The sequence below is a fragment of the Caballeronia ptereochthonis genome, assembly GCF_001545075.1.
Classification (GTDB): Bacteria; Pseudomonadota; Gammaproteobacteria; order Burkholderiales; family Burkholderiaceae; genus Caballeronia; species Caballeronia ptereochthonis.
Map to the genome: position 1 here is coordinate 171,628 of NZ_FCOB02000006.1, position 83,553 is coordinate 255,180.

At 64.5% G+C, this 83,553-nt stretch carries 88 protein-coding genes, 2 tRNA genes and 1 pseudogene (1 of these 91 only partly in view); 46 read left to right on the forward strand and 45 right to left on the reverse strand.

The features are described 5' to 3' along the window. Window positions 1–492 carry the beginning of a pyridoxal phosphate-dependent aminotransferase gene (locus tag AWB83_RS08465; protein ID WP_167389086.1) on the reverse strand. 747 nt of this gene lie to the left of the window's left edge, so the window shows 492 of its 1,239 coding nt (coding positions 1–492); it begins with the start codon at window positions 490–492; its stop codon lies off the left edge, out of view. A 529-nt stretch (window positions 493–1,021) separates the two neighbouring features. Here AWB83_RS08465 and AWB83_RS08470 point away from each other — a divergent pair. The 12 genes from AWB83_RS08470 to AWB83_RS08525 all read left to right on the forward strand — a co-directional run bounded on the left by AWB83_RS08470 (window position 1,022) and on the right by AWB83_RS08525 (window position 14,037). Further along, on the forward strand, window positions 1,022–1,396 hold the full coding sequence (locus AWB83_RS08470) for an Mth938-like domain-containing protein (protein ID WP_087044168.1): 375 nt from the start codon (window positions 1,022–1,024) through the stop codon (window positions 1,394–1,396). A 387-nt stretch (window positions 1,397–1,783) separates the two neighbouring features. Continuing rightward, entirely contained in the window at window positions 1,784–3,457 is a 1,674-nt protein-coding gene (locus AWB83_RS08475; RefSeq protein ID WP_087044170.1) for a glycosyltransferase family 39 protein, read from the forward strand. A gap of 97 nt (window positions 3,458–3,554) precedes the next feature. Beyond that, entirely contained in the window at window positions 3,555–3,926 is a 372-nt protein-coding gene (locus tag AWB83_RS08480) for a DMT family transporter (RefSeq protein ID WP_087044173.1), read from the forward strand. Between the two features lie 74 nt (window positions 3,927–4,000). Continuing rightward, a complete protein-coding gene (locus AWB83_RS08485) occupies window positions 4,001–5,170 on the forward strand; it encodes a DegT/DnrJ/EryC1/StrS family aminotransferase (protein WP_087044175.1) in 1,170 nt (389 codons plus the stop codon). A gap of 23 nt (window positions 5,171–5,193) precedes the next feature. Further along, window positions 5,194–6,231 (forward strand): glycosyltransferase, encoded by a 1,038-nt coding sequence (locus AWB83_RS08490; protein ID WP_087044177.1) that lies wholly within the window; start codon window positions 5,194–5,196, stop codon window positions 6,229–6,231. Continuing rightward, complete coding sequence (locus AWB83_RS08495) at window positions 6,228–7,214, forward strand: formyltransferase (protein WP_087044179.1); 987 nt, start codon at window positions 6,228–6,230, stop codon at window positions 7,212–7,214. The genes AWB83_RS08490 and AWB83_RS08495 overlap by 4 nt, the downstream gene beginning before the upstream one ends. Continuing rightward, a complete protein-coding gene (locus AWB83_RS08500) occupies window positions 7,211–8,257 on the forward strand; it encodes a bifunctional UDP-4-keto-pentose/UDP-xylose synthase (RefSeq protein WP_087044181.1) in 1,047 nt (348 codons plus the stop codon). The genes AWB83_RS08495 and AWB83_RS08500 overlap by 4 nt, the downstream gene beginning before the upstream one ends. 10 nt (window positions 8,258–8,267) lie before the next feature. Further along, window positions 8,268–9,164: a polysaccharide deacetylase family protein gene (locus AWB83_RS08505; RefSeq protein WP_087044183.1), complete on the forward strand. Its 897-nt coding sequence runs from the start codon at window positions 8,268–8,270 to the stop codon at window positions 9,162–9,164. A gap of 86 nt (window positions 9,165–9,250) precedes the next feature. Further along, on the forward strand, window positions 9,251–9,712 hold the full coding sequence (locus AWB83_RS08510) for a peroxiredoxin (protein WP_087044185.1): 462 nt from the start codon (window positions 9,251–9,253) through the stop codon (window positions 9,710–9,712). A gap of 401 nt (window positions 9,713–10,113) precedes the next feature. Next, window positions 10,114–11,964, forward strand: a complete 1,851-nt coding sequence (locus AWB83_RS08515) for a PhoH family protein (protein WP_087044186.1) — start codon at window positions 10,114–10,116, stop codon at window positions 11,962–11,964. A gap of 197 nt (window positions 11,965–12,161) precedes the next feature. Further along, window positions 12,162–13,172, forward strand: coding sequence for a C40 family peptidase (locus AWB83_RS08520; RefSeq protein WP_087044188.1), 1,011 nt, complete (start codon window positions 12,162–12,164; stop codon window positions 13,170–13,172). Between the two features lie 58 nt (window positions 13,173–13,230). Continuing rightward, window positions 13,231–14,037 (forward strand): SDR family oxidoreductase, encoded by an 807-nt coding sequence (locus tag AWB83_RS08525; protein WP_087044190.1) that lies wholly within the window; start codon window positions 13,231–13,233, stop codon window positions 14,035–14,037. Between the two features lie 42 nt (window positions 14,038–14,079). Here AWB83_RS08525 and AWB83_RS08530 read toward each other — a convergent pair whose 3' ends face one another. The 9 genes from AWB83_RS08530 to AWB83_RS08570 form a co-directional block, all read right to left on the reverse strand. Beyond that, on the reverse strand, window positions 14,080–18,459 hold the full coding sequence (locus tag AWB83_RS08530; protein WP_087044192.1) for an ATP-binding protein: 4,380 nt from the start codon (window positions 18,457–18,459) through the stop codon (window positions 14,080–14,082). Between the two features lie 268 nt (window positions 18,460–18,727). Further along, a complete protein-coding gene (locus AWB83_RS08535; RefSeq protein ID WP_087044198.1) occupies window positions 18,728–19,738 on the reverse strand; it encodes an inorganic phosphate transporter in 1,011 nt (336 codons plus the stop codon). A 112-nt stretch (window positions 19,739–19,850) separates the two neighbouring features. Further along, entirely contained in the window at window positions 19,851–20,477 is a 627-nt protein-coding gene (locus tag AWB83_RS08540) for a DUF47 domain-containing protein (RefSeq protein ID WP_087044201.1), read from the reverse strand. A gap of 135 nt (window positions 20,478–20,612) precedes the next feature. Further along, window positions 20,613–22,001: a replicative DNA helicase gene (locus AWB83_RS08545; protein WP_087044203.1), complete on the reverse strand. Its 1,389-nt coding sequence runs from the start codon at window positions 21,999–22,001 to the stop codon at window positions 20,613–20,615. 122 nt (window positions 22,002–22,123) lie between these two features. Beyond that, entirely contained in the window at window positions 22,124–22,579 is a 456-nt protein-coding gene (rplI, locus tag AWB83_RS08550; RefSeq protein WP_087044206.1) for a 50S ribosomal protein L9, read from the reverse strand. A 28-nt stretch (window positions 22,580–22,607) separates the two neighbouring features. After that, window positions 22,608–22,883 (reverse strand): 30S ribosomal protein S18, encoded by a 276-nt coding sequence (rpsR, locus tag AWB83_RS08555; protein WP_007000150.1) that lies wholly within the window; start codon window positions 22,881–22,883, stop codon window positions 22,608–22,610. A gap of 2 nt (window positions 22,884–22,885) precedes the next feature. Beyond that, window positions 22,886–23,185: a primosomal replication protein N gene (gene priB, locus AWB83_RS08560; protein WP_087044208.1), complete on the reverse strand. Its 300-nt coding sequence runs from the start codon at window positions 23,183–23,185 to the stop codon at window positions 22,886–22,888. A 45-nt stretch (window positions 23,186–23,230) separates the two neighbouring features. Continuing rightward, complete coding sequence (gene rpsF / locus AWB83_RS08565; RefSeq protein ID WP_050328171.1) at window positions 23,231–23,602, reverse strand: 30S ribosomal protein S6; 372 nt, start codon at window positions 23,600–23,602, stop codon at window positions 23,231–23,233. Window positions 23,603–23,751: 149 nt separating this feature from the next. Further along, on the reverse strand, window positions 23,752–24,714 hold the full coding sequence (locus AWB83_RS08570) for a LysR family transcriptional regulator (RefSeq protein WP_087044210.1): 963 nt from the start codon (window positions 24,712–24,714) through the stop codon (window positions 23,752–23,754). A gap of 194 nt (window positions 24,715–24,908) precedes the next feature. On the opposite strand from AWB83_RS08570, the gene gcl reads away from it, so the two are divergent. The 4 genes from gcl (at window position 24,909) to lysM (ending at window position 29,305) form a co-directional block, all read left to right on the forward strand. After that, window positions 24,909–26,684, forward strand: coding sequence for a glyoxylate carboligase (gcl, locus tag AWB83_RS08575; protein WP_087044212.1), 1,776 nt, complete (start codon window positions 24,909–24,911; stop codon window positions 26,682–26,684). A gap of 71 nt (window positions 26,685–26,755) precedes the next feature. Beyond that, window positions 26,756–27,556, forward strand: coding sequence for a hydroxypyruvate isomerase (gene hyi / locus AWB83_RS08580; protein ID WP_087044214.1), 801 nt, complete (start codon window positions 26,756–26,758; stop codon window positions 27,554–27,556). 27 nt (window positions 27,557–27,583) lie between these two features. After that, a complete protein-coding gene (locus tag AWB83_RS08585; RefSeq protein WP_087044216.1) occupies window positions 27,584–28,492 on the forward strand; it encodes a 2-hydroxy-3-oxopropionate reductase in 909 nt (302 codons plus the stop codon). Between the two features lie 318 nt (window positions 28,493–28,810). Further along, window positions 28,811–29,305 (forward strand): peptidoglycan-binding protein LysM, encoded by a 495-nt coding sequence (gene lysM / locus AWB83_RS08590; RefSeq protein WP_087044218.1) that lies wholly within the window; start codon window positions 28,811–28,813, stop codon window positions 29,303–29,305. A 705-nt stretch (window positions 29,306–30,010) separates the two neighbouring features. On the opposite strand, the gene AWB83_RS08595 is transcribed toward lysM, so the two are convergent. The 6 genes from AWB83_RS08595 to AWB83_RS08620 all read right to left on the reverse strand — a co-directional run bounded on the left by AWB83_RS08595 (window position 30,011) and on the right by AWB83_RS08620 (window position 35,991). Then, a complete protein-coding gene (locus tag AWB83_RS08595) occupies window positions 30,011–31,003 on the reverse strand; it encodes an asparaginase (RefSeq protein WP_087044220.1) in 993 nt (330 codons plus the stop codon). A gap of 41 nt (window positions 31,004–31,044) precedes the next feature. Further along, window positions 31,045–31,971 (reverse strand): CysB family HTH-type transcriptional regulator, encoded by a 927-nt coding sequence (locus AWB83_RS08600; protein ID WP_087044222.1) that lies wholly within the window; start codon window positions 31,969–31,971, stop codon window positions 31,045–31,047. A gap of 39 nt (window positions 31,972–32,010) precedes the next feature. Continuing rightward, window positions 32,011–33,069 (reverse strand): sulfate/molybdate ABC transporter ATP-binding protein, encoded by a 1,059-nt coding sequence (locus tag AWB83_RS08605; RefSeq protein ID WP_087044224.1) that lies wholly within the window; start codon window positions 33,067–33,069, stop codon window positions 32,011–32,013. 15 nt (window positions 33,070–33,084) lie between these two features. Continuing rightward, complete coding sequence (gene cysW, locus AWB83_RS08610; RefSeq protein WP_087044226.1) at window positions 33,085–33,981, reverse strand: sulfate ABC transporter permease subunit CysW; 897 nt, start codon at window positions 33,979–33,981, stop codon at window positions 33,085–33,087. Continuing rightward, a complete protein-coding gene (gene cysT, locus AWB83_RS08615) occupies window positions 33,978–34,862 on the reverse strand; it encodes a sulfate ABC transporter permease subunit CysT (RefSeq protein WP_087044228.1) in 885 nt (294 codons plus the stop codon). The genes cysW and cysT overlap by 4 nt, the downstream gene beginning before the upstream one ends. A gap of 94 nt (window positions 34,863–34,956) precedes the next feature. Then, on the reverse strand, window positions 34,957–35,991 hold the full coding sequence (locus AWB83_RS08620) for a sulfate ABC transporter substrate-binding protein (protein ID WP_087044230.1): 1,035 nt from the start codon (window positions 35,989–35,991) through the stop codon (window positions 34,957–34,959). Between the two features lie 258 nt (window positions 35,992–36,249). Here AWB83_RS08620 and lexA point away from each other — a divergent pair, with 258 nt between their 5' ends. From lexA to AWB83_RS08635, 3 genes are all read left to right on the forward strand, one after another. Further along, complete coding sequence (lexA, locus tag AWB83_RS08625) at window positions 36,250–36,927, forward strand: transcriptional repressor LexA (protein ID WP_087044232.1); 678 nt, start codon at window positions 36,250–36,252, stop codon at window positions 36,925–36,927. 206 nt (window positions 36,928–37,133) lie between these two features. After that, entirely contained in the window at window positions 37,134–37,460 is a 327-nt protein-coding gene (locus AWB83_RS08630; RefSeq protein WP_087044234.1) for a hypothetical protein, read from the forward strand. A gap of 150 nt (window positions 37,461–37,610) precedes the next feature. After that, window positions 37,611–38,210 carry a DUF2939 domain-containing protein gene (locus AWB83_RS08635; protein WP_087044236.1) on the forward strand — a complete coding sequence of 200 codons (600 nt, stop codon included), beginning with the start codon at window positions 37,611–37,613 and terminating at the stop codon, window positions 38,208–38,210. Between the two features lie 45 nt (window positions 38,211–38,255). Here AWB83_RS08635 and AWB83_RS08640 read toward each other — a convergent pair whose 3' ends face one another. Further along, complete coding sequence (locus AWB83_RS08640; protein WP_087044384.1) at window positions 38,256–38,765, reverse strand: universal stress protein; 510 nt, start codon at window positions 38,763–38,765, stop codon at window positions 38,256–38,258. Window positions 38,766–39,124: 359 nt separating this feature from the next. Here AWB83_RS08640 and nodI point away from each other — a divergent pair, with 359 nt between their 5' ends. Continuing rightward, the gene (nodI, locus tag AWB83_RS08645; RefSeq protein WP_087044238.1) at window positions 39,125–40,087 is read left to right on the forward strand and encodes a nodulation factor ABC transporter ATP-binding protein NodI; all 963 of its coding nucleotides are present in this window, start codon (window positions 39,125–39,127) and stop codon (window positions 40,085–40,087) included. Window positions 40,088–40,103: 16 nt separating this feature from the next. Then, window positions 40,104–40,958, forward strand: a complete 855-nt coding sequence (nodJ, locus tag AWB83_RS08650; RefSeq protein ID WP_208636728.1) for a nodulation factor ABC transporter permease subunit NodJ — start codon at window positions 40,104–40,106, stop codon at window positions 40,956–40,958. Between the two features lie 58 nt (window positions 40,959–41,016). On the opposite strand, the gene gnd is transcribed toward nodJ, so the two are convergent. The 3 genes from gnd to AWB83_RS08665 form a co-directional block, all read right to left on the reverse strand. After that, window positions 41,017–41,997, reverse strand: coding sequence for a phosphogluconate dehydrogenase (NAD(+)-dependent, decarboxylating) (gene gnd, locus AWB83_RS08655; protein WP_087044240.1), 981 nt, complete (start codon window positions 41,995–41,997; stop codon window positions 41,017–41,019). A gap of 6 nt (window positions 41,998–42,003) precedes the next feature. After that, the gene (tkt, locus tag AWB83_RS08660) at window positions 42,004–44,097 is read right to left on the reverse strand and encodes a transketolase (protein ID WP_087044242.1); all 2,094 of its coding nucleotides are present in this window, start codon (window positions 44,095–44,097) and stop codon (window positions 42,004–42,006) included. Window positions 44,098–44,498: 401 nt separating this feature from the next. After that, a complete protein-coding gene (locus tag AWB83_RS08665; protein WP_087044244.1) occupies window positions 44,499–45,551 on the reverse strand; it encodes an NADP(H)-dependent aldo-keto reductase in 1,053 nt (350 codons plus the stop codon). A 175-nt stretch (window positions 45,552–45,726) separates the two neighbouring features. On the opposite strand from AWB83_RS08665, the gene AWB83_RS08670 reads away from it, so the two are divergent. The 5 genes from AWB83_RS08670 (at window position 45,727) to AWB83_RS08690 (ending at window position 48,856) form a co-directional block, all read left to right on the forward strand. Next, the gene (locus tag AWB83_RS08670) at window positions 45,727–47,151 is read left to right on the forward strand and encodes an MFS transporter (protein WP_087044246.1); all 1,425 of its coding nucleotides are present in this window, start codon (window positions 45,727–45,729) and stop codon (window positions 47,149–47,151) included. Between the two features lie 57 nt (window positions 47,152–47,208). Beyond that, window positions 47,209–47,406, forward strand: coding sequence for a hypothetical protein (locus tag AWB83_RS08675; RefSeq protein WP_087044248.1), 198 nt, complete (start codon window positions 47,209–47,211; stop codon window positions 47,404–47,406). Between the two features lie 192 nt (window positions 47,407–47,598). Beyond that, window positions 47,599–47,988 carry a hypothetical protein gene (locus AWB83_RS08680; RefSeq protein WP_087044250.1) on the forward strand — a complete coding sequence of 130 codons (390 nt, stop codon included), beginning with the start codon at window positions 47,599–47,601 and terminating at the stop codon, window positions 47,986–47,988. Between the two features lie 4 nt (window positions 47,989–47,992). Continuing rightward, complete coding sequence (locus AWB83_RS08685; RefSeq protein WP_087044252.1) at window positions 47,993–48,334, forward strand: hypothetical protein; 342 nt, start codon at window positions 47,993–47,995, stop codon at window positions 48,332–48,334. Between the two features lie 99 nt (window positions 48,335–48,433). Next, window positions 48,434–48,856 carry a lytic transglycosylase domain-containing protein gene (locus AWB83_RS08690; RefSeq protein ID WP_244197634.1) on the forward strand — a complete coding sequence of 141 codons (423 nt, stop codon included), beginning with the start codon at window positions 48,434–48,436 and terminating at the stop codon, window positions 48,854–48,856. Window positions 48,857–48,869: 13 nt separating this feature from the next. Here AWB83_RS08690 and AWB83_RS08695 read toward each other — a convergent pair whose 3' ends face one another. After that, the gene (locus AWB83_RS08695) at window positions 48,870–49,256 is read right to left on the reverse strand and encodes a hypothetical protein (RefSeq protein ID WP_087044388.1); all 387 of its coding nucleotides are present in this window, start codon (window positions 49,254–49,256) and stop codon (window positions 48,870–48,872) included. Between the two features lie 114 nt (window positions 49,257–49,370). On the opposite strand from AWB83_RS08695, the gene AWB83_RS08700 reads away from it, so the two are divergent. After that, on the forward strand, window positions 49,371–49,835 hold the full coding sequence (locus AWB83_RS08700) for a hypothetical protein (RefSeq protein ID WP_087044256.1): 465 nt from the start codon (window positions 49,371–49,373) through the stop codon (window positions 49,833–49,835). 24 nt (window positions 49,836–49,859) lie between these two features. Here AWB83_RS08700 and AWB83_RS08705 read toward each other — a convergent pair whose 3' ends face one another. Together AWB83_RS08705 and AWB83_RS08710 are read right to left on the reverse strand one after the other, a co-directional pair. Then, entirely contained in the window at window positions 49,860–50,183 is a 324-nt protein-coding gene (locus AWB83_RS08705; RefSeq protein WP_087044390.1) for a putative quinol monooxygenase, read from the reverse strand. Between the two features lie 57 nt (window positions 50,184–50,240). Continuing rightward, on the reverse strand, window positions 50,241–50,978 hold the full coding sequence (locus tag AWB83_RS08710; RefSeq protein WP_087044258.1) for an SDR family oxidoreductase: 738 nt from the start codon (window positions 50,976–50,978) through the stop codon (window positions 50,241–50,243). Between the two features lie 238 nt (window positions 50,979–51,216). On the opposite strand from AWB83_RS08710, the gene AWB83_RS08715 reads away from it, so the two are divergent. Further along, complete coding sequence (locus tag AWB83_RS08715; RefSeq protein ID WP_087044260.1) at window positions 51,217–52,248, forward strand: methyltransferase; 1,032 nt, start codon at window positions 51,217–51,219, stop codon at window positions 52,246–52,248. A gap of 50 nt (window positions 52,249–52,298) precedes the next feature. Here AWB83_RS08715 and AWB83_RS08720 read toward each other — a convergent pair whose 3' ends face one another. From AWB83_RS08720 to dusA, 5 genes are all read right to left on the reverse strand, one after another. Continuing rightward, window positions 52,299–52,502: a hypothetical protein gene (locus AWB83_RS08720; protein ID WP_087044262.1), complete on the reverse strand. Its 204-nt coding sequence runs from the start codon at window positions 52,500–52,502 to the stop codon at window positions 52,299–52,301. Window positions 52,503–52,616: 114 nt separating this feature from the next. Further along, entirely contained in the window at window positions 52,617–53,012 is a 396-nt protein-coding gene (locus AWB83_RS08725) for a DUF5594 family protein (protein WP_087044264.1), read from the reverse strand. Between the two features lie 70 nt (window positions 53,013–53,082). Next, window positions 53,083–53,385 (reverse strand): hypothetical protein, encoded by a 303-nt coding sequence (locus AWB83_RS08730; protein ID WP_087044266.1) that lies wholly within the window; start codon window positions 53,383–53,385, stop codon window positions 53,083–53,085. 153 nt (window positions 53,386–53,538) lie between these two features. Next, window positions 53,539–53,614, reverse strand: a tRNA-His gene (locus tag AWB83_RS08735). Window positions 53,615–53,732: 118 nt separating this feature from the next. Continuing rightward, window positions 53,733–54,737 carry a tRNA dihydrouridine(20/20a) synthase DusA gene (dusA, locus tag AWB83_RS08740; protein WP_087044268.1) on the reverse strand — a complete coding sequence of 335 codons (1,005 nt, stop codon included), beginning with the start codon at window positions 54,735–54,737 and terminating at the stop codon, window positions 53,733–53,735. 151 nt (window positions 54,738–54,888) lie between these two features. Here dusA and AWB83_RS08745 point away from each other — a divergent pair, with 151 nt between their 5' ends. Together AWB83_RS08745 and AWB83_RS08750 are read left to right on the forward strand one after the other, a co-directional pair. Further along, window positions 54,889–55,134, forward strand: a complete 246-nt coding sequence (locus AWB83_RS08745) for a hypothetical protein (RefSeq protein WP_087044270.1) — start codon at window positions 54,889–54,891, stop codon at window positions 55,132–55,134. Window positions 55,135–55,241: 107 nt separating this feature from the next. After that, the gene (locus AWB83_RS08750) at window positions 55,242–55,667 is read left to right on the forward strand and encodes a hypothetical protein (protein WP_087044272.1); all 426 of its coding nucleotides are present in this window, start codon (window positions 55,242–55,244) and stop codon (window positions 55,665–55,667) included. Between the two features lie 56 nt (window positions 55,668–55,723). Here the strand turns inward: AWB83_RS08750 and AWB83_RS08755 are convergent, their stop codons facing one another. The 6 genes from AWB83_RS08755 to AWB83_RS08780 form a co-directional block, all read right to left on the reverse strand. Further along, a complete protein-coding gene (locus AWB83_RS08755) occupies window positions 55,724–56,833 on the reverse strand; it encodes an enoyl-CoA hydratase/isomerase family protein (RefSeq protein WP_087044273.1) in 1,110 nt (369 codons plus the stop codon). Further along, window positions 56,830–57,519 (reverse strand): TetR/AcrR family transcriptional regulator, encoded by a 690-nt coding sequence (locus tag AWB83_RS08760; protein ID WP_087044275.1) that lies wholly within the window; start codon window positions 57,517–57,519, stop codon window positions 56,830–56,832. The genes AWB83_RS08755 and AWB83_RS08760 overlap by 4 nt, the downstream gene beginning before the upstream one ends. 58 nt (window positions 57,520–57,577) lie before the next feature. Next, window positions 57,578–57,760 (reverse strand): hypothetical protein, encoded by a 183-nt coding sequence (locus AWB83_RS08765; protein WP_087044277.1) that lies wholly within the window; start codon window positions 57,758–57,760, stop codon window positions 57,578–57,580. Between the two features lie 228 nt (window positions 57,761–57,988). Next, on the reverse strand, window positions 57,989–58,273 hold the full coding sequence (locus tag AWB83_RS08770; protein ID WP_087044279.1) for a DUF1488 family protein: 285 nt from the start codon (window positions 58,271–58,273) through the stop codon (window positions 57,989–57,991). Window positions 58,274–58,478: 205 nt separating this feature from the next. Continuing rightward, complete coding sequence (locus AWB83_RS08775; RefSeq protein WP_087044281.1) at window positions 58,479–58,835, reverse strand: hypothetical protein; 357 nt, start codon at window positions 58,833–58,835, stop codon at window positions 58,479–58,481. After that, entirely contained in the window at window positions 58,832–59,101 is a 270-nt protein-coding gene (locus AWB83_RS08780; protein WP_087044283.1) for a hypothetical protein, read from the reverse strand. The genes AWB83_RS08775 and AWB83_RS08780 overlap by 4 nt, the downstream gene beginning before the upstream one ends. 425 nt (window positions 59,102–59,526) lie before the next feature. Between AWB83_RS08780 and AWB83_RS08785 the strand changes: the two genes are divergently transcribed. Next, a complete protein-coding gene (locus AWB83_RS08785; RefSeq protein ID WP_244197635.1) occupies window positions 59,527–59,841 on the forward strand; it encodes a hypothetical protein in 315 nt (104 codons plus the stop codon). 22 nt (window positions 59,842–59,863) lie between these two features. Here the strand turns inward: AWB83_RS08785 and AWB83_RS08790 are convergent, their stop codons facing one another. Further along, complete coding sequence (locus AWB83_RS08790; RefSeq protein WP_087044285.1) at window positions 59,864–60,202, reverse strand: DMT family transporter; 339 nt, start codon at window positions 60,200–60,202, stop codon at window positions 59,864–59,866. A 42-nt stretch (window positions 60,203–60,244) separates the two neighbouring features. Continuing rightward, complete coding sequence (locus AWB83_RS08795) at window positions 60,245–60,742, reverse strand: heme-degrading domain-containing protein (RefSeq protein ID WP_087044287.1); 498 nt, start codon at window positions 60,740–60,742, stop codon at window positions 60,245–60,247. Between the two features lie 775 nt (window positions 60,743–61,517). Here AWB83_RS08795 and AWB83_RS36435 point away from each other — a divergent pair. The 4 genes from AWB83_RS36435 to AWB83_RS37690 are packed head-to-tail and all read left to right on the forward strand — an operon-like array spanning window position 61,518 to window position 62,860. Continuing rightward, on the forward strand, window positions 61,518–61,937 hold the full coding sequence (locus AWB83_RS36435) for a PAAR domain-containing protein (RefSeq protein WP_159463026.1): 420 nt from the start codon (window positions 61,518–61,520) through the stop codon (window positions 61,935–61,937). Continuing rightward, entirely contained in the window at window positions 61,838–62,077 is a 240-nt protein-coding gene (locus AWB83_RS37625; protein ID WP_341866689.1) for a PAAR domain-containing protein, read from the forward strand. Before AWB83_RS36435 ends, AWB83_RS37625 begins: the two co-directional genes overlap by 100 nt. Beyond that, window positions 62,056–62,463 carry a M35 family metalloendopeptidase gene (locus AWB83_RS08810; RefSeq protein ID WP_159463027.1) on the forward strand — a complete coding sequence of 136 codons (408 nt, stop codon included), beginning with the start codon at window positions 62,056–62,058 and terminating at the stop codon, window positions 62,461–62,463. Before AWB83_RS37625 ends, AWB83_RS08810 begins: the two co-directional genes overlap by 22 nt. A 25-nt stretch (window positions 62,464–62,488) precedes the next feature. Beyond that, the gene (locus AWB83_RS37690; RefSeq protein ID WP_374729096.1) at window positions 62,489–62,860 is read left to right on the forward strand and encodes an OmpA family protein; all 372 of its coding nucleotides are present in this window, start codon (window positions 62,489–62,491) and stop codon (window positions 62,858–62,860) included. A 466-nt stretch (window positions 62,861–63,326) separates the two neighbouring features. Here AWB83_RS37690 and AWB83_RS08820 read toward each other — a convergent pair. Continuing rightward, window positions 63,327–63,403, reverse strand: a tRNA-Met gene (locus AWB83_RS08820). 197 nt (window positions 63,404–63,600) lie between these two features. Between AWB83_RS08820 and AWB83_RS08825 the strand changes: the two genes are divergently transcribed. The 3 genes from AWB83_RS08825 to AWB83_RS08835 all read left to right on the forward strand — a co-directional run bounded on the left by AWB83_RS08825 (window position 63,601) and on the right by AWB83_RS08835 (window position 64,921). Further along, complete coding sequence (locus AWB83_RS08825) at window positions 63,601–63,996, forward strand: DUF2946 domain-containing protein (RefSeq protein WP_087044295.1); 396 nt, start codon at window positions 63,601–63,603, stop codon at window positions 63,994–63,996. Between the two features lie 123 nt (window positions 63,997–64,119). Continuing rightward, complete coding sequence (locus tag AWB83_RS08830; RefSeq protein ID WP_087044297.1) at window positions 64,120–64,482, forward strand: copper resistance CopC family protein; 363 nt, start codon at window positions 64,120–64,122, stop codon at window positions 64,480–64,482. Window positions 64,483–64,489: 7 nt separating this feature from the next. Then, window positions 64,490–64,921, forward strand: coding sequence for a copper chaperone PCu(A)C (locus tag AWB83_RS08835; RefSeq protein ID WP_087044299.1), 432 nt, complete (start codon window positions 64,490–64,492; stop codon window positions 64,919–64,921). Window positions 64,922–65,025: 104 nt separating this feature from the next. Here the strand turns inward: AWB83_RS08835 and AWB83_RS08840 are convergent, their stop codons facing one another. Next, complete coding sequence (locus AWB83_RS08840) at window positions 65,026–67,572, reverse strand: penicillin-binding protein 1A (RefSeq protein ID WP_087044301.1); 2,547 nt, start codon at window positions 67,570–67,572, stop codon at window positions 65,026–65,028. 499 nt (window positions 67,573–68,071) lie between these two features. On the opposite strand from AWB83_RS08840, the gene AWB83_RS08845 reads away from it, so the two are divergent. From AWB83_RS08845 to AWB83_RS08855, 3 genes are all read left to right on the forward strand, one after another. Next, window positions 68,072–68,500: a plasmid mobilization protein gene (locus tag AWB83_RS08845; RefSeq protein WP_087044303.1), complete on the forward strand. Its 429-nt coding sequence runs from the start codon at window positions 68,072–68,074 to the stop codon at window positions 68,498–68,500. A gap of 254 nt (window positions 68,501–68,754) precedes the next feature. Continuing rightward, window positions 68,755–69,435: a PspA/IM30 family protein gene (locus AWB83_RS08850; protein ID WP_087044394.1), complete on the forward strand. Its 681-nt coding sequence runs from the start codon at window positions 68,755–68,757 to the stop codon at window positions 69,433–69,435. 146 nt (window positions 69,436–69,581) lie between these two features. Beyond that, entirely contained in the window at window positions 69,582–70,817 is a 1,236-nt protein-coding gene (locus AWB83_RS08855; RefSeq protein WP_087044305.1) for a tetratricopeptide repeat protein, read from the forward strand. An 82-nt stretch (window positions 70,818–70,899) separates the two neighbouring features. Here AWB83_RS08855 and AWB83_RS37535 read toward each other — a convergent pair whose 3' ends face one another. Together AWB83_RS37535 and glgX are read right to left on the reverse strand one after the other, a co-directional pair. Continuing rightward, entirely contained in the window at window positions 70,900–71,022 is a 123-nt protein-coding gene (locus AWB83_RS37535; protein WP_279629081.1) for a hypothetical protein, read from the reverse strand. A 165-nt stretch (window positions 71,023–71,187) separates the two neighbouring features. After that, complete coding sequence (gene glgX / locus AWB83_RS08860; RefSeq protein WP_087044308.1) at window positions 71,188–73,398, reverse strand: glycogen debranching protein GlgX; 2,211 nt, start codon at window positions 73,396–73,398, stop codon at window positions 71,188–71,190. A gap of 276 nt (window positions 73,399–73,674) precedes the next feature. Here glgX and AWB83_RS08865 point away from each other — a divergent pair, with 276 nt between their 5' ends. The 4 genes from AWB83_RS08865 (at window position 73,675) to AWB83_RS08880 (ending at window position 77,011) form a co-directional block, all read left to right on the forward strand. Then, the gene (locus AWB83_RS08865) at window positions 73,675–75,060 is read left to right on the forward strand and encodes a DUF2252 domain-containing protein (RefSeq protein ID WP_087044309.1); all 1,386 of its coding nucleotides are present in this window, start codon (window positions 73,675–73,677) and stop codon (window positions 75,058–75,060) included. A 183-nt stretch (window positions 75,061–75,243) separates the two neighbouring features. Further along, entirely contained in the window at window positions 75,244–75,684 is a 441-nt protein-coding gene (gene mscL, locus AWB83_RS08870; RefSeq protein ID WP_087044396.1) for a large conductance mechanosensitive channel protein MscL, read from the forward strand. Between the two features lie 319 nt (window positions 75,685–76,003). Continuing rightward, window positions 76,004–76,495 (forward strand): hypothetical protein, encoded by a 492-nt coding sequence (locus AWB83_RS08875; RefSeq protein ID WP_050327003.1) that lies wholly within the window; start codon window positions 76,004–76,006, stop codon window positions 76,493–76,495. 306 nt (window positions 76,496–76,801) lie between these two features. Next, window positions 76,802–77,011, forward strand: coding sequence for a dodecin (locus tag AWB83_RS08880; protein ID WP_087044311.1), 210 nt, complete (start codon window positions 76,802–76,804; stop codon window positions 77,009–77,011). 83 nt (window positions 77,012–77,094) lie between these two features. Here the strand turns inward: AWB83_RS08880 and AWB83_RS08885 are convergent, their stop codons facing one another. The 4 genes from AWB83_RS08885 to AWB83_RS08900 all read right to left on the reverse strand — a co-directional run bounded on the left by AWB83_RS08885 (window position 77,095) and on the right by AWB83_RS08900 (window position 81,951). Beyond that, window positions 77,095–78,180 (reverse strand): BMP family ABC transporter substrate-binding protein, encoded by a 1,086-nt coding sequence (locus tag AWB83_RS08885; RefSeq protein WP_087044313.1) that lies wholly within the window; start codon window positions 78,178–78,180, stop codon window positions 77,095–77,097. 125 nt (window positions 78,181–78,305) lie between these two features. Beyond that, entirely contained in the window at window positions 78,306–79,235 is a 930-nt protein-coding gene (locus tag AWB83_RS08890) for an ABC transporter permease (protein ID WP_087044315.1), read from the reverse strand. A 15-nt stretch (window positions 79,236–79,250) separates the two neighbouring features. Beyond that, on the reverse strand, window positions 79,251–80,357 hold the full coding sequence (locus AWB83_RS08895; protein ID WP_087044317.1) for an ABC transporter permease: 1,107 nt from the start codon (window positions 80,355–80,357) through the stop codon (window positions 79,251–79,253). 19 nt (window positions 80,358–80,376) lie between these two features. Further along, on the reverse strand, window positions 80,377–81,951 hold the full coding sequence (locus tag AWB83_RS08900; protein WP_087044318.1) for an ABC transporter ATP-binding protein: 1,575 nt from the start codon (window positions 81,949–81,951) through the stop codon (window positions 80,377–80,379). Window positions 81,952–82,222: 271 nt separating this feature from the next. Between AWB83_RS08900 and AWB83_RS08905 the strand changes: the two genes are divergently transcribed. After that, the gene (locus AWB83_RS08905) at window positions 82,223–83,155 is read left to right on the forward strand and encodes a LysR substrate-binding domain-containing protein (protein ID WP_087044320.1); all 933 of its coding nucleotides are present in this window, start codon (window positions 82,223–82,225) and stop codon (window positions 83,153–83,155) included. Between the two features lie 299 nt (window positions 83,156–83,454). Here the strand turns inward: AWB83_RS08905 and AWB83_RS37130 are convergent. After that, window positions 83,455–83,553: pseudogene (locus AWB83_RS37130) on the reverse strand (peptide transporter); the annotation flags it as partial.

Here is an 83,553-nt window from a genome sequence, read left to right on the forward strand (position 1 = left end):
CTTCGCGCGGATGTCGTCGAGGTCGGGCATCCAGCCGTTGCCCTCGTCGCACATGTAATGGCGCGGCGTGCCGGAAGACAGGCTCACCGCGGCCGTCCAGAGCGGATAGTCCGGCGCGGGCAACAGCACTTCGTCGCCGTCGTTCAGGAGCGCCTGCATCGCCATGACGATCAGCTCGGACGCGCCGTTGCCGATGTAGATATCGTCCAGCTCGACGCCCGTCACGCCCTTTTGCTGCGTGTAATGCATGATCGCCTTGCGCGCGGCGAACACGCCCTTCGAATCCGAATAGCCCGACGAGCCCGGCAGATTGCGGATCATGTCCTGGATGATCTCGTCCGGCGCCTCGAAGCCGAACGGCGCCAGATTGCCGATATTGAGCTTGATGATGCGGTGGCCTTCCTCTTCGAGGCGCTTCGCATGTTCGAGTACGGGCCCGCGAATGTCGTAACAGACGTTTTGCAGCTTGTTGGATTTGAGAATCGGTTTCACGGCTGGCGGCTCTGAGTCTGGATATGGGATGCGGACGGGTTGCTTGATGTTGACTGCGGCGTTGATCGGTTACGGCTCGGTGATTCGGGCGGCCAGCCTCGTGCGCGGGCAGCAGGCGGGCCGTGCGTGGGAAACCGGGGTTGAAGCCTGACGGCGGTTCGCCCGGGCAGTCTGCTCGTTCCCGAGCGCCGAACGATGCATTTCAGACGCCGCGCCAGGTAAGGCTTGGGCGTTGCGGACCGGATTGCGTGTCGAAGGCGGCTTGTGGCGGCACGCGAGCGCAACGGGCGGCGCACGAGCGAGCCCGGCAGCCGGAAAGTTATAATTTACTGATTATGACTCAGTTCCGCAATGCACCAAAGGAACGCGCCGGTTCAGGCCCGAATCGATGCGCCGAAGCGCGCGCAGGCCGGTTCACGGCCCGGTTCACGGCCCGGTTCACGGCCCGGTTTGCGGCCCGGTTTGCGGCCCGATTCTCACGGCGCGGCGGACACCGGGTCTTCATCCCTTCCCTTGCCGGATCACTGTTTTGAAACTTCACCAGGATTCCAACAGCGCGCTCAACACCATTACGAGCTACGGAGACGGTTTCGTGGCGGTCAATCTCGAAAGGCACGAAGGCAGCGTGATCGTCATGCCCGAGATGCCCGTGACAGCCTGGCCGGTGTCTTCGTTCGAGGACCTCGCACCCGAGCATTTCGAGGCGCTGGTTGCGGCCGCGCCCGAGGTCGTCATCTTTGGGAGCGGGTCGCGCCTGCGCTTTCCCCATCCGCGCCTGACGGCGCAACTGGCCAGACACCGCATCGGCGTCGAGACGATGGATTTCGGCGCGGCCTGCCGCACCTACAACATCCTGATGTCCGAAGGCCGGCGCGTGGCCGCGGCGCTTCTGATCGAAGCCTAAGGGAACGTTAAGGAACCGCTGCCAGACTCCCGTCGCCGACGCCGCACGGCGCGCCCGACGCCTGAAACGCGCCAAATTTACAAATGTCGGCGGGTCGTGCGATACACTCCCGCCCGACGTTTGTCTCTCGTCAGCCGGTCGGGCGCGGCACGCTGGGGCTCGGCGTTCATTCACCGGGACGGTCGCGGAAATTGCAAATGCCGGTCGCCGGTTGCGGTCGCCTTCGTTGCTGCCGGGCTCGAAATCCGCGAACTCGTGCTGAAAATGCGTGCCTGAGCATTCGCATGGCGACCGCACGGCGCAGCCGGATGCCGCGCGATCGTGCTGCCAGCCCACCCATTTCGTTTCACTAGCGCCGCGCGCAGCGGCATCGGACAGGTCGATTACATGAACGATACGCCTTCGCGGCTACCGCTCACACGTCTCTCTCTCATTCTTCTCGTACTCGCGCTCGCGATCATCTGGTTCGCGCCGCTCGGCTATCGTCATCTCGTGCCGAGCGACGAAGGCCGCTACGCCGAAATGGCGCGCGAGATGTTCGTGACCGGCGACTGGATCACGCCGCGCTACAACGGCTACAAGTATTTCGAGAAGCCGCCGCTGCAGACCTGGGCCAACGCGCTCACCTTCGCGTGGTTCGGCATCGGCGAATGGCAGGCGCGGCTCTATACGGCGCTCACGTCCTTCGCGGGCGTGCTCCTCGTCGGCTATACCGGCACGCGCGTCTTCAACGCGGTGACGGGCTTCGCGGCCGCGGTCATCCTCGCGACCTGCCCGTACTGGAACCTGATGGGCCACTTCAACACGCTCGACATGGGCCTGTCGCTCTGGATGGAACTGACGCTCTGCGCGCTCCTGCTCGCGCAGCGTCCCGGCCTGCCGACACGCGAAGTGCGCCTGTGGATGTGGCTATGCTGGGCCGGAATGGGCGCGGCGGTGCTCTCCAAGGGGCTCGTCGGGCTGATCCTGCCGGGCGCCGTGCTCGTCCTCTACTCGCTCGTCTCGCGCGACTGGGCGCTCTGGAAGCGGCTCTACATCGGCAGCGGGCTGATCGTGTTCCTGATCGTGACCGGGCCGTGGTTCGCGCTGGTGCAGATAAAGAACCCCGAATTCTTCGACTTCTTCTTCATCGTCCAGCAGTTCAAGCGCTATCTGACGCCCGAGCAGAACCGCCCCGGCGCGTTCTACTACTTCGTGCCCGTGCTGATCGTGGGCTTCCTGCCGTGGCTGTCCGTCACCGTGCAGAGCGTGCGTCACGGCATGAAGACGCCGCGCCAGCCCAACGGCTTCGCGCCGGTCACGATGCTGCTCGTCTGGTCGGCGTTCATCTTTCTGTTTTTCAGCGCGTCGCACTCGAAGCTCGTTTCCTACGTGCTGCCGGTCGCGCCCGCGATCGCGCTCGTGATCGGACTCTATTTGCCGTCGCTCACGAAGGCGCAGTACCGCATGCATCTGATCGGCTACGCGGTGTTCCTGATCGCCGCGGCGCTCGGGGCGATCTTCATCGGCCGCGCGGGCAGCGCCAACACGCCGAACGCGCTCTATCGCGAGTTCCAGATCTGGGTGTGGGCGGGCATCGCGGTTGCGTTCGTCGTGACCTTGTTTGCGATCTGGCTGAACCGGCGCAGCGTGCTCGCGGGCGCAGCGGGCCTCGGCGCCGCGTGGCTGCTGCTCGGCACGATCGCGGGCTCGGGTCACGACGTGTTCGGCACGCAGAGCTCGGGCGTGAGGCTCGTGCCGGCGGTCAAGGCCGCAATGGCGAAGCTGCCGCCCGACACGCCCTTCTATTCGATCGCCAAGCTCGATCACACCATGCCCTTCTACCTCGGCCACACGATGATCATGGTCCAGGAAGCGGACGAACTGACTTTCGGCGTGCGGACGGAGCCGCAAAAATGGGTGCCGAGCATCGACGAGTGGATCAAACTCTGGGATTCGGAGCGCTACGGGCTCGCGCTGATGCCGCCGTATCGCTACGACGAGCTCGCGGCGCGCCATGTGCCCATGCAGGTGATTGCACGCGACGAGCGCCGCGTGATCGTGGAGAAACCGCAGCCGTGAGCGCTTCCACTCCCCTGCTCGACGATGCTGCGCTGCACGATCGTTCGGCATTTCGCGATGAACCGAGTATCCTTGTTCCGCATTTGAAAAACGCGCGATGAACCCGATTTCCTTCATTTGCATCGTCATCGGCGTATTGTTGAACGCATGCGCCCAGCTTCTGCTCAAAGCCGGCGTGAATGCGGTGGGCCATTTCGACCTGACGCCCGCCAATATTCTGCCGGTCGGGATGAAGATCGCGACGCAGTTGCCCATCATCGGCGGCCTTGGCTGCTATGTGCTGAGCGTGGTGGTGTGGATCGTCGGGCTCTCGCGCGTGGACGTGTCGCTCGCCTATCCGATGCTCTCGCTCGGCTACGTCGTCAACGCGTTCGCGGCGTGGTATCTGTTCGGCGAAGTCCTTTCGATGCAGCGGCTCGTGGGCATCGGCATCATTCTGGTCGGCGTCGTGGTGCTCGCGCGCGGCTAGTTCATGCAGAATGCGCGCAAGGTCGCGCGATCGAGCGTACGACCGGATCAATTCATCTTTTAAACGCATAGTCCATGACTCAAACACCGCGGCCGTTTCTGCCTTTCGTGAAGCCTGAAATCGACGAAGAGACCATCCAGGGCGTCGTCGAGGTGCTCCGCTCCGGCTGGATCACGACCGGCCCGCAGAATCAGCAGTTCGAGGCCGAGCTGTCGGCATTCGTGGGCGGGCGCCCGGTGCGCGCCTTCAACTCCGGCACCTGCACGATGGAGATCGGCCTGCGCATCGCGGGCGTGGGCCCCGGCGACGAAGTCATCACCACGCCGATGACCTGGGTCTCGACGGCCAACGTGATCCTCGAAGTGGGCGCGACGCCGGTGTTCGTCGACATCGATCCGCTCACGCGCAACATGGATCTGAACCTGCTCGAACGCGCGATCACCCCGCGCACCAGGGCCATCATGCCGGTCTATCTGGCGGGCGTGCCCGTCGACATCGACCGGCTCTACGAGATCGCGCGCGCCCACGGGCTGCGCGTGATCGAGGACGCCGCGCAGGCGTTCGGCTCGACCTGGAAAGGCAAGCGCATCGGCGCGCTCGGCGACATCGTGTCGTTCAGCTTCCACGCGAACAAGAACCTGACGTCGATCGAAGGCGGCGCGCTCGTGCTCAACGACGAGGACGAGGCCGAACTCGCGCGGAAATATCGCCTGCAGGGCATCACGCGCACGGGCTTCGACGGAATGGACTGCGACGTGCTCGGCGGCAAGTACAACCTGACGGATGTCGCGGCGCGCGTCGGGCTCGGCCAGCTGCGTCAGATCGAGCGCTTCACCGCCAGGCGCCGGGAGCTCGCGCGCGCATACTTCGACGCGTTCGAAGGCGGCGCCGCCGTGAAGCTCGGCGTCGGCCTGCCGCCGCGGAATTTCACCGACAGCAACTGGCACATGTTCCAGATCGCGCTGCCCCTCGAGAAGCTCGGGCTCACGCGCGCGGAGTTCATGGCGCAGATGAAGGAGCGTGGCATCGGCACGGGCGTGCACTATCCGGCGCTGCATCTGTTCACGCTGTATCGCGCGCGCGGCTTCAAGGAAGGCATGTTCCCGCACGCGGAGCGTTACGGCGCGTCGACGGTCACGCTGCCGCTCTTCACGCTGATGAGCACGGACGATGTCGCTCATGTCGTCAGATCGATCGACGAGATCTGCGAGCAGTTCGTGAACAACGGAAAACACAGCGGCTAACCCGCAAGGACAATCAGCGCAACATGAGTCATTTGGATTTTCCGGCGACGTCTCCCGAGCTTTCGGTGATCATCCCGGTGTACAACGAGGAAGCCGGCCTCGCTGCCCTGTTCGAGCGCCTGTATCCGGCGCTCGATGCGCTCGACACGTCGTACGAGGTGATCTTCATCAACGACGGCAGCCGGGACAAATCGGCCGCGCTGCTCGCGCAGCAGTTCCGCGTGCGGCCCGACACCACGCGGGTCATTCTGCTGAACGGCAATTACGGTCAGCACATGGCGATCCTCGCGGGCTTCGAGCAATCGCGCGGCGAGATCGTCGTGACGCTCGACGCCGACCTGCAGAACCCGCCCGAGGAGATCGGCAAGCTCGTCGCCAAGATGCGCGAAGGCTACGACTACGTCGGCACGATTCGCCAGCAGCGTCAGGACAGCCTGTGGCGCAAGAAGGCGTCGCGCGCGATGAACCGCCTGCGCGAGCGCATCACGAAGATTCGCATGACCGACCAGGGCTGCATGCTGCGCGCCTACAGCCGGCACATCATCGACACGATCAACCGCTGCGGCGAGATCAACACGTTCATTCCCGCGCTCGCGTACACGTTCGCTCAGAACCCGATCGAAGTGGACGTCGCGCACGAGGAGCGCTTCGCGGGCGAATCGAAGTACTCGCTCTACAGCCTCATCCGCCTGAACTTCGATCTCGTCACTGGCTTCTCGGTCGTGCCGCTGCAATGGCTGTCGTTCATCGGCGTGATCCTGTCGGTCGGCTCGGCGGGCCTGTTCCTGCTGCTGTTGATTCGCCGCTTCATGTTCGGCGCGGAAGTCCAGGGTGTGTTCACCCTGTTCGCCATCACGTTCTTCATGCTCGGCGTGATCATCTTCGCGCTCGGGCTGCTCGGCGAGTACATCGGGCGCATCTATCAGCAGGTGCGCGCGCGGCCCCGCTATCTCGTGCAGACGATCCTCGAGCAGCGCGACGGCCTGCCGGCCGCGATCAAGCCGCTTCAGACGCCGGCGCAGCAAGTGGCGATCGTCACCCGCGAGGATGACGGCCGATGAAGCCGCGCGCAGTCGTCTTCGCGTATCACAACGTCGGGGTGCGCTGTCTGCAGGTGCTGCTCGCGCGTGGCGTGGATGTCGCGCTCGTCGTCACGCACGAGGACAGCGCGAGCGAGAACATCTGGTTCGGCAGCGTCGCGCGGGTGGCGGCGGAACACGGCATCGAAACGATCACGCCGGCCGATCCGAAGTCGCCCGAACTCTACGATGCGGTCGAACAGATCGCGCCGGACTTCATCTTCTCGTTCTATTACCGGCACATGCTGCCGGTTGCGCTGCTCTCGCTCGCGAGGCGCGGCGCGTACAACATGCACGGCTCGCTCCTGCCGAAGTATCGCGGACGGGTGCCGACCAACTGGGCGGTGCTCAACGGCGAGACCGAGACCGGCGCGACGCTGCACGAAATGGCCGAGAAGCCCGACGCGGGCGCGATCCTCGCGCAGACGCCGGTGCCCATCCTTCCCGACGACACTGCGGCGCTCGTCTTCGACAAGACCGTCGTCGCCGCCGAGCAGACGCTCTGGCGCGTGCTGCCCGCGTTGCTCGCGGGCGAGGCGCCGCATCTGCCCAACGATCTCGCCTCCGGCAGCTACTACGGCGGGCGCAAGCCGGAAGACGGCCGCATCGACTGGTCGCAGCCGGCGCAGCACGTCTACAACCTGATTCGCGCGGTGGCGCCCCCCTATCCGGGCGCGTTCACGGACATCGGCGCGGACCGCTTCATCGTCGCGCGGGCGCGGCTCGTACCCGAAATGGGCGCACCCGGCGTTTCTCCGGAAAGACTCGGTGAGCTGCGGGGTTTGCCGCCGGGCCTAAGGGTGACGGATAATGCGCTGTTTGGCGTCTGCGGCGATGGCCGCGTCATCGCCATTCACGAATTGCGCCATCGGCCGCTGAATGCCGAAGCGCAGCCCGTGGGCGACGAGCGCTCCGTCGATCCCGCCGAATTCGGCCGAATCATTCAATCCTCTCGTCATTCATGAAAAAAGTTCTGATCCTGGGTGTCAACGGCTTCATCGGCCATCACCTGTCCAAGCGCATCCTCGAAACGACCGACTGGGAAGTCTTCGGGATGGACATGCAAACCGATCGCCTGGGCGACCTCGCGAATCACGAGCGGATGCACTTCTTCGAAGGCGACATCACCATCAACAAGGAGTGGGTCGAGTATCACGTCAAGAAATGCGACGTGATCCTGCCGCTCGTCGCGATCGCCACGCCCGCGACCTACGTGAAGCAGCCGCTGCGCGTGTTCGAACTCGACTTCGAGGCGAATCTGCCGATCGTTCGCTCGGCCGTGAAGTACGGCAAGCATCTGGTGTTTCCGTCGACCTCCGAGGTGTACGGCATGTGCACCGACGAGCAGTTCGATCCGGAGAACTCCGTGCTCTCCTACGGCCCGATCAACAAGCCGCGCTGGATCTACGCATGCTCGAAGCAGCTGATGGATCGCGTGATCTGGGGCTACGGCATGGAGGGCCTCAACTTCACCCTCTTCCGTCCGTTCAACTGGATCGGGCCGGGCCTCGACTCGATCTACACGCCGAAGGAAGGTTCGTCGCGCGTGGTGACGCAGTTCCTCGGGCACATCGTGCGCGGCGAGAATATCAGCCTCGTCGACGGCGGCGCGCAGAAGCGCGCGTTCACCGACATCGACGACGGCATCGGCGCGCTGATGAAGATCATCGAGAACAAGGGCGGCGTCGCGTCGGGCAAGATCTACAACATCGGCAACCCGAAGAACAACTTCTCGGTGCGCGAGCTCGCGAACAAGATGCTCGCGCTCGCGAACGAGTTCCCCGAGTACGCGGACAGCGCGAAGAAGGTGCAGCTCGTCGAGACCTCGTCGGGCGCGTACTACGGCGCGGGCTATCAGGACGTGCAGAACCGCGTGCCGAAGATCGACAACACGATGCAGGAGCTCGGCTGGGCCCCGCAGGCCACGATGGACGACGCGCTGCGCAAGATCTTCGAAGCGTACCGCGCGCACGTGGGCGAGGCTCGCAAGCTCGTCGAGCAGTCGTAACGAGGCGCGCGTGGCCCGCATCGTTCTCAAGATCGACGTCGACACGCTGCGCGGCACGCGCGAAGGCGTGCCCAATCTCGGGCGTCTGCTCGACAAGTACAGCGCCCGCGCGACCTTCCTCTTCAGCCTCGGCCCCGATCACACGGGCTGGGCGCTGCGGCGCGTGTTCCGGCCGGGGTTTCTCAAGAAGGTGTCGCGCACCTCGGTGGTCGAGCATTACGGCGTGAAGACGCTCATGTACGGCGTGCTGCTGCCGGGCCCGGACATCGGCCGCGAAGCCGTGTCCGAAATGCGCGCGATCCACGAAGCCGGCTTCGAATGCGGCATCCACACGTGGGATCACGTGTACTGGCAGGACAACGTGCGCGCGCGCGACCGCGACTGGACCGTCGCGCAGATGCAGCAGAGCCACGCGCGCTTCATCGAGATCTTCGGTGCGCCGCCCGTCACGCACGGCGCCGCCGGCTGGCAGATGAACGGCTACGCCTTCGAGCAGATCGACGCCTGGGGCATGCGCTACGCCTCCGACGGGCGCGGCCATACGCCATACATTCCGGTGCTCGACGGCCGCACGCTGAACCACATCCAGATGCCGACCACCCTGCCGACGCTCGACGAAATCCTCGGCGTGGACGGCGTCGACGAGCGCAACGTCGCGGCACACCTTTTACGCCACACGGCGGACAATCCGCACGATCAGGTCTTCACGCTGCATGCCGAGCTCGAAGGCCAGAAGCTCGCGCCGGTGTTCGAACAACTGCTCGCCGGCTGGCGCGCGCAGGGACACAGCTTCGCCACGATGGGCGATTACCATGCGGCGCTGGACCGCGCGACGCTGCCCACGTACCCTGTCACGTGGGGCGAGATTCCGGGCCGCGCGGGCGAACTGATCGTCCAGCCGGGCTGAAAGCGCGCACCGCGTGGCGGTTCGCGGTCTCGTCGCCGCATCGCATCATTTCTCACCGACAAACCACAACAACCGGAGAAACCTTCGTGTCAGTCGCTGTCGACCAGCCCGTTCCCGACTTCACCGCACCCGCGACGGGTGGCGAGTTCACCCTGTCCTCCCTGCGCGGCACGAAGGTCGTGCTCTTCTTCTACCCGAAGGACAACACGCCGGGCTGCACGACCGAAAGCCTGCAATTTCGCGACCACTACGACCAGTTCAAGGCGGTCGGCGCGGAAGTCGTCGGCATCTCGCGCGACAGCGTGAAGTCGCACGACAATTTCAAGGCCAAGCTCGAGCTGCCCTACACGCTCGTTTCGGACGCCGACGAAGCCATCTGCTCGCTCTTCGATGTCATCAAAATGAAGAAGATGTATGGCAAGGAAGTGCGCGGCGTCGAGCGCTCGACCTTTCTCATCGACGCCAAAGGCGTGCTTCGGCGCGAGTTCCGCGGCGTCAAGGTGCCGGGCCACGTGGAGGCGATCGTCGAGGCTGTACAAGCCATTTGAGGCACGTTATATTGGTCCGCAATGAGCGCCTGTCTACCCCCTTCCATTTTCCTCAGCGCGAGCCGCCGTACGCCTTTCGGCGCGGTCGGCATGGACCCGGGCTATGTGGAGACGGCACGGCGCAGGCGCTCTGAAAGAGAAGTCAGCCGCTGGTTCCGGTAGTCGGAACAGCGGCTTTTTTATTTGGCGTCGCACAAAGGCCACGTTTTCCCGGGCCCGCGCGCGACGACCGGTGTAAGCAACCCCCAAGGAGCAGATCGAAACCTAGGCGAACCGGCGTTTTCGACAATGAAGCGCGCCACCGGGCGCAAACTGCGGCACGCGTATCGCTTCGAGGGCGTACGGGCAGGATGCGACAGGCGGCGCACGATACACGACCCGATTCCTTTCGAGGGAACACCATGCCTTTGCCTACCGCCCCGGCCAAGCTCGGCCATCTCCTTCCGTCCGACGAGTACAAGGCCAAAGCCCGGCCTTCGAAACAGTCGAAGAAGCCCGCGGCGGCGAGCGACAACGACGCCTATGACGCTGTCGAGACCGTCGCCGCCGAGCGTCCCGCCGCGGCGAACGCCGCGCATACGCTCCGCTCGATCGCGAGCGAGGTGCTGACCCAGATTCCGGCCGAACCGCATGTGGAAGCGGTCGTGCCGCCGCCCAGGCCGGGCACCGTGCCGACGCGCGGCCGAAAATCGAAGCAGACGGCGGCGCTCCTGCAGCCGGTGCCGGGCGCGCGTTCGACTCAGGACGAAGTCGAAGCGCGCACCGAGCGCGCCGAAACTCCCGTGGCGCCCGCCCCGGCCGCCGTCAGGGAAACACGCGCCCAGAACAAGCGCCGCCAGCGCACGCCGGCCGAAGCCGAATTGCGCAAGCTCTTCGTGCTCGACACCAACGTGCTGATGCACGACCCGAGTTCGCTGTTCCGCTTCGAGGAGCACGACGTCTATCTGCCGATGATGACGTTGGAGGAACTCGACAACCACAAGAAGGGCATGTCGGAAGTGGCGCGCAACGCGCGTCAGGTGAGCCGCACGCTGGATGCGCTCGTCGCGCACGCGGGCAAGATGTCGGAAGGCATTCCGCTGTCGTCGCAAGGCAACCGCGATGCGCTCGGCCGCCTCTACTTCCAGACGACGCTCACCGACATCGAGCCCGTCGAGGGCCTGCCCGTCGGCAAGGCGGACAACCAGATTCTCGGCGTCGTGCGCGCGCTGCAGAAGGAGCGCCCGGACCGTCAGGTCGTGCTGGTGTCGAAAGACATCAACATGCGCATCAAGGCGCACGCGCTCGGCCTGCCCGCCGAGGATTACTTCAACGATCAGGTTCTCGAGGACCAGGACCTGCTCTACTCGGGCGTGCGCGCGCTGCCGCAGGACTTCTGGACCAAGCACGCGAAGGGCATGGAGAGCTGGCAGGACACGAAAACCGGCGCGACGTACTACCGCGTGACCGGACCGCTGTGCCCGTCGATGCTCGTCAACGAGTTCGTGTATCTGGAGCCGCAGAACGGCGAGCCGTCGTTCCACGCGGTCGTGCGCGAGCTGAACGGCAAGACCGCGCTGCTGCAGACGCTGCGCGACTACGGCCATCACAAGAACAACGTGTGGGGCATCACGGCGCGCAACCGCGAGCAGAACTTCGCGCTCAACCTGCTGATGAACCCGGAAGTCGATTTCGTCACGCTGCTCGGTCAGGCCGGCACCGGCAAGACGCTGATGGCGCTCGCGGCCGGCCTCGCGCAAGTGCTCGACGACAAGCGCTACAACGAGATCATCGTGACGCGCGCGACGGTTCCGGTCGGCGAGGACATCGGCTTTCTGCCCGGCACCGAGGAAGAAAAGATGCAGCCGTGGATGGGCGCCTTCGACGACAACCTCGAAGTGCTCCAGAAAACCGACGATGCCGCCGGCGAATGGGGCCGCGCCGCGACGCAGGAGCTGATCCGCTCGCGCCTGAAGGTGAAGAGCATGAACTTCATGCGCGGACGCACGTTCGTCGACAAGTACGTGATCATCGACGAGGCGCAGAACCTGACGCCGAAGCAGATGAAGACGCTCGTCACGCGCGCGGGCCCGGGCACCAAGATCGTGTGCCTCGGCAACATCGCGCAGATCGACACGCCTTATCTGACCGAAGGCAGTTCGGGTCTCACCTACGTCGTCGATCGCTTCAAGGGCTGGACGCACAGCGGCCACGTGACGCTCGCACGCGGCGAGCGCTCGCGTCTCGCCGACTACGCTTCCGACATCCTGTAAGCGCACGGCGTTCGTCGCACGACAGCGGCCCGGCGGGGCGATCCGCCGGGCCGTTTTTTTCGTCTGAACGTTCCGTCGGGGCAACAGTTACGGCGCAAACTTCATGTAAAACCTGAAGACATCTTGCCGCACGCCCGTTCGGCGGGCTAGTATCGGCACACTGCCCATCCTTGGCGAGATCTCGCTCGCCTCTTGCAATGCGTCGAATCTGGCTGCCGCTTCTCGTCACCGTCCTGCTCGCCGCGTGTGGAACCGCGCCGCAGCAGTCGGCACGCAAGCCCGCCGCCAGCACGAACGCCAGCCGCACCTACAAGCCGCCCCCCGGGTTTCCGACCTTCGTCGACCACAGTGTCGGGCGCGAGGAAATCTCCATCCAGGCGATGTCGCTCGTCGGCGTGCCGTACCGCTGGGGCGGCAATACGCCCGACGCCGGCTTCGATTGCAGCGGGCTCGTGCGCTATGTGGTCGATCGCGCGGCGTCGGTCAATCTCCCGCGCACGACCGGGGAGATGAGCTCGCGCGGCGAATCGGTCGAGCCGGACGAGATCGCCCCGGGCGACCTGATCTTCTTCAACACGACCGGACGGCCGCATTCGCACGTGGGCATCTACGTCGGCAAGCTGCGCTTCGTGAATGCGCCCTCGACGGGCGGCACCGTGCGGCTCGACTACCTGACGAACCCGTACTGGGCGAAGCGTTTCGACGGCATCCGGCGCGTCGCCCCCCCGAAGGCCGCGCCCACGCCGTTCGATGCGCCGACCTATCTGGCATCGCCGGCGCCGCGGCCCGCCGCGCCCGCGCCCGTGCCTGTGCCTTTACCTGTGCAGGCCGCTGCACCTCAGGCGCCGACCTACGCCCGCCAGGCGGCCCCTGCTCCGGCCAACGCCGATGCGTTCGAGCCGCCGCCGTCCACGCTCAACGCCGCCCAGCGTCAGGCGCAAGCTGGCGGCGCGACCGCGCCTCCGGCGGCCGCCACCGCCAACGCCGCGCCCGATCCGATCCAGGCCGCCGCCGACGCCTTCGAACCGCCTCCGCCGACCTCGCGCCTGGCGCGTCAGCAGGCGCGCGCTGCTCAGACAGCCGCCGAGCCCAACGATCCCGCCGAGCTGCCCGTGCGGGTGATGCGCGCCTCCACCGGCTCGCTCGCCGCGCCGCGCGCCGCGCAAACCGACGATCCCATCGCCCGCTTCGCCAACGGCAGCAACTGACGCGCGCTGCGCGTCTCTGCTATCGTGTTTCGATCATTTCTCACGGGAGCGGAACACCATGGACCTGGGACTGGCGGGCAAGGTCGTGCTCATCACGGGCGGCAGCAAGGGAATCGGCTTTGCGTGCGCGCGAGCGTTCGCGAGCGAAGGCGCGCAAGTCGCGATCGTTTCGCGCGATGCCGCGAATCTCGCCCGCGCGCGCGAGCAACTGGCGAGCGAGGGGCATCACGTGCATCTCACCCGCGCCGATCTCCACGAGGCGCATAACGCCGAAGACGTCGTCGAAGAAGTGAGCGCCGCACTCGGTTCCATCGACATCCTGATCAACAGCGCAGGCGCCGCGCGCCGCTACGATCCCGACGCGCTCGACGCCGCCGCCTACAAGGCCGCGATGGACGCCAAGTACTTCTCCTACGTTTATCCGCAGCAGGTCGTGTTGAAGCGCATGGCCGAGCGTCTGAGAAAGGACCCGAGGCTCGAACCGGGCGCGATCGTGAATATCATCGGCATGGGCGGGAAGATGGCCTCGGATATTCACATCGCGGGCGGCGCGGCCAATGCGGCGCTGATGCTGAATACCGTCGGGCTCGCGCATCACTACGCGAAGCTCGGCATCCGCATCAACGCGATCAATCCGGGCGCGACGCTGACCGAACGCGTGGAAGAAGCGCTCACGCTCGAAGCGCAGCGCCTGGGCGTGACACGCGACCAGGCGCTCGCCGACAGCCAGGCCAAGGTGCCGCTCGGACGCTATGCGAAGCCGGAAGAAATCGCGGATGTCGCGCTCTTTCTCGCGAGCCGCCGCGCGAGCTATGTGTCGGGCGCGCTCATCCCGATGGACGGCGTGTCGTCGCCGATCATTTGACCGGATTGCCCGGACGGCGGTTGATGGCGCGACGAACCGCGCTCAGGCTTCGGTCGCGCTCAAGCGAGCCGTGATGCGGTCGAGCTTGTCGAGCAGAAGCTGCCCCGCCTTCCGGATCTCCGCGTGGCCGCCTTGCACGACGAAAGTGCGGAATTCCGAAAGCGCTTCGAGAAGCGGCGCGTAATGAAGCGCAGCCACCGCGCCCGTCGTGCGATGAAGCCATTGCTTGAGGCGGTCGGAATCGGGCTCCTGCAGCAAGGCGCTCAGCGAAGCGGCGTCTTCCCGCAGCGACTGGACGAGCACTTCCAGAAGCTGTTCGTCCACGCCATCGAGCAAGGGCGTCAGAACGCTATCTTCGCCGGCGCGCGCTCCGGCGGACTCCACCGACGACTTCGGCGCCCCGCCCGCCGCAGCCGGCTCCGTCCGGCTCAGGCAGATCGGCGCCCACTTCTCCAGCGTCACCCGAAGCGATTCCAGACTGGCCGGCTTGTGGATACAGTCGTTCATGCCGGCGTCGATGCAATGCCCGATTTCGCCCGGTTCGATGCTCGCCGTCACGCCGACGATCGGCATCGGGGCGAGATTTTCGGAGCGCTCGCGCGTGCGGATGTGCGCGGCCAGCTCGTAGCCGTCCATTCGCGGCATCTGGCAATCGGTGAGCAGGATGGCGTAGGCGCATGCGTCGTAGGCAATCAGCGCTTGCGCGCCGTCATCGACGACATCGCAGACGCACCCGAGCAATCGCAACTGACTCTGGATCAGATGGCGGTTCACGGGGTTGTCCTCCGCGACCAGGATCAGCGAACCGCTTTGCAGCGCATCGTCGCGGGTCAATCGCTTTTGCGTCGACACCAGCGGACTCTCTTCATGCGCCGCGGCCATTTCGCTGCCGCGGTCCACGCGTTCGCACACGGCCTTGAGCGCGCGCATGTAGAGCGGGTTCACGCTCAGAAGCAAGCCGGATTCGCTCACGCTGTAGCCCGCCAGTTCGGGATGCTCCGTGATCGAGATCGCATCCTCGCCTCTTGCGCCGGCGAGATGGCGAATCGGTTCGTCGACGAAAATCAGTCTCGCGCGCGCCAGCTTCGCCTGAAGTTCGGCCGACGGACAATCCGGTTCAGGCGCATGTGCGTCGATGCCGAGCGCGGCCAGCCGATCCAGCAGATCCCCGGCGACGCACGGGTCCTGAACGAGCACGAGCGCTTGAGCCTTGCCTTCCATCGCGGGCGCCGCGCGCTGCTCGGAAACCGGCAGCGCGATTCTGACGGAAACCGTCGTGCCTCGTCCCGGCTCGCTCTGCATCACGAGCGAGCCGCCCATCAGCTCGGCGAGCTTGCGCGAGATCAGCAGTCCGAGACCCGAGCCGCCGAACTGACGCGACGTCGACGATTGAGCCTGAGCGAAAGGCGCGAACAATTTCTTGATCGCGTCCGCATCGATGCCGATTCCCGTGTCCCGCACCTGGATGCGCAAGGCCTGCAGACGGTCGTCGCCCCGCTCGACATCGACGGACAGGGAGACGGTTCCGTTCGCCGTGAATTTGATCGCGTTGCTCAGAAGATTGAAGAGCACCTGACGCAACCTCAGGCTATCGCCGATCAGCAGCGCCGCCACGTCCCGGCCCACCCGGCATCGCAACGTCAGTCCCTTCGCGTGAGCGCGTCCGGAACAGATGCCCATGACCAGATCGCATTCCTCCCGCAGATCGAACACGGCCTGCTCCAGCACGAGCTTGGCCGCCTCGATCTTCGAAAAATCGAGAATGTTGTCGAGAAGCTTCAGCAAGGCGCTCCCGGATTCGCGAATCATGCAGACCATGACGGTCTGTTCGGGCCCGAGCCGGCTCTTTTCGAGGACTTCCACGAGGCCGAGCACGCCGCTCATCGGCGTGCGAATCTCGTGGCTCATCACGGCAAGAAACTGATCCTTCGCCGACGACAGGCGTTGCGCCTCGTCTCTGGCCTTCTCCAGTTCCAGCGAGCGCGCATGCTCGATCGTCGTATCGCTCCAGTAGCCGCTCCAGAGCGTTCCGCCATCGCCTTCACGGCGCGGGACCGCGTTGACGTGAAGCCAGCGGTTCGAGGAATAGCGCCCTACCCGGAAATCCAGCGAAATAGGGTCGAGCGTCGTGGAAGTCGCATCGAGCGCCGATTCGAGCCGGGCTATGTCGTCCGGCAACAGGCTCCATTGCGCGTCGAGGGCTGAAACGATGGAGGCGCCGAGCCTGATCGACGGAAACAGGCTTCTGTCTCCACCGATATAGGGAAACGACAGCTGGCCGTCGGGAGCGCGTTTCATCTGGAACACCGCTGCCGGCAGATTGTCGGTGACGTCGGTCAGCAGCGCCTGCGCGACGCGCATTTGCTCCTGTGCGGTCAGCAGTTCCGTCAGATCCACGATCGCCCCGACCGTGCCTTCGATATTGCCGCGCTCATCCTGAAACGGGCGATGCCAGTACAAGCCGTGCTTCTGTACGCCGTTCGCATCGACGTAATCGATATGCACGCCGTCGTAGCGCTGATCGTAGCGCATGAAGCCATGCACGATTTCCGGCAACGATCTCGCCACCGGCGCCGCCGCGACGCATTCGTCCAGGGTCCTGCCGATGACTTCGTCCTTGGCGATGTTCATGGCATCGATGCCGGCGGCGTTCACATCGAGATACGCACCGCGCTTGTCGCGGATGGCGATCGGAATCGGGACCATGTCCAGCAGCGTTTCCCTGAAGCGGAGCTGCGTCTGCAGCGCCTGCTCGGATAGCTTCCGTCTTCGGACCTCCTTTCGCAGCCGCCCATGCGAAACGATCAGCACGACGGCGCCCAGTGCGATCGCGAGAACGAACGGCGCCGCGCGCGTCCACACGTCGCCCCAGCGCAATCCCAGTTGATAGCTCGTCGACAAATGCCGGTTGCGGATGGCCGTCCGCTGCGACTCCGGCATCGATGCGATCGTCCGGTTGAGGATCGGAATGAGCGGCTCGAGCCCGGGGCTCAGCTGGAATCCGATCGCCTGCTGATAACCTGTCGTGCCGAGCACCTTGATGTCGTCACCGAAACCTCGTTGCAGCAGATAATCGATCACGGCGAGATTGCCGATCGCGACGTCCGCCTTGCCCTCGCGCACGAGCGTCAGCGCGCGCCCGAGCGAGGCGGCCATGACGGGAACGGCATGCGGCGCGCGTTCGCGCAGCATTTCGAGATTCTGCGAGCGCTCGACGACCGCGACACGCGCGCGCCCGATTTGCGAGATGTCGTTCAATGGCGCGGCGTCGCGTTTGCCGGCAATGATGACCGGGAAAATCTCGACCGCATGCGTGACGCCGGGAAGCGCGACTTTCGCATCCAGCGGCAGGACGTAGACGATCAGATCCGTGGTTCCCGCCTTGAGCGCCTGCCCTTCCGCGCCAGGCGATTGCTCCGCGCGTTGCTCGAAGCGCAGACCGAGCCGTTCCGACAAATATCCGAGATATTCGGGAAGGATACCCGTCAGGCGCCCGGATTCGTCGAGGTAGCTGAACGGCGAGAAGCGGACGATGAGCGAGGTTCGGATGGTCGGAAGGCTTCGCAGAAAGCGCCGCTCCGCGTCGGTGAGGCCGAGCGTCTCGTCCGGCGCATTCGCGTCATACGACGTCGAGATCCATCGCGAGAGAATTTGCGTATGCGCTTCCTGGCTGATTGCCTTGATTCCGGAATTCACCAGAGCCAGGAGCTCGGGCTTGCTCCGCGCGATCGCAAAGCGAAGCTCGAAAGCCGGCCCTGCCTGGCTGTCGTGAATCGCGAGTGAATCGAAGCGCGAATTCTGCCGCATCATTCGTTCAATGACGGCGCGCGGTCCGATGTGCACATCCGCCTTTCCCGCCCTAATCGCATCCAGCGCCTCTTGCGGGGTCTGTGTCAGGACAAAAAGCGCTCGCGGATAAACCTGTCGCATCAAGCGCTCGAGAAACGTCCCTTTCTCCATTGCAATTGACAAGGACTGGAATCTTCCCGCCGGCAGTATTCGCGAGCGATCAGTTCGCGTTACTGCGACAGTCGCGCTTTTGTAATAGGGATCTGAATAGATGAAACAGTTTTGTTTCGATGCGGTATGCGAGCCGTCCAGAACCAAATCGACGTCGCCGCGACAAGCCGCATTGTTGAGCGCGTCCTGGCTGTCGAATATATTGATCGTGAAAGGGATTTGTTTCAGCGCTTGTTTCAGATAGTCGCCGCCCAGACCGCCCGGCGTTCCGCTGGCATCGTCGACGAACGGGCTCCAGCCGCCGCGCACGATCCCTACGGTGATGACACCGGGATTCGATTCCGTCGATGCGTTATTTTCGCGGGCCGATACGCCGGTGCAAATTAGCGGCGCACTAGCGATAATTGCGAAGGCCGCAATATATCGCCAAATAAAACCGGCATCGCGTTTCACGTTATTCATTGCAGAAACAAAACCGATGCCCGAGCTTCATTTCCCGAATCCTTGATTCTTAAGGTTGTCCGCTCATTATATGCTGACTTTCGGCTTTCATATCGAAGCCGATTCAACATCGCTATTTTTCTGAAATGATTATCCGGTTAAATCGAATTTAAATCGGAATTGCTCGGGCGACGGAAAATCGGGCTCGACGGCGGCGCGGGCTCGCCCGCCGATTATTTGATGCGCCGCGGGCCCGCATCGACGCGAGCCCGCAGGCGAAGAAGCGTACTTACAGGAAGTGGTGGCCGACCCACCAGCCGGCCGCCGCGAGCGCGGCGGACGCCGGGATCGTCAGAATCCACGCCCACACGATATTGCCCGCGACGCCCCAGCGCACCGCGCTGAACTTCTGCGTCGCGCCGACGCCGACGATCGCGCCGGTGATCGTGTGCGTGGTCGAAACCGGAATGCCGAGGAAGGACGCGACGAAGAGCGTGATCGCTCCGCCCGTCTCCGCGCAGAATCCGCCGACGGGCTTCAGCTTCGTGATCTTCTGGCCCATCGTGCGCACGATGCGCCAGCCGCCGAAAAGCGTGCCGAGCCCCATCGACAGATAGCACAGGCCGATCACCCAGACGGGCGGCGCGTCGGCCGTGGCGGAGGCGTAGCCGCTCGCGATCAGCAGCATCCAGATGATGCCGATGGTCTTCTGCGCGTCGTTGCCGCCGTGGCCGAGCGAATACAGGCCCGCCGAGAACAGCTGCATGCGGCGAAAGCGCCGGTCGACCTTCGAGGGCGGCGTGCGGAAGTACAGCCACGACACCAGCAGCATGAAGAACGAGCCGAGCACGAAGCCGAGCAGCGGCGAGATGAAGATGAACGCGACGGTCTTGAGCAGGCCGTCCCAGTTGAGCGATCCCCAGCCCGACTTGGCGAGCGCGGCGCCGACGAGCCCGCCGATCAGCGCATGCGACGAGCTCGACGGAATGCCGTAGACCCAGGTGACGATATTCCAGCCGATGGCGCCGACGAGCGCGCCGAAGATGACATAGTGATCGACGATTTCGGGATCGATCGTGCCCTTGCCGACCGTCGCTGCGACCTTCAGGTGAAAGATGAAATACGCGATGACGTTGAACGCGGCGGCGAAGGCGACCGCCTGCTGCGGCTTGAGCACGCCGGTCGAGACGACCGTCGCGATGGAGTTGGCGGCGTCGTGAAAGCCGTTCATGAAGTCGAACGCGAGTGCGACTATGACGAGCAAGGCGACTGCCCAGATGGCGAGTTGAATCGAATGCATCGGTTGGTGTTGTTTTGACCGGTCCTGAAATGCGATGCCGGTTTGTCGTCCCGGTGTGGTCGTGTCCCGCGGCGCGTTGGCCTGCCGCGCGGCGCGGGCTCGGACGGCTCGATCAGGCGTTTTCCAGCACGATGCCTTCGATGATGTTCGCGACGTCTTCGCACTTGTCCGTGATCGTCTCGAGGAGCTCGTAGATCGCCTTCAGCTTGATGAGCGTCTTCACGTCGTCTTCCTCGCGGAAGAGCTTCGACATCGCCGAGCGCAGCACGCGGTCGGCGTCGGACTCCAGACGGTCGATTTCCTCGCAGATCTTCAGGATCTCGCTCGCGCGCTTCATGTCCGCCAGCAATTCGACGGCCTGCTGCACGCGCTGGCACGTCGCCGTGCAGATGTGCGCGAGCTGGCTCGCTTCCGAAGTCACCGCACGCACGTCGTACAGCGAAATGGCCGTGGCGACGTCCTCCATCAGGTCGAGGATGTCGTCCATCGTCGTGATGAGCTTGTGGATTTCGTCGCGGTCGAGCGGCGTGATGAAGGTCTTGTGCAGCAGATCGATGGTCTCGTGCGTGAGCTTGTCGGCGCGTTTTTCGTTCGCCTGGACGTTCTGCTTGTGAACCTCGGCTTCGTCGAGGTTGTCGATCAGCAGTTCGAGCTCGCGGCTTGCATCGATCATGCATTTCGCGTGCGCGTTGAAGATCTCGAAGAATTTGCCCTCGGTGGGCATGAAACGACCGAACATGAAAATCCCGTTAAATGGGTCAGTTTTGAGACAGACATCAAACCGACATATTGTACCTGCGCGCACCACCCGACGCACCGTGCATGCGTGACGGCGGAGGTCGCGAGGACCTGACCGTGGATGCGGTGCGAAGGCTTATTCGCCGCCGTAGAAATTCTGTACGCCGGCGAAGTTGTCGAACTTCGTGTACTGCCCGTGGAAGGTCAGGCGCACGGGCCCGATCGGACCATTACGCTGTTTGCCGATGATGATCTCGGCGGTGCCCTTGTCCGGACTGTCGGGGTTGTAGACTTCGTCGCGATAGATGAAGAGGATCACGTCCGCGTCCTGCTCGATGGCGCCCGATTCGCGCAAGTCCGACATGATCGGGCGCTTGTTCGGCCGCTGCTCCAGGCCGCGGTTCAACTGCGACAGCGCGATCACCGGCACGTCGAGCTCCTTCGCGAGGCTCTTGAGGGAACGCGAGATTTCGGAGATTTCGGTCGCGCGGTTTTCGCCCGTGCTCGAGCCGCTCATCAGCTGCAGGTAGTCGACGATGATCAAGCCGAGCTTGCCGCACTGGCGCGCGAGACGCCGCGCGCGCGAGCGCAGTTCCATCGGATTCAGGCCGCCCGTCTCGTCGATGAAAAGCTGCGCCTCGCTCATTTTCTGCACGGCGTGCGTGAGCTTCGGCCAGTCCTCGTCGGTGAGGCGGCCGGTACGCATGCGATGCTGATCGAGCCGGCCCACCGAGCCGAGCATACGCATCGTCAGTTGCGTGCCGGGCATTTCCATCGAGAACACGGCGACGGGCAGGCCATACTCCACCGCCACGTATTCGCCGATATTCATCGAGAACGCCGTCTTGCCCATCGACGGTCGCCCCGCCACGATGATCAGCTCTCCGCCGTGCATGCCCGAAGTCATGCGATCGAGATCGACGAAGCCGGTCGGCGTGCCGGTGACGTCGCTCGGATTGGCCGTGTGATAGAGCGTGTCGATGCGCTCGACGACCTGCGTGAGCAGCGGCCCGATCTCGAGAAAGCCCTGCGTGCCGCGCGCGCCGTCCTCGGCGATCGAGAACACGCGCGATTCGGCCTCGTCCAGAATCTGGCGGACTTCCTTGCCTTGCGGATTGAAGGCGTCGGCGGAGATTTCATCGGCGACGGACACCAGGCGGCGCAGCACCGCGCGGTCGCGCACGATCTCGGCGTAGCGGCGGATGTTGGCCGCGCTCGGCGTGTTCTGCGCGAGCGCGTTGAGGTACGCGAGGCCGCCCACTTCCTCGGCCTTGCCCGCCATGTTGAGCGCTTCGTAGACGGTGATGACGTCCGCGGGGCGCGTCGCCGCGATCAGCTTGCCGATATGTTCGTAGATGATGCGGTGATCGTAGCGATAGAAGTCGCCTTGCGACATCACGTCGGCAATGCGGTCCCATGCGGCGTTGTCCAGCAGCAGGCCGCCGATCACCGATTGCTCGGCTTCGATCGAGTGCGGCGGAACCTTCAGCGCGTCGAGTTGCGGGTCTTTGGACGGAGCGTTCATGGGGTGGAATTATCGATGAAATCGGCGCGTCGGAACAACGCTCAGACAATAAAAAAGGCAGGAACCTTTTACGGTTCCTGCCCTTCTTTCCAGCCTGCGAGGCGCGCGGCCTCGCCTGAAACTTACGCGTGCTCGCCGAGCACCGACACCGTCACGTCCACCAGGACGTCCGTGTGCAGCGCCACTTGAACCGGATGGTCGCCGACGATCTTGAGCGGGCCTTGCGGCAGGCGCACTTGCGCCTTTTCCACTTCGGCGAAGCCTTGCTTCTTGAGCGCTTCGGCGATGTCCGCGTTCGTGACCGAACCGAACAGACGGCCGTCCACACCAGCCTTCTGCGAGATCTGAACGGTGAAGCCGCTCAGCTTTTCGCCCTGGGCCTGAGCGGCAGCCAGCTTTTCAGCGGCGACCTTTTCGAGCTCGGCGCGGCGTACTTCGAATTCGGCGATTGCGTCCTTGGTTGCGCGGCGAGCCTTCTTGCCGGGGATCAGGAAGTTACGTGCGTAGCCGTCCTTGACCTTGACGATATCGCCGAGGTTGCCCAGGTTGACGACCTTTTCCAAAAGAATGATTTGCATTTTTGGCTTTCCTTAGTGCGTCGTCTGATTAGGCCTTGTGCAGGTCGGTGTACGGCAGGAGCGCGAGGAAACGCGCGCGCTTGATCGCCGTGTCGAGCTGGCGCTGATAGTGCGCCTTCGTGCCAGTCAGACGAGCCGGCGTGATCTTGCCGTTTTCGCCGATGAAGTCCTTCAGCGTTTCCGTGTCCTTGTAGTCGATGTACTCGACGCCGGCTGCCGTGAAGCGGCAGAACTTCTTGCGCTTGAAGAGCGGGTTTTGTTGCTGACGACGCTTGTCGAATTTCTTACCAGTCGGGCGGGGCATGATTAGTCCTTTCCAATGTCCTGCAATTCTGTGATGTGAAACACCAGGGTTCGGGCATTACGGCTTTTCTTCGCCAGAAAGCCGGTGAAGCGCGTTTCGACGCCCATCGGACAGCTTTCCAGCCTGCCGCTCGCTTCTCCGGCCGCGACCGCCGGCATGGTCAGTTCGATCTGACGGGCGATGCCCGCTTCGACGACTTCCGCGCGGTGATGCAACGTGCAGCTTGCGATCGGGATGCCGGCGGGGGTGTACCGCACCGGTTCGCGTTCCACGACGCTTGCTGTCAGTTGCAGCCGGTTCACGAGAGTGCTTCTGTTCCCTGGTGGCTTGACAGTGATGAGCTGTCGTTAAGCCTGCGCTTCGGTCGGCTGGGAAGCCGCCTTCTTGGCTTCTTCGCGCTGCACTTCCTTCATCATCGGCGACGGGCCGGTTTCGGCCTTCTTCATCTTGACGATGAGGTGACGCAGAACGGCGTCGTTGAACTTGAACGCGTGTTCGAGCTCTTCGAGCGTCGCCTGATCGCATTCGATGTTCATGCAGACGTAGTGAGCCTTCGCGAGTTTCTCGATCATGTAGGCCAGTTGGCGACGGCCCCAGTCCTCGATGCGGTGGATCTGGCCACCGTGCGACGTGATCGTGCCCTTGTAGCGCTCGATCATCGCGGGCACTTGCTCGCTCTGATCGGGGTGCACGATAAAGACGATTTCGTAATGACGCATGTTCACTCCTTGTGCTGACTTATGGATAAAAGCCACCCGGGCGTCGGACCGGTGCGGCAAGTGAGAAGCCTGAAACTATAACGCGGTTCGGCGCTCCGGGCAAGGCAAATCGGCAGTTTCCGACTGAATTCGGCTGCAATTTCAGGCAGTTAGCGGCCATGCGCCGCAGGCGCGCGTTCCGCGTGAGGTTCGCCCGGAAGCGTCGGCGGGCGGCTCCAGTAGCCGGGTTGCGCGTAAATTTCCTTAAGATAATCAATGAAATAGCGCACTCTCGCCGGCACGTAGCGCTGCTGGGGATAGACCGCGAGAATGTCGTAATCGGGCAGTTCGAACTCGTCGAGCACGGTTTCCAGCTCGCCCGCTTCCAGCTGCCGCTGGATTTCCCACGTCGAACGCCAGCCGAGGCCGAGCCCTTCCGATACCCAGCGATGCAGCAGCTCGCCGTCGTTGCAATCGAGGCTGCCGGTCACGCGCACCGTCACGAGCTTGCCGTTGCGGCGGAAGTACCAGCCGCGGTTCTGGCCGCCCTGGAGATTGAACGCGAGGCAATTGTGATTCGGCAGGTCCTCGAGCGATTTCGGCTTGCCGTGCTTCTTGAAGTACGCGGGCGTGCCGCACACAACGCGCCGGTTGCTCGCCAGCTTCACCGCGACGAAATTCGGATCGACCGCTCCGCCGATGCGAATCGACAGATCGTAGCCCTCGCGCACCAAATCGACGACGCGATCGGTCAGATTGAACGACATCTGCAATTCGGGCTTGTCGGCGACGAACGCGGGCGCGTGCGGCGCGACATGCATGCGCCCGAACGCCGCCGGCGCCGACACGATCAGATGCCCGCCCACCATGCGCCGGCCGGCCGCGAGTTCGTTTTCCGCCTGCTCCCATTCCGAGAGCAGATTCTTGCAGCGGTCGAGAAACGCGGCGCCTTCTTCGCTCACGACGAGCCGCCGCGTCGAGCGGTACATCAGCTTCACGCCGAGGCGCTTTTCCAGCGCGTCGATGCGCCGCCCGAGGATCACCGGCGACACGCCCTCCTCCAGCGCCGCCGCGGCGAGGCTGCCTGCCTCCGCCACGCGCACGAAGGTTTCGATCTGCTTGAAGCGGTCCATCTCTCGTCTCCTGTCCCGGCACAGCCTCGCGCTGGCCGCTCAGCCGCGTCGCATCGTCATTCAATACTTTTTGTTTGGTAAAAAGCGACTCCAGCTGATCTTATCAAACCTTTTTCACGGACTTAAAGTGCAACGGAACCCTGCTTCGATGCAGACAGCGAATTTCGGATAGAGACCCCAGGAAGGAGACAATCATGCCCAAGATGAGAGCCGTCGACGCAGCCGTCCTCGTGCTGGAGAAGGAAGGCATCGACACCGCGTTCGGCGTGCCCGGCGCGGCGATCAACCCGTTCTACTCGGCGATGAAGAAGTCGGGCGGCATCAGCCACGTGCTCGCGCGCCACGTCGAGGGCGCCTCGCACATGGCCGAAGGTTATACCCGCGCCGCGCCCGGCAACATCGGGGTCTGCATCGGCACGTCGGGCCCGGCGGGCACCGACATGATCACCGGCCTGTATTCGGCCCAGGCGGATTCGATCCCCATTCTCGCGATCACCGGCCAGGCGCCGCGTGCGCGTCTGTACAAGGAAGACTTCCAGGCCGTCGATATCGAGTCGATCGCCAAGCCCGTCACCAAGTGGGCCGTCACCGTGCGCGAGCCGGCGCTCGTGCCGCGCGTGTTCCAGCAGGCGTTCCATCTGATGCGCTCGGGCCGTCCGGGTCCGGTGCTGGTCGATCTGCCGATCGACGTGCAGATGGCCGAAATCGAGTTCGACATCGATACCTACGAGCCGCTGCCGGTCTACAAGCCGAAGGCGACGCGCGCGCAGATCGAAAAGGCGCTCACGATGCTCAACGACGCCGAAAAGCCGTTGATCGTCTCCGGCGGCGGCGTGCTCAATGCCGCGGCGGAAGACCTGCTCGTGCAATTCGCGGAAACGCTCGGCGTGCCCGTGATTCCGACGCTGATGTCCTGGGGCGCGATCCCCGACGATCACCCGCTCATGGCCGGCATGGTCGGCTTGCAGACTTCGCACCGCTACGGCAACGCGACGATGCTCGCCTCCGACTTCGTGCTCGGCATCGGCAACCGCTGGGCGAACCGTCACACGGGCAGCGTCGAGGTTTATACGAAGGGCCGTAAGTTCGTGCACGTGGATATCGAGCCGACGCAGATCGGCCGCGTGTTCGGACCGGATCTCGGCATCGTGTCGGATGCGAAGGCCGCGCTCGAACTGTTCGTCGAGGTGGCGAAGGAATGGAAGGCCGCCGGCAAGCTCAAGGATCGCAGCGCGTGGGTCGCGGACTGCCAGCAGCGCAAGCGCACGATGCTGCGCAAGACGCACTTCGACAACGTGCCGATGAAGCCGCAGCGCGTCTACGAAGAGATGAACCTCGCGTTCGACCGCGACACCTGCTTCGTCACGACGATCGGTCTCTCGCAGATCGCGGGCGCCCAGTTTCTGCACGTGTTCAAGGCGCGCAACTGGATCAACTGCGGCCAGGCCGGCCCGCTCGGCTGGACGATTCCCGCCGCGCTCGGCGTGCGCGCGGCCGATCCGCAACGCAAGATCGTCGCGCTCTCGGGCGACTACGACTTCCAGTTCATGATCGAAGAGCTCGCGGTCGGCGCGCAGTTCAAGCTGCCCTACGTGCACGTGGTGGTGAACAACTCGTACCTCGGCCTGATCCGCCAGGCGCAGCGCGGCTTCGACATGGACTACTGCGTGCAACTCGCGTTCGACAACATCAACGCGCCTGAACTGGAAGGCTACGGCGTCGATCACGTCGCGGTGGCCGAAGGCCTCGGCTGCAAGGCGCTGCGCGTGTTCAAGCCGGAAGACATCGCGCCTGCCCTGAAGCAAGCGCAGGCATTGGCCGCGGAACATCAGGTGCCGGTCGTCGTCGAGATGATTCTCGAGCGCGTGACCAACATCGCAATGGGCACCGAGATCGACGCGATCAACGAGTTCGAAGAGCTCGCCGAAAGCAAGGTCGACGCCCCGACCGCGATCACGCCGCTGGACTGAGCTTCGCCGCCGCGCGTTCGCAAGACCCGACGCGCGGCGTACTCCCACTGACCGACCATCAGGAAAGAACCATGCCGAAATTTGCCGCGAATCTGACCATGCTGTTCAACGAAGTCCCGTTCCTCGACCGCTTCGCGGCCGCGGCGAACGCGGGCTTCAAGGCGGTCGAGTTCCTGTTCCCGTACGCCTTTTCGATCAGCGATATCGAGAAGCGCCTGAAGGACAACGACCTGCGGATCGTGCTGCACAACCTGCCCGCGGGCAACTGGGAAGCCGGCGAGCGCGGCATCGCCTGCCTGCCGGATCGCGTCGCGGAGTTCCGCGAAGGCGTGCCCCGCGCGATCGAATACGCGAAGGCGCTGAACGTGCCGCAGCTGAACTGCCTCGTCGGCATTCCGACGGCGGGCGTATCCGCCGAGCAGGCGCGCGCGACGATCATCGAGAACCTGCGCTTCGCCGCCGATGCGCTCAAGAAGGAAGGCATCAGGCTCCTCGTGGAGCCATGCAACTCGTACGACATTCCGGGCTTCGCGCTGAACCGCTCGCAGGAAGGGCTCGACGTGATCCGCGCGGTCGGATCCGACAATCTGTTCCTGCAGTACGACATCTACCACATGCAGCGCATGGAAGGCGAGCTCGCCGCGACGATCAGGAAGAACCTGCCGCAGATCGCGCACATCCAGCTCGCCGACAACCCCGGCCGCAACGAGCCGGGCACCGGCGAAATCAACTACGCGTTCCTGTTCAAACTGCTCGACGAGATCGGCTATCAAGGCTGGATCGGCTGCGAGTACAAGCCGCTCGACGGCACCGAAGCGGGCCTCGGCTGGCTGCAAAGCATCGGCGGCGTGAAGCAACACGCAACTGCCTGAAGACACGTGAAAGGAGGAGCATCAAGTATGGCAACGATCGGTTTCATCGGCCTCGGCATCATGGGCGCGCACATGGCGCGCAATCTCATCAAGGGCGGCCACAAGCTCGTCGTGAACGGCAAGTATCCGGTGCCGGACGATATCCGCGCGCAGACCAGCGTCGTGGCGGACTCGACCGCTGTGGCGCAGGCGAGCGAGATCGTCATCACGATGGTGCCCGACACGCCCGACGTCGCCAATGTGCTGTTCGCCGATGACGGCGTCGCGAAGGGTCTCTCGAAGGGCAAGCTCGTGATCGACATGAGTTCGATCGCTCCGCTGGAAACGCAGGAGTTCGCGAAGAAGATCAACGCGCTCGGCTGCGACTATCTCGATGCACCGGTTTCGGGCGGCGAAGTCGGCGCGCGCGAGGCGACGCTCACGATCATGGTCGGCGGCCCGGAGAAGTCGTTCGAGATCGCGAAGCCCCTGTTCGAACTGATGGGCAAGAACATCTCGCTGATCGGCGACAACGGCGCGGGCCAGACCTGCAAGGTCGCGAACCAGATCATCGTCGCGCTGAACATCGAGGCGGTCGCCGAAGCGCTGCTCTTCGCGGCACGCTCGGGCGCCGATCCGGAGCGCGTGCGTAAAGCGCTGATGGGCGGCTTCGCATCGTCGCGCATACTCGAAGTGCATGGCGAGCGTATGACCAAGCGCACGTTCAACCCGGGCTTCCGCATCGAACTGCATCAGAAGGACCTGAACCTCGCACTCGACGGCGCGCGCAAGATGGGGCTCGCCCTGCCCCACACCGCGAGCGCGCAGCAACTCTTCAGCGTGTGCGCGGCGAACGGCGGCCGTGCGTGGGATCACTCGGCGCTCGTGCGCGCGCTCGAAATCATGTCCAACTTCCAGGTGGCCGGCGAGCCGCAGCAAGAAGCCAAGGCTGCGTAACGGCGTAACGGCGTAATGCCGTCAACCTGAACCGTGGGGCGTCCCGCGTATGGGCACGCGGGACAAATGTCGCTCTGGGCTGAGGGCGGCAAGTGGGGTCCGAGAGCGGCACCCGGCGGTGCGCCGGTAAGCCTTGGTCGGTCAGACGGCTTGTCGTCGGGTGTCCGCGTCGGATTGTTGCAAATTGCCTTCTATCGCTGCCGCGCGAGCGGTGGTACAAATCCTTTTGTTGAAACTCAGAACTATCTGGTGGTGTACGCGACTAATCTGCCTAGACTTCGCGGGCCGTATCACTACCGTTAATCAAGGAGTTGAACAATGGGAATCCTCAGCTTTATCAAGGAAGCAGGCGAGAAACTTTTCGGTGCAGCCACGCCGAGCGCAGAGGCGGCTCCGGCTGCAGCGCCAGTGGATGTCGCCGCGCTGAATCAGAAGGCGGGCGAAGCCATCGCAACCTACATCCGCTCGCAGGGTCTCAACGCGGACAATCTCGACGTGAAATATGACGGTGCATCGCACACGGTAACCGTGTCGGGTCAGGCGCCGGATCAGGCGACCAAGGAAAAGATTCTGGTTGCCGCGGGGAACGTTCAGCACGTCGACAAGGTGGACGATCAGTTGACCGTGCCGAATGCCGAGCCCGAGTCGCAGTATTACACTGTCGTGTCAGGCGACAATCTGTGGAAGATCGCAGAGAAGTACTATGGCAGCGGCGCGAAGAACGATCTGATCTTCGACGCGAACAAGCCGATGTTGAAGAGCCCGGACAAGATCTATCCGGGGCAGGTGCTGCGGATCCCACCGGCGAATTGATTCTTTTCACTGCATGACGCGAACCCTGGTTCGCGTTTTTTGCTTTGCTTTGCTTTGCTTTGTTTGTTTCGCTTGCCTGGGCTTTCGTGGAATCCTGAGTTCTTAGTGGTCTATTAGCGTTGCCCCTGTGCGGGGCGGCAGTCACTTTCTTTGCTGCTGCAAAGAAAGTAACCAAAGAAAGCAGCTTTGGGCCCAGGCAGACTCGTCGTCATGGTTCGGCGTGGCCCAGCCTCTAAGTGTCGCCATCGAAGGTCTAACGCGCCGTGGTTCGCGCACGGCCTGCCGAGCTAGAAGTTTAAGGGCGCTGGTTCAGCCCCAAAGCGTTCCGGCACAGCGCTACGCGCTGCCGCAGGGTATGCAAGGGAAGCCGTCGTTGGGCGGAAGCAGTGAGATGGAAGCGTTAGTAAAGAAGCACGGGCAGACCCGATGAACCCTTCGGCCGCGTAGCGGGCTGGAGCTTTTTGGTGCTGAACCAGTCAGTTTTGTGGTGCGATTTGGCAGAGCGTGCGCGAGCCACGGCGCGTTGGTCCTTTGAGGGCGACACTTAGGGGCTGGGCCACTCCGAACGATGACGACGAGTCTGCCTGGGCCAAAGCTGCTTTCTTTGGTTACTTTCTTTGCAGCAGCAAAGAAAGTGACTGCCGCCCCGCACAGGGGCAACGCCAATAGACCACTAAGAATTCAGGATTCCACGAGACCAGCGAACTAATACGTATCAAAGATGCGCTGCAGATCATCCAAACCTGAACCCAGCGCAAGCATCAGAAGCACCCGTGCCTTATAGGGATTGAGCGTCCCCGCGCTAACGGTACCAAGCACATCGTCGGACGCGGCGCCATTACGCATCACATGCCCCGATCCCACGCGCGAAGCGCGCACCACCGCGACGCCTTTCTTCACCGCATCGGCGAGCGCCTGCGTGAGCGTCGCATGCATCGAGCCGTTGCCCGTGCCCGCGACGACGATGCCCTTCACGCCCGCCGCGACGAGCGCATCGACCATCACGCGCGACGCATCCGCATAGCTCGCCACGATCTCGACCATCGGCCATTGCTCCGCCACGGCAAATTCGCTCGCGGCAGTATGCGGCCGCACCACCGTGCGTTGAAATTCCACGCGCCCGTCCTGCACGAAGCCGAGCACGCCCGTTTCGGGCGAGCGGAATGCGCCGACGGAGTAAGTGCTCGTCTTGGTGACATCGCGCGCACTGTGAATCTGGTTGTTGAACGCAACGAGCACGCCCTTGCCTGCGGCATCGGCCGATGCCGCCACCGTGACCGCGTTCAGCAGATTCAGCGGACCATCGGCGGAAAGCGCGGTCGACGGACGCATCGCCGCCGTCAGCACCACGGGCTTCGTGCTCTTCACCGTGAGATGCAGCAGGTAGGCGGTTTCTTCGAGCGTATCCGTGCCGTGCGTGACGACGACGCCGTCGATGTCATCCTGCGCGAGCAGCGCATCGATGCGGCGGCTGAGCGTCGTCCACAGCGCGGCGCTCATGTCCTTGCTGTCGATGCTCGCGATCTGCTCGGCGTGAATGCGTGCGACGAGCCCGAGCGCAGGCACGGCATCGAGCAGCTTGTCGACGCCGACGACGCCCGCCTTGTAGCCCGCCGTCTTCGATGCATCGCCGGCCTGTCCGGCAATGGTGCCGCCCGTTGCGAGCACGGCAATGCGAGGTAGAGAGGAAGTATTCATGCCGGCGATTGTAAATCAGCCGGCATGCCGGCAAGCCGCGTTCAGGCCGCCTCGCGCAATTGCGCGGCGATCTGCGCCTCGTCGAGCTGCGGCGCGAACATCTCGATCAGCCGGTACGCATACGCCCGCAGGAACGCCCCCTTTCTCAGGCCGACGCGCGTCGTGCTCGCCTCGAACAGATGCTGCGTATCGAGCGCGACGAGCTCGGTGTCGCGCTTCGCGTCATACGCCATCGCCGCCACGATGCCGATGCCCATGCCCAGTTCCACGTACGTCTTGATGACGTCCGCGTCGATCGCGGTCAGCACGATGTCGGGCATGGCGCCCGCGCTCGCGAACGCCTGGTCCACGTGCGAGCGGCCCGTGAAGTCCTGATCGTACGTGACGATCGGATATTCGGCGATCTGCTCGAGCGTGATGTTCTCGCGCCCGACGAGCGGATGATCCTTCGGCACCACGACCGTGTGATGCCACGAATAGCACGGAAACGTGACGATGTCCGGATAGCGGTCGAGCGCCTCGGTCGAGATGCCGATGTCCGCCTCGCCGTTGATGATCATCTGCGCAATCTGCTGCGGGCTGCCCTGGCGCAGCGCGAGATGCACCTTCGGGAACACCTCGGTGAACTGGCGGATGACCTTCGGCAGCGCGTAACGCGCCTGCGTGTGCGTCGTCGCGACGACCAGATGGCCGTTGTCCTGGTCCGCGAACTGGCGCGCGACGCGCCGCAGGTTCTCGGCATCGAGCAGCATGCGTTCGATCAGCTGATGCACCTGCTTGCCAGGCTCGGTGAGGCCCGTGAGCCGCTTGCCGCGACGGATGAAGATATCGACGCCGAGTTCGTCCTCGAGATCCTTGATCTGCTTCGACACGCCCGACTGCGACGTATAGAGCACGTTCGCGACCTCCGTCAGATTCATGTTCTGGCGCACGGCCTCGCGCACGAAGCGCAGTTGCTGGAAATTCATGTCGACCTCTCTTGATGCCTTTGTTCTCGCTTATGTTGTTCATTGCGCCGGAAACACGCGCAGCGCGCGCGGCACCGCCGTCACGCCATCGCCGATATCGAGCCTGAGCGCGCGCCACGCCTCGCGATCCAGCTCCGCCTCGATCACGCCGCCCGCGCTGCCTTCCAGTTCCACGCGCACCGAGCCGCCCAGCGTCACGACGCGCCGCACGCCGACGACGATGCCGTCCCGATGCGCGCCGTCGGCAGGGTACAGGTCGAGATCGTGCGGACGGACATACGCGAGCGCCGGTCCGCTGAAATGCGCCTGCGCGGCGATCGGGGTCGATGCGCCATCGGCGACGAAGCCGTTCGCATCGACCTTGCCCTGCAGCCGGTTCGCCGCGCCGAGAAACTCGTAGACGAACGACGTCTGCGGATGATCGTACACGTCTTGCGGGCTGCCCACCTGCTCCACGCGCCCGTGATTCATCACGACGATGCGGTCCGCCACCTCCAGCGCCTCTTCCTGGTCATGCGTGACGAAGAGCGTCGAAATATGCAGGTCGTCGTGCAGGCGGCGCAGCCAGCTGCGCAGCTCCTTGCGCACCTTGGCGTCGAGCGCGCCGAACGGCTCGTCGAGCAGCAGCACCTTCGGCTCGACGGCGAGCGCCCGCGCCAGCGCGATGCGCTGCCGCTGTCCGCCCGACAGCTCCGACGGAAAACGCTCGGCGAGCCAGTCGAGCTGCACGAGCTTGAGCAGTTCGTGCACCTTCTCGCGGATCGCGGCTTCGCTCGGACGTTCGCGGCGCGGCTTCACGCGCAGGCCGAACGCGACGTTCTCGAACACGGTCATGTGCCGGAAGAGCGCATAGTGCTGGAATACGAAGCCGACCTGCCGCTCGCGCGCGCCGACGGTTGCGACATCCTCGCCGTGCAGCACGACCTGGCCCGCATCGGCGAATTCGAGGCCCGCGATCACCCGCAGGAGCGTGGTCTTGCCGCAGCCCGAAGGCCCGAGCAGCGCGACGAGCTCGCCCGCCGGAAAATCGAGCGTGACGTTGTCGAGGGCGGTGAAATCGCCGAAGCGTTTTTGCAGATTGCGAACGATGATGCTCATGATGTTGTCGGCCTCTCAAGTCTGTGCGGTTACGCGGGCTTCGCTGATGGCTTGCGACATGCGCCGCTCCGCGAGGAGCTTCAGCCCGAGCGTCACGAGCGCGAGCAGCGCGAGCAGCGACGCCACCGCGAACGCGGCCGAAAAGTTGTACTCGTTGTAGAGAATTTCGACGTGCAGCGGCATGGTGTCGGTCTGGCCGCGGATGTGGCCCGAGACCACCGAGACCGCGCCGAACTCGCCCATCGCGCGCGCGTTGCAGAGAATCACGCCGTAGAGCAGGCCCCACTTCACGTTGGGCAGCGTCACGCGCCGGAAGATCTGCCAGCCCGATGCGCCGAGCACGTGGGCCGCTTCCTCTTCGTCGTTGCCCTGCGCCTGCATCAGCGGGATGAGCTCGCGCGCGACGAAGGGGAACGTCACGAAGATCGTCGCGAGCACGATGCCGGGCACCGCGAAGATGATCTGCACGTCGTGCGCCGCGAGCCACGGTCCGAACCATCCCTGCGCGCCGAACATCAGCACGTAGATGAGACCCGAAATCACGGGCGACACCGAGAACGGCAGATCGATCAGCGTGGTCAGCAGCGCCTTGCCGCGAAACTCGAACTTCGCGATGGCCCACGATGCGGCAAGCCCGAACACGACGTTCAGCGGCACGGCGATCGCGGCGGTCGCCAGCGTGAGCTTGATGGCGGACCACGCGTCGGGGTCTTTCAGCGACTCGAAGTAATAGTCGACGCCCTTCGCGAACGCCTGCACGAACACCGCGACGAGCGGCACGACGAGAAAGAGCGCGAGAAACGCGAGCGCGACGCCCGTCAGCAGCCAGCGCACGGCGCGCGGCTCGGTGACGGGATTGAGGCTCTGCGCATGGCGCGATGCCGTCGTCTGCAACGGAAGGACCTTGCTCATGCCGTTTCTCCCGCTGTCAGTGCGACATTGACAGGCGCCGCGCCGGTCTTGCTGGTGCGCCGCTGCAGGAACCACTGCAGGGTGTTGATGAGCAGCAGCATCAGGAACGACACGCAGAGCATCACGACGGCGAGCGCGGTCGCGCCGGCATAGTCGTATTGCTCGAGCTTCGTGATGATGAGCAGCGAGGTGATCTCCGACTTCATCGGCACGTTGCCCGCGATGAAAATGACCGAGCCGTACTCGCCGAGCGCGCGCGCGAACGCGAGCGCGAAGCCCGTCAGAAGCGCCGGAAAGAGCGACGGCAGCACGACGCGGCGGAACGTGAGCCAGCGCGTGGCGCCGAGGCAGGCGGCGGCTTCTTCCTGCTCGCGCTCGAAATCCTCGAGCACCGGCTGCACCGTGCGCACGACGAACGGCAAGCCGATGAAGGTCAGCGCGACGAGCACGCCCAATGGCGTGAACGCGACCTTGATGCCGAGCGGCGCGAGATACTGCCCGATCCAGCCGTTGCCCGCATAAACGGCCGCGAGCGAGATGCCGGCAACGGATGTCGGCAGCGCGAACGGCAAATCGACGATCGCATCGACGATGCGCTTGAACGGGAACGTATAGCGCACGAGCACCCACGCGACGAGAAAGCCGAACACCGCGTTGATGAGCGCGCCGCCGAGCGCCGCGCTGAAGGTGAGCCGGTACGACGCCAGCACGCGCGGCGACGTCACCGCGCGCACGAACCGCGGCCAGTCGAGCGTCGCGGTCTTCGCAAAGGTGGCGGCAAGCGGAATCAGCACCACGAGGCTCAGATAAGCCACCGTGATGCCGAGTGTCAGGCCGAACCCGGGCAGCGCGCTCGGTTTCCTGAATGTGAAGGTCGTCATCCTTGATTCATCCTTTTTTGCGCGCCGGGGTCGGGCGCGCGTTGCCGCTGTCGCGCGCGGCGTCTGGAGCGCGCCGCGTCGCGGGTTTCCCTGCTTATTGCGGTTGATAGATCGAGTCGAACACGCCGCCGTCCGCGAAGTGCGTCTTCTGCGCCTTCGTCCAGCCGCCGAAGGTGTCGTCGATGGTGTAGAGCTTCAGCTTCGGAAACTGTTTGGTCAGATCCGCGGGCACCTTGTCCGAGCGCGGCCGATAGAAATTGCGCGCGGCGATCTGCTGGCCTTCGTCGCTATACAGGTACTTGAGATAGGCTTCCGCGAGCCTGCGCGTGCCGTGCTTGTCGACGACCTTGTCGACCACCGCGACCGGCGGCTCCGCGAGAATGCTCACCGACGGCACCACGATCTCGAACTTGTCCGGCCCGAACTCCTTCAGCGACAGGAACGCCTCGTTTTCCCACGCGATCAGCACATCGCCCTGCCCGCGCTGCACGAAGCTCGTCGTGGCCCCGCGCGCGCCGGAATCGAGCACGCCGGCGTTCTTGTAGAGTTTCGACACGAAGTCCTTCGCGCTCTGCTCGTTGCCGCCCGGCTTGTGCTGCGCATAGGCCCACGCCGCAAGATAGTTCCAGCGCGCGCCGCCCGAGGTCTTCGGGTTCGGCGTGACGATCGACACGCCCGGCTTGATCAGATCGTCCCAGTCCTTGATGTGCTTCGGATTGCCTTTGCGCACCAGGAACACGATCGTCGAGGTGTACGGGGATGCGTTGTCCGGCAGACGCTTCTGCCAGTCCGCGCCGATGAGACCCTTGTTCGCGAGGGCGTCGATGTCGTAGGCGAGCGCGAGCGTCACGACGTCGGCCTGCAGGCCGTCGAGCACCGCGCGCGCCTGGCCGCCGGAGCCGCCGTGCGACTGCTTGAACGTCACGGTCTCCCCCGTCTCGGCCTTCCACTTCTTGGCGAATGCCTGGTTGAAGTCCTGGTAGAGCTCGCGGGTCGGGTCGTAAGAGACGTTCAGAAACGACGTCTCGGCGTACGCGGACGCGGTCATCCCGAAGCTCGCCGCCGTCAGCGCCGCCGCCGCGAACAGGCGCAGCGCGCCCTTGCCCAATCCCAGTCTGAAGCTTTGCATTCCCCGTTCTCCGTCTTATCGAATTGACGGAATCAGTCTATCGATCCGTCTATATGATTAGAAATAATCGTTCTTCACTTTTTTATACGTAAAACTGCTAAGAACGATATTCCTTGATGGAAAAAGCGCGACTGGCCGTGAAAGGAGCGTTCGGGAGCCTCGGCGACGCGAACTTAAAGTAAAGCTTGAAAAGCGCGGAATACTGTATAAAAATACAGTCACCTGTCCATCCATACAGTGCACCGGGGGCTCGAGCCAGTGACCAAGACATCCAGACTTACCGCGCGGCAGCAGCAGGTGTTCGAACTGATCCAGCGCGCGATCGAGCGTACCGGCTTCCCGCCCACGCGCGCCGAGATCGCCGCGGAACTCGGCTTCAGTTCCGCGAATTCGGCCGAGGAGCACCTTCGGGCGCTGGCGCGCAAGGGCGTGATCGAACTGGCGGCAGGCTCATCGCGCGGCATCCGGCTGTTGGGCGATGCATCGCGCATCGATCGCTCGGAAGAGTTGCCGCATCAGTTCACGCTGCCGCATCCGAGCATCATGCAGTTGTCGCTGCCGCTCGTCGGGCGCGTGGCGGCGGGTAGCCCGATCCTCGCGCAAGAGCACATCTCGCAGCATTACGCATGCGATCCCGCGCTCTTCTCCAGCAAGCCGGACTATCTATTGAAGGTGCGCGGGCTGTCGATGCGCGACGCCGGCATTCTCGACGGCGACCTGCTCGCCGTGCAGAAGCGCAGCGAAGCGAAGGACGGACAGATCGTGGTCGCGCGCATCGGCGACGACGTCACGGTGAAGCGCTGGAAGCGCCATCGCGACGGCGTCGAGCTGATCGCCGAGAATCCGGACTACGAAAACATCTTCGTGCGCTCTGGCAGCGGCGATTTCGCACTGGAAGGCATAGCGGTCGGATTGATCCGTTCGGGCGAGTTCTGACGGCTCGGCTCAAGCGTTGGCGGAGGCGATATTCAACGAGAAATTGCCCGGTCGCTTCTCGCAATGAGACAGAAAATGTCTCGTTAGAAGCGCACCATCACTTCACCAGCTGCTTCCAACGCCGGTCAAGGCGTTTCACCAACAACAAGCATGACGGCCACCGTTCGCGGCGCGCCGCAGTGCGTCCTATCGTCTGGAGAGTCATCATGGAACGTTTCGCCCGCTTACTGCCCTTCCGCCAATTCGGCCGCCTGCGCCATCTGCGCGCGCTGATCGCATGCGGCATGCCGCGCGCCGAAGCCACGCCCGATCTCTTCGACGAGATGCCCACGCTGCCGTCGCGTCAGCCGGCTTTCGCGCGCGTCTCGTTGAGCAGCACGGTGCACGCGGAGCCTGCGCAGCGCGCGCCGGTGCGTGTCTATCGCGGACAATCGCGCGTCATTCTGGTGGGCAAGATCGACGAAGTGTCGCGCATGATCGATCGCTGCATCGCCGAGGAAAGCGCAGGACTCGCGGGCGGCATTCTGGCCTGATGCGGCGAGACGTCGATGGAGCGCGCTGTTTGCGTCGCGACGGCGAAATATTGAGGCGGAGCGTACGAAGAAGGTGAATTCCCGGGATTTATCGCGCGCATGCGCGGTCAATCACAGATTCACGCTTTGCAAGAGAGGCTTCGCCGTCGCATGACCCGCACTACCCGTTCCGTCATTACCACGCTCGTCGTCCTGATTCTCGTCGCGGCGCTCGGTTTCATTTACGCCTCGCCGTACATCGCACTGAACCGCGTGAAGCGCGCGGCCGATGCGCGCGACGCGCAGACCGTCAACGAATACGTCGATTTTCCCGCGCTGCGCGCGAGTCTCAAGGAGCAGATCGCGGCGCTGCTCACGCGGCGCGTCGATATTCAGAAGAGCGGCAATCCGCTCGCGATCATCGGCGCGATGATCGGCGCGGCAGTCGTCGGTCCCTTGGTGGATTCCTATGCGACACCGGACGGCGTCGCGGCGATTCTGAACGGCATCCCGCCGCGCGGGACGCCCGGCGAGCATCCGCCGCAGGCGGGCGACGGCTCTCCGGCGAGCCCGTCCGGCGTTCCTGCATCCGGCGCCACGACTGCGCAGGAGGCGCCGAAACAGCCCCCGATGACCACGGCGGGATACAGAAGCCTCAATACGTTCGTCGTGACATACCGGCACGGCGCCGGCGACGCGCGTTATTCGGCGATCTTCCATCGCGACGGGCTCGTGTCGTGGAAGCTCGTCGCGGTCGATCTGAATGGCTGACCGTCAAGCGCCCGCGCTTGCGCGGGGCGCTTTTTCACGCTGCTGCTACGCGCCGGCTTCCGCTTTGACCGGGTTCGCCGCGTGCTCCGCTTCGTCCTCGGCCTCGGCCGATTCTCCGGCCTGACACACGGCAACCAGAATGCTGCACTTCACGCGGTCGAGCAGCGGCGTGTTGCCCGCGCCCATCCACCAGCGCGCGAGGCCGCTGCGGCAGCGATGTCCAACGACGACGAGATCGACCTTGAGGCTCTCCGCAAGCGCCGCGATCTCGTCGATCGGATGTCCAAACGCGAAGTGCCCCTGCGCGTGGAGTCCGCGTTCGCGCAGCCAGTCGACGCCTTCCTGCAGGATATCCCGCGCTGCTTCCTCGAAGCGGCCGCAGGCCATGTCGGTTAGCAGTCCGGCGCTCTGCGCAATGCTCGAGCGCATGTCCACCACCGCCAGCACATGCGTTTCCGCGTTCAGCGCGAGCGCGAGATTCGCGCCCTGGCGCAGTGCCTTGCGTCCCTCTCTGGAGCCGTCATAGCACAGCAGGATTTTGCGATAGCTCTCCATCATGACCTCCCTGGCCAACTTGCCATTCGCGCCCTGCGCCGGGTCAAGTCCGGCTGAGCCCGCCCGAAGCGCGATTTACCCACGGCGTTTCTTCATCATGGTGTGTCGCCACATGCGTGGCAACGCTGGAAAACGCTAACCGGCGCGCGCCAGCGAACACGCTAGCTCGCACCGTGCCAGATGCCCGAAGCCCCCGGCGGACAAGCCTCTGGCACTTTCGGCCGGAACCGGTTCGCGACCGCCCGCACAGGTTTGACACGGGCTCGCCGCAGGCGGTTGCACATCGAGCGCCGGCATGGTGCATTGGATTACACTAGCCCGCTGGATTTCTCCACGCGCTTTTCCTGCGGCACGAATGCATGACTGATCAAACATTGCAACGGACCACGCGACCCGCAGCCGACGAAAGCGGCGCGCCCGCGATCGAGTTCAACGAAGTAAGGAAGCACTACGGCGCGCGCACCGTCGTCGACGGCCTTTCTTTCGACGTGCGCCGCGGCGAATGCTTCGGACTGCTCGGCCCGAACGGCGCGGGCAAGACGACGACGCTCAAGATGCTGCTCGGCATCACCTCGCCCGACAGCGGCGCGATCCGGCTCGTCGGCGAGCCGGTGCCCGCGCGCGCCCGTTTCGCACGCGAGCGCGTGGGCGTCGTGCCGCAGTTCGACAATCTCGATCCCGACTTCACGGTGCGCGAGAACCTGCTCGTCTTCGGCCGTTACTTCGGCCTGACGGGCGCGCGCATGGACGCGCTCGTGCCGTCGCTGCTGGAGTTCGCGCGGCTGGAGAGCAAGGCCGATGCGCGCGTCGGCGAACTGTCGGGCGGCATGAAGCGGCGCCTCACGCTCGCGCGCGCACTCGTCAACGACCCCGACGTGCTCGTGATGGACGAGCCGACCACCGGGCTCGATCCGCAAGCGCGCCATCTGATCTGGGAACGCCTGCGCTCATTGCTCGCGCGCGGCAAGACGATTCTTCTGACGACCCACTTCATGGAGGAGGCCGAACGCCTGTGCGACCGGCTCTGCGTGATCGAGGAAGGCCGCAAGATCGCCGAGGGCCGGCCGCGCGATCTCATCGAATCGGTGATCGGCTCGGACGTGATCGAGATCTACGGCCCCGATCCGCAGGCGCTCGCCGCCGAGCTCGAGCCCTTGGTCGAGCGCATGGAGGTGAGCGGCGAGACGCTCTTTTGCTACGTGGATGACCCGCAGCCCGTGCACGCGCGGGTGAAGGGCCGCGCCGACGTGCGCTATCTGCATCGTCCGGCGAATCTGGAAGACGTGTTCCTGCGCCTCACCGGGCGCGAGATGGTGGACTGAACGCAAAGCGACGCAAATGGATACCTTCGATCAATCCCGCGTCGGCGCGAAGGACGCGCGCCGCAAGCCGCCGGGCGAGCGGAACCTCACGCCGTTCTCGAGCGCCCTGCCCGCGAACGCCACGCACTGGATGTCGGTATGGCGCCGCAACTATCTGGTCTGGAAGAAGCTCGCCATCGCGTCGATGATCGGCAATCTCGCCGATCCGATGATCTATCTCTTCGGCCTGGGGCTCGGTCTCGGGCTGATGGTCGGACGTGTCGAGGGCGTGTCGTACATCGCGTTTCTCGCCGCGGGAACGGCGGCGTCGAGCGTGATGATGTCCGCGACCTTCGAGGCGATGTACTCGGGCTTCTCGCGCATGCACGTGCAGCGCACGTGGGAAGCGATCATGCACACGCCGCTCACGCTCGGCGACATCGTGCTCGGCGAGATCGTCTGGGCGGCGAGCAAGTCGGTGCTGTCGGGCGTGGCGATCATGATCGTCGCGGGCGCGCTCGGTTATGCGAGCTTTCCGTCGATGCTGACGGCGCTGCCCGTCATCGTGCTGACCGGACTCGCGTTCGCCAGCACGGCGATGGTCATCACCGCGCTCGCGCCGAGCTACGACTTTTTCATGTTCTACCAGACGCTCGCGCTCACGCCGATGCTCCTGCTCTCCGGCGTGTTTTTTCCGATCAGGCAACTGCCCGCGCTCGCGCAGCACGTCACGCAAGTGCTGCCGCTCTTTCACGCGGTGGAGCTGATTCGTCCCGCGATGCTCGGCCGCCCGTTCGACGGTCTTGCGCTGCATGTCGCCGTGCTGATCGCGTATGTGGTCGTGCCGTTCTTCCTGTGCGCCTGGCTCTTCAGGCGACGCATGATGAAATGAAAAACGGCGATGGACCTCGATGGTCCATCGCCGTTTTCACATCGTCGGGAAAGAGGCGCTACTTGACGGGAAACTCCTTGTGTCCGCCGAAGCCGAAGCGCATCGCGGACAGCATGCGCTCGGGGAACGCCTCGGCATCGCGCGAGCGGAAGCGCGTGTAGAGCGCCGCCGACAGCACCTGCGCGGGCACCGCTTCCTCGATCGCCGCTTCGATGGTCCAGCGCCCTTCACCGCTATCCGCCACTTCGGCGGAGAAGCGCTCGAGCGTGCCGTCGCTGGCAAGCGCCCCCGCGGTCAGATCGAGGAGCCACGACGACACCACGCTGCCGCGCCGCCATACCTCGGCGATATCCGCGAGATCGAGCGAATAGCGCTCGTCCTCGGGGAGATCCTTCGACGCCTTGTGCTTGAGGATGTGAAAGCCCTCCGCATACGCCTGCATCAGCCCGTACTCGATGCCGTTGTGAACCATCTTCACGAAGTGCCCCGAGCCGACCGGTCCGCAGTGCATGTAGCCGTTCTCGACGCGCGCGTCGCGGCCTTCGCGGCCCGGCGTCGCCGGGATGTCGCCGCGTCCGGGCGCGAGCGTCGCGAAGACCGGATCGAGCCGGCGCACGATCGCCTCGTCGCCGCCGATCATCATGCAGTAGCCGCGCTCCAGCCCCCAGATGCCGCCCGACGTGCCGACATCGACGTAATGGATGCCCTGCTCGCGCAACTGCGCCGCGCGCCGGATATCGTCCTTGTAGAAGCTGTTGCCGCCGTCGATGATCACGTCGTCCGCGCCGAGGATCTTCTGCAGATCGTCGAGCGTGTCTTCGGTGATCTTTCCCGCGGGCAGCATCAGCCAGACGACGCGCGGCGCCGCCAGCTTCGCGACGAGATCGCCCAGATCATCGGCGCCCGTCGCGCCTTCGCTCGCGAGCGCTTCGGTTGTCTGGCGGTTGTGGTCGTACACGACGCACGTGTGCCCGCCGCGCATCAGGCGACGCGCGATGTTGCCGCCCATGCGTCCCAGTCCCACGATGCCGATCTGCATGATGGTTCACTCCTTGCCGTTGGATTTCACGCGCGCGATCTGCTTCTTCGCTTCTTCGTAGACGCGCTCCGGCGTGAAGCCGAATTTCGTCTTGAGCGCCTTCAACGGCGCCGACGCGCCGAACGTATGCATGACGATCTGCGAGCCCAGGCGGCCGACATAGCGATCCCAGCCGAGCGTCGCGGCCTGCTCGACACAGACGCGCGCGTGCACGTCGGGCGGCAGCACCGAGTCCTTGTAGGCCTGGTCCTGCTGCTCGAAGATGTCCCATGACGGCATCGACACGACGCGCGCCGCGATGCCTTCGGCCTTCAGCTTTTCATAGGCCTCGACGCACAGCGATACCTCGCTGCCGGTGCCGAGCAGCAGCACCTCGGGCTTCTTGCCGCCTTCGGCATCGGCGAGCACGTAGGCGCCGCGCTTGACGCCTTCCGCCGATGCGTACTTCTTGCGATCGAAGGTCGGCAGCGGCTGGCGCGTGAGCACGATGCACGAAGGCTCCTTTGAGTTCGACAGCGCGACGCGCCATACCTCGCCCACTTCGTTCGCATCGGCGGGACGCAGCGTGCACAGGCCCGGCACGCCGCGCAGCGAGGCGAGCTGCTCGATCGGCTGGTGCGTCGGGCCGTCCTCGCCGACGCCGATCGAGTCGTGCGTGAACACGTAGATGACCGGCAACTCCATGATCGCGGAGAGGCGGATCGGCGGCTTCATGTAGTCGCTGAAGATCAGGAACGTCGATCCATACGGCCGCATGTCCGACAATGCGAGGCCGTTGCAGACCGCGCCCATGCCGTGCTCGCGGATGCCGAAGTGCAGGTTGCGCCCCGCGTAGTCGTCGTGCTCGAAGCTGCCCGCGCCCTCGAACTTGAGATTGGTCTTCGTCGACGGCGACAGGTCCGCCGCGCCGCCGACCAGCCAGGGAATGCGCGGCGCGATCGCGTTGAGCACCTTGCCCGACGACTCGCGCGTCGCGATGCCCTTCGCGTCCGGCTCGAACGTGGGAATGTCGGCGTCCCAGCCTTCGGGCAGCTTGTTTTCGAGCATCAGCCACGCTTCTTTCGCGAGTTCCGGGTTGGTTTTCTCGTAAGCGTCGAAGCGCTGTTTCCACTCGGCGTGCAGCTTCCTGCCGCGCGCGCCCATGCCGTCGGCGAAGTGCTGCATCACGCCGTCGGGCACATAGAACTGCTTGTCCTCGGGCCAGCCGTAGAACTTCTTCGCAAGCCTGATCTCGTCCTCGCCGAGCGCCTCGCCGTGCGCGCTCGCCGTGTCCTGCTTGTTCGGCGCGCCCCAGCCGATGATGCTCTTCACGACAATCAGCGTCGGCTTGTCGGTGTGGGACTTCGCCTTGTTGATGGCATCTTCGAGCGCCTTCTCGTCATTGGCGTCGTCGACGTGCAGCGTGTGCCAGTTGTAGCCGTGAAAGCGCGCTTCGACGTCGTCGCTGTACGCGAGGTCCGTGTGGCCTTCGATCGTGATGCGGTTGCTGTCGTAGATCCAGATCAGGTTCGAGAGCCTGAGATGCCCCGCGAGCGACGCCGCTTCGTGCGACACGCCTTCCATCATGTCGCCGTCGCCGCAGAGTGCGTAGACGCGGTAATCGAAGATCCTGTCATTGCCCTTGTTGAAGTGCGCTTCCTTCCAGCGCGCGGCCATCGCCATGCCGACGCTGTTGCCGAGACCCTGGCCGAGCGGACCGGTGGTCGTCTCGACACCGGTCGTCATGCGGAATTCGGGGTGGCCGGGCGTCTTGCTGTCGAGCTGGCGGAAGTGCTCGATGTCGTCGAGCGACACCGCGGGCTTGCCGGTCGGCTTGCCGTTTTCGTCGACTTCCTTGACGCCCGCGAGATGCAGCAGCGAATAGAGCAGCATCGACGCATGCCCGACCGACAGCACGAAGCGGTCGCGGTTCGGCCACAGCGGCGCGTCCGGGTCGTAGCGAAGATGGTTCTGCCAGAGATGGAACGCGACCGGCGCGAGCGCCATCGGCGTGCCCGGGTGGCCGGAGTTGGCCTTCTGCACGGCGTCCATCGAAAGCGTGCGGATGGTGTCGATCGTAAGGCGATCGAGGTCTTTTGCCTGAGGTGTTGCTTGAGACATGAGCGACGACTCCTTTGCAAAGAGCGCGCTGTGGCTAGAGGGCGCCGCAGCGGGCAACCAGGACCATCGAGCAAGTGTAGTGCCTTGCAGCCGGCACCGCACCGCGAGTATTGCGAGGGCGCGCCGCGGCCCGTTGCAAGCGGCGCTCTGAGCGGCGCGGCGGCGTTACGGCAGGATGCGGGCGCGCGGGCGCCCGCTGCGTCTTTCGTGCAATGTCTTCAAGAAGCGAAGACGGTCTTGCCTGGATCATTCCAACCGGCTGGCGGTGAATCATGGATATCACGAACCCGCCGCCGCGAGAACCTCAATGCTGACACATTCGCGGCCAACGCATCCGCAGGCGCGGCAAATCCCTGACCGGACAGGGAATTCCCGCGTCGCGCACGCGCGGCTCTGCCAGTTCAGGGCGCCGGATTCGGCTGACGCTCGTGCAGCGCGTCGATCCCGGCGAGAATTTCCTCCGACAGTTCGATGTTCACGCTCTCGATGTTCTCCTGCAGTTGCGCCATCGTGGTCGCACCGATCAGCGTGCTCGTCGTGAACGGGCGCGTGTTGACGAACGCGAGCGCAAGCTGCGTCGGCGTGAGGCCGTGGCGCTTCGCCAGTTCGACGTAGGACGTGATCGCCGCGATCGCCTGCGGCTTGCTGTAACGCTGGAAGCGCTCGAACAGCGTGATGCGCGCGCCCGCCGGCCGCGCGCCGCCTTCGTACTTGCCGGTGAGCCAGCCGAACGCGAGCGGCGAGTAGGCGAGCAGCCCGACGCCTTCCTTGTGCGTGAATTCGGAGAGGCCCAGCTCGTAGGTGCGATTCACGAGGCTGTAGGGATTCTGAATGCTGACGATTTTCGGCAGCCCCGCCTTCTCGGCCGCGCGCAGGAATTGCGCGACGCCCCATGGCGTTTCGTTCGACACGCCCACGTAGCGGATCTTGCCCGCCTTCACGAGCTCGCCGAGCGCGGCGAGCGTCTCCTCGATGGGCACAGTGTATTCGTCGTCGATATACGGATACCCCGGGCGGCCGAAGGTCATCGTGCTGCGGTCGGGCCAGTGCAGCTGGTACAGATCGACGTAATCCGTCTGCAGGCGCTTCAGGCTGCCGTCGATGGCTTCGTTCAGGTTCTTCCGGTCGAACTGGTTGCCCGCGCCGCGGATGTGCCGCGGATTGTGCGGCTGGCGCGCCGGGCCGGCGATTTTGGTCGCGAGCACGATATCGCCGCGCCTGGCCTGATGCTTCGCGAGCCACGTGCCGATGTACGCCTCGGTGCGGCCCTGCGTCTCGGGGCGCGGCGGCACCGGGTACATTTCGGCGGCGTCGAGGAGATTCACTCCCTGGGCGAGCGCATAGTCGATCTGCTCGTGCGCTTCGCGCTCGGTGTTCTGCTCGCCCCAGGTCATGGTGCCGAGCCCGATCAGGCTCACGTCGACACCCGAATCACCCAGTTTCCGAAACTTCATTGCTGATTCCTCTTGTTGGCGTTGTGTTTGCGCGTTGTCGGCACATCGTCGGCGCAATGTCGGAAATGCGCCTGGCTGGCTTTCCGGCAAGCGCAAAAACTACCATAGCCGCGCGAGGTCTGCTCTCGCGGCTAGAATGGCAAGCTTTCGACCCAGCCGAAGGAGCGCCCGACCGATGCCGTCCGCAAGCGATCGCGAAAACAAGGGCTCGTCGCTCATCGTCACGCTGGTTGCGGCGAGCTTCTTCATGGAGAACCTCGACGGTACGATCATCGCCACCGCGTTGCCGCAGATGGCGCGCTCGTTCAACGTGCATCCGGCGGACATGAGCCTCGGCATCACGGCGTATCTGCTGACGCTCGCGGTGTTCATTCCGATTTCCGGCTGGGCCGCCGACCGCCTCGGCTTGCGCACCGTGTTCGGCAGCGCGATCGCGGTGTTCACGGCCGCGTCGGTGCTGTGCGCCACGACCTCGACCCTGCCCGCCTTTGCCGCCGCGCGCGTGCTGCAGGGCATCGGCGGCGCGATGATGGTGCCGGTCGGCCGGCTCGCCGTGCTGCGCGCGACGCCCAAGGAGGGACTGATGCGCGCGATCGCCATCATCACCTGGCCGGGCCTCGTCGCGCCGGTGATCGGCCCGCCGCTCGGCGGTTTCATCACGACCTATTCGTCGTGGCGCTGGATTTTCTACCTGAACGTGCCGCTCGGTCTCGCCGGCCTGCTGCTCACGCTGCGCTACATCGACAACGCACGAGAAGACGCGACGCGCCGCTTCGACCTGCCCGGCTTCGCGCTCTGCGGCATCGCGTGCACGACGCTGCTCTACGCGATGGAGCTGATCGGCCGCAACGACGCCGACTGGACGCTCGTCGGCGTGCTCGTCGCGGTGGGCGCGGTCGCCGGTATCGCGTCGTGGCGGCATCTGCGGCGCGCGGCGCAACCGGTGGTGGACCTCTCGGCGCTGCAGGTGAAGACTTTCGCCGTGGCGATGGGCGGCGGCTCGCTGTTTCGCATCGCGATCAGCGCGGCGCCGTTTCTCCTGCCGCTGATGTTCCAGGTCGGCTTCGGCATGAACGCGTTCGAATCGGGCCTGCTCACGCTCGCGGTATTCGCGGGCAACCTGTCGATGAAGCTCGTCACCACGCCCGTGATGCGCCGGTTTGGCTTCCGGCCGGTACTGATCGTCAACGGCGTGCTCGCCGCGCTCTCGCTCGCCGCGATGAGCCTGCTCACGCCGACGACGCCCGCGCTCGTGATCGTGGTCGTGCTGTTCGCGAGCGGCCTGTCACGCTCGCTGCAGTTCACGGCGCTCAACACGCTGAGCTTCGCCGACGTCCCGAAATCGCAGATGAGCGGCGCCTCCGCGCTTTCCAGCACGCTCTTTCAGATGACGATGGGCATCGGCGTCGCGATCGGCGCGATCGCGCTGCGCATCGGCGAATGGCTGCACGGGCATGACGCGCATTCCATCGGGCCGGACGATTTCAGCGTGGCGTTTCTGATCGTCGCGTTCGTCGGGCTGATCGGCGTGGCGGATCTGTTCGGGCTCTCGCGGGATGCGGGCGCGCTGGTTTCGGGGCATCGAAAACCGAAGGCGTGATATCTTTCGGGCCCAGCGAGGGCTCAAGCCCGCGGCGGCCGCGCCGATAACCGCGGTATGAACTCGCACACCCTCGAATCCATCGCCGCCCTGACCGAAACGGTCGCCGCCATCCGCCACGCGCGCGGCCTGAAGAACCCTCACGACCTCCCGGAAGGCTCGCCCGAGCGGGAACTCGTCAGCGACGCCTTCGCCGCCGACTTCCTGCGCGCGCTGGACGCCGAGCCGGGCATCGGCGCGTGGTGGCGCATCTGACCGAAACCGCCCGTCATTTCAATGACGTATCGGCAAGGTCATCGTATCGATCGACAGCGTTCACGCAGCCGGCTTCCCGAAATCGCCTTCTTCCGAGTCAAGTCTTGCTATTTGGCGAAACGTTTGCGCATGGCTATCAAGTCGCCCGCGCGCGCGCCGAAAACCCGCATATCGCCATGACCAACTCGGGAGATGCCAGTGAAGTGGGCAGTGTCACTTTTTGCCATCGCCGCCGCATGCGCCGTGACCGGCTGCGCGCCGATGCCCGCGGCCAACACGGCCCAGATCGACCCGCCGGCCGTTTCCACGGAAATCCTCCGTTTCGAGATTCCCGCTGACGCGCTCGGCGCGCACGATCCCCAACTCGGCGCGATCCTCGCGAAAGCGGGCGCGCTCGCGGCCGCGCAGAAGCAGCCGACGACCATCCTCGTCACCGCGCTGGCGCAGGACTTTCCTTACCTCAACCAGGCGATCTGGAAAGGCGTGCCGGCCCGGCATACCGTCAAGCTCAGCCTGGAAAACCTGACCGCCGGCGCGCGACAGCCGTACAGCGTGTCGATCAGGCCGACTCAGGGAGGCTGACGGCATGCGCCGCTTATCCACTTTCATCGCCGGAATCATGCTGTCGGCGAGCGCGTGCGCCGGTCCGCTCGACGTGAGCGCGCCCTCCTCCGTGCAGACGCTCGCGGCGCTCGGCCCCGTCGCCCAAAAGGTCTATCCGCCTTTACCCACGCTCGCGATGCTGCCGCCCCTAACCGGCGACGGCGACGATCCGCCCGCCAGGTCCGCAAGCAGGAAAGGCAAGAAGGTGCGCCGCGTCGTGGACTGCAGGTGCAGCGGCCCGGAGCCGAGGCTCGTCGTGTCCGAGGAATCGCGCACGTATCTGAAGGACGTCGAACGCCGCATCGATACGGCGCTCGCGCAGTAAACCGCTCTCGTTCATCTCCCGTAGGAGCCACGCTTCATGTGTCATTCAACGCGTGTCACAGCGGCACGGCGCATCCGCCGCGCGCTCGCCGCCTGCGCGATGCTCGGAGCGTCACTCGCCGCGAGCGCCGCTCGTGCCGACGATTGCTTCGAGCAAGCCGGCGCCTATCAGGGCGTGAATCCGCTCGTGCTGCGCGCGCTCGCCTGGTTCGAATCGAAAGGCGATGCCGCTGCGATCAACCGCAACGCCAATGGCTCGATCGACGTAGGCCAGTTGCAGATCAACTCGATCCATTTCCCCGATCTGGCGCGCCAGGGCATCCCGCATCGCGCGCTCACCGATCCGTGCGTCAACGTGTTCGTCGCCGCATGGCTCCTGAAGCAGAAGATGGTCAAATACGGCAACACGTGGCGGGCGATCGGCGCGTATCACTCGGAATCGCCGAAGCATCGCGACGCGTATGCGCGCAGCATCCAGCGGATCCTCGTCAGCTGGGGCGAATTGCAGCCGGCGATGCGCTGAACGCCGCACGCTTTCATCGTCGCAGCCAGTCGAGCCATCCCAGCTCGATGGCCGCGTTGAGGACCACGCCGCTCGCCGCCGCCAGCGCCGCGATCATCGTCCAGAAGGCCGAGCGGCGCGACGCCCGGGCGGAATCGCGGGCGAGCTGCGCGGCGTCGTTGGCCGACGCCACCGAGGCGAACATCGCGCGAAATTGCTCGTCCTGGCGCGTCGCCTCCTTGCCGCGCAGCCAGGCGCGCTTGTAGGCCGCTTCGGGGTCGGTATCCGCGGATTCGTCGAGATCCGCGCGGATCGACGATTCGCCTTGCGCCTCGTAGCTGCGATAACGCGCCTCGCGTGCCGCTTGCGGACCGGCGCGCCGTTCTCCATGCACATCGTCCTGCTCGTCGTTTCCGCTCATCGCGATGACCCGTTTCGTTGCCTTGCGCGATTGTGCGCCGCCTTTCGTCGCGGAATAAAGCCGCCGCCCCAAGCGTTACAAAGACAGGAACTACCCTTCACGCAGGGGCGCATCATGTCTTCCCCGTTTGGCCTGGCCGCGGCCGTCATGGCGCTGTCGCTCTCGTCGGCGGCCTTCGCGCAAAGCTACGACGACTCGCTCGCCGCCGTCGGCGAGTGCCGCGCGATTCTCGAGCAAGCCGATATCGATGGCGTCAGCCAGCCGGTGGCCGCGCGCGCCTGCCTCCAGCCGGACGGCACCTGGCAAATCGTCCGCGATGACGAGGATTCGAGCGTGATCGTCTATCCGGTCGCCGCCTATCCGTATCCCGATCCATGGTATTGGGGACCGCCGATTTTCGTGGGCATCGGCGCGAGCTTCGTGTTCGTCGACCGCTTCCATCACTTTCATCATTTTCATCGGATGGAGCATGCGCATTTCGGCGAGTTTCATCCTGGCGGATTCCACTCGCGAGCCACCATGCCGCATGAAGGATTTCACGGCGGCATGCATGGCTTCGGCGGCGGACATCATCGTTGAAGCCCGCCGCCCTCGCGTGTCGATTCAGGCACGCGTCTTCTCGTAGGTCCGCATCGGCTCGAGAAACTCGATGGTCCGATCGCGCGCGAGCATCCGCGGCAGTGCGGCCTCGTACGCCTGCCGATACGGGCGGCCCAGGTGATGCGCACGAAAATGGTCGGCCGAGCACGCCCAGGTTTCATACAGCACGAGCGTGTCGGGGTCGCCGGCCGCGCGATGCAGATACGTGTTGATGAAATCCGGCTCTTCCGACATGCGTTCGAGCACGTCGAGCAGGCGCGTTTCGAGTTCCTCGCGATGCTCGGGCTTGCCCGGCAGGTGAACGACGAACGAAATCAGGTCACTCATGATGAAAGCCTCGCTGTGCACGGGCCGCGCGCGGCCCGTGCAATTAGTGCGGTTGATTCAAAGCTGGCTCATGCCGCCGTCGATCACGATCTCCGTGCCGACGATGAAGCCCGATTCCGGCGCGGCGAGATGCAGCACGGTCGCCGCCACTTCGCTCGACTTGCCGAAGCGGCCGAGCGGAATCTGGCTTTGCAGCTGCGCCGCGGCTTCATCGACGAGGCCGAGCTTTTCGTGCAGCGGCGTCGAGATCGGGCCCGGGCTCACCACGTTCACGCGCACGCCGCGCGGCAGCAATTCCGCCGACAGCGTCTTCGCGAGCGACACGAGCGCCGCCTTGCTCGCCGCATAGACCGAGGAAGCCGGCATGCCGATATGGGCGTTGATCGACCCGTTCAGCACGATCGACGCGCCTTCGTTGAGCAACGGCACGAGCGACTGAATCTGGAAGTACGGGCCCTTCACGTTGATCGAGAAAGTTTCGTCCCATGCCTTCTCGTCGATGTCGGTGAACGGCGCAAACGTGCCTACGCCGGCGTTCGCGAATATGGCGTCGAGCCTGATGCCCTCATCGGCGAGGCGTTGCGCGAGCTCGCGCGCGGCGGCCACCGTGCCCGTCACGTTGCGAATGGCGATGGCGTTCGCGCCGAGCGAGGCGCGCGCCGTCGCGAGCGCAGCCTCGTCGCGGCCCGTGATGACGACCCGCGCGCCTTCCGCTGCGAACGCCTGCGCCGTTGCCAAACCGATGCCGCTGTTGCCGCCGGTAACCAGAACTGTCTTGCCTTCGAAGCGATTCATGACGTTCTCCTTGTGAACGTTGATCAGTGTGAAGGCATTATGGGCGGGGGCGCGTGCCTTGCCGTACGACGTTCTTGGCGTACTTGTTCGATGTCTTCGAACGTTTTTTCTTCGTGACGGGGCGCACATTTCCGCCTTGATCGGTACGCGAACGGCATCTAGAGTTACGCAATCCTTTCCCGCTTGCTTACACTTTCTCCCATCGCGGTTTCGTCGTACTTTCGACAGGAGGCGCGTCATGCAGGATGCGCAAGGCGGCACGAACCCGCAGCCTGGTCCCGAGCGGCTGCTGCAACTGGGCATGGCGTTCTGGGCATCGAAGGCGCTGCTGTCAGCGGTCGAGCTGGGCGTGTTCACGCAGCTGGCCACGGGTCCGAGACAGGCGGAGGACCTCGCGCCGGCGCTGGAGCTGCATCCGCGCGGTGCGCTCGATTTTCTCGACACTCTCGTCGCGCTCAAGCTGCTCACACGCGAAGACGGCCGCTACGCGAATGCCGTCGATGCCGACTTCTTCCTCGACCGCAACAAACCTTCATATGTCGGCGGACTGCTCGAGATGGCGAATTCGCGGCTCTACCCGTTCTGGGGATCGCTCACGGAGGCGCTGCGCACCGGTCTGCCACAGAACGAAGCGAAGCACGGCGGCAATGTTTTCGAAGCGCTGTACAGCGACCCCGCGCGCCTGCGCGTGTTTCTTCACGCGATGAGCGGCGTCAGCATGGGCGCGGCGCAGGCCATCGCGCGGCAGTTTCCGTGGCGCGAGCACCGCACATTCGTCGATCTCGGCGCCGCACAGGGCGCGCTGCCCGTGCAAGTGGCGCTCGCGCATCCGCATCTGACGGGCGGAGGCTTCGATCTGCCGGTGGTCGGCCCGGTCTTCGACGATTACGTCGCCGCGAACGGCCTGCACGACCGGCTGCGCTTCCATCCCGGGGATTTCTTCACGGATCCGATTCCATCGGCAGACGTGCTCGTGATGGGCCACATCCTGCATGACTGGAATCTCGAGCAGAAGCGCGAATTGCTCGCGAGATGCCACGCCGCGCTGCCGCCGGGCGGCTGCCTGATCGTGTACGACGCGATCATCGACGACGAACGGCGTCAGAACGCCTTCGGCCTGCTGATGAGCCTCAACATGCTGATCGAGACGCCGGGCGGCTTCGATTACACCGGCGCGCAGTGCTGCGCATGGATGAAGGACGCGGGCTTCGCGACCGCGCGCGTCGAACCGCTGGTGGGCGCGGACTCGATGGTGATCGCGACGAAGTGAACAGCACGCGGGTCAGGTCGCCGTGCCTGGCCCGCGTGGTCCCGAAACCGTCAGCGGTCGTTCGACATGCCCTTCAGGCGATCGTTGCCCGCGTCGCGGGCAGCGTCGGCGGTCGCGAAATTCTCTTCGGAGACCAAGGCGCGCTTGACCTCGCGCGCGGCGAAATCGACGAGCGTGATGACCCAGACGAAGCCGCCCGCCTGCTCCGCCGTTTGCACGAATGCGCGCAGATTGCCTTCATTCGACGATGCCATACCGACCTCCTCGTTCAATGGTGATGCGCCCTGCCGGAGCCGCCAGAGGCGATCTGCCGGAGCTGCAATTCATCGGCTGAACGGGCGCGGGCGGGCGGCAGCCGGCCGCCGTGATCAGGCCTCGAAGTCGAGACCGCCGAACAGCACCGACGGTTCCGCCTGCGAGCACGTCGCGAAATCGACTTCGCGCGCGCCCTGCCAGGCGTCGAGCTTTGCGCCGATCGCCTCGAGGTATCGCAGGAAACGGGCCTCGCCGCCGGCGTCCAGCAAGCGTTCGATTTCCTCGTCGTCCCACGTCAGGAACACGTTGAGCGGGCACGGATAGCCACGCGCTTCGCCGCTGCCCGCTCGTGGCGCACGCCCGGCGCTCAGATGCAGACGCGTCGGCATGCGTGAATTTTCATAGGGAAGAATTTCGACGCGCACGCCGCGACCGACCGCGCGGGCCACACGCTCGACGATGCGCGGCATGAACCCGGCCTCGAAACGCAACGCCTGTTCTCGATTCAACGTTTTTTCTCCGCGACAAGGGGCGCGTGCGGCGAAGCGGCGCCCCTTGTCGAAGTATTTTGCGAGACTTTCAGACGGATGGAAGATCCTCGAGCGATTTCTCGATCTGTCCTTCCTGCACGCGCGCCTCGATGCCGATATGCCCGTTCGTATACGGCAACGCGCTCACTTTCGGGCCGAGGAAGGATCTGCCGCCAAGCTTGAAGAGCGTGCGCACTTCCTTGCCGCTCTTGATGGCGTCCACGACCTGCTGGACGTCCACGATGGTGGTGGGCGCCGCCCAATCATTCGTGGCCGGATCGAAACTGCCCCAACGCACGTTGGTCACGCGGTCGTTGACCCAGCGCACGCCGTCGATCGCCAAAGTAGCCATAGCTGCCTCCAATGTCGTCGTTGGGAGGTGGTGGGGAAATCGTAGCATGGTGGCGCGGATGCGGCGTGCGTCTGTGCCGTTCGACGGCCGCGACAAAACACCAAAAAGCAAAAAGCCCAGTTGGGTGACTGGGCTTTTTGCTTGAATTCTCGGTGGGGTGGCTGATGGGACTCGAACCCACGACGACAGGAATCACAATCCTGGACTCTACCAACTGAGCTACAGCCACCACTGTTACCGCGATCCTGACTGCTTCAAACCTGCCGCAGCAATCAAGAAGCGAGATTATACGAACAATGATTGCGCTTGCCTAGTCCCTTTGAGCATCTTTTGCCGAAACGCGCGCCTTACGATGCGATCGCTTCCACGGCCTCGCGCAGATGACTGCGCGCCTCGTCGAAAATCGACAGGTCGCCCGTTGCGAGCCGGCGACTGTCCGACAGCACGCGGCGCCATCCCCGCGCGCCCGCGACACCACGATACAGTCCGAGCGCATGCCGCGTCACCGCACCGAGATACGTGCCGCGCGCAAGTTCGGCACGCGCATACCCGATGAGCCCCGCTTCGATCTCCTCGCGCGAGGGAATCGGCGTATCGGCGCCGTAGAAGCGCGTATCGACGCCCGCGAGCACGTACGGGTTGTGATAAGCCTCGCGGCCGAGCATCACGCCGTCGACGTGTTTCAGATGCTCCTCGACTTCATCGAGCGTCTTGATGCCGCCGTTGATCGAAATTTCCAGATGGGGGAAATCGCGCTTCAGCCGATAGGCGTACTCGTACTTGAGCGGCGGAATCTCGCGATTCTCCTTCGGGCTCAATCCCTTCAGGATCGCGTTGCGCGCGTGGACGATGAACACTTCGCAACCCGCATCGGCTACCGTGCCGACGAAATCGCGCACGAACTCATAGTCCTCGACCTCATCCACGCCGATGCGATGCTTGACCGTCACTGGAATCGACACCGCGTCGCGCATCGCCTTCACGCAATCCGCGACGAGCCGCGGCTCGTTCATCAGGCATGCGCCGAACGCGCCGCGCTGCACGCGCTCGGAGGGACATCCGCAATTCAGGTTGATCTCGTCGTAGCCCCATTGCTCGCCGAGCTTCGCGCTCCTCGCGAGATCGTCCGGCTCGCTGCCGCCCAGTTGCAGCGCGACGGGCGCCTCCGCAGGCGTGAACGCCAGATGGCGCGCGACGTCGCCGTAGAGCAGCGCGCCCGTCGTCACCATCTCGGTGTAAAGCCACGCGTGACGGGAAACGAGCCGGTGCAGGGACCGGCAATGGCGGTCGGTCCAGTCCATCATCGGTGCGACGGAAACTCGGCGGGGACTGATCTTCGGTACGGCTGACATGGGCGACGGCGGGCCCGCTTGGCACGAGCCGCTTGAATATAAAGGCGAATCCGTAATTTTACCGCAGCGCGGCAGATCGGTCGCCCCGCGCGATCGCCGCCCCGGGCACGCGGCATGCACATCGAACGTCTCCCGCTCGCGGAGACCGATCATGACCCGCCAACACCTCGCGACAGCCGCCCTTCTCCTCGCCGCCACATTCGCCGCGCACGCACAGGCCGCGCGCCCCGACGACAGCGCATCGATGGTCAAGCCGCCCAGCGCGCCCGGTGCGCCGTCCGCGAGCGCCACACGCCCCGACAACCCGGACAACATGCCGGTGAAGCGTCCGAATCTGCCGCAGAACAGCGATCGCATGCTGCATCACAGCCCGGCTAGCGACGCGATCGCGAAATAGCCTCGAACTCCGTCAGACCCGCTTGGAAGCTCGCGCGACGCCACTATAATGGCGCTCGTCACGATAATCGGAGAGCACCGCGCCTCCGGCCTCAAGCGGTCTAGCCAATGCAAAAAGTCATTCTGCCGTTCGTTTCTGGTTTCCTTGCCGCACTCTTCTTCCGCGAATCGACCCTGGCGCTCCTGCACGGCGCGGGGCTCATCGATCCGGCCGGTTTTTCGACGGCGCCCTTCCTGCCGCTCGGCATCCCCGAATTCATCGCCAACGCGCTCTGGAGCTCGGTCTTCGGCGTGCTGATGGCGTGGCTTCTGCGCGTCGCGCCCGACCGCGGCGCGCCCTGGATCGGCGCGCTCGTGTTCGGCGGCATCGTCCTGACGGCGGCGGGCGCATTCGTGATCGATCCGGCGCGCGGCATCTGGCCGAGCGGCAACATGCTGCCGCGACTCGCGCCCAGCTTGATCGCCAACGCGATCTGGGGCTGGGGCGCGCTCGTCTTCATGCGCGCCTTCATGGCGGGCAGCGAGTCCCGTTGATTCGGCGCTGATCCGAACCCCGAAGGAAAAAGCGGCCCAGGCGGGCCGCTCTCGCATCAGTCCTTCAAGAGCCGCAGCGGATGCGCTGCGGCCGTCCACGCGCTCTCGAACATACGATCGACATCGCCGGCGTCGACGTTTTCGGCGCGCGCGATCTTCCATTGCGGCTGATTGTCCTTGTCGACGATGCGCGCGCGGATGCCCTCCATCACATCGCCGCGCTCGAACACCGTGCGCGTGAGGTCGAGATCGCGGCGCAGCGTTTCGGCCATCGTCGAAAACTTCGCGCGATCGACCTGCTGCAGCGACACATCCACCGAAAGCGGCGAGCGTTCGCGCAACTCGGCGATCGTGCGCCGCGCCCAGTCGTTGCCGGCGTCCGCCTCGCGCTCGAGCGACGCCAGAATCGCCGCGCCGTTGCCCGTCGCGAAGTGCTTGTCGATCATCGTGCGCGCGCCGGCGAGCGCGCTCATCTCGGGAATCGGCGAGACCTTGTACTTCGTGGCCTCGTTCTGCACGAAGCGCACGATCTCCACGCCATCGAGAAAACGCTGATGCCGCAGCGATTCGATGAGCCCCGGCAGCGCCTCGTCCTCGAGATAGGCGTCGGCCATGCGCGCGTAAAGCGCGTCGCTGGCGGCCATGCTTGTCCCCGTCGCCGCGAGATAGCGGCCGATCGCGCCCGGCGCGCGCGCGAGGAACCAGCTCACGCCGACATCGGGAAACAGCCCGATGCGGGTCTCGGGCATCGCCATCCTCGTCGACTGCGTGACGAGGCGCAATCCGCCCGTGTGATGCGCGCCCTGGGAAATGCCCATGCCGCCGCCCATCACGACGCCGTTCACCACGGCGATGTACGGCTTCGGAAACGTGAAAATGGCGTGGTTGAGCTTGTACTCGTCGGTGAAGAACGCGTCGATCGCGCCCCGCTCGCCGGCCTTCGCGGATTCGTACAGGAAGCGGATATCGCCGCCCGCGCAGAACGCGCGCACATGAGGGCTGTAGACCACGACCGCGCGGATCGCCTGGTCGTGCCGCCATGCGCGCAATGCCTCGCTGATCGCGCGCAGCATCGGCGCGGTCAACGCGTTGAGTGCCTTCGGACGATCGAGCGCAATGAAGCCGATGCCGTTGGCGGTGTCGATACGGATGTCTTCGGTGGTCATCGTGTTGAAGTGTCGGGTCGGTTCGCTGAGTTGCTTCGAGGTTCAGTTCCCCGAGGTTCGGTTCGGTTGGCCGGCGCGAACCACGCATCGAGCGACAACTCGACGAGCGTCGCGACCGGCGTCTCGGGCAGCGACGCGCTGTTCAGCTTGAGCGCGACGATGCCATGCAGATTCGCCCACAGTCCTTCCGCGCAGGCTGTCGGCGCGGCGTGCGGCGGCAGCCGGTCGGCCGCGCGCAGTTCGACGAACGCGTCCGCGATCAGCAAGAGCGTCGCCGCGCCAGGCTCGGCCGTGCTGTCGCCCGCATCGGCGGCTGTCTCGGCAAGGCCTGCGGGTTCCATGAACATCAGCCGATACGTCTCGGGCTCGGTCAGGCCGAATTCGACATACGCCCGCGCCATGGCGTTCAGGCGCGCGGCCGGATCCGCGATCGTCGTGTACGCGAGAAACGTTTCGCGCAGGCGCGCGTGCCCTTCCATGCGCAAGGCCCGCGCGATCTCGCCGCGGCTCCGGAAATGCAGATAGAGCGCGGCGGGCGAGTAATCGATCGCCTCCGCCAGCTTCCTCATCGAGAGCGAGGCGAATCCCTCACGCTTCACGATTTCGCGCGAAACATCGAGTATGCGCTCACGCAGCGCCTGGCGCTGCTCGCGTCTTTGCTCGGTGCGCCGCTCTTGCAGTCCCATGCGAGGCATTGTCGGCACCGCTTCTTTCGAAGTCAATTCGCGGCCGCGCCGCGGCGGCTCAGACGATCATCTTGCCGTCGTCGTTCCGGCGCGATGGCCCGCTGTAGAGCGGCTCCTCCGAGTCGCCCAGCATGACGGAGGCAAACACGATGCACAACGCAAGAATCAGCACACCGACGGCTGCCCAGATGAGCCATAGCGCATTGGACTCGATAAGTGAGTGAAGAAAGGAATGAAACATGACGACCCCGGGCGATTTTTATAATGGCTGCTCAAGGAAAGCGCATGCCGTTGAGCAAGTGGCGTGCCGAGCGAATCGCGTCGCGTGCGGCAAACACGAAGATGGTACTCCGTTGCGGGAAGGCGCGGAAGGACGCGCGATGCATGTCGCGCCGATAGTGCAGAACGGCGTGATGAAGCGCTTGCATCGCGCCATGCAAGCGCAGGCGTTCCGGCCGGCTCCGGTGCGTCAGACCGTGACGGGACCGGGCGGAAAGTGCCCGCTCTTCAGAAGCACCGGCATGCCGTTGGTCACGCGAAGATGCTCGCGCGCAACCGCCTCGATGCGCGGGCGGCCCGCATCGAAGGCATTGATCCAGCCGGTGCTGTCGTAGGTCTGCGCGCCGAAATGATCTTCGAGCGCCTCGACCGATATCGCGCACGGCACGCGCCGGCCGTCGACGAGCGCGGCGAACTCGATCGTCAGGTTGGAATCGCGGTAATCGGGCGCGTCCGGGAGGAATCGAATATCCATGATTGTCTCGTGGCTTGGGCGCGGCGGCCGCTTCGGAAGAACATCCGACCGGAACCGACGCAAAGACGTTCAAGCACGTTCAAGCGCTCCATTGCTCCATTCGATGCGAAGCGCCGGCCCGGGCAGGAGTGAGCAAGCATTCGCATGAATCGATCCGGCGAATATGGTACCCGCGCTCGCGTCGCGCGGTCCAGCACCCTGCCCTTCACGCGGCGAGGACGGCCTCGTCGACATCCACGACCAGCAGCGAGCTCGCCAGCGGATCCGCGTAGTTGAAATCGAGGAGACGGCTCATTTCGCGGATGCGCTCGCATACCCGCTCCCGCTCTTCCCTGGAGAGACGGAGATACGCGTGCAGCACTTGTGCATCGAAGCGGTAATGCACGCCCCACGCGATGTTGCCGGGATGATTCGCCACGCCGCCCGTGCGCCAGCTCACGAAAAGCGAGGGCGCCGCATCGAGACCGATTTCCGCGACGTCCGCGCCACTTGGAAACAGGTCGATCAGGCAGTTCGCGACGTCGTACAGCACGGCGTGACGCAGATGAACGGGACGCATCATGTGGCGTGCAGCAAGCGATCGATATACTCGCGCGCCGCCTGCTCCACGTGCGCCAGGGCTTCGTCTTCGGTCGCGAACCGCCGCTCGGGTCCGAGATCGACGAGCGCCTCGAAGCGATGCGCGTCGTCCGGACCGCCGCGCGCAAGACTCACCGATGCGACATAGATCGGCTGGGCGTCGCCGCCGCTCTCTCCATGTGACTGTACGAGCCGCGCCGAGGCGCTGATGTAATAGCCGCGATATGGCCCCGTGACTCTTTCCGCCATGTGCTTACCTCCCTTTTGCGTGCCGCGCGCAGGAAGCGTTCTCGACACGCGTCAGGCAATTTCAACCGATATTCCAGATGAATAAGGCGTGCAATCCGGAAATTAGTTCATTGCGTATGTTCCGCGGATGCGTCGCGCACGCGCGCGTGCTTCCAGCCTGTCGTCCGCAAGCAGCGCGCCCGCGCGGGCGGCTTTCGGCGCGAGTCACGCGCCTCGCGCGCCGCTAACAACCGCTTACGAGTCGCGTAAGCCGCGTATGGGACAATGCGAATCTCAAAAGCGCCCGCCCTGTAAAAGGGTGAGCGGCGCGGATCGCCATTCGCTCTCACGAGGTAAAGATGAAGGAACACGGTCGGCGCATGCGCCGAATCTCCGCGCGCGCCGCGCATGCCGGCGCTTCACGGGACATGTCCCGGGCATCGCGCATGTCGTGGCTGCGTGCAGCCGCTCTGGGCGCGGCCGCGCTGGCCGTCGCGAGCCTGGGCGCGTGCGCGTCGTCGAACGATGCATCGCTCATCAATCTGCCCGACGGCCAGACGGGCTATGCCGTCAACTGCAGCGGCGCGGATGCCGGCTCGAGCTGGGCCAGCTGCTATGTGCTCGCGGGCAAGAAATGCGGCGCGACGGGCTACGACATCGTTTCGAAGGACAACGAGGAAGGCGGCCCGACCGGCGGCGGCATCACCAACGTGATCTCGGCGAACGTCAAGAACCGCTCGATGATCGTGCGCTGCAAGTAGGCACGCGCCGACGCGCCCGCCTTCAGTGCGCGCTCATCTTCGAGAACGCATTGAGCACCACCACGCCCGCGACGATGAGGCCCATGCCGAACATGGCGGGCAGATCGGGCGTCTGCTTGAAGAGCAGCGCGGCGACGAGCGTGATGAGCACGATACCGGCGCCCGACCACACGGCATACACGACGCCGACCGGCAACGCGCGCAGCGTCAGCGACAGCAGATAGAACGACAGCCCGTATCCGGCCACGACGATGGCCGCGGGAAGCGCGCGCGTGAAGCCATCGGAGGCGCGCAGCGCGGAGGTCGCGACGACTTCGGCGACGATCGCGATCGCGAGGAGCACATAAGCGGTTGAGCGCATCGGCGTTGAGTCTCTCCTGATCTTGTTCGTTTGTCGGTTGCTTCAGTCGCGTCCGAGCGAGAGATTGCCGAAGTTCTCGCCGAGCACGGCGCAAAGAGCCTCGACCACCATCTGGTGATCGTCGCGCTGAGCGAGACCCGACACCGCGACGGAGCCGATCACGCCCGCGCCCGACACGCGCACGGGAAACGCGCCGCCATGCGTCGCGAACTCGGCGGGATCGAGGCTGAACTTCTCGGCGAGCGTCGTGCCCGCCTGCTGCAGCGTGAGGCCGAGCGCGTAGGAGCTGCGGCGAAAATGCTCGACGGTGCGCGACTTGCGTTCGATCCAGCGCGCGTTGTCAGGCGTGGTGCCGTCGAGCGCGGCATAGAAGAGCTTGCGCCCGAAGGTGCGCACGTCGATGACGACGGCGGCGTCGCGCGCCACCGCCATCTCGCGCAATTGCGAGCCGATCTGCCACGCTTGCTCGGCGTGAAACTGCGGGAACACGAGCGTGCGCTCCTGATGTGCGATGGCCTGCAGAACGTGTGGAATGTCCATGAGCGTGCGACTCCTGTTGCGTGCGTGAAAGAGGTATGGCGGGCCCGATCATGCGGGCGCGGCCTCACCGGGCCTTGCGATTTTGACATGCGCCTGCGATGCCGCAACATGCGGGTCGGCCATGAACCGGTGTAATTGCGACTTTGCGCGGCGGTGGCGCGAGCGCTCGGAGTGCATCGATGTCGCGCCGCGCAGAAAAGCAAAAAGCCCGGATTGACCGGGCTTTTTGATGAGATGCTGGACGGGTTGGTTGCGGGGGTAGGATTTGAACCTACGACCTTCGGGTTATGAGCCCGATCTTGCTTGTAGACGGTTGTTTCTGCATGTTGATGTTGCCCGTTGTTGCTTGCGGGGATCACCCAATTCTGCCCAAATGAGCCATCGCCATGCCGAAGACCAGTGCGCGCGTCACCATTGACCGCGACTTCATGCGTTCCCTAACGCCTTCGGGGACATTTACCGGCCTGTGCGTACACGTCACGGCTGCCGACTCCAGTGCGGTACAGCCTTCGCTTTCGCGAACCGGATAGCAAGTTTGGACGCAAGCGAATTGGCGTTTACCCGGTCATGTCCGCTGCCCAGGCGCGGGAAGCGGCGCGCTGCTAACGGGCCATCAATATTCGCGCATGCCTGCTTTCGCTTCTGGTTACTTCTCGCGCATACCGCTTATGCGTGGCTAAGCGTCAATCTCATCAACAAAAATTACGCAATTCAATTCCAATCAGCTTTCGAATCCGATACGTTCGTTATCCATAACAACAGTCAGGATAACGACATGGACAAGTCAGAAGTCGTTCATTGGGTGGCCACCATCGGTTCGACAACCGAGCGCGGCGGCCGAGTTTCGAAGGTATCAAGCGGCGCGGAATTCGACGGCTTCAAAGCCGCGCTTGTCGGCGATACCGTCACGTATGACGATGGAACCGAAGCCACCATTCTTGACGGCTCAGGAAGCGGAGACGATTCCGGGGCTGTTCGAACCGGGATATGTACCGCCTTATGCCGCGGATTCTGGAGTGAACCATGCGTAAAGCTGCTGTGCGCCACGGCGATCCAACGACTACGCGGGGATGCGTTATCGCCTATTCATCGACCATCTTCGATGGCGGAAGGCAAGTTGCCCTTAGCGGTGACGAAGCCACCTGTGGAACGTGTAAAGGCGCTTTCAAGATATTCGGTACCGGCGACAGTATGACCGAGAAGACGCGCAGCGTTGTCGTTGAAGGCGACAGGGTTCTTTGTCCATGTGGCAAAAACCGAGTTATCGTCGGGAGTAATCCGGGTATCTTTCTAGAAGTTGACAGCGACAGAGATTGCGTGCGCTTTTGGTCGTAATGAAGGGCCTTGAGCCGAAAAACTTTATCCGCCCCGACCCGGAAAAAGAACGCGTTCTCGGATGCGTGCCGAATTCGGACACGCGCGGGGAAGTGGCACATGTTTGCGGACCTGATACGGCGACGCATACCATTGCGATTACTCGGAACTTCTGCGACCTACCAGAGACGACCGCAGGTACGCTGTCTTCCATGCAACTCACCATCGTGCACGAATGCACTCACTTCTATGACACTTTTGGAGCACTCGATTACAAAAATACTTACGGGCCACGCCTTTGTTTGCAACTCGCACAAAGTGAGCCGGACATGGCAATCAAGAATGCCGATAACATCGCTTTTTACGTACTTGCTTCTGACTCTTTCTCTTCTGGTCTGCGAGTCTGACGAAGCGAGAGCGTGTAGCTTTGCAATGCAGTATGGAACAAGGCTTGAAGGATCAGCAACGACCCTTTCCAATGAGGATCGGGTTCGTCTCGCGGAGTTGGTAATTTCGGTACGTGGCAGCGTAGCGGACAGGGGACCGGTTTCCGTGTATGGTTTCGCCGATGAACATCAACCTGATGCGCAACGCATTGCTGATAGGCGGGCGAAAGCGGCAAGCGGCTATCTTCAGAATCTCGGAGTAGCGGCAGGCAGGATTACAGCGACGACCGAGATTTGGAGAAACACCGCAGCGACTCCGCCGACTGTAAGGAATCAAATTGAAATCGAGTTTCTGCCGCGCTGCTCGCCCGGAGATTGTCCAAACCCGTGCGGCCAGACGTCCCCCGGTAATCCTTGATCCGCGAGTCTGAACTGCTACGGGAGAGAACTCGTCGCCCTGTCTGGCAGAGAAGATGTTTGCCGGACGCAGCTAGACTTGGACTCGTAACCAGCTTTTCAATGTAGCACATTGGCCGCGCGGCACGCGTGCGGCTCTTTTTTGTCGTCGCGCATTCAAGCGCCGCACGCACCATGTCTGTACTTGTTAATACGGTGGTGCGAGAAATCTCTCATAGAAGCCGCCACCGCCTTCGGATAGACGCCATACCACCCCGCCCGCGTGAGCGGGATTGTTCGCTGATTGGTGGAAAGGGCATTCATGCATCGAAGGAAGCACGGCGCGCGAACGACAAAAAACCCGCTCGATGGCGGGTTTGATAGTGCGACGGTTTGCCGGATTCTTGCCGACTTTGCCCACACAGCGCCCAAATCTGGAATAAATGCTACGCCCAAAATTCGGACAATCGTGCACGCCTTGCTGATATTGGTTGCGGGGGTAGGATTTGAACCTACGACCTTCGGGTTATGAGCCCGACGAGCTGCCAGACTGCTCCACCCCGCGTCCGTCGAAGAAAAGATTATAAGTCATCGCTTACCTGGACGCAATGCCTCGTTTGCTTCGATCGAAGACAAAGCGCGACCATAGAAGAGCCGGGCCTGCGTCGAAGCGTCCCGGTTCGACGCAAAGAGCCATGAAACACGCGTGGCATAATCATCCGCTCAGCAACGTCCATACAACGACAACGGATCGGGCAAGGCATGCATCACTTGCGTCGGGGCATCATCGGGAAGATCGGCGGGATCGCGGCGATATGCGCGATGCTGTTGCTCTCGCTCGCGCCCGTCGCATCGCAGGCACTCGAGCGTGCGCGCATGGAGTCGTTGCTCGCGTCCGTGTGCGCAGCCGATGCGCATGCGTCGCGGCTCGAGCAGGAGCCGGGCGCACATCATGCGAAGCACGACGCGCTCGGTCATCTGCAAGCCTGCGCCTATTGCGATCTCATCGCGCACGCGCCCGCGCCGCCCTCGTTGCAACAGCGCTTTGGCGTTGGCTTGACGAAGCGCGAAGCGTTCGATGCGAACCATTTTGCCGACGCGCCTCGCCGCGACCTCATCAGCGCCGCGCAACCACGCGCCCCGCCCGCCCTCGTCTGACTCGCGCTCTCACGCATAGGCTTCGCCCATCGCATCACGCGACGGTGCAAAGCAGCGTCTTCCATTCGAACATCGCGGACATCGCTCGCAGCGCGCGACGCTTCGAGCACGCAAGGATACGTCATGAGGTCATCATCGTTCGTGCGCGGCGCGCTCGCGCTCGCATTCATCGGTGCGGCGCAATTTGCGCTCGCCCACGCATTGCCGAAGCTGCAAAACCCCGGGCCCGGCGCGACCGTCAGCGCGCCCCACGAAGTCGCGATCGACTTCGGCGAAGCGCTCGAGCCGACCTTCAGCAAGCTCGTCGTCACCGATGCCGGAGGCACGCAAGTCAACACCGCGAAATCCGTCGTCGATGCCAGCGACAGGAAGCACATGAGCGTCGCGCTCGGCCACCTCGCGCCGGGCGTCTACAAGGTGCAATGGACCGCGGTCGCCGCGGACGGGCATCGCACTCAAGGTCACTACAACTTCACCGTCAAGTGAGGCAACAATGAAGAAAATCGCTGTACTCGCGGGCGCGCTCGCTTGCGCATCCATCGCCCAGGCCGCGACGCTCGAAGGCCGCGACTGCTGGATTCGCGCGATGCCGCCCAACCTGCCGTCGTCGGGCTACTTCGCCATCGCCAACAACGGCGACAAGCCCGTGACGCTTACGGGCGTACAAACGCCCGCGTTCGGCATGGCGATGATGCACAAGTCCGAGAACAAGGGCGGCACGGCGACGATGTCGCCCGTCGATTCCGTCGACGTGCCCGCCCACGGCACCCTGAGCTTCGCGCCGAAGGGCTATCACCTGATGCTGGAAGAACCCGGCAAGCCGCTCAAGGTCGGCTCGACGGTTCCGCTCACGCTTTCGTTCGCGGACAAGTCCACGCTCGAGGTGAGCTGCGCCGTGAAGTCGGCGGCGGCGACCGGTCACTGATCTCGTTCGCTTCGCGCGTCGAGCACCGCATCGAGCGCCGATAAAACGAAGCGCGCCGGGCTCGATGCCCGGCGCGCGTTTTTCATGCTCGACGAATCGAACGCTTATGGCTTGTTGAACATGTCCATGATCTGCTTGCGCTCGTCGGTCGTGACTTGCGGCGGCGCCTGCATTCCCGCCGGACCCACGCCGCCCATCGTGGTGGCGTCCCCCGCCATCGGATTGGTGTTGTCCAGCCCGATGCTCGCGACGAAGCCCGCACCCGGCGTGCGATCGGCATAGAACAATTCGCCGTCGACGGTCGTCACGCCGTCCGGCTTCGGCATCTGCTCCTGCGGAATGCCGCGCAGCGCGCGTCCCATGTAATCGACCCAGATCGGCAATGCGAGCTGCGCGCCGAACTCGCGGCTGCCGAGCGTCTTGGGCTGGTCGTAGCCCATCCACGCTACCGCGACGAGTTGCTTCTGATAGCCCGCGAACCAGCCGTCCTTCGCGTCGTTGGTCGTGCCGGTCTTGCCTTGCAGGTCGTTGCGCTTCAGCGCGTTGGTGCCCGAGCCGGTGCCCTGCGTCGCCACCGTGTGCAGCAGGCTGTTCATGATGTACGCGTTGCGCGGCTCGAGCGTCTGCGGCGCGTTGCTGCCGGCCGTGAGCGGATTGGCGCGCGAGATCACGGTGCCGCGCGCATCGGCGACTTCGGCGATCAGGTACGGATTGATGCGGTAGCCGCCGTTCGCGAACACCGAATACGCGCCGCTCAGCTGCAAGGGTGTGACGAGCCCGGCCCCCAGCGCGAGCGGCAGATAAGGCGGCGTCTTGTCCTTGTCGAAGCCGAACTTCTGCGTGACGAAGTCCTGTGCGTAGTTCGTGCCGATATACGACAGGATGCGGATCGACACGAGATTCTTCGATTTCTGCAAGCCGGTGCGCATCGACATCGGGCCGTCGGGCTGGTCGTCGTCCTTCGGCTCCCATGCGTCGCCGCCGGGCGTGGCCGCCGGGAAGTGCAGCGGCGCATCGTTGATGATGGTCGCGGGTCCGATGCCTTTATCGAGCGCCGCCGAATAGATGAACGGCTTGAAGCTCGAGCCCGGCTGACGCCACGCCTGCGTCACGTGATTGAACTTGTTCTTGTTGAAGTCGAAGCCGCCGACGAGCGCGCGGATCGCGCCGTCCTGCGGCATCATCGACACGAGCGCGCCTTCTACCTGCGGCAGTTGCGTGATCTGCCAGTTGCCCTTGTCGTCCCTCGTGAGGCGCACGATCGCGCCCGGCTTGATCGCGAGCGCCTTCGACGCATTGCTGCGCAGCGCGGCCGCCGCGAAGCGCAGGCCGTCGCCGGAGACGGTCGCCGTATCGCCGCCGACGAACTGCGCCGTCACCTGCTTCGGGCTCGCCGCCGTGACCACCGCCGCGACGAGCTCGCCGTTGTCCGGGTGATCGACGAGCGCGTCCTCGATCGCCTCGGCGCGGTCGTCCGCGTTCGACGGCAAGTTGATATTGCCCTCCGGGCCGCGATAGCCGTGACGGCGTTCGTAATCCATCACGCCCTTGCGCACGGCGCGATAGGCGGCGTCCTGATCGGCGGAGTCGATGGTCGTCGTGACCGTGAGGCCGCGCGTATAGGTCTCTTCCTTGTACTGCGCGTACATCATCTGCCGCACCATCTCCGCGACATATTCGGCATGCACGCCGTACTCGGTGCCCGCGGACTTGGTGTGGATCTCCTCGGCCACGGCCCGGTCGTATTGCTCGCGCGTGATGAAGTTCAGATCCAGCATGCGCTTCAGGATGTACTGCTGACGCACCTTCGCGCGCTTCGGATTGACGACCGGGTTATACGCCGAGGGCGCCTTCGGCAGCCCCGCGAGCATCGCGGCTTCGGCGAGCGAGATGTCCTTCAGGTCCTTCCCGAAGTAGACCCGCGCGGCCGCCGAGAAGCCATACGCACGCTCGCCAAGATAGATCTGATTCATGTACAGCTCGAGGATCTGATCCTTCGTGAGCGCCCGTTCGATCTTGTACGCGAGCAGCATCTCGTAGATCTTGCGCGTGTAGGTCTTCTCGCTCGACAGGAAGAAGTTGCGCGCCACCTGCATCGTGATCGTGCTCGCGCCCTGCGATGCGCCGCCGTGCATCAGGTCGGCCATGCCCGCGCGCAGGATGCCGAGGAAGTCGACGCCGCCATGATCGTAGAAACGGTAGTCCTCGATCGCGAGCACGGCCTTCTTCATCTGATCGGGAATGTCCTGAAAGCGCACGAGGCTGCGGCGCTCCTCGCCGAATTCGCCGATCAGCACGTGATCGGCCGTATAGACGCGCAGCGGCACCTTCGGCCGATAGTCGATGAGCGCGTTCAGCGACGGCAGGTTCGGCTCCATGACGACGAGCGCATAGCCGACGATGAGCGCGCCCACCACCACGCCGATCGCCGCGAGACCCGCGAACCAGAGCGCGATGCGTGCGAAAACCGAGCGGCCGCCGCCCCTGCGATCGTTGCGGCCATTGCGGCCGTTACCACGATTGCCGCCATTGCGGCCGCCGCCGTCGCGGCCGCCCGAGTCGTTGCGTGAATCGTTGCGAGAGTCGTTCCAGCGGGGTTCGCGATCGTATCGCGAGGACTTCGATGAGTCGGGTCGTTTGATGATAGGCATGACTGGGTTCGTTCGGCGCTCTGTGAAAGCGCGCGCGCTGCCGCGCCGCGATGCGCCAATGCTCTGGCGCCAGTGCAAGGACGGGACGAGCGGATGAGCGGGCCGGATTCGACCGAAGCTAACAGCGCATTTTAAAGAATTCGGGCGCGCCGCTGCAAAACCGGTCGGACTTTTTTGTAAGCAAATGCCCTTGGACGCGCCGATTCCCGCCCGCGCGCGCATTCGTGCGGTTACCCACAGAAAGTGTTGAGAGCCTTGTGGACAACCGTATGAGAAAATAGGCAAGTCTTTGATCGCGTGCCTTTTTTGCGCGATGCTCATCGCTTGCGATGCGAGGGGGCCCGCACCCACGCACCGCGCGCAAACCGATATGATGGATGCACGGATTGCAGGTTCCCGGAACCCCGCGCGCGCACCCTGCGGTAAAGATGTCGTGCCGTTTGATGAACCGAAGTTGCGATCGCCTCGTTACGATCGCCTTACTGTTTGCGAGCCGCTCATGACGAACAAACCCAGCGAACGCATCGTCGTTTTCGTGACTCCCGCGCAAAAGCTGGCCATCAGCAAGACAGCGGATGCCCTCGGCATCAGCGTGAGCGAGCTCATGCGGCGCGCGGTGCTGAACTTCAACGCGACGAGCGAGCAGATCAAGGTTGCGGGCATCGTGGATCGCCTGCGCGTGCCCAAGGCGCCGGATGCGCTCGATGCCGCGCTGAAGAAGGTCGCGGCCAAAGCGGCCATGCGCGAGGCGCGCGACGCGGCGGCGGACGCGAGCAAGCGCGCCGCGCAGGCAGGCAGAGCGCCGCAAGCAAATCCCGCGTCCGCCACCTCCGGCGACGAAATCGAGCAGGACGCCGGTCACGACGACGACACGCAAGGCGCGGGCGAAGACGCCTCGCTCACCGGCGGCACGCGTTCCGGTCGCTGACGGCGCGGTGCCCGTTGTTGTTACGTCCGCCTTCCCCCTGCGTCGGCCGTGCGCGCCGTTACACTCCTTAACCTTCCGTTAAGTCCCGATTAAGCCACGGCATGCTCTAATGAGCGGGTATACCCGGCGTGAACGCGAACGTCGAATGTGAACGTCATATGACGCTTGCAATCCCGCGCGATGCGCCTCACATTCGAGCCGCGTGAGCACGCACGAGAAGCGTGCGCGCCGCTGTCTTCATCCAGGAGAAATACATGTCGCTTTTCGATTCCATCACTCGGACGGTCAAAGGTCTCTTGAACGACGCCGCCGACACCATGCAGGATCCCTCGCGCGACGCGCGCCAGATCGTGCGCGAGCTCGACGACAGCATCGCGAAGGCGGAGAACTCGCTCATCGAGATCGAAGCGCAGGTCGCGACGCAACAGAGCAAGCGCGACGCCGCCGCAGAAAAGGCGCGCAAGTATGAAGACGGCGCGAAGCGCGCGCTGCAGGGCGGCGACGAAGGCCTTGCGCGCGAGGCGCTCGCGGCGCAGGCCAACGCCGAAACGGAACGCGATGCGCTCGCGGCGGAACTGCAGACGCTGGAGCCTTCGGTCGAGCACCTCAAGACGCAGATCGCCGACATGCGCCAGCGCCGCAACGATCTCAACGCGCGCTCGAACATCCTTCAGGCGAAGCAGCAGATCGCGCAAGCCAAGGACACCGCGGCGACGGCGCTGGGCGGCATCGGCGGCAAGAATCTATCCGAGGATTTCCAGAAGCTCGAGGACAAGATCCAGCTCGCCAACGCGCGCTCCGACGCACGCCTGAATTCGGCCGACCAGAAGTCCGGCAAGGCGCTCGAAGACAAGCTCGCCGCGCTCAATCATGGTCCTTCGGTCGAGGATCGTCTCGAAGCGCTGAAGAAGCAGCTGAACACGCCGGCGCAGTGAGTTCCGGCATCTGAAAAGCGCACGCGCGGCGAACTCCCGGGCTCGCAGCGCGTCGCACGAATATGCGTTACCTTGAGCATGACCCTTCGCAGTACACGTTTGCAGCATCGACAGGAGACGGACGTTCATCGCGTCCGGCCCGCATCATGAAAAAGACTCTGACGGCCCTGGCATTGTCGCTGTCGCTCGCCTCCCCGCTCGCGTTCGCCGTGCCGACGGCGCAGCAGGTCGAGCAGTCGATGACCCAGGGCAACTGGCAGAAAGCCGACTCGCAGTTGAGCGAAGTCCTGGACGCGCATCCGAAGAATGCGCACGCGCATTACTTGTACGCACAGGTGCTCGATCGCGAGGGCCGCTACAGCGACGCCCTTTCGCATCTGCAGCAGGCGAAAACGCTTGATCCTTCGTTGAGCTTCACCGATCCGTCGCGCTTCGCCGCCACTCAGGCGCGCGTTCAGGCCGATGCGACGCGCGCCAGCATCTCGCCCCGCTCGGGCAATAGCTCGAACACGTCGACGGCGCAGAATCCGTTCAGTCCGGATCAGGCCGCCGCGCCGCAAAAGCACGGCCTCGGAATGGGCGCGTGGATCGGGCTCGCGGTGCTGATCGCGGCGATCGCGCTCGTGCTGCGCTGGGGCCTGCGACGCGCCCGCGCGCGCGACGATGGCCAGGCCGAGGACGACCGCCGCGCGCAGATCAAGCGCGCCACCGAACTGCTCAACGACGTGCGCACGCTCAAGCTCGACGTGCGGCTCTCCACGGCGCCCGGCCATGAGGCGCTTCTGCGAGACGTGGAAGGCACGGAAACGCAATTGCGCGAGATGGTCGAGTCCCTGTCCAACTCGAAGAATCCCGCGCCGCCGTATGCCGTCGAGGATCTGGAGAATCAGGTCGCGAGCCTGAAGGCGCGCGCAGAAGGAAGGCCCGATCCGAACGCCGCCCAGACCGGCGCGCAGAGTGCGTCGCCGTACGCGCAGGAAGCCGAGCGCTTCGGACGCAGCCAGCAGCAACCGTATCCGCCGCAAGGACCTTATCCGCCCAACGCGCCCTATCCGCCGCAGCAAGGGCAGCAGCCGCCCGTCATCATCCAGCAGGGCGGCGGCGGGTTCGGCGGCGGCATGGGCGGCCTGCTGACCGGCGTGCTGCTCGGCGAAGCGTTGTCCCACGGGCGCGACCGCGTGATCGAGCGCGAGGTGCCTGTCGATCGCCCGGCCCAGAACGACGGTGGCGGCCTGGATTTCGGCAACAACAACAACAACAACAACAACAACAACAACGGCGGCGGCCTCGACTTCGGCAACGGCTCGAACGACTGGAACGACGGCAGCGGCGGCGGCGACCTGGACCTCGGCAGCAACGACGACAGCTGGCGCGATTCCTGACTCGCGGCGCTCGCCCATGGAAGGCCCCGTTCGCGGGGCCTTTTTCATTTCCAGCGGGGAAATGGAAATCGAGCGAGCGCGCTCAGCCGCCTCCGCCGAGAAAGCGCAGCAGGCTCCAGAGAAACTTGAAGAAGCCGACGATGAATTCCCAGATGCGTTCGAGCTGATCCCAGCTCGCGGCACGCAGGAGAGCATGCAGGATCATGCCGGCGGGGACGCGCGGCGGCGAAGCGCCGCGCGCTCATGCGTTGGTAATAGGTGCATCGTGGAAAAAAGAAGGCGGCTCGCGCCGCCTTCCATCGCTATTGCAAAAGCCGCATGATAACCGGTCGCGCGAAGCGTCCCGCCGATCGTCAGCCCGCGGTCGAAATCAACCCTCCGCTTTCTTTTCCTCGCTTTCGGGCGGCAACTCGTCCGTAAGCGCTTCTTCCAGGCGCTTGAAAATGCGCCTGGTCGCGCCGCGCGACTGAAGCGCGAACAGCAGCAGCGAACGGCCCGTCACCTGATAGACATCGCCCGCGCCGAACTCCGGCAATTCCTCGCGGATCGGCGCGTTCGTGTCGATCAGACAGATCCATTCGTCCGGGCCCGGAATATCCGGCAGCGTGAAATCGACCACGTCGTGATACGCGTTCACGACGAGCAGCAGCGTCGCGTCGGAGGCGGGCTTGCGGATGCCCGTCGCCTGCGCGCGCCCGTCGATGACGAGCCCGAAGCAGCGCATGTTCGGATCGTCCCATTGCTCCTGCGTGAGCTCGTCGCCGCTCGGGCTCAGCCATTTGACGTCGACGACCTGCAAGTCCTCGTTGAATTCGCCCGTCAGGAAGCGCTGGCGCCGCAGCACCGGCAGCGTGTGACGCAGCGTCGTCAGCTTGCGCACGAATTCGGTGAGCGCGCGGCCGTCGTCGTCGATGTCCCAGTTCACCCAGCTGATGTCGTTGTCCTGGCAGTACGCGTTGTTGTTGCCCTGTTGCGTGCGGCCAAACTCGTCGCCCGCGAGAATCATCGGCGTGCCTTGCGAGAACAGCAGCGTCGCAAGCATGTTGCGCTTCTGGCGCTCGCGCAGCGCGCGGATCTCGGGGTCGTCGGTCGGGCCTTCGACGCCGCAGTTCCACGACTTGTTGTCCGAGTGCCCGTCCTGGTTGTCCTCGCCGTTCGCCTCGTTGTGCTTCTCGTTGTAGGAAACGAGATCGTTCAGCGTGAAGCCGTCGTGCGCGGTGATGAAATTGACGCTCGCCCAGGGACGACGGCCGCGCTTGTTGAACTTGTCGCCGGACGCGGTCATGCGCGTGGCGAGTTCGGCCGCTTCGCCCTCGTCGCCCTTCCAGAACCCGCGCACCGTGTCGCGATAGCGGTCGTTCCACTCCGCCCAGCCGGGCGGGAAGCCGCCGACCTGATAGCCGCCCGGCCCGCAATCCCACGGCTCCGCGATGAGCTTGACGCTCGAGAGAATCGGGTCCTGCCGGCAGCTGTCGAGGAAGCCGCCGCCTTCGTCGAAGCCGTAGGGTTCGCGGCCGAGAATCGTCGCGAGATCGAAGCGGAAGCCGTCGACGTTCATCTCCGTCACCCAGTAGCGCAGGCTGTCGGTGACCATCTGCAGGACGCGCGGATGCGAGAGATTGAGCGTGTTGCCGGTGCCCGTATCGTTGATGTAGTAGCGCGGCTCCTCCGGCATCAGCCGGTAGTACGACGCGTTGTCGATGCCGCGGAACGACAGCGTCGGCCCGCGCTCGTTGCCTTCGGCGGTGTGGTTGTAGACCACGTCGAGAATGACTTCCAGCCCGGCCTCGTGCAGCCGGTCGACCATCTCCTTGAATTCGGCGATCACGCCCGGGCCGCGCGCGAAAAAGCGCGGATCGGCCGCGAAGAAGCCGATCGTGTTGTAGCCCCAGTAGTTCGTGAGGCCGCGATCGAGCAGATGGCTGTCGTTCACGAACGTTTGAATCGGCAGCAGCTCGACCGAGGTCACGCCCAGGCTCTTGATGTGCTCGACGACTTCCTTCTGTCCGAGCCCTTCGAACGTGCCGCGCATGTGCTCCGGAATCGCCGGATGCAGCTTCGTGTAGCCGCGCACGTGGGTCTCGTAGAAGATCGTGTGCTCCCACGGCACGCGCACGCGCGTCGGGTGCGTCCAGGAGAATGTCTGATCGACGACCTGGCACTTCTGCATGAAAGGCGCGCTGTCGCGCTCGTCGAAAGTGAGATCGTCGCCCTCGGCGCCGAGGGTGTAGCCGAACACGGCCGGGTCCCATTTCAACGTGCCGACGTGCGCCTTCGCGTATGGATCGAGCAGCAGCTTGTTCGGATTGAAGCGATGGCCGGCCTCCGGCTCGTACGGTCCGTGCACGCGATAGCCGTAGACGGTGCCCGGCTCGAGCCCGTGCACGTACACGTGCCAGACTTCGTCGGTGTATTCGGGCAACTCGATGCGCTGCGTTTCCTGCTCGCCCTTCTCGTCGAAGAGACACAGTTCGACCTTGGTCGCGTTCGCGGAAAACAGCGCGAAGTTGACGCCCTTCCCGTCCCAGGTCGCGCCGAGCGGAAAAGGGGAGCCTTCGGCAATGCGGAGTTCGTTCGGCATGAGATGATGTCTTCGAATGGTTGACGCCCCGGGCGTCGGAATCGTTCCTGGCATTGCACGGTGTGAAACGGATCGAAAGAAGCATGTCGCGTGCCCGTAAGCGCTGCCGGCGCGCCGCTTGCTTCGAGCGGCACATGATGTCCCCGAGGCTCGCGCAGCGAGCGCGCCGCGTGTAAAACGTTCCGGTCGGCTCCCCGCCACTACGCGCGGGAGCGCCGGATGCTCCGGCGTTCGACCAACGCCCGACACGCTCCCATCGTCGAAGGAGAACACGCCTTGTCCACGCGCCCCGGCTCTACCTCGACGAATTCCCAGATCAGCGGCACCGCCGAGGCGAGCCGCGCCGCCGGCCGCGCCCTGCGAGACGCCGTGCCCATCGAGGCGCACGGCGCCTGGACGCCCGAGCCCGACCGGCCGGACCCCGTCGAGCGCGTGCTGGCGGGCAACGCGGGCCGGCAGGAGCGGCTCATTCCGCTGCGCATGCAGCGCATGGCGGAGTCGCCGTTCGCCTTCCTGCGCGGCTCCGCCACGGTCATGGCCTGGGATCTGGCGAAGTCGCCCTCGATCGGCCACAACGTGATCATCGACGGCGACGCGCACATCAACAACTTCGGCCTCTTTCGCACGCCGCGCCAGGACGTCGTGTTCGACCTGAACGACTTCGACGAGACGCTCGTCGGTCCGTGGGAGTGGGATCTGAAGCGTCTGAGCGCGAGCATCAACGTCGCGGCGCGCGAGAATGACGTCGACGCCGCCGGGCGCGAGCGCGCAGTGCGCTCGGCCTGCGCGGCGTATCGCACGACGATGGCCGACCTTTGGCGGGTGAGCCCCTACGACCTCTGGCAGATGCGCTCCTACGCGAGCGCGCTGCACATGGACGCGCCGACGAGGCTCGACGCTGAAGAAAAAGTGACCATCGAGAGGACGGTCGAGCGCGCGATGAAGCGCTCGCACGCGACGATGCTCGCCAAGGTCGCCGAGCCGGCCGGCAAGAGCTGTCGCTTCAGGGTCGATCCGCCGATCCTCACGAAGCTCGACGCCGCCGAGAAAAATCATGTGATCGATGGACTGAAGGCGTATCTGCAGAGCATCGCGGGCGAGTGGCGCATGATGCTCGAACGCTACGACGTCGCGGATGTCGCGCATCGCGTGGTCGGCGTCGGCAGCGTCGGCACGCGCGCGTATCTCGTGCTGCTGCTCGGCCGCGCACTCGGCGACCCGCTTTTCATGCAGGTGAAGGAAGGCATCGTGCCCGCCGCCGCGCCCTTCGTGCCGCCGCTCGACGAGCCGTTTCGCCATCAGGGGCGGCGCGTCGTACACGGGCAGCGGCTCCTGCAGAGCTCGTCCGACACGCTGCTCGGCTGGACGACCATCTCCGGCCGCGATTTCTACGTGCGGCAGATGAAGCAGATCCGCGGCTCGATTCCGGTCGACTGGCTGCACGGCGCGACCTTCGATTACTACGCGTGGTGCCTGGGCCTCCTGCTCGCCCGGGCTCACGCGCGCACCGGCGACGCGGCGCTCATCGCGGGCTATTGCGGCAGTTCGGACAAGCTCGACGCGGCTTACGCGCTCTGGGCCGAGCGCTACGGCTCGCAGATGGTGGCGGACCACGCCGCGTTCTGCGCGGCGATCAGCACGGGCCGCGTGCCGACCGCGTGAAGCCGTATGCTTTATGACGCGCGGGCGGCGCGCAGTCGAATTGACTATCATTGACGGTGCCGCAACGAAACGCGCTCCGGTGTGAATAGTTGCGCGCGTTTCGCTGGCGATCCAATGGCATAGCCTTTGCTGCCGCCCGAGCCCGCAAAAAACCGTTTCGAACTCAACTGGAGGAAGCCGCGCATGAGCATGATTGAAGAATTCAAGAATTTCGCCCTGAAGGGCAACGTCATGGACCTCGCGGTCGGCGTCATCATCGGCGGCGCATTCTCGACGATCGTGAACTCCGTCGTGAAGGATCTGATCATGCCGGTGGTCGGTCTCGCCACGGGCGGCCTCGACTTTTCCAACCTGTTCATACGGCTCGGACAGATACCGCCAACCTACAAAGGCAATCCCGATTCGTACAAGGACCTGCAGACGGCGGGCGTCGCCGTGTTCGGCTACGGTTCGTTCATCACCACGCTGATCAACTTCATCATCCTCGCGTTCATCATCTTTCTGATGGTCAAGTTCATCAACAATCTGCGCAAGCCGGCCGAAGCCGCGCCGCCGGCGACCCCGGAAGACGTGCTGCTCCTGCGCGAAATTCGTGACGAACTCAAGAAGTCGCCGCGCGTCTAGACCGGCAAACTCGCCTGAATCCCGAGGAACCCGCGCGGCTCGCGCGGGTCTGCTCGTATGCACCCCGCCCCGTTGGTGCGCCCCCCCGCTTTTTTCTTTACGAAAGCTGTTCGCGCGGGTAGCAGCAGGACTATTATTGGGATAGATGCTCAGAGGGATGCCAAGCGGGCCGCCAAACGGTCAACGGCACGAATCGTGCGCCAGAGGCGTGCATCGGCACCAGCCGGTCGCGAATTTCAATGGCCCGAATCACCGTGACCTATTCACATCGATGCGCTATAAAAGATCGACGTGCGGCGCGCAAGACGGGAGTGGCCGCATGAGGACGCTGCGTTTCTTGCAATTCTTTTTCAGGCGAATTTTTATGTCCTTCCCGAAAAAGCGTAAACGCGTGAAGGCCGAAGGCGATGAGTCTTTTCTCGCCGTGCTCCGGCACTTCAGGCCGTTCGGTCAGCTCGACACCAAGATTGCACGAGCTCGCGCCCAGGACGAGCCGGTACTTTACGCACATGTCCTGCCGGGGCTCGATGTCCTGCTGTGCAGCGTGCGGGGCGCACAGCCGCCGTATCCGGCCATCGACGAGCTGCACAGGCGCTGTGTCGAATCGATCACCAACGCGCTCGAGCAGCCGCTCGACGGACTGGAGAACGGTGGTTACTGGTACGAGGCGAACGGTTTCGGTTTCCTTGTCTTCGCGAGCCGCGCCCGCGCGCAGATTCTGAGCGAATTCGGCGCGACGGTCTCGGCACGCAGGCGCCGCGGCACGCGCCGCCAGGATGCCGGCGACGCCGCCTCCCGTCCGCTGCGTTGAGCGCTCACTGGCCCTGTTCCGAATCCCTTGTTGCTTCCTGATCACGCCGACCTCGTTCACGAGGCTCGGCGCGCCTTCCCGCGCAGCCCGCGGCAACACCGCGCAAACCCTGACTATTCCCGCACTCTTTCCTGTCCTTTAATGGAAGCCACGCGCTCGCGCACGCCGGCGAGCGCGGTCCTCTTCCCTTCGACGCTGACGCCTTGCCCCCGCGCTTTCACGGCGCGCGCCTTGCTGCACTGAAATCGCAAGCTTTCCGCGACGAAGCTGTCGCGCTGGCCGATCCATCACTACAAGGAGAACACCATGTCGGAACACGTCTACAAGCAGATCGAACTCACCGGCTCCTCGCCGCAGTCGAGCGACGAAGCCGTGCGCGTCGCACTGGCGAAGGCCTCCAAGACGCTGCGCAACATGCACTGGTTCGAAGTGGTGGAAACACGCGGGCACATCGAGGACGGCAAGGTCCTGCACTGGCAGGTGACGATCAAGGTGGGACTGCGCATCGACGATTGACGCATTTTCCCGGGCCATGAAAAAACCGCGCTTCGTCTCGCAACGAAGCGCGGTTTGTTTTTCCGCAGCCTGAAAGAGCGCGCTTACTTCGGCAGCGAGCCGTCCACGCCTTCCACGTACCAGTTGATGCGCTGCAGTTCCGGATCGGACAGGGTCTTGCCGGCCGGCACCTTTTCCGCGCCCGACTGATCCTTGATCGGGCCGCTGAACACGTCCCACTTGCCGGTATGAAGTTCGTCACGCTTCGCGGCGACCGCCTGCACCGCCTTCGCGGGAATCACGCCGCTGTTCAGGTCTTCGAGGTCCACGGCCTTCTGCGGAATGCCGAGCCACACCGGATCGTTCTTCCACTTGCCGTCGAGCACCTGCTGGATCACGGCGTTGTAATAGACGCCCCAGTGGGCGACCACCGAGCCCAGGTGCGCATTCGGGCCGAACTTCTTCATGTTCGAATCCCAGCCGAAGGCCCAGACGTGCTTCTCGTTCGCCGTGTTGAGCGTCGCGTTGGAGTCCGTGTTCTGCAGCAGCACGTCGGCGCCCTGGCCGATCAGCGTTTCGGCCGCCTGCTTCTCCTTGCCCGGATCGAACCAGCTGTTGATCCAGATGACCTTCGTGTGGATCTTCGGATTCACCGAGCGCGCGCCCATCGTGTAGGCGTTGATGTTGCGCACCACTTCGGGAATCGGCACCGAAGCGACGAAGCCGAGCGTGTTCGTCTTCGTCACATAACCCGCGGCGACGCCCGCGAGATACGCGCCCTGATACATGCGCACGTCATAGGTGCCGAAGTTCTTCGCCTTCTTGAAGCCGGTCGCCGTGAGGAAGATGGTGTCCGGGAAATCCTTCGCGACCTTCAGCTGGAAATCCTGATAGCCGAAGCTCGTGCCGAAGATGATCTTGTTGCCCTTGTTCGCGAGATCGCGGAACACGCGCTCCGAGTCCGCCGATTCCGGCACGTTCTCCACGCGCGTGATCTTGATCTTGTTGCCGTACTTCGCCTCGGCTTCCTTGCTGCCCGCATCGTGCGCGAAGGTCCAGCCCGCATCGCCCGGATTGCCGAGATAGACGAACGCGACGCCGGGCGCATCGGCCGCCTGCGCGCTCAGCGCCGCGACGGTGGCGGACAGCGCGACAGTGGCCGTGATCGCCTTCAGCCATGGTTTATTCATTGTGATTCTCCTGGTCGATGTTGTGTGTGAAACGAAAACTTCCGCGCGGCCCGCGCCAGTTTCGCCGGTCAAAAATGTCGATGGAACCGGACGCCTGCGGGAGTGCTGTGTATGAGCAACACCGATCAGCTCGCCGCAAAGAACGGCTTGCCGAGCGATGCCGGCGCGTTGAGCTTGATGGTGTTCGGATTGCGCGAGATCAGCACGAGCACGACGATGGTCGCGATGTACGGCAGCATCGCGAGGAACTGCGTCGGCACGGGCACGCCGACGGCCTGCGCGTAGAACTGCAGCGCCATCACCGCGCCGAAGAGCAGCGCCCCGATCAAAAGGCGCCCCGGGCGCCAGGTCGCGAACACGACGAGCGCGAGCGCGATCCAGCCGCGCCCCGACGTCAGCTGCTCCTGCCAGACGTGCAGATAGACGATCGAGTAATAGCCGCCCGCGATGCCCGCCATCGCCCCGCCGAAGAGCGTTGCGCCGTAGCGCACGCCCACGACCGGAAAGCCCACCGAATGCGCGACCGCAGGCGATTCGCCGACCGAGCGCAGCACGAGCCCCGCGCGCGTCTTGTACAGGAACCAGCCGATCACGGCGAACATGATGAACGCGAGATAGCCGAGCGGGGTGAGCGAGAAGACCGCGGGGCCGAGCACGGGAATGTTCGCAAGGCCCGGAATCGGCATCACGTCGATGCTCGAGCGCACGGCGGCCGAGGTGTACGGCTTGCCGACATACGCCGAAAAGCCGATGCCGAAGATCGTCAGCGACAGGCCCGTGGCGACCTGATTGGCGAGCATCGTGATGGTGAGAAAGCCGAAGAGCAGCGACATCGCGAGTCCGGCGAACACGGAAGCCACGATGCCGAGCCACGGATTGCCGGTGATCGCGGTGACGGCGTAGCCCGTGACCGCGCCCATCAGCATCATCCCTTCGACGCCCAGGTTGAGCACGCCCGACTTCTCGGCGACGAGTTCGCCCGCGCCCGCGTACATTAGCGGAATCGCCGCGATGACGGCGCTCGAGGCGAGATTGCTGGCTTGATTGATGTCCATTTTCTTATAGCCTCGTTATGCGGCGTGATGCACGGGCGTGCGGCGCTTGATGCGGTAGTTCACGAAGAGATCGCAGCCGAGCAGGCAGAACAGCAACAGCCCCTGGAACACGCCTGCGAGCGCCTGCGGCAGTTGCAGCGAGGTCTGCACCGCTTCGCCGCCGAGATAGAGCAGCGCCATCAGAAGGCTCGCGAGCACGATGCCCACCGGATGCAGGCGTCCCACGAACACCACGATGATCGCCGTGAAGCCGTAGCCCGGCGACCAGCCCGCCTGAAGCTGCCCGATCGGCCCGGCGACTTCGCCCATGCCGGCGAGTCCCGCGAGGCCGCCAGAAAGCAGCAGCGAGGTCCAGATCGTCTTCTTGTCGGAGAAACCGGCGTAGCGCGCGGCGAGCGGCGCGAGCCCGCCGACGTTCATCCGGAAGCCCGCGAAGCTCTTGCGCATGAAGAGCCACACGCACGGAATCGCGATGACCGTCAGGAACACCGAGGCGTTGATCCGCGTGCCCTTCAGCCACGCCCAGTGCCAGTCGCCGTAGAGGCGCGGGAACAGCGCGTCGTCGCCGAACATCGCCGAGATCGGGAAGTTCATGCCTTCCGGGTCGCGCCACGGGCCGCTCACCAGATAGATGAGCAACTGCGTCGCGACGTAGGTGAGCATCAGGCTCGTCAAAATCTCATTGGTGTTGAAGCGGCTCTTGAGCAGCGCGGGGATCGCCGCCCACGCCATGCCGCCCGCGATGCCGCCGATCATCATGAGCGGCAGCGTCCACCAGCCGGACGCATCGCCCACGTGAATCGCGATGCCGCCCGCGACGATTCCGCCCAGCAGCATCTGCCCTTCCGCGCCGATATTCCACACGTTCGCGCGATAGCCGACCGCGAGCCCCAGCCCGATCAAACACAGCGGCGAGGCCTTCAGCACGAGCTCGGACCAGCCGTTGATGCTCGAGAGCGGCTCGATGAAAAACGCGTGCATCGCGCGCAGCGGGTCCTGCCCGACCAGGCTGAAGATCAGGAAGCCGATCACGAGCGTCGCGATGGCGGCAACGACCGGCACGGCGAGCTGCATGACGCGCGAGGGTGCCGGGCGCGCTTCGAGTCGATAGGGGAAGATCATCGTGCTTATTGCGTCCGGATTAATGCTTCAAGAGAGAGTCGGGTTCAGCCGCGGGCGCGCGCTTGCCTTCGAAAAGTCCGGCCATGAAGAGGCCGATTTCCTCCGCGTTGGTCTGGCTCGTCTGGCGCACAGGCGAGAGCTCGCCGCGCGCGATCACGGCGAGCCGGTCGCAGATGTCGAAGAGCTCTTCCAGTTCTTCCGAGATCACGAGGATCGCGACGCCGCGCGCCGCGAGGTCGAGCAACTGCTGGCGGATGAAGCCCGCCGCGCCCACGTCGACGCCCCAGGTCGGCTGCGCGACCACGAGCACCTTCGGCTCCTGGAGAATCTCGCGCCCGACGATGAACTTCTGCAGGTTGCCGCCCGAGAGGCTTTGGGCGAGCGCGCCGCTGCCGCCGCAGCGCACGTCGAACGATTTGATGCAGCGGTCCGCGAACGCTTTCACCGTGTTCGACCTGATCCAGCCGCCGCGCACCATGCTTTCGCGATGCGCGGTGAGCAGGCCGTTCTCGGCGAGCGACATCGCCGGGACCGCGCCGCGTCCGAGGCGCTCTTCCGGCACGAACGCGAAGCCCAGGCGCCGGCGCGCGCCCGCCGTGAGCCGTGCGGCGGGCGCGCCGCAGATCGACACCGCATCGGGCGCCACGTGCCTGTCGCGGATCTCGCCCGAGAGCGCCGCGAGCAGTTCCGCCTGGCCGTTGCCGGACACGCCCGCGATGCCGAAGATCTCGCCCGCGTGCACGGAGAACGACACGTTCTCGAGCGACGTGCCGAACGGATCGGGGCTCGCCACCGACAGATCCTTCACCGCGAGCCGCACCTCGCCGGGCGTGTGCTCGCGCCGCGTGTAGTCCGGCAGCGAATGGCCGACCATCAACTGGGCGAGCGACGCATGCGTTTCCTTGCGCGGATCGACGTTGCCCGTGACGCGCCCGCCGCGCATCACGGTGGCGTTCTCGCAGAGCGACTGGATTTCGTCGAGCTTGTGGCTGATGTAGAGAATGCTGCAGCCTTCGGACGCGAGCCGGCGCAGCACCTTGAAGAGCTTCTGGACCGCCTGCGGCGTGAGCACCGAAGTGGGCTCGTCCATGATGAGCAGCCGCGGATTCTGCAGCAGGCACCGCACGATTTCCACGCGCTGCCGCTCGCCGACCGTCAGGCTATGCACGTGGCGCTGCGGATCGACGTCGAGCCCGTAGTCCTTCGACACCTCGCGGATGCGTTTGGACAAGGCCTTCATGTCGAACTTCTCGTCGAGCGCGAGCGCGATGTTTTCGCCGACGGTCAGGGTCTCGAACAGCGAGAAGTGCTGGAACACCATGCCGATGCCGAGCTTGCGCGCGGCCGCCGGGCTGCCGATCTCGACGGCTTCGCCCTGCCAGCGGATCTCGCCCTCGTCGGGGCGTACGGCGCCGTAGATGATCTTCATCAGCGTCGATTTGCCCGCGCCGTTCTCGCCGAGCACGGCGTGGATTTCGCCCGGCATGACGACGAGGTTCACGCCGTCGTTCGCCTTGACGGACGGGTACTGCTTGCTGATGCCGGACAACGCCAGGCGCGGTGGCGTCGTCGACGTGTTGATGGCGTCGCCCATTGAGATCCAGAAATGCGCCCGGCCACCGAGCAGGCCGGACTGGAAAAAGTTACCGCGAGACCGGTGCGCGACATCTCGACGTCGCGCATGCTGGGCCGCGGGCAGAATTTACAGAATTCGGGACACTAAGTCGATCACTCAAAATAACGCGCCAAATCCCGTGCAGGCGGTATTTGCGGGTAAGCCACACCTTGACGAAATTTTTGCGACATATTAAAAATGATATGTAGCGCCCCCGCATCGATCAGCCAGAACATATAGTGGAGACAACATGAGTCAGCAACGCGAGGCGATCGATACGTATTTATTGCGCGTCTTGCATACCCTCCTGATGGAACGCAGCGTGACCCGCGCCGCCGTCAAGCTCAATCAGTCGCAACCCGCCATCAGCGCGGCGCTGCGGCGTCTGCGCGATATCACCGGCGACCCGCTGCTCGTGCGCGGCAAGTCCGGCATGGTGCCGACCGAATACGGCCTGCGCCTGCTCGAACCGACTCAAAACGCCTTGCGCGAAATCGAGCGCATCAAGGTCCAGCAGCACAGCTTCGATCCTTCGACGTCCGTGCGGTGTTATCGCATCGGCTGTCCGGACTATCTGAACGTGCTGTTCGTGCCGACGGTCGTCGAGCGTTTCCGCCAGGCCGCGCCCAATGCCACGCTCGAGTTTCATTCGCTCGGCCCCGCGTTCGATTACGAGCTCGCGCTCGAGGACGGCAAGCTCGATATCGTCGTCGGCAACTGGCCGGAGCCGCCCGAGCAATTGCACTTGTCGAATCTCTTCGTCGACAAGATCGTGTGTCTCGTCAGCAACACCCATCCGTTCGCCAAGCGCGGCGGACTCACGCTCGATCAGTATCTGAACGCGCCGCATCTCGCGCCGACGCCCTATTCCGTCGGCCAGCGCGGCGCCATCGACGTGCATCTCGCGCGCGAGCGGCTCAAGCGGCATGTCGTCGTCACGCTGCCTTACTTCAACCTCGCGCCTTACGTGCTCATCAAGTCGGATCTCGTGTTCACGACGACGCGGCTCTTCGCCGATCACTACGCGAAGTTCCTGCCGCTCGCGGTCGTGCCCGCGCCGCTCGATTTCCCGCCGATGCAGTATTACCAGCTTTGGCATGAGCGCTGTCACTACTCCGACGAAGTCCGCTGGCTGCGGGGGCTCGTCGCCGAGGCGACGCGGTCGTTGATCGATCAGCCGTGAGCTTTTTTCTGCGCTTGGCTTGTGCTTGTTCGTGAAGCTTGTTTTCTTGTCGGTCTAGTTGTCTTGCCCCTCCCCGGGGCGGGCGCGTTTTCTTTACAGCAGTGTATAACCGGCGCGAATCGCGACAGAATTCTACAAGTGGTGCCATGCGATGCTGAAACCTAGTTGCATTGCTCTGGCGGCTCGCGCGGCCGCCTGTATCCGACCCAAAGGCTTCGAGCGTTCCCCCCTCCAGCTCCGCGGTGCACCTCGCTTGCAAGCCGGTCCGTTGTTTCCGTGAGCGAAAACGGCTCCCGAGCTTAAAGCTGCGCGGTTACCTGAAAGCCGAACGTGACGCGTGACGTCGAGAGGCCCGACGGCTTGTAAAGCGGCGTGCCCGCGAACAGGTCGTAGCTCAA

What these genes read in the sequence shown, in the direction of transcription:
- AWB83_RS08570 (WP_087044210.1), bottom strand. Translation starts at nt 24,714, where the DNA reads ATGGACCGCTTCAAGCAGATCGAAACCTTCGTGCGCGTGGCGGAGGCA.
- AWB83_RS08750 (WP_087044272.1), top strand. Translation starts at nt 55,242, where the DNA reads ATGCAAAAAGTCATTCTGCCGTTCGTTTCTGGTTTCCTTGCCGCACTC.
- cysT (WP_087044228.1), bottom strand. Translation starts at nt 34,862, where the DNA reads ATGACGACCTTCACATTCAGGAAACCGAGCGCGCTGCCCGGGTTCGGC.
- AWB83_RS08790 (WP_087044285.1), bottom strand. Translation starts at nt 60,202, where the DNA reads ATGCGCTCAACCGCTTATGTGCTCCTCGCGATCGCGATCGTCGCCGAA.
- AWB83_RS08715 (WP_087044260.1), top strand. Translation starts at nt 51,217, where the DNA reads ATGCAGGATGCGCAAGGCGGCACGAACCCGCAGCCTGGTCCCGAGCGG.
- AWB83_RS37690 (WP_374729096.1), top strand. Translation starts at nt 62,489, where the DNA reads ATGCAGTATGGAACAAGGCTTGAAGGATCAGCAACGACCCTTTCCAAT.
- AWB83_RS08475 (WP_087044170.1), top strand. Translation starts at nt 1,784, where the DNA reads ATGAACGATACGCCTTCGCGGCTACCGCTCACACGTCTCTCTCTCATT.
- hyi (WP_087044214.1), top strand. Translation starts at nt 26,756, where the DNA reads ATGCCGAAATTTGCCGCGAATCTGACCATGCTGTTCAACGAAGTCCCG.
- AWB83_RS08745 (WP_087044270.1), top strand. Translation starts at nt 54,889, where the DNA reads ATGACCCGCCAACACCTCGCGACAGCCGCCCTTCTCCTCGCCGCCACA.
- AWB83_RS08825 (WP_087044295.1), top strand. Translation starts at nt 63,601, where the DNA reads ATGCATCACTTGCGTCGGGGCATCATCGGGAAGATCGGCGGGATCGCG.
- AWB83_RS08605 (WP_087044224.1), bottom strand. Translation starts at nt 33,069, where the DNA reads ATGAGCATCATCGTTCGCAATCTGCAAAAACGCTTCGGCGATTTCACC.
- AWB83_RS08600 (WP_087044222.1), bottom strand. Translation starts at nt 31,971, where the DNA reads ATGAATTTCCAGCAACTGCGCTTCGTGCGCGAGGCCGTGCGCCAGAAC.
- tkt (WP_087044242.1), bottom strand. Translation starts at nt 44,097, where the DNA reads ATGTCTCAAGCAACACCTCAGGCAAAAGACCTCGATCGCCTTACGATC.
- AWB83_RS08500 (WP_087044181.1), top strand. Translation starts at nt 7,211, where the DNA reads ATGAAAAAAGTTCTGATCCTGGGTGTCAACGGCTTCATCGGCCATCAC.
- AWB83_RS08885 (WP_087044313.1), bottom strand. Translation starts at nt 78,180, where the DNA reads ATGAATAAACCATGGCTGAAGGCGATCACGGCCACTGTCGCGCTGTCC.
- AWB83_RS08845 (WP_087044303.1), top strand. Translation starts at nt 68,072, where the DNA reads ATGACGAACAAACCCAGCGAACGCATCGTCGTTTTCGTGACTCCCGCG.
- AWB83_RS08585 (WP_087044216.1), top strand. Translation starts at nt 27,584, where the DNA reads ATGGCAACGATCGGTTTCATCGGCCTCGGCATCATGGGCGCGCACATG.
- AWB83_RS08540 (WP_087044201.1), bottom strand. Translation starts at nt 20,477, where the DNA reads ATGTTCGGTCGTTTCATGCCCACCGAGGGCAAATTCTTCGAGATCTTC.
- AWB83_RS08830 (WP_087044297.1), top strand. Translation starts at nt 64,120, where the DNA reads ATGAGGTCATCATCGTTCGTGCGCGGCGCGCTCGCGCTCGCATTCATC.
- AWB83_RS08765 (WP_087044277.1), bottom strand. Translation starts at nt 57,760, where the DNA reads ATGTTTCATTCCTTTCTTCACTCACTTATCGAGTCCAATGCGCTATGG.
- AWB83_RS08705 (WP_087044390.1), bottom strand. Translation starts at nt 50,183, where the DNA reads ATGAGTGACCTGATTTCGTTCGTCGTTCACCTGCCGGGCAAGCCCGAG.
- AWB83_RS08620 (WP_087044230.1), bottom strand. Translation starts at nt 35,991, where the DNA reads ATGCAAAGCTTCAGACTGGGATTGGGCAAGGGCGCGCTGCGCCTGTTC.
- AWB83_RS08875 (WP_050327003.1), top strand. Translation starts at nt 76,004, where the DNA reads ATGAGGACGCTGCGTTTCTTGCAATTCTTTTTCAGGCGAATTTTTATG.
- lysM (WP_087044218.1), top strand. Translation starts at nt 28,811, where the DNA reads ATGGGAATCCTCAGCTTTATCAAGGAAGCAGGCGAGAAACTTTTCGGT.
- rplI (WP_087044206.1), bottom strand. Translation starts at nt 22,579, where the DNA reads ATGCAAATCATTCTTTTGGAAAAGGTCGTCAACCTGGGCAACCTCGGC.
- AWB83_RS08665 (WP_087044244.1), bottom strand. Translation starts at nt 45,551, where the DNA reads ATGAAGTTTCGGAAACTGGGTGATTCGGGTGTCGACGTGAGCCTGATC.
- AWB83_RS08490 (WP_087044177.1), top strand. Translation starts at nt 5,194, where the DNA reads ATGAGTCATTTGGATTTTCCGGCGACGTCTCCCGAGCTTTCGGTGATC.
- AWB83_RS08485 (WP_087044175.1), top strand. Translation starts at nt 4,001, where the DNA reads ATGACTCAAACACCGCGGCCGTTTCTGCCTTTCGTGAAGCCTGAAATC.
- AWB83_RS08785 (WP_244197635.1), top strand. Translation starts at nt 59,527, where the DNA reads ATGTCGTGGCTGCGTGCAGCCGCTCTGGGCGCGGCCGCGCTGGCCGTC.
- AWB83_RS08685 (WP_087044252.1), top strand. Translation starts at nt 47,993, where the DNA reads ATGCGCCGCTTATCCACTTTCATCGCCGGAATCATGCTGTCGGCGAGC.
- AWB83_RS08535 (WP_087044198.1), bottom strand. Translation starts at nt 19,738, where the DNA reads ATGCATTCGATTCAACTCGCCATCTGGGCAGTCGCCTTGCTCGTCATA.
- AWB83_RS08775 (WP_087044281.1), bottom strand. Translation starts at nt 58,835, where the DNA reads ATGATGCGTCCCGTTCATCTGCGTCACGCCGTGCTGTACGACGTCGCG.
- mscL (WP_087044396.1), top strand. Translation starts at nt 75,244, where the DNA reads ATGAGCATGATTGAAGAATTCAAGAATTTCGCCCTGAAGGGCAACGTC.
- nodI (WP_087044238.1), top strand. Translation starts at nt 39,125, where the DNA reads ATGACTGATCAAACATTGCAACGGACCACGCGACCCGCAGCCGACGAA.
- nodJ (WP_208636728.1), top strand. Translation starts at nt 40,104, where the DNA reads ATGGATACCTTCGATCAATCCCGCGTCGGCGCGAAGGACGCGCGCCGC.
- AWB83_RS08770 (WP_087044279.1), bottom strand. Translation starts at nt 58,273, where the DNA reads ATGGATATTCGATTCCTCCCGGACGCGCCCGATTACCGCGATTCCAAC.
- AWB83_RS08895 (WP_087044317.1), bottom strand. Translation starts at nt 80,357, where the DNA reads ATGATCTTCCCCTATCGACTCGAAGCGCGCCCGGCACCCTCGCGCGTC.
- AWB83_RS08795 (WP_087044287.1), bottom strand. Translation starts at nt 60,742, where the DNA reads ATGGACATTCCACACGTTCTGCAGGCCATCGCACATCAGGAGCGCACG.
- AWB83_RS08700 (WP_087044256.1), top strand. Translation starts at nt 49,371, where the DNA reads ATGTCTTCCCCGTTTGGCCTGGCCGCGGCCGTCATGGCGCTGTCGCTC.
- AWB83_RS08680 (WP_087044250.1), top strand. Translation starts at nt 47,599, where the DNA reads ATGCCAGTGAAGTGGGCAGTGTCACTTTTTGCCATCGCCGCCGCATGC.
- rpsR (WP_007000150.1), bottom strand. Translation starts at nt 22,883, where the DNA reads ATGCCCCGCCCGACTGGTAAGAAATTCGACAAGCGTCGTCAGCAACAA.
- dusA (WP_087044268.1), bottom strand. Translation starts at nt 54,737, where the DNA reads ATGTCAGCCGTACCGAAGATCAGTCCCCGCCGAGTTTCCGTCGCACCG.
- AWB83_RS08880 (WP_087044311.1), top strand. Translation starts at nt 76,802, where the DNA reads ATGTCGGAACACGTCTACAAGCAGATCGAACTCACCGGCTCCTCGCCG.
- AWB83_RS08480 (WP_087044173.1), top strand. Translation starts at nt 3,555, where the DNA reads ATGAACCCGATTTCCTTCATTTGCATCGTCATCGGCGTATTGTTGAAC.
- AWB83_RS08720 (WP_087044262.1), bottom strand. Translation starts at nt 52,502, where the DNA reads ATGGCATCGTCGAATGAAGGCAATCTGCGCGCATTCGTGCAAACGGCG.
- AWB83_RS08545 (WP_087044203.1), bottom strand. Translation starts at nt 22,001, where the DNA reads ATGAACGCTCCGTCCAAAGACCCGCAACTCGACGCGCTGAAGGTTCCG.
- AWB83_RS08890 (WP_087044315.1), bottom strand. Translation starts at nt 79,235, where the DNA reads ATGGACATCAATCAAGCCAGCAATCTCGCCTCGAGCGCCGTCATCGCG.
- AWB83_RS08670 (WP_087044246.1), top strand. Translation starts at nt 45,727, where the DNA reads ATGCCGTCCGCAAGCGATCGCGAAAACAAGGGCTCGTCGCTCATCGTC.
- AWB83_RS08710 (WP_087044258.1), bottom strand. Translation starts at nt 50,978, where the DNA reads ATGAATCGCTTCGAAGGCAAGACAGTTCTGGTTACCGGCGGCAACAGC.
- AWB83_RS08900 (WP_087044318.1), bottom strand. Translation starts at nt 81,951, where the DNA reads ATGGGCGACGCCATCAACACGTCGACGACGCCACCGCGCCTGGCGTTG.
- AWB83_RS08495 (WP_087044179.1), top strand. Translation starts at nt 6,228, where the DNA reads ATGAAGCCGCGCGCAGTCGTCTTCGCGTATCACAACGTCGGGGTGCGC.
- AWB83_RS08855 (WP_087044305.1), top strand. Translation starts at nt 69,582, where the DNA reads ATGAAAAAGACTCTGACGGCCCTGGCATTGTCGCTGTCGCTCGCCTCC.
- AWB83_RS08695 (WP_087044388.1), bottom strand. Translation starts at nt 49,256, where the DNA reads ATGAGCGGAAACGACGAGCAGGACGATGTGCATGGAGAACGGCGCGCC.
- AWB83_RS08530 (WP_087044192.1), bottom strand. Translation starts at nt 18,459, where the DNA reads ATGAATAACGTGAAACGCGATGCCGGTTTTATTTGGCGATATATTGCG.
- AWB83_RS08525 (WP_087044190.1), top strand. Translation starts at nt 13,231, where the DNA reads ATGGACCTGGGACTGGCGGGCAAGGTCGTGCTCATCACGGGCGGCAGC.
- AWB83_RS08515 (WP_087044186.1), top strand. Translation starts at nt 10,114, where the DNA reads ATGCCTTTGCCTACCGCCCCGGCCAAGCTCGGCCATCTCCTTCCGTCC.
- rpsF (WP_050328171.1), bottom strand. Translation starts at nt 23,602, where the DNA reads ATGCGTCATTACGAAATCGTCTTTATCGTGCACCCCGATCAGAGCGAG.
- AWB83_RS08690 (WP_244197634.1), top strand. Translation starts at nt 48,434, where the DNA reads ATGCTCGGAGCGTCACTCGCCGCGAGCGCCGCTCGTGCCGACGATTGC.
- gcl (WP_087044212.1), top strand. Translation starts at nt 24,909, where the DNA reads ATGCCCAAGATGAGAGCCGTCGACGCAGCCGTCCTCGTGCTGGAGAAG.
- gnd (WP_087044240.1), bottom strand. Translation starts at nt 41,997, where the DNA reads ATGCAGATCGGCATCGTGGGACTGGGACGCATGGGCGGCAACATCGCG.
- AWB83_RS08520 (WP_087044188.1), top strand. Translation starts at nt 12,162, where the DNA reads ATGCGTCGAATCTGGCTGCCGCTTCTCGTCACCGTCCTGCTCGCCGCG.
- glgX (WP_087044308.1), bottom strand. Translation starts at nt 73,398, where the DNA reads ATGCCGAACGAACTCCGCATTGCCGAAGGCTCCCCTTTTCCGCTCGGC.
- cysW (WP_087044226.1), bottom strand. Translation starts at nt 33,981, where the DNA reads ATGAGCAAGGTCCTTCCGTTGCAGACGACGGCATCGCGCCATGCGCAG.
- AWB83_RS08755 (WP_087044273.1), bottom strand. Translation starts at nt 56,833, where the DNA reads ATGACCACCGAAGACATCCGTATCGACACCGCCAACGGCATCGGCTTC.
- AWB83_RS36435 (WP_159463026.1), top strand. Translation starts at nt 61,518, where the DNA reads ATGGACAAGTCAGAAGTCGTTCATTGGGTGGCCACCATCGGTTCGACA.
- AWB83_RS37535 (WP_279629081.1), bottom strand. Translation starts at nt 71,022, where the DNA reads ATGATCCTGCATGCTCTCCTGCGTGCCGCGAGCTGGGATCAGCTCGAA.
- AWB83_RS08630 (WP_087044234.1), top strand. Translation starts at nt 37,134, where the DNA reads ATGGAACGTTTCGCCCGCTTACTGCCCTTCCGCCAATTCGGCCGCCTG.
- AWB83_RS08835 (WP_087044299.1), top strand. Translation starts at nt 64,490, where the DNA reads ATGAAGAAAATCGCTGTACTCGCGGGCGCGCTCGCTTGCGCATCCATC.
- AWB83_RS08905 (WP_087044320.1), top strand. Translation starts at nt 82,223, where the DNA reads ATGAGTCAGCAACGCGAGGCGATCGATACGTATTTATTGCGCGTCTTG.
- AWB83_RS08675 (WP_087044248.1), top strand. Translation starts at nt 47,209, where the DNA reads ATGAACTCGCACACCCTCGAATCCATCGCCGCCCTGACCGAAACGGTC.
- AWB83_RS08595 (WP_087044220.1), bottom strand. Translation starts at nt 31,003, where the DNA reads ATGAATACTTCCTCTCTACCTCGCATTGCCGTGCTCGCAACGGGCGGC.
- AWB83_RS08640 (WP_087044384.1), bottom strand. Translation starts at nt 38,765, where the DNA reads ATGGAGAGCTATCGCAAAATCCTGCTGTGCTATGACGGCTCCAGAGAG.
- AWB83_RS08760 (WP_087044275.1), bottom strand. Translation starts at nt 57,519, where the DNA reads ATGGGACTGCAAGAGCGGCGCACCGAGCAAAGACGCGAGCAGCGCCAG.
- AWB83_RS08840 (WP_087044301.1), bottom strand. Translation starts at nt 67,572, where the DNA reads ATGCCTATCATCAAACGACCCGACTCATCGAAGTCCTCGCGATACGAT.
- AWB83_RS08850 (WP_087044394.1), top strand. Translation starts at nt 68,755, where the DNA reads ATGTCGCTTTTCGATTCCATCACTCGGACGGTCAAAGGTCTCTTGAAC.
- AWB83_RS08780 (WP_087044283.1), bottom strand. Translation starts at nt 59,101, where the DNA reads ATGGCGGAAAGAGTCACGGGGCCATATCGCGGCTATTACATCAGCGCC.
- AWB83_RS08730 (WP_087044266.1), bottom strand. Translation starts at nt 53,385, where the DNA reads ATGGCTACTTTGGCGATCGACGGCGTGCGCTGGGTCAACGACCGCGTG.
- AWB83_RS08635 (WP_087044236.1), top strand. Translation starts at nt 37,611, where the DNA reads ATGACCCGCACTACCCGTTCCGTCATTACCACGCTCGTCGTCCTGATT.